The organism is Butyricimonas synergistica DSM 23225 (genome assembly GCF_000379665.1).
Lineage (GTDB): Bacteria > Bacteroidota > Bacteroidia > Bacteroidales > Marinifilaceae > Butyricimonas > Butyricimonas synergistica.
Map to the genome: position 1 here is coordinate 519,042 of NZ_KB903359.1, position 115,343 is coordinate 634,384.

Here is a 115,343-nt window from a genome sequence, read left to right on the forward strand (position 1 = left end):
ATTGGACGGATATTTTTTATGCGTCCAAGACGGATAATCCTTACATGCGTTACGTGGATGGGATTGAGCCGCTTGTTCATGCTTTTACTTGCCGTTTCGGCGATATAAAGCGAATTCGGGTGATCGGGGATAACCGGATAGAATTGGAGGTGCGGGACGGACATATTATCGAACTGGAAGATTGGTTGCCCCGGGGAAATCGGAATAGTTTAACGATAGAAACGGCTGGAAATAGCGTGGTAGAATGGGACCATATCAGCGAGATCGTTTTTAGTGCGGCTCCCGACACGATACGGGAACCGGAAGACGTGCCAATCACGGGTACCGTGGAAACTCCTTACGGGAGATATAAGGGTATCGTGCAATGGGATTCTGACGAGAATTCGTTATCGCATTTGTTGGACGGGCGTTCGGGGTCAAGCGGGATGTCTATCGCGTTTAAAAATATTCGGAGTATCAATTCGTCCGGTAGTTCTTGTCGGGTGGCGTTGAATAGCGGGCGGGAGTTCGCTTTGTGGGGAGAGAGTGATGTGGACGAGAGGAATCGGGGTATTATCGTGAATATGCCTTCCGTGGGACAGGTTATCGTGGCGTGGAAAGATTTCCGGGAGTTTAGGAGTGTTCCCATGAATCAGATCAACTTATTGAAGTATGATGATTTCATGAATCCCCGTCGGCTTTTGGGTACGGTGGAAACAAAACGGGGAGAGGTGTTGGAAGGCGTGTTGGTGTATGATCTGGACGAGGCGATGGATTTCGAGTTGCTGGATGGGGAGAACGGGAACGTGATGTACCGGATTCCTTTCAAGTATATTCAGGCAATTGAACCGAAGAATCACAAGTACACGTGGTTGAAGTTGCGTAATGGGGGAGAGTTGGTGTTGGGGGGAGATCGTGACGTGACGTTCAGTAATAGCGGGATTCTTGTATTCGGCGGGGGGGATAAAGTTAAATATGTTACTTGGCGTGACGTGAAGCGGATTTCTTTATGGACGAAAGGGATGGGAAATGAATAGAGTGGAATATAACCGGACTGTAGATGCGTTTTCCGATGACGTGTACCGTTTTATTTATAAAATGTGCAGGTCGAAAGAGATGGCGGAAGACATTGTGCAGGACAGTTACATGAAGTTGTGGGAGGACGTTTCGCAAATCGACTACGGGAAGGCAAAGGCTTTTCTTTTCAGTACTTCCTATCACCGGATGATCGATGTTTTGCGCCGAGAAAATAAATACGGGGATATCGAGGCTGTTGGCGACCGTGTGGAGGTAGCTTCACCGGGATACACGGGGTTGCAGGAGGTGTTGGAGTTTGCCTTGGCGAAGTTACCTTCGATACAGAAAACGGTTGTTTTGTTGCGGGATTACGAGGCGTATTCTTATCACGAGATAGCGGAGATCACGGGTCTGAACGAATCGCAGGTAAAAGTTTACATTTTCCGGGCGAGGGCATTTATGAAAGAGTTTATCCGTCGTCCGGATGTTGTTGTTTAAACGGGAGGAAATATGATAACAAGAGATAATTACGAGATATATTTCATGGATTACCTGGACGGTGTTTTGCCGGACGAGTACGAGGCGGAGTTGAGGGCTTTTCTGCTGGTTCATCCCGACTTACGGGAATTGCTGGAAGGCATGAACGAGGTGCGTTTGCAGCCGGGTGAGGAAGTATTCAAGAGAAAGGAGAGGTTGAAGCAGCAAGTGAACGGGAAAGAACTGGCTTATTATGCGATTGCAGAAGCCGAAGGTATTATTACTGACGAGGAAAGGCAATGGGTGGAGGAAAATGTGGGAAAGGACGAGTTCGAGCGGGAAACCAAGGCTTTCAAGGCGGTGCGGATGAAACCGGAATCCGGATGTGTGTTCGAGGGAAAGGATGTGTTGCGACGTAGACCGGCGGTAATTGTTTTCATGAAGCGTTACGCCGGGGTGGCGGCAGTCGTGCTTTTCGCGGTGGTGTTAGTCATGTTCCTGACGAGAGAAAAGGAATTTCCGGTTTATGATTTGCCGCAACAGACCGTTAAAGCGGAGGTGCCTTCTTTACAGAATGTGCCTGTAAAGGAAATGATGGTAGAACCGGCAGAGGTGCAGAAAAAGGAAAAAACGCAGGTTGTTGTTGCTCGTGATGTGGCGGTAGAAGTTGTTGCAAAACGCATGGAACCTGTTAGTTTGATAGAGGGTAAAAAGAAGGTAGGGGTGGTGGCTGAAATCCTGGCTCCCCGCCCGGATGAAAGGCTTGTTTCCCCATACGAGGGGGTGAGTTTCCGGGTGGAAACGGAAGAACCCCGTACACGTTCTTTCCGGATTATCGCTCCCGATTTAGAAAGTTCTAATAATATATTGAGTTCTATCGTGAACGCCGGAAGGAACGTGGTAAACCACTTGAGGAGCAGGGATACAAAAGATGAAGATAATCTGTAACTAATCGGGGTGGTTAAACGTCATGTACTAAATTAAAATATGAATATATGAAAAAGGTGGTTGTTTATGTAATGTTTATGATGTGCGTGTTGTCGGTAGTAGCACAAAAGGATACTGTTGTCGTGCGTGATAGTTGGCATAAAGATACAATACGTCAAAAGAGTGGAACCCGGGACACGGTGGTGCAGGAGTCGGAAATGATTATCTGGGATAATACGGTGAGGGAATCGGAACGAAGGTCTATGCGTCATTCGGATGTTCCAATGAAAACGGTGAGAGAGGAGAGAAGAAGGGGGCGATCACCTCATTTCGGGGGACACTGGAGCGGGTTCTATCTTGGGTTCGTGAATTTCGGGAACACGAGTTATTCGAGTTATTCCGAAACGGATGATAAAGATTTCATGGAATTGGATTGGGCTAATTCTTTTGCCGTGCAAATTAATCTTTTCGAGCATGGCATCACGCTGAATCCGAGCCGAACGATCGGGTTGGTGACAGGAATCGGTTTCGAGTATCAACGGTTTCGTTTTGACTGGGATATAACTTTAAAGAAAGACGAGAATGGAATGTTACGTGCGGAACTTTTGAGCGATTTGGGTATAGACCGTGTGAAAAGAAGTGTGTTTAAAACATTTTACATGACGATACCGCTTCTTGTGGAATGGCAGTTCCCGGCGTCGATGGTTAGGCAAGCCTATATATCTACCGGTGTTGTCGGGGGCGTACGGCTTCATTCAAAAACGAAGGTCGTTTATCGGGATGAAGACGGGGATAAGCGCCGTAAAAAGAATTCGGACAGCTACGGCATGATTCCGTTGAAGGCTGATTGGACGGTTCACATGGGCTATCGAGGGATGTGCCTTTGGGGAAACTATACGTTAACAAATATGTTCAAAAAGAGTAAAGCCCCGGAATTGCATCCTTACACGATAGGGGTCGGGTTTACGTTCTGAAACGGTTTAAGTTTTACCGACATTGTAAGTTGTTTTTCATGAAATAAAATATTCTTCCACCCGTTCTTTTTGAGGAACGGGTGGAAGAATATTTATATGTAAGGGTAAATTGTTTTTCTAGTTCTTGAAGATTTCGGTTACCCGGTTGAATATACCGTGCAGGTAAGCGATTGCCATGCCGTAGTTGCTGACGGGGATTCCAGCTTCGATGGCAGGTTGAAGCCGATTCTTCAGTTGTTTGCCTGTAATCATGCAACCGCCGCATTGGATGACCATGGCGTAGTCGGTGATCGGGCGAGTGATGGCGTCCAATCCCACGATAAAGTCGAACTGAAAGTTTTTGCCCGTGTAGTCTTGCAACCAACGGGGAATTTTATGTCGTCCGATGTCTTCGCATGACACGTGGTGGGAACAAGATTCAAGCATGAGTACACGGTCGCCTTCCTGCAAGGTTTCTATTTTGGCAGTCCCTTTCAAGTAAGCCTCGAAGTTACCTTTGTGACGTGCTAGCACGATGCTGAAGCTTGTCAAAGGTATTTCGGGAGGAATGATTGCTGCCACTTTTTTGAACACTTGGCTGTCTGTTATTGCCAGCCGTGGACGAATGCCGGTCTTTTCCAGAAAACCGGTGATTTCTTCCGGTTGCAGGACGATAGCTGAGCAATGATTATCCAGAATATCCCGAAGCATTTGTACCTGCGGTAAGATCATGCGTCCCGCGGGAGCCTCGGAGTCTATCGGGGTGATTAATAGTACGATGTCACCCGGGGTGAGTATGTCGCCGATCAAGGATTTGGGTTTGTCATTCTCTTTTTGCCACACGCTTTTGATAGCATCCAGCACGGGAGTGGTGTCGGTGTCTCTTGTCGAGAAATCGATAACCGGACAATGGTATTCCCCTGTAAGTTGATCTTTTAGCACGGGGGTAAGCGGTTTTTCATCCCGTTTGTTATGAATGATCAGGAATGGGAGTTTTTGTTTCCTGAAACGTTCGGCAAGTTCCCGTTCGTGTTTTCCGAATTGGTTGCCCGTGATGACTAGAATGGCGATGTCGGCTTGCGAGATGGCATTGCGTGTTTTTTCAACACGCATTTCCCCGAGTGTGCCGATGTCGTCGATACCTGCGGTATCAATGAATATGACCGATGCGAAATCGGGAATCTCGTAACTTCTCTTGACAAGGTCGGTTGTGGTTCCGGCAACATCCGAAACAATGGCAATATTTTGTCCGGTGAGGGTGTTGATTAATGAGCTTTTCCCGCTGTTTCTTCTCCCTAATAGTATGATATGTAGTTTGTTGTCTTTACCCATGAAATTGTTGTTTAACGATACATTTTCACGTCTTCCCTGGTGATTGTATTTCCACAAAGAATTACCAGCCGTTCTACGACGTTACGCAGTTCACGAATATTACCCGTCCATTCGCATTCCTTGAGCGCATTGATCGCATCCGAATCCAGTGACTTGGGAGCGATGCCCATTTCGGTGCAAATGTCTGTCAAGAAATAGGGTGCTAGGACATCAATATCTTCCAACCGCTGATTCAATGGTGGTACGTCAATGATGATGACGCTCAAACGATGGTAGAGGTCTTCCCTGAAGTTTCCTTTTTTAATTTCTTCTTTCAAGTTTTTGTTCGTGGCGGCAATAATGCGTACGTCCACGTTTATATCGGCATCCCCGCCGACACGGGTTATTTTTTGCTCCTGCAATGCCCTTAACACTTTTGCCTGGGCGCTCAGGCTCATGTCACCGATCTCGTCCAAAAAGAGGGTACCGTTGTTGGCTAACTCGAATTTTCCTTTCTTTTGCTTGATAGCCGAAGTGAAGGAACCTTTCTCGTGTCCGAATAATTCGCTTTCGATTAATTCGGAAGGTATGGCAGCGCAGTTGACTTCCACGAAGGTGCTTTCTTTCCGGTGGCTTAGTTCGTGTAACTGGTGTGCGACTAATTCTTTTCCGGAACCGTTTGGACCGGTAATGAGCACACGGGCATCAGATGCCGCTACTTTGTCGATCATGGAACGCACGTGGTCGATAGCCTCGGACTGACCGATTATCTCGTATTTTTTGCTGACCTTGTTTTTTAGCGTTTTGGTTTCGTGTATCAGCAAATGCTTGTCGGTTGCATTTTTTATCGTGATTAACAGTCGATTGAGATCTAATGGCTTTTCGATAAAGTCATAAGCTCCTTTCCGAATAGCCTCGATTGCCGTATCAATGGTTCCATGTCCGGAAATCATGATAACGGGGGTATCAGCTGAAAATTCCTTGATACGTTCCAGTACTTCGATCCCTTCCATTTTGGGCATTTTTATGTCGCAAAATACAATATCCGGTTTTTCAGACTTCACGGCTACAAGACCTTCCATACCGTTTTCGGCTAAGATGATCTCGTGTCCCTCGTATTGGAGAATGTCTTTCATGGAGTTGCGGATGCTGCGCTCGTCGTCAATCACTAATATTTTTGTCATACTACATTTTTTTGTCTACCGCAAATTTACAATTGATAATCGAGATTTAAAAATGCAAAGAGAAAAGAATAATATATTCAGTGGTTGATGATTTATCATTAAATCTAAAATTTTCGGGGTATGGTATGGAATTTGATTTTAACCTTTGAGTTTCTTTGTGTATTTGCGGGAAATTCGTATTTTTGAAGGTATATATTCTAAATTAATATTTATGAAACGGTCTTGGGTTTTTCTTCTTGTTTTGTTTCTCGTGTTGGATGTGCAGGCTCAGCGTAAAAAGGTGGGATTGGTGTTAAGTGGAGGTGGGGCGAAGGGCGTGGCGCATATTGGTGTTCTGAAAGTGTTGGAGGAAGCCGGTATTCCGATAGACTATATTGCCGGAACGAGTATGGGGTCTATTGTCGGAGCTTTATACGCGATCGGGTACGATTCGCGCACGATGGATAGTCTGGTGCGTGCCCAGAATTGGATGTTTTTGTTGAGTGATAAGGTGTATCGTTATAATTTGCCTTTTTCGGAGAAGGAGGAAACGGAGAAATATCTCGTTTCCGTGCCGATCAAGAATAACCGGGAGATCAAGATCCCTTCCGGGTTTATTAGCGGGCAGAATATATACAATTTATTTTCCGATTTGACGATCGGGTACCATGACACGTTGGATTTCCATAAATTGCAGATTCCGTTTGCTTGCGTGGCGAGTAATTTGGTGGACGGGCAAGAAGTTGTGCAGGATCACGGCGTGTTGCCACTTGCCATGCGTGCCAGTATGGCGATACCCGGGGTATTTGCCCCGGTGAGAAGGGACGGAATGGTGCTAGTCGACGGAGGGATTTCAAATAATTTTCCGGTAGATATAGCGAAACAGATGGGGGCGGATATTATTATCGGGGTGGATGTGCAAGCCGAATTGAAAGATGCCTCGGGTCTGGAATCGGTGACCGGGATTATCGATCAGATGACTTCATTCCTGGGAATCCAGAAGTACGAGGAAAACAAGAAGATGGTGAATATATATATCAAGCCGGACGTGTATCCTTATTCGGCTGCCAGTTTTTCGTCATCGGCTATCGACACTTTGATTGCTCGGGGAGAGGAGATCGCCCGGAGCCAGTGGGATGAACTGATGGAATTGAAACGGGAGTTGGGTATCCCGGAGGATCGGAATGACGCGAACGTGGAAGATCGGGTGGTGCTTTCGAACGATACGCTGATGATTGAGCACGTGCATCTGTCGGGAATTGACGATCGGGACGAGAAATGGTTGCGGAAGAAAATACGGATTAAGGATTACAGCCGGATTACTTTGAATGATTTGCATCATGCTATCGCCGAATTATATGGTATCGGGGCTTTTTCGAGCGTGAGTTACAAGTTGAGCGGAGGTCCGGTTTATGACTTGGAATTGACCTTGAAACAGAAACCCATGAGTTCTTTGAATCTAGGCTTCCGTTTTGATTCGGAGGAGATGGCGGCGATATTGTTGAATACGACTATTTCGCATAAAGAGTTGAGAGGTTCCCGCCTTTCGTTGACTGGGCGATTGAGTATGAATCCTTACGTGAAGTTGAATTATTCTTTGGGGAATACTTTCTTGCGGCGATTCGAACTGGGATACACGTTCAAGTATAATAATCTGGATATTTACAATAAAAACAAGAAACAGGATAACGTGGAGTATGCCTATCACAAGGTGGAGCTGGGTGGTTCGGATATTTATTTCCGGAATTTCAAGTTGCAGATAGGTGCCCGGTACGAGTATTTTAATTACGAATCGTTTATGTTTTCAGATCGCGACCACAATATAAACGTGAAGCCGGAAGGTTTCTTTAGTTATCATGGTCTGGCTCACTTGGAAACATTTGACAAACGTTATTACCCGACGAGAGGTATGTCGCTGAAAGTCGACTACTCGCTTTACACGGATAATTTGTTGACTTATAATGATGGTGCTCCTTTCTCGGCTATCGGGTTGGATTTTGAGAGTGTGGTGTCTATTACCCGGCGGGTGAAGTTTATACCTTCCATATACGGAAGGGTGTTGATCGGGCGTAATATTCCTTACCCGTACTTGAATTGCATGGGAGGGGATGTTGCCGGACGATATGTGGATCAGCAATTGCCATTTTTGGGGATTCAGCATTTAGAGATATTTGACAATTCGTTGGTTGTAGCTAAAATAATGTTACGTTACAATTTGGGACGAAATCATTATATATCTTTGGCAGGAAATTACGCGAAACAGGAGGCTAGTTTCTTTGATATATTAGGAGGAAAGGATATTTTCGGTGGAGGTGTGGGATACTCGTACGATAGTTTCGTGGGACCTATCGATGTTATGTTTTCTCTTTCAGATTGGTCGAAGAAATTGGGATTCTATTTCAATTTGGGATATTATTTTTAATGGGTTTGTATGAAAAGATTGGGGATTATTATTTGTGTGTTGATATTGGGTGTGGGATGTCAACGGAAGATGTACCAATTCACGGAGGGAAACGTGTACGGGACGACGTATCACGTGTCTTACCGGAGTGCCACGGATTATTCCGCGGAGATCAGGCAGGAGATGGAGCGGGTGAACCAGTCGCTTTCGATGTTTAACAAGAAATCCGTGATTGCCCGTTTGAACCGGGGGGAAACGGATCAGGTAGATTCGTTGTTCGTGAGAATGTTTACGAAGGCGGGGGAAGTATATAAAGAAACAGGGGGTGCTTTTGATATCACGGTAGCCCCGTTGGTGAACGCATGGGGATTCGGGTTTAGAAATGAAAGACTCCCGTCGCCGGAAAAGGTGGATTCGTTATTGCAATACGTCGGAATGGATAAAGTGAAGATCGAGGGGGAGAAGCTTGCTAAAGCTGTGCAAGGGATTCAGATGGATGCAAGCTCGATAGCTAAAGGTTTGGGAGTGGATCTCGTGGCGGACTTTTTCGAGAGTAAAGGGATTCACGATTACATGGTAGAGATCGGTGGTGAGGTTCGGGTGAAGGGGCAGAGTGATAAATCACGCCTTTGGCATATCGGCATAGACAAACCGATCGATGATGAAACGGCTTCTCGCCGGGAGTTGCAGTTTGTGTTGGAAATGGGAGAGGGTGCGTTGGCTACTTCCGGTAATTACCGGAGATTTTATGTTGTGGATGGAAAAAAATATTCCCACACGATAAACCCTAAGACCGGTTATCCTGTCCAACAGGATATGCTGGGAGCTTCCGTGTATGCTCCCACGTGTATGGAAGCGGATGCGTATGCCACGGCTTTTATGGTGCTGGGAACCGAGAAGGCAAAAGAGATTGTAGAAGCTAATCCTCGTGTGGAGGCTTGTTTTATATATCAGAATGAGCAGGGAGAACGAGAAGTGTGGGTATCCGAAAAAATGAAAACGTTGATATTGGAAGAATAATTTTATCAGGTGGAGGTGAAGTTGATAATTCGTTGGTTGATATTGGTTTTAGCATGGGTGCTACTCGTGGAAAGTCAAGCTAGCGCAAGACCTTTATCAGAAGACATGTGCCGAAAGAAAAAACATAAGAAAGAAAATGTCCGGGATACGATCAAGCAGAATGATGTGGTCTTTATGCCTGACAGCCTAATACAAGATACATTGAAATATGAGTTTTCCAAGATTAAGCAAGTTGCCGAGCGCCGGAAATGGACGAAGGAACTTTATAAAATGATATTTATTAATCCCCGGAAGTATAATATTGATATTGTTGAAACAGAAAATAGTGAAGACCGTTACCAACCGTATCGGGGAAAGATTATCCGGGATATCCACGTGAAGGTGTTGCCTCCTTTCGGGACCAGTGTTAATGATACGGCTTCCCTTCAGCAGGATAGTTTACAATGGCTTCTGACTTTGGCAAATTCCGTGCATCAAAGGTCTGCCGAACGGGTAATCAAAAAACAAATGACGGTGAGGTCGGGAATGTCTGTCGATCCGTTCGAGTTGGTACAGAACGAGCAATTGTTGAAAGATATGTCCAATGTCGATGATGCTTTGATCGGGATAAAAGAAGTACCAGGTGATTCGTCGTTGGTTGACTTGGTTGTTATTTGTAAGGATGAGTTCTCGTGGACGGGAGAGGTTTGGAGTAATTTCTTGAATGCCGTTGACTTGGGTATTGAAACCAAGAATCTGTTCAAGTTAGGGCATACCTTGCATTATGAGGCTAGTTACCGTGGGCGTAAAGATCAAAAGTGGGGAAACTTGATTGAATATGAAGCTGCGAATGTCATGGGTTCGCATATGGATTTCTATGGAATGTACGAGAATACTTACGAGCAAGAGGTTTTGCGAGTGCAGATGGATAAACGTTTTTTAACTTACAAGACAAAATGGGCGGGAGGAGCAGCTTATAGCCGGGTGTATTCTTCCAAGACATTGGTAGACCGGGATATTACGAAGCCGATAGAGTTGTTCAATTATCGGTTGTGGGATTTTTGGGGAGGAAAGTCTTTCTTCTTGAACGAGAAATTCAGTTATAACCGGATATTATATCTGACGGGACGTTACACGGGGACGAGTTTTGTAGATCGTCCGCAGGTGACGAGTGATTCGAATCATTTTTACTATGACCGTAATCGAATTATGGGGGCGTTGACATTCACAAAGATAAAATATTTTAAGGCGAACTTGATTTATGATTTCGGTCGTACGGAGGATATTCCTTCTGGGCTGTCTGGTACGTTGCTTTTCGGTTACGAGAAAAGTGATTTCACGGAATACGGTTATCTCGGTACGGAATGGCATTACTCGTGGTTTGACAAGCATGCCGATAAATTTTATTCGTGGTATGCCGCATTTGGAACTTTCCTGAACGGTTACACGGCAGAAAGTGGCGTGTTTAAGGCTGGTGCGCAATATATCAGTCCCTTGTACGAGTTGTCCAGGCATCGTATGCGTTTCTATACTAATCTGGATTATGTGTTGGGAACCAAGCGGAATCCGGATGATTTTATTTATTTTGAAGATGCGAATATCAGGGGATTCGATACGGATACGATTCGAGGTACACAGCGGCTTTCCGGTTCGATGTCGGCGACTCTTTTCTTGCCATATATCAAGCGGGGGTTTCGGGCATCCGTTACTGGATTCGTGGATTGGGGCGTGCTCGCCAGAGATGATAAATCGTTATTTAAGAGTCAGACCTACTGGGGTGTTGGTTTTAGCTTAAACATTCGTAATGACAATTTGATTTTAAAAAACTTGAGCATACGATTTGCTTTCTATCCGAAAGTTCCACCTGATATTCACCGTATTGAGGTAAATGTTTCGAGTCGAAGGAAAACAGGGTTTTATGATTACCGTGTGTATAAACCGGATGCGATTAAATACGAGTAGATCAACGCTTTTGGGTTACATTTTTTTAACTAGATTCGTTTTAAATAGTCTTCCATAATTCCCGAGAATATTGTATCTTTGCGGCAAATTAATTCGGAGAGGATGAAGAAGGTTTTTCTATTTTCTATATTTTTACTTTGTGGTTTGTTTTTGTCCCAGATACTCCCGTCTGCTTTGGGGGGAGCGTATGGTTCATTTTATAGTGTATGCAAATGGTTGATGTTTATTTGCCTTGCATTTATCATGATTAACGTCGGGCGGGAATTTGAGCTGGATAAGACGAAATGGAAATCGTATACCACTGATTATTTTATCGCGATGGCTACTGCTGCCGTACCTTGGTTGTTGATCGCTTTTTATTATATATTCTTTTTGGACACGGGGCTTTCATGGGAGAATAATCTGCTGATAAGCCGGTTTGCGGCACCGACTTCAGCGGGGATTTTATTCACGATGCTGGCGGCTGCCGGGCTGAAAAGGGAGTGGATCTATAAAAAGACGCAGGTGTTGGCTATATTCGATGATTTGGATACAATTCTTTTGATGATTCCTTTGCAGATACTGATGATCGGTTTCAAATGGCAATTATTCGTGATTATACTAGTGGTTTGCCTTCTTTTGATCTTCGGGTGGAAGCGATTGAGTTCGCTGAATCTGCCACAATCTTGGAAAGCGATAGTACTTTATTCCGTGTGTATCGTGGCAACATTCGAGAGCGTGTATTTAATCACAAAGTCACTCATGGGACAAGACGGGGCGATTCATATCGAGGTATTGTTGCCTGCTTTTGTGTTAGGGATGGTGATGAAGACCGTGCACAATCATTCCCGGGAGGAAGAGAGGGCTTCTAGTTTTATTTCATACCTGTTTATGTTCCTCGTGGGATTGAGTACACCGATCTTTATTGGTTTAGATACCGCGGGAGAGAATATGCCTGGGTGGGGAATTCTTATTTTCCACGTGATAGTTGTCACGTTACTTTCTAATTTGGGTAAGATGTTTCCCTTGTTTTTCTATCGGGATCGGAAGATTCAGGAACGTTTGGCATTATCTATTGGTATGTTTACCCGCGGTGAAGTAGGTGCCGGGATTATTGTGATTGCCATGGGTTACCAATTAGGTGGTCCAGCTCTAATTATCTCAATCCTGAGTTTAGTGCTGAATCTTGTATTGACCGGATTCTTCGTGATCGCCGTGAAACGTATTTCTCAGAGTGTGTACGGGATAAAGGAATAAGCTTCTTAATACTCTTTTTGTTGGTTTTGGCGATTCCTTATCTTGTTGATTAAGGCATAAGTACGCCACCATAAATAAGCGATAAGTAACACGGATAGCGTGTAAATAACCCCATCGTTTAGACCGATAAACCGCTTGAACATCAAGGGTACGGCATTTACCGTGTTCCACGGGTTTATTCCTTGCCACGAGAAACGTACCTCTGTCGGGGAGGCGATGATAGATATAAGGCTAAATACAACAACGAGTGCTGCAAATGATATAATTAGAGAGGTTCTGTCAATACTTTTCATTTTCATTTATTTTTGTCTTTCTTCTTGAAGAGATCACCGATCTTTCGGAAGAAACCTTTCTTCTTCGGTTGATCTGTTTCTGTGTCGGCTTCTTTGTGTTTTACTTTTTCAAGTTTCTGATTGGTTAATCTATCCAGTATATTAATATTTTCTTTGAACGTGGGGACTTCCAACTCTTTTTGTGCATCGGCAGGTGGCACGGGGAAGGAGAGATTTGCCCAGTAGTCGTAGGTGCTGCTTTGCAAGCATTCCTGCATAAATAACCCAAAAATGGGAAGTGCCATGTTAGCTCCTTGACCCAATGACGTGGAGTTAAAATGGATTCGGGAATTATTCGCACCAACCCGGATACCAACTACAATGCGGGGATTATAACCGATAAACCATCCGTCAGCTTGATTTTGCGTGGTGCCTGTCTTTCCCGCGATAGCCGTGTTTAGTCCGTAATTATTAATCAATCGTTTTCCTGTTCCTTCCTGAATAACGGCAGTGAGCATGGATGACATCAAACGTGCTTCATCCGAAGGTAATATCCGTTCCTGAAGTGGAGGATCGGCTGCATATATAATACGTCCTTCCCGGTCTTTGATTGAAACCAAATAATAAGGTCGTGTGAGCACGCCGTTATTAGCATAACACATATAGGGGAGCACCATTTCTTTCAAGGGGATGTTTGCCGCTCCTAATGCAATAGAAGGGACGGAAGGGAGAGCGCTCTGAATGCCTAAACGGTGGGCATGGGCGATCGTGGTATCAATCCCTGTTTGTAAGAGTACTTCCACGGCTATCGTGTTGATAGATTGACTTAACGCTCCTTTTAGCGTGTAAAATCCACCGTACTGGTTATTCGAGTTGCGGGGAGTCCAATTGTCGTACTTGGGATAGCTTTTTTGTTCGTTTTTGTAATAAGCGTCCACCCGAGCACCGTGCTGGAGGGCAGCACTGTAAACAACAGGTTTGAACACAGAGCCGACTTGACGAGGGGCTAAGACCTGATCGTATTGGAAATATTTGAAGTCTAATCCCCCGATCCATACTTTAATTTTTCCGGTATGCGGCTCTATGGCTATTATTCCCGGGTGTAGTATTTTTAGATAATGCTTGATGGAATCGATCGGGGACATTTCTATTTCTGTTTCACCCTGGTAAGCACTGTAAATTGTCATTAACTTTTTCTCGTTCAAGGTGGCAAGGATGGCTTTTTCGCTTAATCCCTGTTTCTTTAGAGCCTTGTAAGCTTCGCTTTCACGGATGGCTTTATTCAGGATATCGGGATCCTTTTGCCAAGGCTCTTTCTTGTCCCAATGCGTGTAGAATGAGTTTTGCAGGGACTTCATGTGTTTACGCATGGCGTCTTCGGCATAGCGCTGCATTTCGGCATCGATGGTTGTGGTTAAGATCAAGCCGTCTTTATATAGATCGTAGTTGGTGCTGTTGGCTTCGTTGTAGCGGGCGATGAGTTTCATCGCATCCTGCCTGATTTGTTCCCGCAAATAAGGTGCTAATCCCGAATAATGATTCAACGGTTTATAGCGAAGTTCCAGTTTTTCTTGCTTGAGTTTTTCACCTTCTTCCTCGGTGAGATAATCGTATTTCACCATTTGGGCGATTACCGTGTTGCGTCGTTGCAACATACGGTCAGGATGTACCCGTGGATTATAGTAAGAGGGACCTTTCAGCAAACCAATCAATGTGGCTGCTTCCGGGATCGTGAGTTGGGTAGCCGTCGTGGAGAAGTATTTTTGGGCAGCACTTTCGATACCGAATGTACCTTCCCCGAATGATACTGTGTTCAGGTACAGGGTGAGAATTTCATCTTTTGAATAGAGTTTTTCCAGCCTGTGAGCCGTGATGATCTCTTTGATTTTTATAATCGGGATCATTAGACTATTACGGTATTTGCGCGGGAAAAGATTTTTTGCCAATTGTTGGCTGATTGTACTTCCTCCCCCTGAACTTTTATCGCCCAGCAACAGCGTTTTGCATAACACCCGGAGCATACTGACCTTATCAAATCCTTTGTGCTCGTAAAAACGTACATCTTCAGTGGCAATCAAAGCGTTGATGGCATTGCGGGAGATTCCACCGAACATGACATTCGTGCGGTTTTCCACGTAATATTTTCCAAGTAGTTCTCCATCGGAACTATACAATGAAGAAGCCTCGAAGTTACGAATTTCTTTCAATTCCCGGTAATCCGGAATCTTTCCCCACATTCCGTAATAAACGCAACACACGAATAAGCCGAGCAAAAAAAAGCATAGTAAAGCTGTCAGGAACAGCGTCTTGACGACTTGCTTCGAAAAGCTCTTTTTTTGTTTTTTGGATTTTTTTGCAGGTACTTTTCTTCTCGTGTTCATGGTGTCTGATTTGCGATGTAAAAATAGGAAATATATTTATGAGTTTAGAATTTAAATTTTAGAATTTAGAGTAGAAAAAAGTAAGGAATGTTACGATAAAAATATTTCGTCGTTTCGCTTTTTTGGTTGAGATTTAAGTATATCTTTGTGGCACAGTTTACAAAAACGAAACAAATAATTAATACATAAAACGAAACAAAAGTAATTGTCATGCTGAATATCGCATTGTTTGGCCCTCCGGGAGCCGGGAAAGGAACTCAGGCGAAAAAAATTGTAGAGAAGTACAATTTGGCACACCTTTCCACTGGAGATATGATTCGTAAAGAAATAGCCGAAGGTTCGGATTTTGGTAAAATGGCTGCCGGAATAATCAATAAAGGGGAATTATTGTCCGACGAGTTTGTGGTAGCGTTAATCGAGAATAGTATAGAACATCATAAAGATGTTGACGGGTTCTTGTTTGACGGTTTTCCCAGAACGGTAAGACAAGCCGAGATACTTGACGAAATGCTTGCCAAGACAGGGCATCCGTTGAGTGCGTTGGTTAGTATCGATGTCCCTCACGATGAGTTGATGCGCCGTATGTTGGAACGTGCCAAGATTGAAGGGCGTTCTGATGATAACGAAGAAGTTATCGAGAATCGTTTTCGGGAATACAAAGCAAAGACTTTGCCTGTTGCCGATCATTATAAGGCTCAAAAGAAACATCACACGGTAAATGGCTTTGGTGCGGTTGAAGACGTGTTTCAAGCAATCACGAATATTTTAGAAGGGATAAAATAAGTAGGTAAGATATGAATGCATAGAGGTGGAAATTCCACCTCTATTTTATTTTTCTCTTTTACTCCATTGTAAGATTAAGAATAATAATCCTGGAATAAAAATAATGGCAGCAGTTGCTTGAAGTGCCACGGAAAGGGAATATAGGTCATGTAGCCAACCTACCAACGGAGCCATGGCTGCAAACATCAACCGGATGATAAAATTGCGAATAGAAAGGACGGTTGCCCGCATTTCAGAGAAGGTGATTTGGTTGATATAGCCTTTCAAGATCGGGGTTGCGAAACCTCTCACGATATAGAAGAAGAAAAGAACTACCACTCCTATGTACGATATATTAAATGATACCGCCACGTATCCCCCGACAATGAAGAACAGGATGAAAGCGTACATCTTGTTGCTTCCCAGTTTCTGATCCAGCAGATCTGAATACAGTGCCGAGATACCCACGGTCAGGTTCAATATCGTCCAGATAATGCCGAACCAGGTCGTCGGGGTATCCAATTCAATCAATAAAGGTTGCACGAACCATGCCATCGTGAGTGTGGCAGCCCCGATAACACCGGAGAACATGATATTGTAACACAGTTCCTTGTTCGTGAAAAGGGAATACTTGATGATCTTCACGATATTGGCGAATGAGTTCTCGATTTTTGTTTTTGCCGCATATTCCGTGAGAGTAAAGGCTGCTGGAATACCGATAAAAGCGATCCCACTTTGCACGTAGAAAGGGAGGCGTAAAGAATAAGCGGCAAGCAAACCACTGAAGATTCCAGCGAAAGCTTCTGAAAAGTTACCGACCATAGTTACCCGTCCCTCGTATTTCAAGTAACTTTCTTCCTTGCGGTAATGAATCATCGTGTCATAGAGTAATGCCGAATCGGCTCCTGATACCAGGCTTTGTCCGAAACCGAGTAATATTTCCGACATGAAAAAAGCAAGGAACGTGTCCGATAAGGAATAGTTTGTGAAACCGAAGAAACAGAAAATACACCCGGCAATCAAGCAATTTCTTCTTCCCCAAACGTCAGCAAGATATCCCGTTGGAATTTCTAAAGATACCATGGCGATAGAGTAGACGCTTTTTAATATGAATATATCCGCTAAATCCAATCCGCATTCATTGTAAAATAGGACAATGATAGGCATAATCAAGGTAAACCATTTGGAAACCTTAATCAAGTACAAGGCGGTGATATTCTTTTTAAATGACACGCTATTTCTTTTTTTATTTCGAGAGCAAAAGTAATTAATTGAAAATTGAAAATGGAGAATTAAAAATGAAAAGTCAGGAGATTTTATGATTTAAATCGAAAACGTTGGCATATTTAATTGATAAATTTAGAATTTACAATCAAAAAGCTGATTTTTGTTTCTGTTTTACTCAAAAAGCGTTATTTTTGCTTCCAAATTAAAAACATAAATCACTAATTTAGTAAAAAGAGTTTGTCATGGCAATACAAAAAATTGATGACATTTACGAGGCATTAAAAGCTAACACCCAAAAGAAACGCTTGGTTGTGGCATATGCAAATGACAGCCACTCGATAGAGGCTGTAAACAAAGCTGTTGAAATGGGGATCGTTGAAGCTACATTGTGTGGAGACGAGAACGAAATTAAAAAAGTGTGTGCGGAGCACGGTTTTGATATTTCCCGTTTCACGATCATTCATGAGCCGGTAGATACGGTTGCTGCAGCCCGTGCCGTAGAAATGGTACGTAATAAGGAAGCAGACTTTATCATGAAAGGATTGGTAAGTACGGATAAATATATGCGTGCTATCTTGAATAAAGAGCGCGGATTATTACCCCCGAAAGCAACCTTGTCACACGTTGCCGTGATGGAATGTCCGAACTATCATAAATTGTTGATTGCCAGCGATGCTGCTATTATCCCGGCTCCCGATATGGATCAGAAATTAGCTATCGTGAGATACGTGACCCAAACGGCTAATGCTCTAGGTATCAAACGTCCGAAAGTGGCTATGATTTCTGCTACCGAGCAAGTGTTACCAAAAGTACCTTCCACGACCGAAGCTGCTATTATAGCTAAAATGGGAGAGAGAGGTCAATTAGGTAATATCGATATCGATGGACCGTTGGCATTGGACGTGGCTATTGATAAAGAAGCTGCTGAGATCAAGAAGATCATGTCTCCGGTTGCCGGTGATGCCGATTGTTTGGTATTCCCGAACATTGAAGCCGGTAACGTGTTCTACAAGACCAACACGAAATTGGCAAATGCCCGTCAAGGAGCCATCCTTGTTGGAGCTACCGCTCCCAGCGTGTTGTCATCCAGAGGGGATAGTGTGGATGCGAAATTGAATTCTATCGCATTGGCTGCTCTTTTTGCAAAGTAAGACAGCAAAAATAGTAGGGGAAGGGTGAGAAAAGTTTTAAATACTTTTCTCACCCTTTCTCCTTTTTGTATCTTCATGTTTAAATCTCCTTAAAGAAGGGGATTTTTAATTGTACAATAGTCATTAATTGGGATTTATTTGTTTGTATATAGCTTTTACTTTTGTGGCAACAATTGAAAGAAAAGAAGGTATGGATTAAAAAATGTAAAGAATTTAATTACAAATTTGGAGTATTTTTGTATCTTTGTCTATAGCAAATTTGATTGACGTGTACTATGTGTGGCGATTATTTACAAGAGTTAAATCAACGAAAGGACCAAGCGTGGGAAGCATTTTATGCAGATTATTATGCAGCTTTGTGTGCTTACGCCAACAAGTTTTTGCATTCTCCGTTGGATGCAGAAGATATAGTACAAGATACGTGTGTAAAGGTTTGGGAGTCGGATAGAGTGTTTGTAACAATGAAGGAATTCACGTGGTATATATATAAATCTATATACACGAATACAATGTATTATTTGCGAAAGCAAAATCTTCATCAGCGTTTATTGCAAAATATACAAGAAGAGGAAGTCGTGATGCCTGAAGACGATTTCATCCAAACGATTCGGGAGGAATTGGTTCGGCAATTACATCTGTATATTGAAGAGTTGCCTCGAGAATCTCAAAAAATTATAAAATTAAGCCTGGAAGGAATGTCCGGGAACGAGATTGCCGAAAAATTAAGTATCAGTTTACATACCGTGAAGTCTCAAAAGAATCGGAGCTTTAAATATTTGCGAGAAAAATTGTCTAAATCTTATTATGTATCATTGCTTTACATGATATTGTTTGATATTTATTCATAGAAATAAATAAAAAAGTTAGTTTTTTTTCCATACCAAATTTACTTTCGAGCATTATAAGAATGTAATGTGCAATAAAAATAATGTATGGAAAAAAGATTTGATGATATATTGGGACTGTTAAAAAAATCTTACGGGGAAATTCTTACCCCAGAGGAAGATAAACAGTTTCAACAGTTGATGGAAGATAAACGATTTCGGGAGCTTTATGATGAGTTGGAGCGGGGAGATTTGGTGCGAGAGGGAATTGAAAATTGTAAGTTATTTTCTCATTACAAAGGATTCACGGAGTTTAAACGTCTTCGTGGAAGAAATAAACGACGCAGGTTACGTTTATATGTCATGTTAGGAACTTCTGCTGCTGTCTGTGTTTTGGCAATAAATTTTATTTTCTCGTTTATGTCTTCGTGGCAAAATGAACATGTATCGTTTGCTACTTCAACTGATATATTCCCCGCGGGAAATGAAGTGCGTTTGCTTTTGGGAAATGGAGATACCGTATCTGTTTCGAATGAAAAAAAGGTATTAGAGGATAAGGGCGGCGCCCAAATCAAATTTGAAAATGGAGGTTTGGCGTATATAGCAAAAGAGAAATCCGAAGAAATGGTCTATAATGAATTGCTTGTTCCGATTGGAGGTGAATGTTACTTGATTTTGGAAGATAGTTCCAAGGTGTGGGTAAATGCGGATTCCCGTTTAAAATATCCGACCCATTTTACTGGGGATGAAAGGAGAATCGAATTGGAAGGAGAAGCTTATTTTGAAGTAAAACCGGGTAATAAGCCTTTTATTGTCCAAACCTCGATGGGTGATGTGAAAGTATTGGGAACTTCCTTCGGTGTGCGTGTTTATAAACAGGAGGATATGTTGACTACGTTGGTTTCCGGGCGTGTACTTTATCGGGGAAGAGATAGTGTACAATTGGTACCGGGAGAGCAAGCTGTGGCTTCTTTATCGGGGAGAATCGGGAAACGGGTCGTGGATGTTGATGAGTACGTGGGATGGAAAAACGGTATGTACGTGTTTGACCATCGTCCACTGGAAGAAATTATACGTGATCTGGAACGTTGGTACGGAGTCACAATTACCTTCGTACATTCGGAATTGAAACGGTTACCTTTTACTGGATACGTGAAACGGCATGACAAAATCAATATTTTCTTGAAATTATTAGAGAGTACGGGAGAATTGAAATACAAAATAGAAGGGAAAAATATATTGTTATTTGAAAAATAAGACGGAAAGAGGAGATTTCGTTTTCCTAGGACTAGACTCCTGCTTCCCGTGTTTTATTTACTAATTTAATAGTCTTCAAATTTATGAAAAAAAACAGTATTAGGCAAACAATTCGGGTGCCGTTATTGTGTCGGCATCGAAAAATTTTGAATGTTATGAAATGGAATGTTTTATTTCTTTTCGTTTTCTGTATGAATTTGTCTGCGACGAGTTTTTCGCAGGATGTGAAAGTTTCACTTGATCTGGAACAGGTTAGCGTAAAAGAATTTTTAAAAACAGTTCAGCAACAGACTGGAATTAATTTCTTGTATAATGCTTATCTTGTTGAAGATGTAGAAAAAGTAAGTATACATGTGCAGGATAAGGAATTACGCTTGGTTTTACAGGACATTCTGTATCCCAAGGGATTGACGTTTGTTTATCAGGAAGGTACGGTAATTATCAAGAAGGCGGAAGAAGTAAAGAAGAGACCCGTGCAAAAGACCGTGGTCGGAATCGTGCAGGATGTAAAAAAGATTCCACTTGCGGGGGTAACCGTGAGATTAAAGGGAGTAAATATGGGTACATCCACGGATATTAACGGGCGTTATAAGATGTACATAACAGATACGCTCAATACAGTATTGGTATTTTCTTTTGTCGGCATGGAAACTAAAGAAGTTCGTTACCGGGGAAAAGATACGATTAACGTCACCTTGGAAGAAGACGTGAAAATCGTGGACGAAGTTGTGGTAACGGGATACCAAACTTTGAAAAAGCGTTCACAGGCGGGTTCTATCAGTGTCGTGAAAGCCGAGGATTTATTGTTGAATGGAACACAAACCTTGGAACAGGCACTACAGGGAAAGATTCCCGGTATGATGGTGATGAACCGAAGTGGCTTGACTGGTACTCGGCAGCGTATTCGTGTACGGGGTACTTCTACTTTGTTAGGTAATGCGGAACCGGTTTGGGTTGTAGATGGTGTAATCCAGACAGATCCGCTTCCTTTTGAGACGAATGATTTGAATAATATTGATTTGAACAGTCAGGATATGATCCGTACTTTCGTGGGTAGTGCTATTTCCTGGTTAAATCCAAATGATATTGAAACTATAACCGTTCTGAAAGATGCTGCTTCCACGGCTATTTACGGGACAAAGGCAGCCAACGGGGTCATTGTGATTACGACTAAAAAGGGAAAAATAGGACGTATGTCGGTAAGTTATTCCGGGAATTTTTCTTTGACTCCGAGAATGACGTATAGTAAGTTAGAATTGATGAATTCTAAACAACGTGTAGATGTTTCTCGGGAGGCGTATCAACGGGGATTATTATTAAGCGGTAATCAAGATTTTGGTTACACGGCTTTAGCAAAGGCTTACCGAAATAGGGAAATATCTTTGGAGAAGTTCCGTTCGGAGGCAGCCAAGTTGGAATCAAATAACACGGATTGGTTTGATATTTTGTTCCGAAATGCGTTTAGCCATAATCACAACGTGGGTATTTCGGGTGGAACGGAGCAAGCCACTTATCATGCTTCTTTCGGGTACTCGGAAACTAAAAATACAGCTATTGGTAATGATCAGGTGCAGTATACCGGAAACGTGAGTGTATCTGCTATTTGTGGAAATCCGTGTCTTTGAGTACGAATTTGTCAGGTAGTGTGGGTAAAACGAAAGGTTTCGTGGGAACAGATCCTTTTGGGTATGCCTCTAAAATGAATCGGGCTATTCCCGCTTATAATGAGGATGGCAGTCGGTTCTTTTACAAGAGTGCTGACAACGGATATTTATTCAATGTCGAGAATGAATTGGAACATAGTGGTACTGAAAATACGGTAAGTACATTAAACGCCAATGTAAATTTGCGTTGGAGAATTACGGATGATATTTCTTTTAATACCTCAGTATCTTATAGTGCTTCTGAGACAAATGGTTCCTCCTGGTATTCGGAACGAACAAATTATATTGCCCAAAAGCGTGGATATGATTATGGCGCTTTTGAAGCAGGTTCCAAAGAATTCGAAAACTCAAAATTACCTAACGGGGGAGAATATAATAGCAGCCATAATAGTGCAACTTCTTGGAATTGGCGGAATTCATTGGATTGGATAAAAGTCTTGAATGGAGTTCACTCTTTTTCTGTGATGTTAGGACAAGAGATGTCAAGTACTCAAAACAACGGGTATAAATTGCAGTCGTACGGGTATATACCGGATAAAGGAAAGATTTTTGTAAATCTTCCAGCTTACACGCAGCATAATGCCGTAGATCCACCTGTAAACGATATGTATCGAACTACGCCCACATTAACCGAGTCAGAATCGAATACCTTATCTTATTATTTGACTTTGAGTTATATGTATGATAATCGTTACGCTTTTAATGCCAGTGTCAGGGGAGATGGAAATAATCGTTTCGGTCAAGATAAAAAGGAACGCTTTCTTCCAGTGTGGGCTTGTGGATTTCGATGGAATTTGGGGTATGAACCTTGGTTGCAGGGACAGAATATCCTAAGCGATATGAGTGTACGTGTTTCTTACGGGTACCAGGGGAACGTGGCAGAAAATGTAAGTCCGGACCTGATTGCAACCATCGTAGAAGATAAAGAGAATTATGACTATAAATTGGCATTGAAAGATTTGCCGGCACCGGATTTGAAATGGGAAAAGACTTCGAACTTGAATGTTGGGATCGACTGGAGTTTTTTTAGTAATAAAATTAGCGGTTCATTCGAATGGTATTGGAAGAAAACGACCGATTTGGTGACGGAATTGAAAGTTCCTTACGAGCATGGCGTGGATAGTCGCCCCGTGAATGGAGGTAAAATGACGAACACGGGATGGGATGCTAATGTTGGTTTTACTCCGGTACGTACGAAGAATTTTGTCCTTTCGATGGGATTGACTTTCTCTAGAGTAAATAATAAATTGAAATCTACAATTGAACCAAATAAAACCTGGAAAGAAGCTACCACCGGGAATCTAAATAAAGACGGCTATCCCGTTACCAGTTTTTGGGCATTTAAATTTACTGGATTAAATCCAGAGCATGGGGGACCGGAATTTGACACAGAAGGCATAGAAACAGAGGAAGGGTTGAAAGACGCCACGGTATATATGGCGTATGCAGGAAAAATGGAGCCGGATTTTACAACCGGATTAACACTTTCCATTCGTTATAAGACGTTTTCTTTATCTTCCGGTTTGTATTTGAGTCTAGGTAATCAACAGTTTATGGCTCCTCCAATGGACTCCTTTAGTTCAATCCCGAGTGAGTACGAGAATATGTCCACCGAGTGGTTGGATCGTTGGCGGAAACCCGGAGATGAGAAGTATACGAACGTCCCCTCTTTGCCGGACAAACGAACGAATGCTTTAAAGTGGCAAGCTCCTAGTACGGAACAAATGTATCCCTATGCAATGTATGCTTATTCCGATATTCGTGTTGTGGATGCTTGGTATATCCGTTGTGGTAGTATATCTTGTTCTTATACTATGCCAGAAAAGTTCTTACCCAATGGGTTACAGAATATGAGTTTCAGTTTTTCCCTTTCCAATCCCTTTCAGATTCGGAGTAAGGATTTCAAAGGACGGGATCCGGAAGTAGCATTGGGGGGACAACCTTTGCAACGTGCAATTTCTTTGGGTGTTAGTCTAAGTTTTTAAAAATGTAATGATGAAGAATATGAAAACTAAAATATTAATTCTATTCCTAAGCTGTGCTTTTGCGGGATGTGATGGTTTTCTGGAAGAACAGAGTCAGACAGAAGTTCGTCCTTCAACGATTTTTGATATGGAAAAATTACTGGAAGGTGAGGCTTATTGGACGGAAAGTGATGCCGTATTCACGGATGAAACGGAGATATTCACGGATGATAATATGTGTAATGTTGTTAGAGATAAAAATACTCAAATACAGAACTTAAAAGAACACGATAAATATAAATATATTTGGAGCAATACCATGTTTAATGATAATGGGGATGGATCCTCGGATATCGAGTTATGGCAAACTCCGTATAAATATATTAAGGGTGCCAATGTGATTTTAGATTATATTGATGATATGATTGTAGACGGGAAGGAAGGGGAAGTTCGTCGGGAACATCTTCGGGGAGAAGCCTTCGTGTTGAGGGGATTATATCATTTTTACTTGGTGAATTTTTTCGGATTGCCTTACAATTATGGTGATCCTACCCAAAATTTGGGAGTGCCTTTAAAAACCAATAGTGGAGTAACGACAGATGAATATCCGAAACGATCTTCTGTGGCAGAGTGTTACAAGCAGATAGAACAAGATTTGTTGGAGGGAACTCGGTTGATGTCTGCAAATCGGGACGAGGCTTCGACTAAAATAAAACGAATTGATTACTTGGTAGGAAACGCTTTATTGTCACGTATGTATCTTTATATGGAGAATTGGGATAAGACGATTGATTATGCGGATTCCGTACTAATAGCTCAACCTGATTTACTGATGTTTTCTGAAAACCCGAATGAATATATTTATTCCCAGTATGGAAATTGTGAAATATTATGGGCAATGCCTTCGACTTTTGCTGCAGATATTCCTTTGGTAAGTTCAAGAAGAACACAGTACCCTTATACGGCATCAAATGATCTTATAAATACGTTTAATAAAGATTTGGCGGTCGGAGAGATAGACCTTCGTGTAATGACACAAGATGAGGATAATCCGAATTACCCAGGATTTGATGGGCGTAATGTGACTTTCTTGCAGACTGGTGGAGAAACTCTTTATGGTGATAATTATACAAAACTTGGAGTTGTAGAATACTATGTGATATATAAAGGATATAAATGGACTGGAATGAGAACAGCCGAGTTGTATTTGAATCGGGCAGAAGCTTATATTCAAAAATATATTCGGGAAGGAAATACAAGTGATGCTCAGGCGGCACTAGATGATTTGAATCGTTTGAGACGTCATCGTTTGGATCCGAATGGGTTTACGGAAAAAATGCTCTCCGATTACTCGGACGGGTGGGCTTTGTTGGAATTTTGCTGGCGGGAACGTCGGCGGGAATTATGTGGAGAGGGGAATCATCGTTGGTTTGATTTAAGACGCCAGGGAATGCCCCAGATCACGCATATATATTTAGATAATACTGGTTTCCAATCGGAGTATGTACTGCAGAAAGAAGATTCTCGTTATGTATTACCAATACCACAGAATGTACTTGACCGGAATCCGGATTTGAAGCAAAATAAATATTAACTTAACAAGTACGAGATATGAAAATAGTGAATTTAAAATATTTGTGGATCGTAAGTGCGATACTTTTGTGTACCGGGTGCTACAAAGAAGACGGGAAACTTTCTCCAAGTAATAATCCTGAGGATTTGCTTTCTATACCTCAAGGGACACATGATTATGACGATATAATTGTAGACTGGTATGAAAAATATGGTTTTACGGCATTGTATATCTTTGAAAATAAAGATATATACTGGAGTAATGAAACCTGGTTGGAGGGAGGAACTGGACAAATGGATTCTGAAATTATAACGGGAAATGAGATTGGAACACCGGGAGACCAGAAATACGTGGGGGAATGGTGTGATATGTTTGATCGGATTTTATTAAGTCATTATCCTGATAATTTTATTGCTAAAGCGATGCCTTTTCGGGTTTTTATTTGTTCAAAATTGTTGTATGCAGCCGTAGATCGCTATTCATGGACACCAGAAGAAGGATATAAATATACTTACGAGGAAATATTGACATATGAGGGATACGACAATATTGTAGTGAGTGGTGCCAGTGCTAAAATTCATTCATTAACCCAGGAAGAAAAGTTAACTCTTTCGCAAGGGGTAAATTCTTATTTATTGAGTAGGATTGCAGATAAAGAACTAATTGTTATCCCCGATGAATTTTTTGAAGTGAGTGTTTATGAAAATAAAAATTATTATGGAGTAAGATTGTTTGAGAACGGGTATTTGAATTATGAAGATATAAATGCTGTAAAATCGACGTTTAAAAAACAAGATTTAATCTCCTACTTCAAATTACTGGGTTATCCTTTGGAAGTGTTGGAGGGTGAACCAGAAGATTATGTGGATAGTTTTCTGCCCTCAGTGCAAGGATTGTTTAATCGCCCGGAAGGCATGAAATGCAAACAAAAATATGATATACTGGTGAAGGCGGTTAAAGATGCCGGGATAAAAATAGAAGATATACAAAATCCGTCTATACTAAATTAGTAAGTATTAAGATTGTAAAGTAGATGAAAGTATCACCCGGAAACGGATTTCGGGTGGTACTTTAAGAGAGTGTTGTATGTAAAATTAAGGTATTATGGAAAAATCGATTGTAAAAGTGGAACATGTATCGCATCGTTATAGTGTGCAATGGGCGGTGCGGGACATCAGTTTCGAGATCCCTCAACGGGGAATATATGGGTTACTGGGATCCAATGGAGCTGGTAAGTCAACGGTAATGAATATCATATGCGGGGTTATCAAGCAAACAGAAGGATGTGTATTTATCGACGGGAAAGATACCCGTTTAGATCCTATTGGTGCGAAGCTTCATATAGGTTTCTTACCACAGAAACCGCCCTTGTACGGGGACCTGACGGTCGAGGAGTATTTAAGCCATACAGCTGACATTCGTTGGGTTCCTGAACAAGATATTAAAACGGCAGTAAATGAAGTGTTGGATTTATGCGCTATTTCTCATTTTCGCAAACGTTTGATTAAGAATTTGTCCGGAGGGTATCAACAGCGCGTGGGAATAGCCCAAGCTATTATTCATAAACCGGATTTAGTTGTATTTGATGAACCGACAAATGGATTGGATCCAAACCAAATTGTGGAAATTCGTCACCTGATTCGGGATATTGCGGAAGAACGTACCGTGTTACTTTCCACTCATATTTTGCGAGAAGTGCAAGCCGTTTGCGATAATATATTGATGATCGAGCAAGGAAAATTAGTATTTATGGGGACGGTAGATGAATTTGACAACTATATCGTGCCAAACACTATTTACCTGACCATGAAAAATGCTCCGGCTATAGAGGTCTTGAAAGGTATTACTGGTTTAACGAGCGTGGAGAAATTGGAAAACGGAGCATTCCGTGCTCATTTCTCTGATTCCCAAGAGGCTATGGAGCAGATCGTGGAACAGAGTGCTGCCAATCAATGGCATTTGACAGAAATGAGATTGGAAAAAAGTTCTCTCGATACGATTTTTGCCGAGCTATCTAAAAAAGCACGGAGATAATAGTTGTTCATCTAAAAGTATATAGAATTATGAAAGTGATATATAAAATAGCGAAACGGGAATTGCAAATGCTTTTCTACTCACCGATAGCTTGGTTATTATTATTGTGTTTTGCCATTCAGACTGGGATTATTTTTTCCGAACTTTTCGGGAGTTTGGTGAGAGATGCTAATGAATATGGGCACGCCTGGAGAGCTTCCAAGACTCTGTTTGCTTTCGGAGATCAAGGTGAAGGGCTATGGATACAGGTACAAAGTTTCTTGTATTTTTATATTCCGTTGTTGACCATGGGAATGGTAAGTAAGGATTTAAGCAGCGGATCAATTAAATTGTTGTATTCTTCGCCTATTAGTAGTTTGCAGATCATTTTGGGTAAATATCTGTGTATGGTGTTTTATGCCTTGATATTGATGGCAATATTAAGCATTTATTTGATTATAGCTTGGTGCACGGTAGAGAATTTTGAGGAAGCATGGATTTTGACCGGATTCTTGGGTGTATTTTTACAAACTTGTACCTATATGGTGATAGGAATCTTTATGTCCAGTCTAACTTCTTACCAAATTATTGCAGCTGTCGGGACATTCTTGATTTTTATGTTGATGAGTATGGTCGGAGGGATGGGGCAGCAATACGATCTTGTACGAGATATTACTTATTGGTTGTGTATCAACGGGAGGTCTTCTACTTTCATCCAAGGTATGTTATGCAGTGAAGATTTGATTTATTTTCCAGTAGTAATTGCTATGTTTTGGCATTGACCGTGATTCGTCTGAATGCTGTACGCCAGAAACAACGTTTTGTTATTACCGCGGGTAAAAATACGATTGTTATTGTTGTTGTTTGCGTGATAGCTTTTGTGTCCTCCCGTCCGTCATTGCTTGCTTACTATGATGCTACACATACAAAGTTAAATACGTTAACCCCCGTGAGTCAGGAGATTATTAAAAAAGTAGAGGGGGGAATGACAATTACTTCTTACGTGAATGTGTTGGATCGTGGTTATGTAGGGTATGCCTATCCACGTTTTATCATGGAAAATCAAGTTTTTTTCCGTAAGTACACGCGTTTTAAACCAGAGATAAAGTTGAAAACTGTATATTATTATGCGGAGCCGGACGATGATTTGCGGGCAGCCGATCCCACAGGAGAACAAGCTTGGGCGAAAGCAAGAAGAGTTTGTGAGATATACGATGTGGATAGTATGATGTTGAAAAACCAGAAAGAAATCGACCAAATAGTAGATTTGTCGGAGGAGGGATACACGTTTATTCGTCAGATTGTTCGGGAAAACGGACAAAAAGAGTGGTTGCGCGTATATGATTATGGTATGGGTAGACATCCTGGAGAAGCAGAAGTCACTGTTGCTTTCAAACGAATGATCATGACTTTGCCGAAAATCGGATATGTCTCCGGTCATCGTGAACGTGGAATGCAGGATGAGAGTTTGTTAAGTTATAATTTTATAATGAATAATAAAAAGGTGCAATCATCTGTGTGGAATCAGGGATATGATGTGGAAGAAATCACTTTAGATAAAACGGTGCCGGAAGATATTAGTTTGATCTTGATTGCCGACCCCAGGGATCCGTTAACATTGGATGAAGAAGCTGTGTTGCAGGCATATTTGAATCGGGGAGGAAGTTTGTTTATGTTAGGGGAACCTCGTCACCGGGATGCCTTGAATCCTACGTTACGAAGGATGTTCGGTTTGGAATTGACCCCGATGTTGGTGCAACCGGATTCTGCATTTAAAAAAGTGTTGCCCGATATTATAGCCCCGCTTCCGACAAAAGTTGCAGAAGAAAAAATGTATGAGTTAAAAAAGATATGGATGTTCAGTATGCCAACTGCTTCCGGGGTGGAACAAATCGAGGATAAGGGTTTTGAAATTTTTCCGATAGCGCAAGTGGATACCACGAAATCTCTTTGCTGGACGGAATTGGAAACGACAGATTTTATTGACGATACGGTTAAATTAAATCCGGTTATCGGAGAGGTCGCCAAAAAATACTCTACGGCTATTGGATTATCCAAAAAGGTCGGGGATAAAGAACAACGAATAGTGATTGTCGGAGATGCGGATGTACTTTCGAATGATGCGTTTATCACGAATTATGGCATTGGAGGATTGAATAATCTTTTATTACTGGGAAGCTGTCATTGGTTGTCTTATGGCGAGGTTCCTATCGACGTGAGACGTCCGGATACGACAGATAACAATGTCCATATGACAGTACCAACCTTTGCGGTGGTATCGTGGATATTACGGGTGGGCATACCGTTTGTGTTGTTCGTGTTGTACCTGTTCTTGTGGTTGAGGAGAAGAGGGCGGTAAAAGTTAAAAATTAAAAGCTGAAAGTTGATAAGCTATAAAGATATTTTGATATGAATAAATCAATTGTAAAAGTAGAACATTTGTCACATCGTTATAGTGTGCAATGGGCAGTAAGTGACATTAGTTTCGAGATTCCTTGTAAAGGAATATATGGATTGCTTGGTTCTAACGGGGCTGGTAAGTCGACCGTGATGAATATTTTGTGTGGAGTTTTGAAACAGACTCAAGGGAATGCGTTTATTAATGGAATTAATACCAAAGAGAATACTATAGAAGCAAAAAAGTTTATTGGTTTTTTGCCTCAAAAGCCTCCATTGTATAATGATTTGACGGTAGAGGAATATCTGTCCTACACGGCAGAGTTGAGACACATGCCGGATAACGAAATTGCGGCAGCCGTAGGTGAAGTATTGGAATTATGTGCTATATCTCATTTCCGTAAACGTTTGGTGAAGAATCTGTCAGGAGGTTATCAACAACGTGTGGGAATAGCGCAGGCTATTATTCATAAACCACAATTAGTGGTATTCGACGAACCCACGAACGGGTTGGATCCGAATCAAATTATTGAGATCCGGGAATTAATTCGGGGTATAGCCAAAGAACGTACTGTGATACTTTCAACACACATTCTGTCGGAAGTTCAGGCTATCTGTGATCATATTTTGATGATAGAACAAGGAAAATTGGTTTTCTCCGGTACCGTGGAAGAGTTTGATAATTATATCGTGCCGAATACGATTTATGTATCATTAGCAGATGCGCCTTCCGTGGACGTGTTAAGCCAAGTAGAGGGTATAACTCAAGTGGAAGAACTTGGGGGACCCAACTTCCGGATTCATTTTACTGATGTTGATTTAGCCATGGATCGGTTGGTGGAACAAAGTGCTGTCAATCACTGGAAGATGGTTGAAATTCGGTTGGAAAAAAGTTCTTTGGATACCATATTTGCCGAGTTGTCCAAGAAGAAATAGGCAAATAGAAAGATTAATCACTAAAAAGAGGAAACAATGAAAATGATATTAAAAATAGCGAAAAAAGAATTGCAATTGCTGTTCTATTCGCCAGTAGCCTGGTTCTTGTTGGTCGTTTTTGCCTTGCAGGCAGCAATGTTGTTTACTGGAAAATACGAGTATTTTCTGAAAAATAATGAATATGGAGACGGATTTCAATTCATGGCTTCTGCCAGTTTATTCATCCGTGGGTTATGGGGGTACGTGTTGGGATATTTGTATTATTATATTCCGTTGTTGACGATGGGATTAGTCAGCCGGGAGTTAAGTACGGGTTCAATTAAGTTATTATACTCTTCGCCGCTAACAAATGCGCAAATCATCTTGGGAAAATTCTTTTCGATGGTGATCTATGCAGCAATGATGTGTGCTATTTTATTATTTTACGTGATTGTTGCCTGGAGCACGGTACAAGATTTTGAATGGGCTGCGATATTGACCGGTTTGTTAGGAATATTTCTAGTAACTTGTACTTATGCTGCTGTCGGGATTTTTGTTTCCAGTTTAACTTCGTATCAGTTTGTGGCAGCTGTTGGTACCTTTCTCGTGTTGATGTTCTTGAGTATGATAGGTGGATGGTGGCAAGAGTATGATATTGTTCGCGACGTGACTTACTGGTTGAGTATCAATGGACGAGCCTCTACTTTCGTTATGGGAATGATCTGTTCGGAAGACTTGCTTTATTTCCCTATCGTGACAGCCTTGTTCTTGGCTTTGACCATTATTCGTTTGGTGGCAATCCGGCAAAAAGTAAAATTCTCGGTTACTTTGGGCAGAAATTTGGGGGTAATTCTATTGGCTTGTACTTTAGGTTATTTATCTTCCCGTCCGAAATTAATGGCTTATTATGATGCAACTTCCACGAAGTGGAACACGCTGACTCAATCCAGCCAAGATGTAATAGCTAAAATGGATGGAGGGGTAACGGTTACCGCTTATGCCAATATTATGAGCCCCATGTACGGTTATTTCGCTTATCCTAACTTTATCCAATACAATAGAGAATTGTTTAAAATGTACGAACGCTTTAAACCGGAAATGAAATTGAAAATTGTATATTACTACGATTCAATAACTCCAGCTGAAGGAGAAAGTGCATACAAAGGATATCAGGCTACTTTGAAGAAAAGCCCGGGTAAAACTCTTTGGGAGTTAGCGAAAGAGAAATGTGAGGGATGGAATATCGACAGTAATAAGGTGAAAAGTCCGGATGAAATTCGAAAAATAATTGATTTGACTGGAGAAAAGAGTTTTGCTTGGCATATCGAGCGGGAATCCGGAGAAAGTACCTTTTTGAGATTATATGGTCTGGATCCTCAGACTCCTTTCCCGAGCGAGGCTGAAATGACTGCGGCATTTAAGCGCCTAACAATGAAATTGCCCAAGGTAGGATTTGTCACGGGGTACGGAATGCGTTCCATTCGAGATTTTACACCCCGCGGGTACAGTACGATTGCGGGGGAAAAGAATTTCCGTCACTCGTTATTAAATCAAGGGTTTGATGCAGCAGAAATTGATTTGCATCAGGAAGTTCCGGCTGACATTGATATTTTAACAATAGCAGACGTGAGAAGACCTCTCGATCCGGAAGAAGAGCGTTCTTTGGAAAATTACGTGAAGCGAGGCGGTAATGTGTATATACTTGGGGAACCGCGAAGGAGAGAAACGATGAATCCGTTCCTGTCTAAAATATTTGGAGTTGAGCTTTCGGAAGGAACTTTGGTACAATACCGTTGGGAGTGGTTGCAACCGGATGCGTTATATAGTTTGGTAACAGAGGAAGCTAAAAATGAAACTTTTTATTACGGGTTGGCGTGGTACGTGATGATGCCGACTACTGCCGGTTTGGAAAAAGTGGCTGACCGTGGATTTAAAGTCATGCCTTTGTTGAAGAGTGACACGCTGGTGCAGGAGCTCGAAAAGAAAGAACCAAGACCTTATACAGTGTGGAACGAAATGGAATCTTTGGATTACCAAGATGATCCGTTAACATATAATCCGGCTGCCGGAGAGGTTGCTAAAGAATACTACCCGGCACTGATGCTGACACGAGATGTGAATGGTAAAGAACAGAGAATCGTGCTCACGGGTGATGCAGACTGTATTTCAAACGGAGAGCTGGAACAATCTCGTTCGGCAACAAACTTCGTGATGATATTGGGAACCTACCATTATCTGTCTTACAACGAGATGCCGGTAGATGTACGAAGAAGTCCGTCAACGGATACACTGGTACATATTAATCGTACCGGATTTAATATTCTTTATACTGGATTTATGATTATATTGCCTCTATTTCTTTTCGGAACCGGTCTATTCTTATGGCTAAAAAGAAGAAGGGGATAGATAAGAAAGTTCGAAGTTAAAATAAAAGTTTAGGCTTAAAAGCTGGTTGTAGAAAGGTTTTTGGGAAGAGCAATGAAATGATTTATTCATCGAATTGTTCTTCCCGAGATCAATTGTTATCATTAAAATAAAGTGAAAGATGAGTTTTAAGATAGATAAACAAACGCTGAACGACTTGGCTGTATTTAGTTCGGGCAGGAGTAAATCGGTATACGAGATATTCAACCGGACGCATACCCGGGGTGGGGGACGTTTACTGGAGGAAATGTTCCAGTATCCGCTTTCGGAAGTCGAAGCAATCACGAGTCGTAGCGAAGCTATTTGCTATTATATGAATAGTGATATGGTTTTTCCTTTCCGGGGAGCGATTTTTGATGCCATTGAATTTTATTTAGGCAACACGGATACGCGTAGTCAATTGATGGCTCAGGATAACACGTTAGGACGAAAGGTGAAAAATTTGGTCGGGTCCGATACCGATTATACTTGGATACACAATGGTATTGTCGGATGTCTGGAATTACTAAACACATTGGATGATTTCTTGAAAAAATCAATAAACACGGACAGCAAGGAAATTATGGAATCCTCCGCCAGTTTAAAACAACTACTGGAAAATGAGAAATGGGCTTGGTACGTAAACGAGAAAGGAAAAAAGAAAGTCTATTACGAGCAAGCGGTGACTTATGATCGGGTATTTCGTTTCGAGGAACGGGATAAAATTTACAAAATATTGTATTACATCTATTTAATAGATGTGTATATCACTGTGGCACAAGTTGCTAAAACAAATCATTTCACGTATGCCCGGGCGTATCCGGCGGAGAAGAATATTTTGGAAATTAAAGGAGCTTTTCATCCGTTTTTGAAGAAACCCGTGGGGAACGACATTGAGGTCAACGAGAATAGTAACGTGATTTTTTTGACGGGAGCCAACATGGCAGGTAAATCTACTTTCATGAAATCTTTTGCTATTTCGATCTTCCTGGCTCACGTGGGATTTCCCGTTCCGGCAGAAGCTATGGAATTTTCTGTTCGTAACGGGATGTTCACGACAATTAATCTTCCCGATAACTTGAGTATGGGATATAGCCACTTCTACGCGGAAGTGTTGCGTGTAAAAAAAGTTGCGCAACAAGTACGGCAAACACCTAACCTGATTATCATCTTTGATGAATTATTCCGGGGAACGAACGTAAAGGATGCGTATGATGCGACTTTAGCTGTTACCGAAGCATTCTCGGAAATACGAAATTGTACTTTTATGATTTCTACTCATATTATCGAAGTGGGGCAGGTCCTGAAGGAACGTTGCTCGAATATTAAATTTGTTTATTTGCCAACGGTCATGGAGGGAAGCACGCCTGTGTACACGTATAAATTGAAAGAAGGTATCACGAATGACCGACACGGTATGATTATTATTAATAACGAGAAGATCATCGAAATTATTAACGGGGAAGGAGGTATGCGATGAGTTTTGAAACAGACAAGCAAACCTTGGATGACTTGAACATTTTGGGAAAATACAAGAACGATTCTGTTTACAGTATTTTCGGGGGAATTGTGACCCGGGGTGGAGAACGTATGTTGGAGAATATGTTTACCCATCCGCTGAAAGATGCAGAGGCTATTAATAGACGGGTGTCTATATTTCGTTATTTCAAAGATTGTAAACTGAAATTCCCGGGAACTCCTGAGGAATATGACATCGTGGAACAATATATCGGCGGAGCTAGTGGAAAACACTGGATATTTAATCTCATGTTATTGGGACAGATGAAATTCATGGAAATAATAGGACATGATCCTCGTTATAAATTATGGCAGGAACAAGTGCGGGCAACCATTCTCTTTTTAGAAAAAGCAAAACAATATTTGCGGGAACTCGTGAAGGGTATGAGTGGTAATCCTTTGGAAGAAAGGATAAAGGAGGGAATTTCGCTATTAGATAATAAATTATTGAATCATCTTTTGGAGCATGGGGATCGGAAATTGAGTATGGATAAAATGTTCCAGTTTGACCGATTGCTTCGTTGCCAGTTAAACAAAGAATTATTGAAACTGTTGAATCTGTTTCACGAGTTGGATCTATGTACAGTTGTCGGGCGTATCGCAAGTGAACGGAATTTTTGTTTTCCCGTGGCTTGCCGGGAGAATGAAATTTCGATGAAGCTAGTAGGTGTACGTCATCCTGCAATCATGGGCGCTATATCTAATGACATGGAAATCACTAAAAGTAAAAATATATTTTTCCTGACGGGAGCTAATATGGCTGGTAAATCTACTTTAATGAAGTCTTTCGGCATAGCTGTCTATATGGCTCACATGGGTTTCCCTGTGGCTGCAAAAGAGATGGAATTTACCGTTCAGGATGGAATGTACACTTCAATCAATGTGCCGGATAACATAAATTTGGGATACAGTCACTTTTATGCGGAAGTCCTACGAGTGAAGAAGGTTGCCGAAGAAGTAAGTAAATCTAAACGTTTGGTCGTGATCTTCGATGAATTGTTCAAGGGAACAAACGTGAAAGATGCTTACGATGCAACTCTGGCAGTCACGGAAGCATTGGCGAAACGGAGAGCCTGTTCTTTCTTGATTTCTACGCATATCATAGAGGTGGGGCAGGATTTAGGCAGAGATTGCGACAATGTCACTTTCGCTTACCTGCCCACGGTGATGGAAGGTAAGGTTCCGACATATACTTACAAATTGCGAGAAGGTATCACGAGTGATAAACATGGTATGATCATTATCAACAATGAACGTATTATTGATATTATCCGTGGTAAGATTAGTTAAATCATAAGTTTTGATAGTTATGGAAATGACATCTTTTTTAAATGTGGCGATTATAAGCATGACGTTAGCTCTCGCTTTCTACTCTTTAGGGACTTGGGCGGAACGGGTACAAGGTATTTTGAAACCTTGGCATATCGTGTGTTTTTTGTTAGGATTGTCTGCTGATTCGTATGGGACTGCCGTGATGGCAGATATTGCCGGGAATAAAATGGATATATTGCATGGCAGTACGGGTATGTTGGCTTTGATTCTAATGGCTATTCATGCCATATGGGCTATTGTAACCTATTGGAAAGGTAGTCCGAAAGCTAAACAAAATTTCAGTAAGTTCAGTGTTTTCGTTTGGGCATTTTGGCTGATCCCTTATATTTTAGGTATAGTCTTGGGAATGTCCCATTGAAAATAATAACTTTAATATGCTCAATACACGACAAAGGGGCTGTCTAACAATAAAAAGTTTGCAGCCTCTTTTTTTCATATTCTTTTCTTTTTTTCAAGATAAAACTTGCTTATGCTGCCATCAATAATCTTTTCTTCGAATATTTGGTGTTTATTTGATAATAAGTAGCAGATTTTAGCGCATTTTTCCGCATAAAGTGTCGTTCCTGCGTTCTAACTGTAAGTTTTTTGATATTATGTGCAATCGCTTTCAACCCGAAGTCGATACAGACTCCGGTGTTTCCCTTTAATCTGAACCTTGTTGGACAGTCCCATTTCTTTTATCAAAATATTTTGTTGGAAAATAGAATTATACTATTTTTGTTAAAATAATCATTAAAATATAGACTTATGAAAAAGATAAAGTTATTTTTCTAGCTCAACCGGCATTCAATTTACCTGCAAGTATAGGGGATAAAGTAACCTTTTATTTAAAGGTTGATATTTTACGATCATATCCTACGATACAAGGAACTTTTCATTTGAAGGTTCGAGATGGATATCATAATGAAGTTGCAGATGCGAAATTTCTTATAAGAGTAGTTTAAATAAATAAGTATGAATTTATATTATTGGGGCTTATTCATACGTTTTACGTGTAAGATATTATTAAGAAGCAAAGCATTATGGGGATGTGCTTTGCTTGTTTTTTGTTGTGTCAATTTTTTCCAAATATATTTTCAAAGTGATTTTGCATCAGATCCTTTTTCTGTTGATTTTACCGAGGTATTGAGAAATTATACATTTCCGGAATTAATGCCGTATATGAATGTTTATTTGCTTTCGGTATTGTTGGTCATGGTACTTCTATTCTTTTCGGTTTCATTTTTGTGTAAAGGGGCAAAAAAAGGAACGATGGAAGTTATTGGTTTTCGTCCCGAAAGTAACATGGAATACGTTTGGGGTACAACATTCGGTTTCTTGTTGGTTTTTGGGGGTATAGGATTGGTTTGTTTATTAGGGGGATGTTTTATTCATTTATTATGGGGGCAGGCTCCGTTTATGATTGGATATTACCTTTTTTATTATTTCTCGTTGTTTATTCCTGCCTTGTTGTGTTGGTTGGGGATTTCGTTTTGTGTCACGTTACTTTCTCGAGAACGGGGAAGTTGTGTTTTCTTTTTGTTGGTCCTTTATTTCGTGAGCATTTTATATATGGCAAATTGCCGGTGGGGTGTTTTTGATATTTTAGGAATAGAGTTACCCAATATGTTTTCTCAAGCGACGGGACATTCAAACTTGAAGTTATATCTGTTGCAGAGAGGGTGTTGGATGTTATTGGGAATCGGTTTATTGCAAAGTGCCGTTCTATTATTCGGGCGAATCCCGAATAACCCCGTGAAGGCGGGACGAGGTATTATAGCGTGTTTATTCTTGGGATGCGGGTGCTTTTTAGGGGTGCTTTTTTATCAAGAGAATCAGGACGTGGACACCAAGAGGCAAGTATATGCTGAAATATATGCTAAATTTGATGCTCTCCCCAAAGTAACAATAATTTCCCATGATATAACTTTCCAAAGGGAAAGCGACCTCATGAAAGCGACCTCTGAAATCACATTACAAAACAGGAATAACGCTTCTCTGAGTGAAGTGATTTTTTATTTAAATCCGGCGTTGGGGATCGAATCAATAATATGGAATGGAGAAAAAGTAAGTTATGAAAGAGAATGCCAAGTTGTACAGATAAAAAAAAGAATGAGACCGGATGAAACCATTCGTGTAAATATGAATTACTCGGGGAAGATTGATGAAAATGTTTGCTATTTGGATATTCCAGATTCTCGCGTACAAGATGTGGAAAAGTACATTGCTTGTCCCGTGGGAAAACGGTATGCTTTTTTAGAAAATGATTATACCTTGTTGCTGCCGGAGGTTTTATGGTATCCGGTGACCGTACCTCCCTTGAATACGGTTAAGGAAACTCGCATTTCCAAGAATTTTACTCGTTATTCGTTGAAAGTTTTGGGCGAATCGGATAAAGTGGTTATATCGCAAGGAGAACGTGTTCTTGGTGACGGTTATATTTTTTTCCGAGATAGTTGTCCATTAACGGGCATTTCTATTTGTATCGGTGATTATGATGTACGTTCTGTTCAGGTTGACTCCGTTCTTTACGAGTTATATTTGTTGAACGGGAAATTTATTCCTCGAACAAGTGATATCCGGAAACCATACGGGACGGTGATGCCTGAATTTTTGAGCGAGGTAAAGACTATTGGAGAAGAACGAGTGGGAGGGAAGTACCCGTATCGTCACTTTAGAATGGTTGAATCTCCCGTGATATTCACCTCTTACTACAGAATGCACAAATACGGATCTGAATTTGTACAGCCTGAAATTGTTTTTTTTGAGGAACGTGGCAGAAGTATTCTTGAACGAGATAGAATATTTCATTTTCCTGAAGCTTTACGCAGTTATTTTGAAGCATGCTTATTTAGTGAGGGGCAAAATGAGGATATTTTTACCTGGAAACGGTTGTTCGACCATCGCATGAATGCTTTTGCTTTCATGTTTAAGAATATTCATGTAGAGCCTAATCATCACGGTATATTTCCCATGTTTTATTGGCAAGTTGCAGATATACATTCCGGCGATTACCCTGAATTGGAAATGCTTTTTTTTGAATTGATAAGACATCTTAATTATATTCCAGAAAGACAAATCGTTGTACGTGGGAATACGGGTGTGGGGAGAGAGGTGCAAGATTACTTGCAAAAGTATAGCTTGGAGGATGCTTTTGTTGATAAAGCGATAGATACTAAATTATTTACACAAGTATTGGAGGTGAAAATCGATGAGTTGTTGAGGGGCATTATTGATAAAGGGGTGACTAAGGAACAATTGAAAACATTTATTTTTTCCTTCATGGAGGAGCATCGTTTCAGTAGATTGGCATATGAAGATATTTGCCAAGCTTTTCAAGAGAAATTTGGAATAGATTTTTCGGGTATTTTATCCAATGGGTATCGAAATGTTGGACTTCCGGTTTATACCGTGGAAAATTTCAACGTCAGGAGGATCGGGGAAGAGGATAGAAGGCAGGCTCCTTTGGCACATGTGCGTTTTAGGGTATTTAATTATAGTGATGTCGACGGAATGGTGAATCTTCAATCGTCCAATGTTCCTTTTGTTTCTGGATTGACTCGGATGAGCGCTTATGAGACAAAACCGGTGGATATTTGTTTTAAAATTCCGGCTAAAACAGGAAAAGATGTATCACTCCTTTTACCCGATAGCCCACACTATTATGCCTTAGACTTAAATGCTTGTGGCAATATGCCTAATTGTATTGGAACGGAATTGATGGATATAGCGGGGGAATGCGATACCTTGCAATATATGCGAGAATTTGATGTAGCGAATACCCCGATAGATACGAACGAAATTATTGTTGATAATGAAGATTCCGGTTTTCTAGTGGTCAACTCTGGTAATTATTCTCGTTTCTTCTCGAAAAAAGAACAAGATGTTGTCAATAAATACGAAAATATGAAAAGTTGCTTAATTCCTGATGACTATTGGCGATTTTTTATAGACCATAATGCTTTCGGAAAATTTGTGAGGAGTGCAGTTATTCGACGTGTTGGTAAAGGAGGAACTCACGTGGAGTGGAATGTTGATCTGAAACGAGAGGGACGATACGAGGTATTTGCGCATCTTCCTAAATTTATTTATTCTGGTGTTTTTACTAAAAATCAAAATCCGGATGTAACATTCCTACCATTCAATTATGTTATTTCTTCCGCACGTGGAGAAGCTCAGGTAGTTGTTCAGGCAAAGCAGGAAAATAGTTGGGTTTCTCTTGGAATTTATGATTACACGCCCGGGCATTATCGTGTAAAATTAAGTGACAAGGGGGAAGCTGGTTATTCTATTGTAGCAGATGCCGTGAAATGGGTATATGTCGGGCAGAGAGAAACAAAATAGCCGAAGAAGTTATCACTAACACTCCGGCTATTTCTCTGAATTATTTAAAAACAACTAAGAACACAGGCTACTCTTCAGTAATCACAATTTTTATGATTTTATCTCCTTGGCGGATGGCGTCAATAACCTCCAAGCCCTCGTACACTTGCCCGAAGCAAGTATGTCTTCTGTCCAGGTGTGCCGTATTTCTACGGTTGTGGCAAATGAAGAATTGAGAGCCCCCGGTATCCCGCCCGGCATGAGCCATAGACAAAACACCACGGTCATGATATTGGTTTTCTCCGGTCAATTCGCACTTGATCGTGTATCCCGGACCTCCGGTTCCATCTCCCTTCGGACAACCACCTTGGATCACGAAATCCGGGATTACCCGGTGAAAGGTCAAACCATCGTAAAAACCTTCTTTGGCTAACTTCACGAAATTAGCAACCGTGTTGGGTGCATCTTTTTCATAAAAAAGGACTTTCATAACACCTTTTTCAGTCTCGATTTCTGCTCTATACATTACGAATTTGCTTTAGAATTTTCTCTAGCAAATGTAGGTTTTAAAATGAATGGAAGCAAGTTGTCTAATGTTATTTAACGCATTTTATGTAATATGACAGCTAGGCTGCTATATGTTGCAAGTTACAGGCTTGCAGGTTACAAGTTGAATTTATTTATTAATAAACCTGTAGTAATCAGGGAAAGCGGAATCAATTTATCTCTTGTTTTAATACGTCGGGGAGTTCCAGACCTCTTTTCTCGAGGCTGATAAACCAATCGGATAATTCTTCCGGGCGAATGGAATATAATACTTCCCGAAACTGGTCGATTTGTTCATCATTGAACTGGTCGGATGGAATACCCCTGTACAAGTCTAATTCCTCGTCATCAAAGTATTCTATTTTTTCGTCTACTTTTTTCAATCCTTTTTCACAGATAGCGTGAGCCCCACAGCAATCGGCAGGAGGGGCTATGATAGGAGTCTCTTCTGTCTTTTTTTTCGATTTGGAGAGGAATGTAAAAAGGGCAACTATCGCTAGAAGCCCTATTATACTGATGATAATGTAAATCATTTCAATTACTTGGAAAGTTCTTTCTTCAATAGATTTACCTGGTTTGTCAACTTTTCGACTTCTTGAGTCTTCTTGTTCAGCATACTTTTGGCGTCAGCCAATTGTTTTTTCACCCCGGCGATTTCTTTTTCCAAACGGGCAATTTCGCTGTCTTTGAACTTGATATTTGCCTTGATGGTTTCCACCTCGTTCTTTAATTTCCGGTTATCCCAGTCAGCATTGGTCTTGTATTCTGCCAATTGCTTCTGAAGCAGGTCACGTTCTTCGGTAGTTCTTTTCAATTGAAGTTGCAAACCGTTCAATTGTCCCTCGTTATCCTTTACCTTTGATTTTACCTGTTCGGAAACATCTTTCAATTCGGATTTTAAAGCGGATTCCTTGCTTTGCAGAGTACGCAATTGCACGTAAAGATCGTCAATTTGCTTGTCTTTAGCTGCATTATTTGCGGTCAACTGGTAACGAACGGCGTTGAAGTCTGCCTTGAGTTTCTGCATTTCGGATTCCAGAGTCTTTTTATCATTTGCCAATGTTGCCACTTCTCTGTCTACGCTTCTCTTTGCTCGTGCTAACTCCTCGTATTTCTTTTTTGAAACGCAAGAGGAGAAAAGTAACGTGAAGATCAAAATGCCTGATATATAAAATAACCCTTTTCTCATACTGAAATGTTTAAATTGAACTTTTTCTATTGTTGTGTGGCAAAAGTAGTAAATTATTTGTGTATAACAAAGAATATAGGAGGTGGCAGAATCTTAATTTATTGTTAATGACTCGTGACCAGTTGTCAAATTCGTGTGTCAAATACATATTTATTTATATATTCGCGATAGAAAATGATTACAGAATAATATAGTTGCTATGAATAAGAAAATCCTCTCGTTACTCGTTTTGTTTTTTGGAGTATTGTTTGCCGTTCAGGCTCAGAATGATGGAAAGATACGGGTGAAGGGCGTCGTGTTGGATGAAGTTACACGCAAGCCGATAGAATTTGCCAATATCGGGATTCTCGGTACGGTTGCCGGGGCAGCTTCGGATATGGACGGGCTGTTTGAATTGATCGTTTCCGAAAGATTGGCAACTTACACGATGAAAGTCTCGGCTGTCGGGTACTCTGCCGTTGAAATGAAACTATACGAGGCAAGGGATAAAGGAGAGGTTCAGATACTTTTGAAACCGATGACTTACGGGATTAATGAGGTAGACGTGACAGCAGAATCCTTGGTGTTGAAGAGGTTATTGCAGAACGTGGTGGACAATATCGGGAGAAACTACATTCCTCGCCCTTATAATTACGAGGGATATTTCGAGTATGGAGTACGGGTGAATGATGGGGAGAAAAAATCGAAAGAGGCTATCGTGGAGATTTATGATAGCGAAGGATACAAACGTTCTAACGTGGAGCAGGCGTTTAAGGCATTAAATTATAATTTCTCGCAAGTGCGCCGGAGCGATGAATCGACTTCCGCTACTGACGGGTTGATTTTCTTTGATGATATCATCACGGCGGATATAGTGCGCAATACCCGTAATATTTTGGATTTGGAGAATTACAGGGACTTCAAACTGAAAAGCAAAGGTAAATTCATGTACGAGGGAGATTCCGTGCAGATCGTGTCTTACGAATGCTTGAAACCTTCCCTGTCGAATTCCGGTACGGCTTTCGTGACGAAATACAGCGGAGAGATATACGTGGAGCTAAAGAATTATGCTGTCATCAAGAACGTGATGCGGATCACGTCTTCCGCGTTTAACCTTTTGGGAAGAAATCTGATATTGGCAGGCGACAGTTCCCGTAACGAGGTAATGGCTACGATCACAACCAATTACAAAAAAGTAAGTTCTTATTACTTTTTGAGCGGGGTGAGCGTGGTATATACTTACTTGGATGGTGGCGAGCGAGTAAAGGGAGAGATGCAATACCAGACGACTAAGGTAAGCGTGAACAAGACAACTCCTATTGCTGGACGGGTGTATTATGAAGAAGTGCCGACAGACAAGAATTTCTGGGATCGTTACACGATATATTTGGAAGAAGAAGATTAAAAAAAGTCCCCAATCGGGGACTTTTATTTTAGATTTAAAGATTTTGAATTCCAGCCACACGTGCCATCATTTTTTATAAGCTATGAAAGAACAGATTTGGAAGAACATCGAACAAATGAGAGCCGAAGCTCCATTGGTACACAATATCACGAATGACGTCGTCATGAACAACACGGCAAACGCTTTGCTGGCTGCAGGTGCTTCCCCGATCATGGCGCACGCTTTGGAAGAAATAAACGAGATGGTTGCCTTGTGCAGGGCAACCGTGATAAATATCGGGACGTTAGACCGTTTCACTGTGGAATCCATGAAAGCGGCCATTCGGCGAGCTAATGAAATTCATCATCCCGTGGTACTCGACCCCGTGGGGGCGGGAGCTACGAGTTTCCGGAATAAAGTTCTTCAGGATATACTGTCTGCCGGAACTCCGCGATATATCCGGGGAAATGCTTCCGAGATTATGACTATGGCAGGTTTATCCACGACCTCCAAAGGGGTGGATAGTACCGAATCTTCGTTAAATAGCCTAGAGGCAGCCCGGGTATTGAGCCGTCGGGTGGGATGTGTCGTTTGCGTGAGCGGGGAAACAGATTTAGTGGTTTTGGGGGATAGGGTGGTGTACCTGCACAACGGTTCCCCGATGATGGAAAAAGTTACCGGGTTGGGATGCACGGCTACGGCTATTTTAGGCGCTTTTGCCGCCGTGGTGGAAGACGAGTTTATGGCAGCCGTGAGCGCTACAGCTTTCATGGGTATATGCGGGGAGATAGCTGCGGAAATGTCAAAAGGTCCGGGGACTTTACAATTGAATTTATACGACGTGATGTATAATCTGACACGTGAGCAATTCATGCAATACGTGCGAATTTCTGAATGATATGGATGCTCGGCTTTATCTGGTTACCGATGAAGGTTTGCTTCACGGTAAAGATCTTTATCGCACGGTGGAAGCAGCCGTGAAAGGAGGGGTAAAGATGGTGCAATTGCGGGAAAAAGAATCTTCTACACGAGAATTTATAGAACGGGCAATTCGTTTGAAAGCACTGTTAGCCCCTTATCATGTTCCCTTGATTATCAACGACCGGGTAGACGTGGCACTGGCTGCTGATGCGGATGGGGTACACGTTGGACAGAGTGACATGCCCTATTCGCGGGTAAAACGATTGCTTCCGGAAGGAAAAATAATCGGTTTGTCGGTAGAAAGCCGGGAACAGGTGCTTGAAGCTAACGGGTACGACGTAACTTATATTGCCGCCAGTCCTGTATTTTCTACCACGACGAAAACAAACACAATAGTGGAGTGGGGATTGGAAGGGGTTCAATGGATTCGTTCCGTGTCACGCCATCCGTTGGTGGCTATCGGGGGAATTCATCCCGATAATATCGCCTCTATTTTTCAAGCGGGAGCGGATAGTGTGGCGGTGATTTCCGCGATCATCGGGTCTGACGATCCGGAGAAAGCAGCTCGAGAACTGATACAGCTTATTCCCGAGCCAAACATTCGATGAAGACCCAATGAGAATTCGGTGAAGACCCGAGGTAAACATCTCTCACTGCCACTTTGGCTACAGGCTTGCTCTATTGTTGCTATATCAAAGAATATAGCAACCTAACAGGGGAACTGTAGGGAGAACGGCGGTGGGAGATTATTACCTCGGATTCTCATTGGGTTTTCATTGGGTTTTGGGTAGTTCTAGAACACACCTAACGAATGCAAAAGTATAACCAGTATAAACAAGGGTGCCACGTATTTCAACACGAATATAAGCGGTTTTAACAGCCATAATTTCAATTGACCGTCATTAGTCAACTCGGCGATCAATAAGTGACGATCGAATCGCCATCCCACGTAAACGGAAATAAGGATTCCCCCAACGGGAAGCAGGATATTGGAACTGATAAAATCAAAAATTCCGAATATGGAAAGATTTCCTATATGTACATCCTTCAAGGGACCGAATGACAGAGTGCACAGGATGCCGAACAGGGTGACGATAACCGTTGAAATAATGGTTGCTTTGCGCCGGCTGATATGCTTCTCTTCCACGAAGAAAGCAACGATCACTTCCAGTAGCGAGATCGACGACGTCAGAGCAGCCATGGTTAGTAAAAGGAAAAACAGGATTGCCCATAATTGCCCGAATGCCATACTTTGGAACACTTGGGGCAGCGTGAGGAATACCAGTCCGGGACCTGAGTCCGGTGCGATATTAAAGGCGAACACGGCTGGAAATATAGCGATACCCGCCAACAAGGCAATCAAGGTATCGGCACAGATGACTTGTAATGATATGGAGGTTAGATTTTCGTTCTTCTTGATGTATGACGCGTAAGTTAACAGAACTCCCATACCGATGGATAGAGAGAAAAACGCTTGCCCGAGGGCGGAAAGTACGCCTTGGGAAGTCAACTCCGAGAACTTGGGCAAGAACAGGAATTTTATACCTTCCATGGCTCCATCCAGCGTGCACGCCCGAATCCCTAGGATCACGATTAACACGAATAACAACGGCATCATTAGTTTCGTGTATCTTTCAATCCCTTTCTTTACGCCTGCCAACACGATAAATCCAGTGAGAACCATAAAAATGATTTGCCAGAACACGGGCTTGTACGGGTTGGAGATAAAATTATTAAACAGGTCGTTTAAGTTCACCTCGGAACCGGCATGAAACGAGAACGAAAGTGATTTCACCACGTATTCCAACGTCCACCCGGCGACCGTGCCGTAAAAGGAAAGAATCATCGTGGCAGCCAGCAACACGAGAATCCCGAAATAGCGCCAGGGTGTTTTTGGTTCCAAACGGTCGAATGTCCCGAAAGCGTTCCGACCGGAATATCTGCCGAGGGTGAACTCCGAGAGCATTACCGGGAGTCCGATTGCGATAGTGAAAAAGACATACACGAGCAAAAAGGCTCCGCCGCCGTTGTTTCCTGCCTCGTAAGGAAATTTCCAAATATTACCCAATCCGACTGCAGAGCCAGCCAGTGCGGCGATTGCCCCGAATTTGGAGCCGAAACTATCTCTCGTGTTGTGCATCTTAAAAAGAGTTATAGATTAACAGATTACAGGTTACAGGTTTTAATTGTAAATTGCAAATTACAAGTAAAATTACGATTTACAGCGGCATCAGGTTACACGCCGGGGGCTTTTACTTTCAACTTTCCGGCGGTCTGTAACTTGCTAACTTGTAATCTAAAACTCTTTTCCGCTAACTTTTTGAAACTGTTATCTATAAAGTTACGGGGAAAAAAGTTATCTTCGCGATAAAATAAAATAAGCGATTCACAATGCAAGAGAAGATTTTAATACTTGATTTCGGTTCTCAATACACGCAATTGATCGCGAGACGCGTGCGAGAACTGAAAGTCTATTGCGAGATTTATCCCTTTAATCATTATCCGGCACTTGATGCATCCGTGAAGGGTGTTATCCTTTCGGGCAGTCCGTTCTCCGTTCGGGACGAGAAGGCTCCGCGGCCGGATTTGTCTTCCATCAAGGGAAAATTACCTTTGTTGGGAGTATGTTACGGGGCACAATATCTGGCTCATTATTTCGGGGGGGAAGTGAAGGCTTCCAACAAGAGAGAGTACGGTAGAGCAAATTTGTCCTTCGTGGATAACGGTTGTCCGCTTTTCAAGCATATCAGCCAACATTCACAGGTATGGATGTCGCACGGGGATACGATTGAAACATTGCCGTCACATTATACCGTTGTTGCCAGTACGGCTGACGTGGAGAATGCCGCCTATCGGATCGAGGGTGAGGAAACGTACGGTATCCAGTTCCACCCGGAAGTATATCATAGCACGGAAGGAACCGAATTATTAAAGAATTTCGTGGTTGACATTTGTGGTTGCAAACAGGACTGGACTCCTGATTCTTTTATCGAAACCACGGTTGCCGAATTGAAAGCAAAATTAGGCGAAGACCGTGTAATCTTAGGTTTGTCGGGGGGAGTAGATTCCACTGTGGCTGCTATGTTATTGCACCGGGCTATCGGTAGGAATCTGACTTGTATATTTGTCGATAACGGGTTGCTCAGGAAAGATGAATTTTCTTCCGTGATGGAGAATTACAAGGAGTTAGGCTTGAATGTCGTTGGTGTGGATGCGGGAGATCTTTTCCTTTCCCGTCTTGCCGGAATAGAGGAGCCCGAGAAGAAACGCAAGATTGTCGGGGCTACTTTTGTGGACGTGTTTGACAAGGAATCACACAAGATAGAAGATGCCAAATGGTTGGGACAGGGAACAATTTACCCGGACGTGATTGAATCATCATCGGTAAACGGTCCGTCACAAACCATTAAATCACACCATAACGTGGGCGGTCTTCCCGATTACATGAAATTGAAGATTGTAGAGCCTTTACGTCTGTTATTCAAGGATGAAGTCCGTCGGGTGGGCAAGAGCCTCGGGTTAGCGGATAAATTCCTGAAACGCCATCCTTTCCCGGGTCCCGGGCTTGCTATCCGTATCTTGGGCGAGATCACGAAAGAAAAGGTGAGATTGTTACAGGAAGCCGATCATATTTACATATCTATGCTTCAGGAAGAGGGATTGTACGACAAAGTATGGCAAGCGGGTACAATCTTATTACCGGTCAAGAGTGTCGGCGTGATGGGAGATGAACGTACTTACGAGAGCGTCGTTGCCCTGCGTGCCGTGGAATCAACGGACGGAATGACTGCCGACTGGTGTCATTTACCTTACGAATTCTTGGCAAAAGTATCTAACAAGATTATCAATAACGTGCGGGGAATCAACCGTGTTGTTTACGACATCAGTTCCAAGCCGCCAGCCACCATCGAGTGGGAATAGACAATAAAGCGCCTCGCGAGGCGCTTTATTTTTTTATGACCTTTCCTTTTTACCATGGAAACCTCTGGGTACAACAGTTCTATTTGCCTAAGGAGGAGTTGTCGTGCAGATTTGTGCGGTTGGAATCTAAAATTATTTTCTGTTTGTTCTTTTCGTCACGAACCGCTCGAAAAAAGCCTCCCGGTAGCTGTTCCCGATGGCGATTTCGTGCGAACGGATGAATACATCGTTATTGTCGAAGGAGTTGATATAGCGGGTATTTATGACATATGATTTGTTGATTCTGAAAAACACGTGTTGGGGCAGTTGCTCGTGTATCGCCTTGAGGGTCATTTTCGTGATTACCCGTTGATCCACCAATTGAAGAATCACGTAGTCTTTCAGTCCCTCGATAAAGAGAATATCTTCAAAATTGACCTTGAAGAATCGGCGTTCAGACTTTACGAACAAATAATCCGTGTCCACTTGTTCGATGTCTTCTTTTTCCTCGTTTAACAGAAGGGTGTGGTAATTCATGGCTTTGGTGACCGCTTTTTGGAATCTTTCGAATTCAACGGGTTTCACGAGGTAATCGACGGCATCCACCTCGTAGCTGTCGAGTGCGTATTCCGTGTAGGCTGTAGTGAAGATAATCAGCGTGTTCTTCGGGACATTCCGGGCGAACTCGATGCCTGTGACACCGGGCATCTGAATATCGAGAAATATCAAATCGACAGCATTGCCCATCAAATAATCTGCCGCTGCCGAGGCGTTATTGAACATTTCTAGCAGTTCGAGTCCTGGGATGCGGGAGAGCAGTGACCGGATGCCTTTTCGGGCGATAGGTTCGTCGTCAACAATGATACATTTCATAATTTCAATTGTAAATAAACACTATATTCGGTTTCTGTTTCGTTGATTCGGAGCGAGTGGTTTTCCCCGTACAACAGTTCCAGCCGCCGGCGGATGTTCGCTAGCCCCAGTCCCCCGGATTCTTGCTTCACGGGAATCACTGGTTTTGAATTCTCGCAGGTGAATTTCACGTACCCGTGTTCTACTTTGAAATCGAGGTAAATATACGATAAATTCTCGCTATCCGTGTTGTGTTTGACTGCATTCTCGACAAAAGGGATGAAGAGAAGCGGGGGTATTGGCGTGTTGTTCACGTCCCCCTCTTTCGAAACCACGTACTCGAAATGATCCCTGCGCATTTTTTCCAGTTCAAGGAAACCTGTTAAAAAATGGATGTCCGCGCTTAAAAATACTTCCTGCCGGGTACTGTCATTCAACTGGTAGCGCAACATATCATCCAGCCGGCTCAACAGGCGGGAAGCTTCGCCGGGGTCTTCCTTTACCAGAATGTTGGCACTATTTAGCATATTGAACAGGAAATGAGGATTAATTTGGTTTTTCAATTGTTCCAGCTCGGTCTGCATGGTCATTTTCTCCAGTTCCGTGATCTGTCTGTCGTAGTTTACCCATTGCCGGAACAGTTCGATGCTTGTTGTCCCCATCGAGATCATCCCGATAATAATAATGGCGTACATAATATGTATAAAGGAGTAAGGATTCTCGTTCGTGATAATGTCGGTTTTCACGCCATACTCTTCAAAAAGATAACCAACGACAAGACAATAAACCAACAAACTGATCACGACACTCGCGAATAGTCCTAATCCATAAAAAAACAGTTTGTTTTTCATGAGTAGCCGCGGGATAAGGACGTATAAATTAATACCGGTAGGGAATGCAAAAAGCACCAGGCTTATGCCTATGGCGTAATACAGTCCCACGCCCGTGAAATTATCATCGACATTCAGCATGGCGAAAAACAGGATAACTAGAAAAATAATCACGTCTCTGATTAAAGTGAAATTTGCGTTTTGCAAAAAATGCAGGCGGATGTAGTTATCTATAGACATATCTGCAAACTCATTACGTGGTTCTTATCTCCTTGTTTCATCTCTAGCTGGAAGTTATCGCCATACAGCAGGTGAAGCCTTTTTCGCAAATTATCCAGCCCCATGGTTTTATCTTTTGCGTAAGTTTCCGGGTAAATGCACGCGAAAGACAATTTGTTCCCGTTCACTTGGAAGAGTAGGTAAATATGGACAGGATTACTTGTTCTGTCCCCGGGCAGATAGTGAATAGCCTGTTCCACCACCGGGATAAACAGCAGAGGAGGAATTAGCACGTGTCCCATGTTCTCGCTCTCACTCACGTGGAAAGTGAAGTTGTCGTTATGTAACTTTTCCAGGTTCAAGTAATCTTTTATAAAAGAGATTTCCGCACCGAGCAATACTTTTTCCCGGGTGCTGTCATACAGTTGGTAACGGAGTAGACGGCTTAGTTGAAGCAATAGTACGGATGCCTTGTCCGCGTCTTTCTTTGCCAGCACGTTAGCCGTGTTGAGCATACGGGACAAGAAATCCGGCTGTATCTGGTCTTTCAACCGGGTGAGTTCCATCTGTACTTTATTTTTCTCTAGTTCTTGCAATTGCCGGTTGTGCGCGATCCAACGTTGCAGGAAGACCGTGATGGATACCGCCAGAATATAAAAAATGATAGCCAGAAAGTTTGAAAAATAGAATGTAAAGAACCCGCCGCTCGGGTTTGTCACCTTGTAAAATTCCGGGAAATGCTCCCGAGAGAAATAGATGATGGCTGTCATTATAGACAACTGTAACAAAATGACGGCTGACAGATAAAAAAAGTAAACCCGGTATTTTCCCTGGTACAGGTAGTTGGGGATTAAAACGTAGATATTCAGGCAAATGATACCCCAAAAGAAAAGTACCATACAGATGTTAATCATCGTGAGGCAGTTCCACCCGAGCGAAAGATCAGATTCTTCAAAGAAAACATTCATGACGAGAATACCGAGAAAGAACAAGATTATCAGGTGTCTGACGATTCTGAATCTCGGGTTTATCAGAAATTTTTCCCAGTATTGATTGGTTGTATCCGGGTTTGGCATTGGTATATTGATTTACGGGTAAAGTTAGTGATTTCTTTTTAGAACTTCCACGAGAAACCGATGGAACAATAGAAGCCTAGTTTGAAGCCGGGGGTAGATTCGTCGTCATCCGAGAAATAATCTTTCAAGGTCCTTTTCTTGTAATAGGCTTCGCGATAAGGGGCAATTCCCAGTGTGAGGGGGATCGTGAGTGATCGGGCAAGTGTGATTTCCGGTTGCAACCCGACGATGGAATATTGTTGCGTGAAATACATCTTTTTCCCATCTTTCTCGGTCAGGGTAAGCAATCCGCTCATTTCGAACATTAGGTTCAATTTCAGGTAATCGTTTAAACGCATTCCGGCGGATACTTGAATGGCGTCTACTAGGGCAACCTTGACCTCGAATCGTCCTTGCAGGTTCCAGTTCAAGTAAAGTGCGGGGAAAAGCATGGGATAACCGAACGTGTTGTTCAAGGCAGCCCCGACACCAAGGTCTAAGTTCGGTTTCAAGTGCCGGATAAATATGACGGCCCCCTGTCCCAAGATGTTGCACCATCTCGCTTTCGAGAGGTTGTCGCTGTCCATGTAAAGCCCGGCTCCGGCGGTTGCCAGCATAGACCATTTGGTGTTGAGTGGTCTGGTGTGTATCAAACCGATTTGCAGGTTCAATATTTTCGTGGGACAAAGTTCTGCGGGAAGATTTTTATTACCCATCGAAGCGTGCGAACCGCCACAAGCAATAGCCCAAGCGGTGGGACGGTTGTTTTCATTCATTTTGATAGAAACTGGAATGCGAAAGCTACCTTGAATGACTTTTAGATTTCCTTCCGCGTGCCGGGGATGGGCTTCCTTGTTCTTGTACGTCGAGGAGGAGATGTACTCTGTCTTAAAATTAATTTGAGCGGTTACCCGCATGGATGCTAGTAACATGAAAAAAGTTGAACAATATAAGATTGTTTTCATAAAAGGTTATTTTTTATTTACGCTGTAAAAGTAGAGATGAATCAAGTCGAGAAAATAATTAGTAGACGAAATGGGGTAATAAGTCGACCAACCTGCTTTTTGAGTAGTTTATAGGTAATCCCAAGGTAATACTACCTCTACACGGTTGTAAGCCGGATTGAATACACTTGCATCACCGTTCGGCAACGGCGGGATAAGTGCGTTACAAGTAGCCTGTAACGGTTGTGAGGTAGTATTACCTTGGGATTACTTTGGGATTATTTTGTAATTTCTCCTGGGTATTGCACGTTATAAATATAGTTTTTTCCTATTTTTGCGAGAATTAGAAAATTAGATAGAATGTACGAAGAAATCATCGAGAAGATAAAAGAAAGACTGGCAGTTGATCATTTGAATGTTGTTATTATACCTCATATTTCACCTGACGGGGATGCGGCAGGTTCATGTTCTGCCTTGTGGCAAGTGTTGGATAAAGCGGGAATACACGCGCAATTGATGACGTGCGATTATATACCGGATTACTTGAAATGGTTGAAACGTATTCCCGACGCCATTTCTTTTCAGAACAGACCGAAGGAGTGTAAACAATGGCTGAAGAAGGCGGATATATTATTTATGCTTGACCACAACACCATCGCGAGGGAAGGAGATCTGGAACCTTTCGTGCGGGAATTCAGGGGTGAAACGATTATGATAGACCATCATCCCGACCCGGACGATGTGACTTACCGGATTTCAGACACGAGTGTTTCTTCTACCTGCGAATTGTTGTATAACGTGATCTCCGGGATATGGGGCAAAGAGATGATCGACACGGATATAGCTAACGCTATTTATGCCGGGGTCTCCACGGATACGGGCGGGTTGAGCCATAATTCTTCCCATCCCGAAACCTACCGGGTGATTGCCGATTTGCTGGCGTTGGGACTGGACAAAGATTACGTCCACGAGCAGCTTTACCAGCGCAACACGCTTTCCCGATTGAGGCTTACGGGGAATTGCCTTTTGAATAAACTCACGATAGACGAGCACTTCCCGGTTGCCGTGATTCCGATCACGTTGCAGGAATTGGACGTGTACAATTATAAAGACGGTGATCTGGAAGGGTTGGTAAATATCCCGTTATCCATAGAGGAAGTACTGGTTTCCGTGCAGATCACGGAGCGCAAAGATAAGGTGAAACTGTCTTTCCGCTCGAAAGGAAATATTCCTGTCAATACCTGGGCAAAGGAATATTTTAACGGGGGAGGACATTTGAATGCCGCCGGGGGACAGATGCCGTTGCCGCTGAACGAGGTGGTGCAGAAGGTACGGGACACGGCGGAATGGTTCTTTAAACAATTGAAAATGGAGGATTGATATTTTATGCCTTTTTTGAGATTTCATGCCATAGAAAAAGAGAAACTGGCTCGGGTGAGCGAGCGGTTGATTTCCGAAATTGTGAATACCTTGGGGTGTCCGAGGGAAACTGTCGTGCTGGAAGTGATGAACTCGTCATTTGTTACGGGGAATGACCATCTGGAAGCGTATCCTTTCGTGAAAGTGGAGTATTTTGAACGTCCTAAAGAGCAACAAGACGCTGTGGCAGAGATTATTTACAAGTGCTTGCGGGATGCCGGATACCCGGATAGCGATGTCTGTTTTTCTTTCTTGTCGCCGGAGCATTATTACGAGAATGGGAAGATCATCAAGTAATTCGCGATGAATTAAATGGCTTGAAGCATTTATTTTCGAAAAAAATAATTAAGTTTGTGCATAGTATAAAATGCAACGACTATGACGGAACTTAGTGAATTAGTAGCTCTCTTGAGCAAGGCGGAAAGGGGTTACACGAAAATCTTGAATCGCAGTTTCTTGAATGCCGGGTTTGACATCAGCCGGGAGCAATACGAACTTCTGCAAGTGCTGTGGAAGAAAGATAACGTGAATCAGCAGACCATCTCCAAATTACTGCAAAAAGACAAGTATAATGTTACGAAATTGCTGAATACTTTGCAAAAAAGGGGATACGTTCAACGCAAAATGTGCAAGGAAGACAAGCGGAACAATTTTGTTGTGTTGACGGAAAAAGGACTCGAATCTCGTCATGCGTTGGAGCGGATTGAGGAGCAGGTGCACACGGACATGAGTTTCACCCTGTCTTCGCAAGAGTTGAAGTCTGCCATTTGGGTGTTGAAGAAATTGAATGTACAATGAAACAATTGAAAATGAAGAAAAGCGATTAAAATCATAAATTTAAAATCTAAAATTACTATGGGTGTTTTTCAAGGATTAAAACCAGAAGCAGTTTGGGGATATTTTGAAGAAATCTGTCAAGTTCCCCGTCCTTCCAAGAAGGAAGAGAAGATTATAGCTTATTTGTTGGATTGGGCAAGCAAACACGGATTATCGGCAAAAAGGGATGATGCCGGAAATGTATTAATCACGAAATCGGCTACCAAAGGACGGGAAAACGCTCCCACCGTGATATTGCAGGCGCATATGGATATGGTGTGCGAGAAAAATTCCGATACGGTACACGATTTTGACAAAGACCCGATACAGCCCTACGTGGATGGAGAATGGGTTAGAGCCAAGGGAACTACCCTCGGGGCAGACGACGGAATCGGTATGGCTGCACAGATGGCTGTTTTGACTTCCACGGATATAGCTCACGGTCCTATCGAGTGCTTGTTCACGGTAGATGAAGAAACCGGATTGACGGGTGCTTTCGCGTTAAAACCGGGATTCCTGAGCGGAAATATCCTTTTGAATCTGGATTCTGAAGATGAAGGAGAGTTGTTCATCGGTTGTGCCGGGGGAATCGACACCGTTATTAATATGAAATATGACACGGAGAAAACTCCGGCAAATTCTTTCGCCGTGAAAATCCAGGTAAAAGGATTGCAAGGCGGTCACTCCGGCGACGATATTAATAAAGGCAGAGGAAATGCCATCAAGATATTAAATCGTTTCGTGTGGGATTTGAACGCGAAATACGGGGTTCGAGTAGCTGTCCTTGAAGGAGGAAACTTGCGGAATGCCATTGCTCGTGAGGCTTTTGCCGTGATTACTTTTGACGACAAGTATCGTGAAAACGTGCGGGTAGATCTGAATGTATATGCCGCAGAAATGGAGAACGTGTGGAAAATTACCGAGCCGGGTTTGCAATTGACTCTGGAATCTCAGGAGGTTCCCGCGCAGGTATTGACTTCGGAAAGCAGTAATGCTTTGTTGAACGCGTTGTATGCTTGTCCTCATGGTGTATTCTCGATGAGTTACCGAATGCCTGGATTGGTGGAAACTTCAACTAATCTGGCTGCAGTGAGATTTAACGAACCGAATAATATCCTGATCACGACTTCTCAACGTAGTGACGTGAATTCAGAGAAATTCAATATTGCCAATATGGTGGAATCCGTGTTCACGTTGGCGGGTGCCGAGGTGGAACATGGCGAGGGGTATCCCGGATGGGCTCCGAACCCGAATTCTCCCGTGGTTAAGGTGGCTGTTGAATCATACAAACGCCTATTCGGTAAAGAACCTATCATGCGTTCTATTCACGCCGGGTTGGAATGCGGTCTGTTCTTGGAAAAATACCCGAATATGGATATGGTTTCTTTCGGACCCACCTTGCGAGGCGTACATTCCCCGGATGAAAAGATAAATATCAAGACCGTGGAAATGTGGTGGAGCCATCTGGTGGATGTGTTGCAAAACCTGTAAAATTATCTTTATTTACGATTTATGATTTTAGATTTACGATTGAAAATCTGAATCATAAATCGTAATTCGTAAATCATAAATTTATAATGGAACAATCAAGGAAACTAGCTAAATATGATCGGCTGTACGATCAAATCCAGCAATATATACGGACTACCGAAGATGTTTGGGCTCGTCTGGCAACGATGGAGGCGGTGTTGCATCATAAGATGCAATCGTTCTTTTGGACGGGAGTGTACGTGTTGATCGATGGCGAATTGATCGTGCGTTCATATCAAGGTCCGGTGGCTTGCCAGAAATTGCGGCAGGGGGGAGTCTGTTGGGCGGCTATCAATTCCGGGGATACGGTTATCGTGGATAACGTGGAAGAGTTTCCGGGACATATTGCTTGCAATGCTGCTTCCAAAAGCGAAATTGTGATTCCTTTAAGAGATCGGGACGGGCAGATTTTTGGTTGTTTGGATGTGGATAGCGACCAGTTAGCGGCATTTGACCGGGAAGATGAGCTCGGATTGAAGAAAATTTTGTCGCTTCTTTATCAACAAGATAGCGTAAAATGAACTCATAAATGTGAAAAATAAGTTAAGAGGCTTTTGATTTTTCTTAAGAGAGTGTTACCTTAGGGGCATAAATAATGAAATTTATCACGTAAAATACAAAACTCAGAGGATTATGAAAAAATTACTTTTATTTGTTCTAGTAAGCTTTTTTGTGGGAGAACTAGCTGCACAAACAACAGTGGAAGAAGCGGGTAAAATAAAGAATGCCGGAAATGCAGCGTGGAAGGCAAAAAATTACAAGGAAGCATTCACGAATTGGGAAAATTATTTGAAAGCAATTGAGTTTAAAGATGATGCTACTGTTTATAACGTGGCTGTTTGTGCTAACAAATTAAAAGATTATGCTTCAGCCGAGAAGTATTTTGATATGTCTATCAAAAATAATTATAAATTGAAAGACTCTTACGCGGGGAAAGCAGATTCCCAAAAGAAACAGGGGAAGGTTGAACAAATGTTGCAAACTTTAGAAGCCGGGATTAAAGCTACGCCCGGGCAAAATTCAGGTTTGATGAGAACATACGCCGTTTATTTCTTGAAAGAAGGACAAAAGTTCCAAAAAGCGAATAATATCGCTAAGGCTGCCGAGAATTACCAGAAGATTGCCAACATGAGCGATAAAGGATTTAAAGCTCAAGGATTGGTAAGTTTAGGTACTTTGTATTTCAATAACGGTGCCGCTATCCTTCAAGAAGCTACTCCTTTCGCGAACAAGGAGAATGATAAATACGAGGCAGGGAAAACAAAAGCAATGGCTGAATTTAAGAAAGCACAAGGTTTTTTGGTAGAGGCTATGAGTGCTGACCCGAAAAACGTGGAAGCTCCGGAAGTTTTAAAGGAGGTGAAAGATGCTATGGCTAAGTTGACGACACCTCAACAATAAAAAATATTTCCCCGAGAAGGAAGAGGGTTAAGATTTACTTAGCCCTCTTTTTTGTTATTTTGTTTCTTTTTTATAACTTTGAGGTATGTCTGAAACGGGTGTGAATTTTAATTGCGGAGGATTATGAAACAGGGATTTGAAAATAAAAAATTACCGTGGGAGGGAAGAGAACCTTTGTACGAGTACGTGAAGAAAAATTTGAAAAAGGGTAAAGGTATTATATTGGGTGACGACAAAGATTTGCCGGACAATGTTCCCATGCGAATGGATATGGGATACTATGATCCCGGTTGTGATGATTATTGGGATCTGTATGCCAATCCGGAAAAAGAAGTCAACCCGAAGTTTATAAAACGGTTGGTAGATTTATTCGCAAGTTATTCCCAGCGGGGTAAGATGGAGGATAAAATTAAATTTTACAACACGTTGAAGGATAATCCTATTGTCGGATACTGGGATGAGTTTTTGGATGAATTGTCTTCCCGGGAATTGCCGTATGAACAGGCTGGAGTGGAATTAGTACACTGGATGGTAGAGAAAGCCCCGGATCGGGAAGTTGTCAAATTAGGCATTATTTTATTAGGTGTAATGCGTGACCCCGAGAACCTGACGATACTGAAAACAATGGGTAGGCACGATGAATTTACTTATTATGTCGGTCAGGCTTTGATGCAAATGACACCCATATGGGATATTATTCTCGTGGATATCATTAAACCCTTATGTGGTTTCGGGAGAGCTTTAGCCGTGATGATGCTGCTTTACGAGTCGGAACGGGAAGAAATTCGCAAATGGTGTGTAAGGCATGGTTTCCAGAGATTTTATGCAACGGATCTCATCATGTGGGATTGTGTCGAACAAGGGAATATGCTGAAAGAATTGCGCCAGGAAGAATGGGATGAGTCATTATTGGAAGCAACTCAGATTGTAGTTAAAGATTTATTGATTAAAGGAGAACGCGGTGGTGGTTATAAATACGGGGGAGAAATTATTTACCTGTACTTGAAACACACGATAGGGAAAAGGAGAGGTTACGTGCAGTATCTTTTATTGGATAGGTTGGCGGAGTATTTAGAAGAAGCGGTAAATAACAAGTTTTTGATTTCGAATTTAGGATTTACCGAGGAAGAATTCAGCGATGTCTGGATTGATGTGAAGCGGGAAATAAAGAAACCTTGGTTTTTGAAGATAAAAAGTAATGAAAGACCGTCTGAAAAATGTCCCTATGGAACAAGGCATCTTTGCGAGAGAGCTTTTGAGAGGCTGGAGTGGGGTAAGGATTAGTTACTGTAATATCGGGTAATTATCTCGGCAGCCTTCATGTATCCTAAACGCTTCGAGATTTCCAGGTCTTCAAGGGCTTCTTTGTAATTGTCGACCACTAATTTGGATATAGCACGATTGTAGTAAGCCCTTGCATTCGACGGATCTATTTGTATCGAACGAGAATAGCTCTCGATAGCATTGCTTAACTGCCCTTTCTGGTGGAAGATGACTCCCCGGTTAAAGAACACGGCACTAGATTTCAAACCTAGCGAGATAGCTTTCTCGTAATCAGCCAAAGCTCCGTCCAAGTCCTTCATGCCGTAGCGTACAATCCCGCGATAATGGTAGGCTTCCAGTAAGTCAGGTTGCAGATTGATCGCGTGGCTGTAATCTTGAATGGCTAAAGTGGCATTCCCCAAATTTTCGTGGATGATCCCCCGGTTGTAATACGCCATCACGTGGTTGGGAACATTGGCAATCACGTAATTCATGTCTTTCAAGGCTTCCCGGGGTTGTTTCAAGTTTGCCAGTACAACCGCTCGATTGTAGTAAGCAGGGAAAAAGTTGGGGTCAAAAGTAATCGCCTGATTAAATTCCTCCAACGCTTTTCTAGGTTGTTCCCGGGTAATGTAATCCATTCCCCTTTGATTGCTCTTTACAGCCTTATGGTGTGAGCATGAGGTGAATATGAAAAATAACATTATCCAGATACAATAGCGCATATTCGTTTATCTATATTATATGATTCAAAGTTAATGATTAATCGTGAAATAATAAATATTTATCTATTTTTATTTGAATATAACCGTTTTACGAGATCATTTCTTTTCAGTTTCGTTAGAATACCGATAATTTCATTCTTGAACTCCCGTTTATACCAGAAAAAGAAGATGTTTTGGCGTTTCTTTTCAGTTTCCGTCTTGGCAGATTGTATTTTGCGCAGGGAATAGGGGTGAAGCCCGGAATAGTACATATCCGTGGCTAAGGTCATGGGGGTCGGGGTGAAATCTTGTACCTGTTCCAGGCGGAAATCCAATTCCTTCGTGTCGATCGCAAGTTCTGCCATGTCCGAGAGGCTGCATCCCGGATGGGAAGATATAAAATAAGGTATGATTTGTTGTTTCAAGTGTTCCTTCTGGTTGATGGCGTTGAAGCGGGCAGTTAATTCCCGGAAAAGCTTGAACGAGGGTTTGCGCATCAAATGTAACACGTTGTCAGAACTGTGTTCTGGGGCTACTTTGAAGCGACCGGAAACATGATGTTTGATGACTGCTTCTAGATATTCCCGGTTTGCCGTGTCTATTTTCCGATCGCCCGTGCGGTGCATGATGAGATCATAACGGATGCCTGATCCCACGAAACAATGTTTCACGGCCGGGACTTTACGCACTTTCGAGTATAAGGCTAAAAGCCGCGAATGGTCGGTGTTCAGGTTTTTACACACGGCCGGGTGTAGACAAGAGGGACGTTTACATTGCTCGCAGATTCCCGAATCCTTCCCCCGCATGGAATACATATTTGCCGATGGTCCGCCTAGATCGGATATAGTTCCCTTGAAATCCGGCATCTCACACACGTGTTCCACTTCCCGCATGATGGATTGCTCGGAACGGGAAGCAATGAATTTCCCTTGATGGGCTGAAATCGTGCAGAAAGCACATCCCCCGAAACATCCGCGGTGTAGCGTGATCGAATGCCGGATCATGTTGTATGCCGGAATTTCTTTATCCTTGTATTTCGGGTGAGGCAGCCGTGTGAACGGGAGATCATAAACGGTGTCTATTTCTTCCGTGGTCATGGGTGCGTAAGGAGGATTCACGATGATTAGTTTGTCTGCAACGGGTTGTATCAGCTTGGCGGCATGGATACTGTTCGATTCTTCCTCGATGTACCGGAAGTTGGTGGCGTATTTCTTTTTATCCGTCAAGCACTCCTCGTGAGAGGCTAACGTGATGGTTTGCCATTTTTTGTTCGTGGCATATTTTTCTTTCTTCCCCCGTAACACGCAGGTTTGGGGAATATTCGTGAGGCTTTGAAACGGAATGCCTTTCTGCAACATTTGGCAGATTTCGGTAATCGGTTTTTCCCCCATGCCGTACACGAGCATATCCGCCCGGCTCTCGAAAAGGATGGAGGGTTTGAGCGTGTCTTTCCAGTAATCGTAATGCGTGAAACGGCGTAACGATGCTTCTATTCCCCCGATAATAACGGGTGTATCCGGAAATAACTCTTTTAATACGCGTGTATAAACGATCGTCGGCATATCGGGACGTGCCCCACTACGATTGCCGGGTGTGTAAGCATCGTCGGAACGGCGGCGTTTGGCTGCCGTGTAGTGGTTGACCATGGAATCCATGCATCCCGGGCTGATACCAAAGAATAAATTCGGTTTACCTAACTTCTTGAAATCCCTTAAATCGTCCTGCCAGTTAGGTTGTGGCACGATAGCTACTTTCAGTCCTAATGATTCCAGCAATCGCCCGATAACAGCCGCCCCGAACGATGGATGATCCACGTAAGCATCCCCGGAAAAGAGAATGACATCGATACTGTTCCATCCCCGCAGTTCCACTTCTTTCTTGGTGGTCGGCAACCATTGTTGTATATTGTAGTTCATAAAGTTTTGCTAAATTCTTCGGCAAAGATACGGAAAGTCTTCGGATTTCCGTTCGGATACGTTACCTTTGCGTCCAAATTTAGAATCTAGCATGAAGAAAGTGAATATTATAAGCCTGGGGTGTTCCAAGAATTTGGTGGATACGGAATTACTGATGAAGCAACTGGAAAAAGTGGGGTACAGTGTTGAAGTGGATGTTGAAAATTCAAAGGCTAAAGTTGTTGTAATCAATACTTGTGGTTTTATCGGGGACGCCAAGGAGGAATCTGTCAACACGATACTGGAGCAGGTGGAATTGAAGAAGGAAGGGAAAGTAGACAAGATATTTGTTATGGGATGCTTGTCGCAACGGTATGAACCGGAATTACAAAAAGAGATCCCGGAAGTGGATGCTTATTTCGGGAAATTCGATTGGAAAGGCATTTTGACGGAACTCGGGAAAGAATATGACGACAAACTACGGAATGAACGTCATTTGACAACCCCGCCACATTATGCTTATTTGAAAATATCGGAGGGATGTAATCGTAAATGCTCTTATTGTGCCATCCCGATCATGACAGGAGAGTACAAGTCCCGTCCTTTTGAAGAGATTGTTGACGAGGCGGAACGCCTTGCGAAACAGGGTGTAAAGGAATTATTGGTGCTGGCTCAGGACATCACGTATTACGGGATTGATAAATACGGGAAAAATCGGCTTGCGGAATTAATAGACCGGATTGCCGATATAAAGGGAATCGAGTGGATCAAATTGCATTATGCTTATCCGGCTGGTTTCCCGATGGAGATTTTACCCGTGATGCGGGAGCGTAAGAATGTTTGCAAGTATCTGGATATTGCCCTGCAACATTGTAGCGATCATATGCTGAAACAGATGCGAAGAGGGGTGACGAAACAACAAACCATAGACCTCATTCGTAAAATCCGGGAAGAAGTACCGGGCATTGCCTTACGGACGACGTTGATGGTAGGACACCCGGGAGAAACAGAAGAGGATTACCGGGAATTGATTGATTTCGTGGAAACCATGAAATTTGAACGTTTGGGGGTATTTCCGTATTCGCACGAGGACGATACTTATTGCGACAAACATTATCAGGATGATGTCCCCGAAGAGGTTAAAAACAAACGTGCCGAAGAGTTAATGGATCGGCAATTGGAAATAGCCTCTCGATTGAATCAAAATTGGATCGGGAAGAAGCTTACCGTTTTGATTGATAGACAGGAAGGAGAGTATTTTGTCGGGCGTACGCAATATGATTCACCCGAAGTGGATCAGGAAGTATTTGTTACTTCCATTGATCCATTACAAATCGGGGACTTTTACGAGGTAGAAATCACTGGAGCGGAACCGTTTGAACTATACGCCGAGATCTGAAAATTTTATAAAAAAACAGAAACCGAAGAATAATTTTTCGGTTTTATTTGTACTTTTACTCATCAAGGTTCATTGAAATTTTGATGAGTATTTTTTTGTATGATTTTTACTAACTACAAAATATAAATAGCATGTTGAATAATCTATTTTGGATAGTACCTGCGTGTGCTATTATCGCCCTCCTGTTCGCGAGGATTTTCTTTAAGGGGATGATGAAAGAGTCGGAAGGAACCGATACGATGAAACGAATTGCCGGACACGTCCGCAAAGGGGCTATGGCTTACCTGCGGCAACAATACCGGATCGTGGGTATCGTGTTCTTGGTATTGTGTCTGATTTTTGCCTGGATGGCTTACGGTCCAGGCTTGCAAAATCATTGGGTATGGTGTGCATTCCTGACGGGTGGTTTCTTTTCCGGTCTTGCCGGTTATATCGGGATGAAGACAGCCACTTACGCTTCGGCAAGAACGGCGAATGCGGCTCGCAGAAGTTTGAATGACGGGTTGAAGGTTGCCTTCCGTTCAGGTGCGGTAATGGGCTTGGTAGTAGTAGGATTGGCGCTATTGGATATTTCATTATGGTGGTTGTTGCTCGATTATTTTGTAGAGGAAGCTACTTCAACAGAGAAAGCCATTGTTATCACGACTACAATGTTGACTTTTGGGATGGGGGCTTCTACGCAGGCATTGTTCGCCAGAGTGGGTGGAGGTATCTTCACGAAGGCGGCTGACGTGGGTGCTGACCTCGTGGGAAAAGTGGAAGCCGGAATACCGGAGGACGACCCTCGTAATCCTGCCACGATTGCTGATAACGTGGGTGATAACGTGGGTGATGTTGCCGGAATGGGAGCAGACCTCTACGAATCATATTGCGGTTCTATCCTAGCCACGGCTGCCTTGGGTGCTGCCGCTTTCCGTCTCGAAGCTGATATGCAATTTAATGCCATTCTTGCCCCGATGTTGATAGCCGCTTTCGGTGTTATCTTGTCGTTGCTGGGTATATTTTTGGTGAAAACAAAAGAGGGGGCTTCTCAACAACAGTTATTGAGGGCTCTTGACCGGGGTATAAATGTCAGTTCTATTCTGATCGTGGGTGCCAGTTTCCTAGTGATTTACCTTTTAGGAATGAGTTATTGGATTTGTGGTTCCGTGATTGTAGGGTTGATAACAGGTATTATTATCGGTAAAGGCACCGAATATTACACTTCACACGCTTATAAACCCACGCAAGATATAGCCAAGAGTTCGGAATCTGGACCTGCAACTGTGATTATCAAAGGTATCGGGACGGGGATGATTTCGACAGCTATTCCGGTATTCACGATCGTGGTGGGCATTGTACTTTCGTTCCTGTTCGCGGCTCAATTTGATTTCGCCAATATGCCCATGGGGTTGTACGGTGTAGGTATTGCGGCAGTGGGTATGCTTTCTACGCTGGGGATTACCTTGGCAACGGATGCTTACGGACCGATTGCCGATAATGCCGGGGGCAATGCGGAAATGAGTCACTTGGGAGAAGAGGTGCGCCACCGTACAGATGCTTTGGACGCTTTAGGTAACACGACCGCCGCGACAGGTAAAGGATTTGCTATCGGTTCGGCTGCATTAACGGGATTGGCATTGATTGCATCTTATATCGAGGAAATCAAAATCGGTTTGTTGCGTGTGGGAGAGGAAGTGCTTACGATTGGGGAAAACACGGTAAGAACTGCCGATGCAACTTTACAGGATTTTATGATTCATTATGATGTTACTTTAATGAATCCGAACGTGCTGGCTGGAATTTTCATCGGTTCCATGATGGCGTTCGTGTTCTGTGGTCTGACGATGAATGCCGTGGGACGTGCCGCCCAAAAGATGGTGAACGAGGTACGTCGCCAGTTCCGGGAAATTAAAGGAATCATGACCGGAGAGGCTGAACCGGATTACGCTAAATGCGTGGAGATTTCCACGAAAGGGGCACAGCACGAGATGATTTTTCCGTCGTTACTGGCAATCATTGTTCCCGTGGCAATGGGACTTATCTTTGGTGTTGCGGGAGTGATCGGTTTATTGGCTGGTGGTTTGGGTTCCGGGTTCGTGCTTGCTATTTTTATGGCTAATGCAGGAGGCGCGTGGGATAACGCCAAGAAATATATTGAGGAAGGTAATCTGGGCGGAAAAGGCTCTGATAATCACAAGGCTACTGTGATTGGAGATACCGTGGGCGATCCTTTCAAGGATACTTCCGGACCGAGTTTGAATATTTTGATAAAATTGATGAGTATGGTCGCTATTGTTATGGCGGGAGTGACTTGTGCTTACAGCCTTCTCTAAGTTTCGACTTCTTGTTTAAGTCGTTGATTTTTGCCCAAGTATACGTGATGAATATACTTGGGCAATTTTTATATTGTTTACTTTGAATGAAAGATTAATCATGAAAGGCTTAACTTTTTTGTGAAAAAATCGTATATTGTGAAAAACAATATAAAAGAGAGTTATGAGTACATTGAAAGAAGCATTAGCACATAGAAGAAGTTATTACGCTATTACAAATAAGTCGTTAATCACAGATAACGAGATTGAAGATATAGTAAAGTTTGCCGTGAAGAATGTCCCTTCCGCATTTAATTCCCAATCCACGAGAGTTGTTTTGCTTTTGGGTGAGCAACACTTGAAATTATGGAATATCGTGAAAGATACGCTTCGTAAGATTGTTCCCGAAGGAGCATTCAAGGCAACCGAACAGAAAATCGATACGTCATTTGCAGCCGGATACGGCACGATACTCTTTTTTGAAGACCGGAAAATTGTGGAAGGATTGCAAAAAGCCTTCCCGACATACCATGAGAAATTCCCCGTTTGGTCACAACACACGTCTGCCATGCACCAATTAGCTATTTGGACTATGTTGGAGGATGCCGGATTCGGGGTATCGTTACAGCATTACAACCCGTTGATTGACGAAGCCGTTATCGCAGAATGGGGGTTACCCGAAAATTGGGAGTTGATCGCACAAATGCCTTTTGGTGTTCCGTCGCAAGAACCCGGGGCAAAAGAGTTTAAACCGTTGGAGGAAAGGGTGCGTATTTTTAAATAACAAAATATATAATCTATACAAATCTCCCGGTTTGGTATCCGAATCGGGAGGTTTGGTATATTCTTCCGAAAGTGCCTTTGTCTTGTCTTTATTTTTGGTGCAGAATTAATAAAAGCCGATTATGAGAAAGACAAAAGTTATTACACGAGTTACAAAATTTACAATACTCTTTTTATTTTTAATTGCACCAGCAGTCCTTTTCGGGCAGGGTAACGGGAAAGTATTGACCCAGACCGTGCGAGGAACGATTGTAGATGCGGCTTCGGGGTATCCGATCGCTTACGCATCGGTAGCACTCTTGGGAAAGCCGGGAATGGGGGCGATCACGGATAGTTTGGGACACTTTATAATTAAAAATGTACCTGTCGGGCGGCATGATATACAAGCATCATTCGTGGGGTATGAATCGAGCGTGTTCAAGGAAGTGCTGGTGACTTCTTCCAAAGGAGTATTCCTGAATATACTCATGAAAGAAGCTATTCAGGAATTGAGCGAAGTGACGGTACTTCCCCGGTTAAATAAGGAGCAACCATTGAATAAGATGGCGACCACGGGGGCTCGGATGCTTAGCGTGGAAGAGGCAAGCCGTTACGCGGGAGGAATGGACGATCCGGCACGGCTGGTGAGCTCTTTCGCGGGAGTATCGCCCGGAATGTCGACGAACGGGATTTCGATTCACGGGAATGCGTCTCATTTATTGCAGTGGAGATTGGAGGACGTGGAAATCCCGAATCCCAATCACTTTGCCGACTTGTCGATTCTGGGGGGAGGTATCCTTTCCGGTTTGAGCAGCCTGGTATTAGGTAACTCGGATTTCTTCTCGGGGGCTTTCCCTGCCGAATTCAGTAATGCCGTGTCGGGAGTCTTCGATATGAAATTACGGAACGGGAATAACCAGAACATGGAGAACACGATACAGGTCGCTCTGCTCGGTTTGGATTTTGCCTCCGAGGGTCCCTTGACCAAACGGCATAATTCCTCTTATATATTCAATTACCGTTATTCCACGACAGGAATACTGGAGAACGCCGGTATCGTGGATTTCGGGGGAATATTGGATTACCAGGACTTGAACTTTAAGTTCAATCTGCCGACACGGAAAGCGGGTACTTTCTCCGTGTGGGGCACCGGGCTCGTGGACAAATCCGAAAGTGAATTCGAGAAAGACACGGAAGAATGGGAATATCTCGGCGATCAAATGGAAAGTAGCACGAAACAATACATGGCGGCAGGAGGGATCACGCATGGTTATTTCTTTAATGATAACACGCAACTGAAGACGACCGTTGCCGCCACCTATTTCAGGCACGAAGGATTTGTCGATTTCTATGATTTCGATCTGGAAAAGTATCCGAACCTCGATCTGAACCGGAATAACACGAATCTGATTTTTTCAACCGTACTGAACCGGAAATTCAGTGCCCGATTTACCAGCAAGACCGGATTTTCCTTCACGAAGATGTATTATGACATGGAAATGAACTTGTCGCCGCACGTGATGCAACCTTTGGAATTGATATCCAAGGGGGACGGGAACACGAGTCTGATTGCGGGTTACACGAGTTCGTCTATCGGGTTGAGCGACCGGATGACCTTGAACGTGGGACTTAATGCGCAAGTGCTTGCCTTGAATAATCATTGGACGCTGGAACCTCGTGCGGGGGTAAAATGGCAGGCAACTCCCAAAACTTCATTTGCCTTGGCTTACGGTATGCACAGCCGGATGGAGAAAATGGATGTTTATTTCGTGCGTACCCAAAGCACGAGAACGGGGTCCGTGAACAAGAATCTAGATTTCTCGAAGGCACACCACGTGATGCTTTCATACGGTTGCAGGTTATCTGATAATCTGAATTTAAAGGTAGAGCCTTATTTTCAATATTTATACAACATTCCGGTGATTGCCGATAGTTCCTATTCCGTGTTGAACCGGGTGGACTTCTACGTGGAGGATGCGTTGGTAAACAAGGGAAAAGGACGCAATTTAGGGGTAGACGTCACGCTGGAAAGATACTTGAATGATGGGGTTTATTACATGGTGTCTGGTTCGCTTTTCAGTTCCAAATACCGAGGGGGTGATGGGAAATGGCGGGACACGAAGTACAATCGCCTGTTCATTGTCAATTGCCTGGGAGGCAAGGAATGGATGGTAGGGCAGAACAAGCAGAATATCCTCGGTATCAACTTGAAAATGACCATACAAGGAGGCGACCGTTATAGCCCGATAGACTGGGCATCCACGCTTGCCGACCCGGATAAGGTGGTACAATACGATGAAACGAAGGCTTTCTCCAAGCAATTCTCACCCCTGTTCATGGTCAACTACACGATCAGTTACAAGATAAACAAGAAAAAGGTGTCCCACGAGTTTGCTTTAAAAGGGCTGAATGCGACCGGTTGTAAGGAATTTTACGGGCATGACTATAACTTTAAAACGGGAGAGATCAAGCCGTTGAGAGAAGCTACTTCTTTGCCTAACCTGAGTTATAAATTGGAATTTTAGGAATTTGTAAAAAATAAGATCGTACATTTGTACCTATGAAAGTGAAGAAATATCGAGCCATGAATATAAACACGAGGGGACAGAAGCTGCTGCATTATCTATTGATAAGCCCGAAAGCCCGAGTGTGGCGGCATACTCTTCTGATCATGGCTCTCGCTTCAGTTTCCTTTAATCAAATATACGTTATTTTCCAACACGGGATTCCCGTGTTGGGTGGTAAATTATACTTGATAGCTTTGTCGGTATTTGTCACGTACCTGGTAGTTGCCTATTATAATATTTACGTGTTGATACCCAAATACCTGATTCAAAAGAAATATATGTTGTATGGTATTGGGATTTCCGTTTCGGTGATTTTGCTTTTGTGGGTTCAAAACACAATCGAAGATATTACCCGTTCGTTGCTCGGTGAAACGGGAATAGATTATTTCAGTTCGGTTACTTGGGTAAACAATATTTCTTCTTTTTGCACGATTTCGCTCTGTCTGGCAGGAGGGGCGATCACCGTGTTGTTGAAACATTGGATGCAGGAAAACCAACACGTGAGCCAGCTGGAGAAAATGCACATCCAATCGGAAGTCGAGCAGTTGAAAGAACAAGTGAATCCCCAGTTATTATTCAATATTTTGGATAAGACGGGGAGGCTGGCGGAGGAGGAGCCCGACGAGTCTTCTCGTATGTTATTCAAATTGAGTCAACTATTGAGATACCAGCTATACGATTGCAGCCGCAACACGGTATTGCTCGATGCCGAGATCCATTTCTTGGCGAATTATTTGTCGCTCGAACAAATGTATTCCCGACAATTCGAGTATGAAATATCATCGGAGGGTGCGGTCAAACGGTTGTTTATTCCCCCTTTGTTGTTTATCCCTTTCGTCCAATGGTGCGTGATGCAAGTGTACAAACAGGACAAGCGGAACTCTATTCATTTGGTATTCAATGCAGACCGAGAGCAAGTGCAATTCTCGTGTAATCATGACAATGAAGCGATTCCCGGGGAAGGCGATTTTTCAAGAATAAGACAACGCCTGTCTTTCCTGTACAAGACGAATTATTCTTTATCCTTCACGGAACATTCCATTCAACTGACTTTAAAACAAGCCGAATCATGATAAACAAGATAGATAAAAATATCCCCGATTTCTTGTTATCTCCCAGATACCGGGTGTATCGGCATTTGTTGTTACAACTGACGATCATGTGTATCTCGTCAAGTGTCTTTGCCGATCTGTCGGGAGAAATTTGCGCCACTCGAGAACGTTTTTACTGTTTTATCGGTTTTTATTTCATACTTAATTTAGACGTGTATTGTAATATTTACCTTCTGGCACCTCGCTATCTGATGAAAGACCGCATTTTCAGTTACATACTATCCGTGGTCGGCTTGATCTTATTGTCAGTCGTTTTCATTTCCATTTTGCAGAGCTATTTTTATCACTTCAATGAGATGTATCCCGAAGAAGAACCGTATATCGTGTTGAACATCTTTTCTTCGATGATCTCGATCGGGTTGCTTACGTTCGGGTCATCCACTTTGCTGCTAATAAAATATTGGATCGGTTATAACCAAAGGGTGGATGAATTGGCTTCCTCTACTTTACAGTCGGAGTTGAAATTCTTGAAGAAGCAAATTAATCCTCATTTCCTATTCAATATGTTGAACAACGCCAACGTGCTGATCCGTAAAAACCCGAAAGAGGCTTCCCGGGTACTATTCCGCTTGAAAGATTTATTACGCTACCAGATAAACGACAGTGCGAAAGAGAAAGTATTGCTAAATTCAGAGATTCAATTCTTGAACGATTACTTGAATCTGGAGAAGATACGGCGGGATAAATTCGAGTTTTTTATTTTCAAGGAAGGAAAGACAGATCAAGTTTGGTTACCGCCCCTTCTGTTTATCCCTTTCGTGGAAAATGCCGTGAAGCACAACTTGGATGCGGAAAATAAGTCCTTCGTTTATCTTTCTTTCGAGGTGGAAGACAATAACCTGCTGTTCCGCTGTCAAAATTCCAAGCCAGCCATAGCTCCGGAACGCGATGGAGTGGGAGGGTTAGGACTGAAAAACATAAGTCGCCGTTTAGAACTACTATTCCCGGGTGACTATTCACTAAAGATCCAGGAAGACGAAAAAACGTACACCGTTAATTTACACTTGACATTATGAATTGTATTATAGTAGACGATGAACCGTTAGCACGGGAAGCCATAGAATTATTGATAGAAGGAACCCCTCAATTAAAACAAGTGGGGACGTTTAGCAACGCTTTGGCTGCCTCCCGGTTCATGGAGGTGAACCCGGTCGCCCTAGTCTTCCTGGATATACAAATGCCGGGAATCACGGGAATCGAATTTGCCCGAACCATTCCCCGAAGGACTTTAGTTATTTTCACGACGGCTTACACGGAGTACGCTCTGGATAGTTACGAGGTGGACGCTATCGATTATCTCGTGAAACCCGTGGAATCCGAACGTTTTCAGAAAGCTGTCGATAAAGCTATGATATACCATGCACTTTTGTTGCAGGAGGAAAAGGAAAATATCGAAATTATCGAAAATGACTTTTTCTTCGTGAAGTCGGATCGCCGTTACTTTAAGGTGAATTTCAAGGGTATACTTTTCATCGAAGGACTGAAAGATTATGTGATTATCCAGTTGGAAGACCAGCGTATCATTACCCGGATGAATCTGAAAACAACTTACGAACTTCTGCCTAAAAAAGATTTCCTGCGGGTGAACAAGTCGTACATTGTGAATACCAATCATATTGATTCCTTTGACAATAACGACATCTTTATCCGCAATTACGAGATTGCGATAGGGAACACATACCGGGATTCCTTTTTCGATACCTTCATGAAAAGGGGGTAAGTGTATATTCCACGCTTTTATTTGGAATTTCCATATATTGTTCGTAAGTTTGCGAAAAACAAACAATATAAAAGAATGGAAGATAAGAAGTACACGAACGAGCAAACACAGATTGCCCGCTTTGCCAAAGCGATGGGGCATCCGGCAAGAATGGCGATACTCGATTTTTTGGCAAGTCAGGAGAATTGTTATTTTGGAGATATTCACGAGGAACTGCCTATCGCGAAAGCGACAGTTTCTCAGCATCTGAAGGAGTTGAAAGAGGCGGGTTTAATACAGGGAGAGATTGAAACACCCAAGGTGAAGTATTGTATCAATCGGGAAAACTGGGCGTTAGCAAGCAAATTATTCACGAATTTCTTTTGTGAATGCAGGACAAAAAAGACGTGCTGCGGATAACTGCACTCTTTTTTTAAATACAATGTTCGTAATTCGACGAAATACGTTTATACTAATTCAATAACAAGATGAAAATGGAAATTAAAGTATTAGGAACAGGGTGTCCGAACTGCACCACGCTGTACAAGACGGTAGAGAAAGCAATCTCGGAATTGGCACTGGAAGCAACACTGGCGAAAGAGCAAGACATTTTGAAGATCATGGAATACAAGGTCATGGGACTTCCGGCTTTAGTCGTGAACGGGAAAGTAGTTTCCGTGGGGAAAGTACTGAATCTAAGTGAAGTAAAACAAGTATTAACCCAACAAGAGTAGGCATGAAGGTAGTATTGTATGTATGTATTGTTTTGATTGCCACTGCCTGTGGCAATACTAAAAAGTCGAAGACAACCGATTCACCCCATCAAGAAAGGAAAGACCGGGTGGAGGTGCTTTATTTTCACGGGAAGCAACGCTGCCTCACCTGCAATGCGATCGAGAAACTTTCAAAAGAAGTGGTGGATTCGCTGTTTGCCAAGGAATTGAAAGAGGGCAGAGTGATCTACAAGACTATCGATATTTCTGAAAAAGAAAATGAAGTGTTAGCGGACAAGTACGAGGTTACCTGGTCGTCGCTCTTTATTAATAAATGGAAAGAGGACAAAGAAACGCCGGTAAACATGACCGAATTTGCATTTACCCATGCCACGGGTTCGCCCGCGACATTTAAAGAAGGGGTGAAAAAGAAGATTGAAGAACAACTCAAATAAAAAAGGGTATGGAATTTTTACACTCACTTCTGGAAAACAGTCATGTTCCGATCTTCACGGCATTTATCCTGGGGCTATTAACCGCTGTAAGTCCTTGCCCGCTAGCGACGAATATCACAGCCATCGGGTACATCAGCAAAGATATCGAGAGCCGCCATCGGATATTCTGGGGTGGCATCCTATACACGCTGGGGCGGGTGATTGCTTACACGGCACTGGGTGTCGTCCTCATATCAATTCTCCGGGAGGGGGCAAGTATGTTTGCCATCCAAAAAGCGGTCAGCCGTTACGGGGAGATGTTGGTGGCTCCGGCTTTAATACTCGTGGGGTTGTTCATGCTTTTCGGTAACCGCCTGAATCTGCCTAAATTCGGTTTCTCCGGTGGAGGCAACTGGAAACGAAAGGGGGGAACCGGAGCGTTGTTGCTAGGTGTACTTTTCTCGCTGGCATTTTGTCCCACGAGCGGGGTTTTCTATTTCGGGATGTTGATCCCCATGTCTGCCGCCGAGGCGGGCGGTTACCTTTTGCCTGCCGTGTATGCCGTGGCAACCGGTCTGCCCGTGATTATCGTGGCTTGGATATTGGCGTATAGCGTTGCCGGGCTCGGGAAATTCTACAACCGGGTACAGGTTTTCCAGAAATGGTTCAACCGCGTGGTGGCGATACTGTTTATTCTTGTCGGAATTTATTATGCTGTAATGTATTATTTTTAAAACAATAGAATATGAAAACAATAGAAATTTTTGACCCAGCCATGTGCTGTCCCACGGGATTGTGCGGTCCGAATATAAACCCGGAACTGTTCCGGATAGCGGTGGTTCTTGAAACTTTGAAACGGAAAGGAATACTGGTTGCCCGCCATAATTTGAGGGACGAACCGCAATTGTACGTGTCAAACAAAATCGTCAATGATTACCTGATGGAACACGGGGTAGACGGATTGCCCGTGACGCTGGTAGATAACAAGATCGAGGTGATGGGCAGTTACCCTACCACAGACCAGTTAAGTGAATGGACAGGAATTAATTTGAACGATATACCGGAGATAAACAATTGATTATGGAAACATTGGATATAACGAAAATTGCTCTCACAAAGTATTTATTTTTCACGGGCAAGGGCGGCGTGGGAAAGACGTCCATCGCTTGTGCCACTGCCGTCGGGTTGGTTGACAGGGACAAGAGAATATTGCTGATTAGCACCGATCCCGCGTCGAATTTACAGGATGTTTTCGAACAAGAATTGAACGGTCACGGCACGGACATTTCCGGTGTTCCGGGATTAACGGTTGTAAACCTCGACCCGGAGCAAGCCGCCGCCGAATACAGGGAGAGCGTGATCGCTCCTTACCGGGGAAAGCTACCGGAAAGCGTGATTCGCAACATGGAGGAACAACTCTCCGGCTCATGCACGGTGGAGATTGCGGCTTTCAATCAATTCTCCGATTTTATCACCGACCGGGAAAAGCAGGAGAGGTACGACCATATCCTGTTCGACACGGCACCCACGGGTCACACCTTGAGAATGTTACAACTTCCTTCCGCGTGGAGTACTTTTATCAACGAGAGTACTCACGGGGCATCCTGCCTGGGACAATTATCCGGGTTGGAAGAGCGCAAAGGAGTCTATCAACAAGCCGTCAAGACGCTTGCCGATCCGGGGACTACACTCCTCGTGCTTGTCAGCCGTCCGGACAAATCGCCTTTGCAGGAGGCGGCACGTTCTTCCCGAGAGTTGCAATTGTTGGGTATCGAGAATCAATTCTTGATTGTCAACGGCGTGCTGCAACAAGCGGACGAACGGGATGATATTTCCTGCCAGTTACGAAACCGTCAACAGGAAGCATTGCAGGGGATGCCCGAAACGTTGAAAGACTTTCCTGCGTACAGCGTGCCACTCCGGTCTTATAACCTCTCGAATGTTGCCGCTATTCGCCGGATGCTTTCCGAAGACGACCTCCTCTTCGGGGTTCCTTACAAACCTTTGGAAGGAGGGAAGAGATTGGATGATCTCGTGCATGATTTATACACTTCCAGTAAGCGGGTCATTTTCACCATGGGGAAAGGCGGTGTCGGTAAAACAACTCTGGCGACCCGAATCGCAATGGGGTTAAATTCCTTGGGGGCAAAGGTTCATCTAACGACGACCGACCCGGCGAATCATCTTAATTACGATATAGTGACACGTGAAGGCATAGAGGTCAGCAAAATCGACGAGTCCGAGGTATTGGAAGCCTACAAAAACGAGGTGCGTGACAAAGCACGGGAAAATCATATCACGGAATCCGACATGGAATATATCGAGGAAGACCTGCGTTCCCCGTGTACGCAAGAAATAGCCGTGTTCAAGGCTTTTGCCGATATCGTGGAGAAGGCGGAAACAGAAATTGTCGTGATCGACACGGCTCCCACGGGACACACGCTCCTCTTGCTGGATGCCACGGAAAGTTATCACCATGAAGTGGAACGCACGCGAGGGGAAATTTCCGGGGCAGTAGCCAAACTCCTGCCCAGATTGCGTAACCCGGACGAAACGGAAGTCGTGATCGTGACCTTGCCCGAAGCCACGCCCGTGTTCGAGGCGGAACGTCTGCAACAAGATTTGCATCGTGCCGGAATTCACAACAAGTGGTGGGTCGTGAACTCCTGTTTATCCTTGACACGGACAACAAATCCTTTCTTGCAGGCGAAGGCGGCGAGTGAATTGGGGTGGATCGGGAAGGTGAATGAATTATCCGGGAATAACACCGCCCTGGTAGAATGGCAAAATCTATAAATACGCACGTATGAAAAATAAAGAAGGAATACGGTTTTTCGAGCGATTTCTGTCACTTTGGGTCGCCCTCTGTATCGTGGTCGGCATTGCTGTCGGGCAATGGCTGCCCGCGGTGCCGGCAACATTAAGCCGTTTCGAGTACGCTAATGTTTCTATTCCCGTGGCTATCCTTATTTGGTTGATGATCTACCCGATGATGTTGAAAGTCGATTTTCGCAGCGTGCGGAATGTCGGGCGTCGCCCGAGAGGGATCGTGATTACTTGCGTGACGAATTGGTTGATCAAACCATTCACCATGTTTGCTATTGCTTACTTGTTCTTTCACGTGATTTTCAAGACTTTTATCCCTGCCGACCTGGCGGGTGAGTATCTCGCGGGAGCCGTGTTGCTGGGGGCAGCCCCCTGTACGGCGATGGTATTCGTGTGGAGCTACCTGACACGGGGGGATGCCGCTTACACGCTTGTTCAAGTAGCCGTCAATGACTTGATTATACTCGTTGCCTTTGCCCCGCTTGTGGCTTTTTTGCTGGGAGTGGGAGGGATCGCCGTACCGTGGGATACGCTTTTGTTTTCTGTCATCCTTTTCGTGGTTATCCCGCTTTTGGCAGGTATAATCACCCGTGTGACCGTTATAAAAAGGCGTGGAACAGCGTATTTTAATCATGTTTTTGTGAAGCGTTTCGATAATCTCACCATGGGAGGTTTATTACTGACTTTGGTTATTCTTTTTTCATTTCAAGGAAAAATCATTTTTGGCAATCCGTTTCATATTATATTGATTGCGATTCCTCTGGTTATCCAGACGATATTGATTTTCTTTGTCGCTTACGGTTGGGCTAAATGGTGGAAACTCCCGCACGAGGTTGCGGCTCCTGCCGGAATGATCGGGGCAAGCAATTTCTTCGAGTTGGCTGTTGCGGTGGCGATCTCTTTATTCGGTTTACAATCCGGGGCAGCTTTGGTGACTGTTGTCGGGGTGCTTGTTGAAGTGCCGGTTATGCTTGCTTTGGTGCGAATAGCAAACCGAACCCGAAAATGGTTTCCGGTGGTAGAATATAATCTGGATGCGATATACACGGGAGAGGAAAAACGTTAGCTTGCCCTTGTGCTATGGCTTGTCTTGATTATTTTCGGGGTAAATATAGAGTTGAAACGTACCATGATGGGAAATCATCGATATTGTAGCGAAGATGCTATCTTTATACTGTGTTCTTGATCAAGAGGAGATATAGATCAGCGAATGCCAGGTGAACTTTAAATGAATTAATAATGAAAGCACGTGTTCAGAGTTATATATATGTTATCAGTATTCTCGTGTTACTGGGAAGCTTGTTTCTTCTAAGGGGGAATATCAGTCGTTTCCTCTCGGGGATGCAGGTAAAAAATAGTACGACTGAGAAAAATGAAGCGATAGCCGATACGATTGCCCGGCGATACAATTACAACCGGAACGGCAGTGATTACCAGATTACTTTCCTGGAGTTCGGGGCAACTACCTGCCATTCCTGCAAACTTATGGAAAAAGTCCTGGATGAAGTACGCGAACGTTACGTGGGTAAAGTAAATGCCGTGTTTATTAACGTGACACTTCCCGAGAATAAAGATATCGTGAAGCATTTTGGCATCGTGACGATCCCGGCTCAAGTACTACTTGACAGGAACGGGAAGGAGTATTTCCGCCACGAAGGGTATATTTCAGCGGTTGATTTAAGCAAACAATTCGAGATCCGGGAATAGCGGAAAGTGTCCTTGTCCGAGGGAGAAGAAAGGGTAACGAGGGAGAAGAAAGGGGGAAATAATCTCACTTTCACGAAATACTCGCCAATCAAAGATGCCTCACGGATGCTCGTGAAGGTCTTTGCACCGAAGTTGTACCGAAAATGTACCAAAGTTAACTTAGGATTTCTCCCTTATCACACCGGGTTCTCTCGGGGATTACCTCGGTAGCTTGATATAAAAATAGCTAGTTCATAATGAACTAGCTATTTTTATGTATAGATTTACTTGAATCAAATCTTGGAGTCCACGATATTTAAAATATCGGTTTCCATTTGTTTTGCCATTTCAACCACTCTTTCACCTCTGGAAATGATATCGTTAGCATACTCTTTGTCGTCCAAGCCTGCCGCATTGATCTTCACGTTGAGGAATGCTCCGATAACCCCGGAACGGGCAGCCAAAGCACCAACCCCGGCGTCGGTTACGGAATTCGGGTTACCGATTTCAGCCATAGCTTTCACGACTTCCATGCACTCGTAACAGAGCATCATCGTTTTGAAAGGCACTTCGGTAGCGAACTTGGTTGCATCCTGAATGGCTTGATGACGTGCAGCCTTTTCTTCTTCCGATTTCTTGGGTAAGCTGAAGGCATCCATGATACGGTTGAAGGCGTTGGTATCCTCGTCAACCATTCTGATTAACTCAACCTGGTAAGCTTTTCCTCTTTCAGCCCAATTGCTGAATTCTTCCCAGCGTTCGTCCCAACCGCGCTTGTGCGAGGAAAGGTTGGCTACCATCGTGGCGAGGGAAGAAGCCAAAGCCCCCATGTAAGCAGAAATAGAACCACCTCCGGGTGCGGGTGACTCGGAAGCCGTTTCGTCAGCAAATTCGCGAAGGTTCATGTCGATCAGGAATTTCTTTCCCTGATTCATCTCGTCTTCCAGTATATACTCGATGATTTTCTTTCTCGGTTCAAAAGGATAAAGTTCATCCAGACCTAAAGATTTCACGGCTATTTTAATCAATTCCTTGTCGGAAACCCCGGTAGAGCGTTGTTGCTTGCGCAGAAAATAACGTCCGGCATCTAACATGGCTTTTAATGGAATTACACCCACCAACTCGGAACCCGTTACACGAATACCGCGGTCTTGCGCCTTGCGGCATACTTCATCGAACGCCTCGTGCACGGAGGTTACGCTTATGTCCGTCAAGTTCATAGAGATTTGGGCGATTCCGTACTCCTCGATATACCAGCCGATAGCTTTTACTGATTTCAACGTTCCGGGGATCATCACGTTTTTACCATTCTCGTCTTTCACGATCTTCCCGGTAATAGGATTTCCTTCTCTCTTGGCACGTCCGCGTTCGCGCACGTCGAAAGCAATGGCATTAGCGCGGCGGGTAGAGGTGGAATTCAAGTTCACGTTGTAGGCTACCAGGAAATTGCGGGCTCCCACGGCTGTTGCCCCGGTCTTGGCTGTCCACTCGTTCAATTCACGGGGACCGAAATCCGGATGCCATTGCTCGCTGCTCAAACGCTCGCCCAAAGCCTCGTATTCTCCGGCACGGCAAGTAGCCAGATTCTTTCTCTCCGGCGTGAAAGCGGCGTTCTCGTAGCAATATACCGGGATATTCAATTCTTCCCCGATACGTTTTGCCAAAGCACGGGCGTATTCCACGGTTTCCTCCATGGTGATGTTTGACACGGGCACCAAGGGACACACGTCAGTAGCCCCGAAACGAGGATGCGCTCCTTTATGTTTTTTCATATCAATCAGTTCAGAGGCTTTCTTCACGGCACGGAAAGCGGCTTCGCAAACTTCTTCTGGCGTACCTACCATGGTTACTACCGTGCGGTTCGTTGCCTTGCCGGGATCCACGTCAATCAGGCTAACTCCTTCAACAGCTTTAATTTCTGCCGTAATCTGGTCAATAATGTGCATATCGTTCCCTTCACTAAAATTCGGAACGCATTCTATTAATTTTTTCATATCCTTGTTTAAATTGAAATTTACAATAAATTAAATACTACACTACTCGAATCTAAAATCATTAAATCTAAAATCAACTAAGGGTAGCGTATCCTGTACGCCTTCCGGATCCATATTTTCTTGTAATGCGAATACGGCATAGCGTGTCAGATTTGTTCCCCGTTCAAGAATACGGCTTCCACCAAGTCGCTTCCGTAAGCGTAGGGGAGATACTCGATACCTGTGATCGGGGTTGTGATGTAGAAATTAGCTTTCTTGCCCACAGCGATACTGCCGAGTTCGTCTTCGACACCCATGGCATATGCCGAGTTTATCGTGGTAGCGTTTATCACTTCTTCCGGCAACATCTTGTAATTGACACAACCGAGTGACATCACGAACTTCATGTTTCCGGAAGGAGAGGAGCCCGGGTTAAAATCGGATGCCAAGGCAACCGGTAACCCGGCATTGATCATGGAGCGCACGGGAGAATAAGGCATATTCAAGAAGAATGCGGCTCCCGGCAACACGGTCGGCATCGTTTCGCTTCCCTTCAAGGCGGCTATTTCTTCTTCACCCACGTACTCGAGGTGATCGACGGAAAGGGCGTTGTATTTAACCCCGACTTGGATACCACCCGAGTAATCCAGCTCGTTAGCGTGTATCTTCGCACGCATTCCGTACTTCATTCCGGCGTTCAGCATCCTGTCTGTATCCTCCACGGTGAAGAATCCCTTGTCACAGAACACGTCGATATAGTCGGCTAAATCTTCAGCCGCCACGGCGGGGATCATTTCATTGATGATTAAATCCACGTACTCGGTTTGCCGTCCCTTGTATTCCAGCGGTACGGCGTGAGCCCCCAGGAAGGTGGATTTTATAGTTAAAGGAGTTTCTTCCTTCAAGCGCCGGATGACTCTCAACATCTTGAGTTCGCTCTCGGTATCCAGACCGTAACCGCTCTTGATTTCCACGGCTCCGGTTCCCAGCGAGGCGATTTCTTGCAGGCGAGCATACGCCGAGTCGAACAGTTCCTGTTCGGACGCTTTGCGGATACGTTCGGCTGAATTCAGGATTCCGCCGCCCCTCTTGGCGATTTCTTCATAAGAGAGCCCCTTGATTTTGTCGATGTACTCGATTTCGCGGCTTCCGGCATACACGAGATGCGTGTGCGAATCGCAATAGGCGGGCAATACCAGGCGTCCCGTGGCATTGACTTCTTGCACCGTGTCGGCATTCTCGTATATAGCATCCTGGTTCAATTCACTCATTTTCCCGAAAGCCTCGATACGGTCGCCGTCAATCAAGAGGTAGGCATCATCAATCGTACCTAGTTTTGCCATATCGGCACCAGCCACCCATTTACGCGGTTCTTCTTCAACCTGAACGAGTTGCTTTATGTTGATAATTAATGTTTTCATCCTTTTCGTGTTTATTTCATTTGGGAACGAAAGTATTAAAAACCTTGAATATCCGCAAGAATTTTACCTGAATACTTGCAATCTGTTTGCGTCTAATCTCAAGAAGATGAAAATTAATATCGTGAACGACCAAAGGGAAGATCCCCCGTAACTGAAAAAGGGTAGAGGAATCCCGATCACTGGGGCAAAGCCGATAGTCATGCCGATGTTCACGGCAAGGTGGAAGAATAGGATGGAGGCGACCCCGTACCCGTATATCCTGGAAAAAGCCGAACGCTGGCGTTCAGCCATATTGATGATACGCAAGATAAAAGCCATGAACAACAATATAACAGCCGAACTCCCGAGGAATCCCCATTCTTCGCCCACGGTACAGAAAATAAAGTCGGTACTTTGTTCCGGTACGAAATTGAATTTTGTTAGTGTCCCCTCTAAAAAACCTTTCCCGGCAAATCCACCGGAACCGATAGTTATCTTAGACTGAATCACGTTGTAGCCGACACCCCTAGGGTCGACTTTGATTCCCAATAATTCATTGATACGGTCTTGCTGGTGGGGCTGCAAATGGTTGAAGGCGTAATCCACCGAAGGGGAAGCTCCCACGCAAAGCCAGGAAACAAAAAGCAAAGTGATCATGTGCTTCATTTTCCGCTTGTATATCGGGTACAAGACCGCAATACTCGTGATGATATACACGATCAGTAGCATATAATATTCTGAAATAGACAAGTGAAAAGCCCATTTCACCAGTGCGAACACCCCAAATCCCCCGGCAATAAAGACCATGAGATAAAAGAGTTCCTTGAGGTCATGGCGGTAATAATAGAATGCAATAAGCGTGCCGCCGATAATAATCATCAATACCGTAAAAGGAGTGTAGAGCAACGAGATAATGAATATGACCGCCACCACGAAGCAAAGTAACAGGATGGAACCGTACAATCCTTCCCGGAATAACACGAAGATAAGGCTACTGTACACGAGTGCCGACCCCGTGTCGTTTTGCAAGATAATAAGTCCTGCCGGAACGAGTATGATAATCCCGATCGTGAGCAGGCTAGAAAAACGCATGACCTTGAAGTTGTGGCGACTCATGATATAGGCAAGAGCCAGGCAGGTCGCGAATTTAGCGAACTCAGCAGGTTGGAATCCGAAATCCCCGAAGCCGAACCACGAACGCGAGCCTTTCACCTCCTTGCCGAATAGCAGAACGGCTATCAACAAGGCGACCATGAACCCGTAAATGACTAAAGAGAAAGAGGAATAAAATTTACTGTCCGTGAGCAGAACCAGGAATGCAAGCACGAAAGCCGCCCCAATCCAGATTAGTTGCTTGCCATACTTTTGCGATATATCCAAGATACTGCTATGATTTTCATCGTAAACGGCAGCATATATGTTTATCCATCCGATAAGCACCAGCAACACGTATAAAAGGATGGCAACCCAATCCAGATTTGCCAGTAATTTGTTGGATCTGCTATTCATCGCCTTTCTCGTTATTTTTAAGGTTTTCACTCTTGATTAAATTTGCCTCGAACATCTCCTTTTCAAGAGGCTTCTTCTTGTCGGAAATCTTCCCTTTCAAGTATTTCTCGATCATCAAACCGGCTATGGGCGCCGCGTAACGGGAGCCCCATACACCGTTCTCCACGTACACGATTAAGGCTATCTTGGGATTCTCGACTGGGGCGAAGGCAATAAACACGGAGTGGTCATCCCCGTGAGGATTTTGTACCGTCCCGGTCTTTCCCGCCATCGTGATGGAATCCACTTGTGCCCGGCGTCCGGTTCCTCCCTTGATAACCATTTGCATCCCTTCCACGATCGGTTCGTAATATTTCCGGTCGATAGGAATCTGGTGTTTCTCGATGCGCCCAGCCAATGAATCATTCAGTGGACGCACGATATGGGGGGTGATATAATATCCCCGGTTTGCCAGTACAGCTGCCAGGTTTGCCATTTGAATGGGAGTGATGAGCAATTCTCCTTGCCCGATGGAAAGGGAAATGATGTACGAGGCGTACCATTTTTGCGTCTTGAACACCTTGTCATACTTCTCTTGCGTGTATATCTCTCCCGAAACCTCATTCGAGAAATCGGGACATATCTTACTTCCAAAACCGAAGGATGTCACGTAATTTCTCCATTCATTGTAAGCGTTGCGCACGCTGCCGTATTCCGGTAATTCCAAAACTCGTTTAAAAACATTCACGTAATACGGGTTGCAAGAGTTCTCGATAGACGCAACCAAATCCACGGGCGAACTGTGGTGGTGGCATTTCATGAATCTGCCTCCCACGATATAAGCCCCCCCGTTACACGTCGCCTGCGTATGTGGGGTAATGGCTTTTGTCTGTAACCCGATAAGGGCTTGAACCGTCTTGAATATAGATCCCGGGGGATATTGTGCCATGGTCGTTCTATCGAACAAGGGATTCAAAGGGTCATTGAGCAATTTGGAATAGTTTTTTCCCCGTTCCAGCCCGACCATGAGTTGCGGGTCATATCCCGGACTGGACATTTTTACCAGAATCTCGCCCGTGCTCGGTTCTATTGCCACGATACCTCCTTTTTTATTCCGCATCAATTGGTACGCATACTCTTGCAAATCGATATCTAAAGTGGTATGCAGGTTTTCCCCGACGATAGCTTCTTCGTCGTATTCCCCGTCGGCAAAAGACCCTTGTTTCCTGTTTTTATTGTCAACAAGCACGATCTGCTTGCCTTTAGTTCCTCGCAGGTGTTCCTCGTAAGTGCGTTCCAGCCCGCTCATTCCGACATAATCCCCGGGAGCGTAATAAGGATTCTTGGTGATTTGTTCCTGCGAAACCTCACTGATATACCCGAAGACATCCGCGGAGTGATTCACGTTATATTTCCGCAATGTTCTGGTTTGGGTATAAAAACCCGGATAACGGTATAGCTTTTCCTGGAGAATAGCGTATTTGTCTCCGGTGATCTGTGAAATCAATATGGAAGGCTTGTAGCGGGCATAACTTCTGCATTTCTGTATGCCTTTTTCCAAGTATTCCTTACTGATGTCCAAGATTGAAATTAATTCCAACGTGTCGAACTTTTTCACCTGATCCGGGATAATGAGCAGATCGTAGGCTGCCTGGTTGTCAACCAAAAGTTTGCCGTTACGATCATAAATCAATCCGCGTGCCGGATAGAGAGTTTCCGTGCGTTGAGAATTATTGTCCCCCATAATTTTGTAGGTGTCGTCTATCACTTGATAGTAGAACAACCGCAATATATATATGGCACACACCGTTATAATGATCCCTGATATGATCTCTTTCCTGTACCCGAACTTATTCATGCCAATATCCTGTTATTCTGTTGAAAAATACGATTTTATTGCTGTACCTTCTTGATTCCTATAAAATAGTAAAGCAAAATGAACAGCATGGAAATAAAGGTACTCAAAATAATCCGTATAATCGTGATGCCTATATCATTAAAAGTGAAAGCCTCGGCGAAGACTAGGACTATATTGAAAAACAGGGTGGATAGAAAAGAATATTTTAGAAACCACCTGAAATCTTCTAGTCGCAACGTCCCGTGCGCTTCATCCAACTCTTCCCGTGTAGAAGTCAGTAACAGCAGGCGAGGGCGGATGTAAGCCAAGAAAGTAGAGGCAGCCGCGTGAATCCCCACCGTGTTGTCCGCCAAGTCCATCAGGAATCCCAAGAGGAAACCGAATAGAAGTAATGGTATACCTTTCACCTTGTATGGCAGAATGAAAATGGCAAGAATGTAGATATTGATATAGAAATAAGAGCCAAGGTGGATATTATCCACGATCACGATCTGAAGAATCGATAAAATCAGTAAATGGATCAGATAATTTACATTATTCATGATAGTTTATGGCTTCTAACAGGTTTTGCTCGTTCTTCTTGTCATTATCGATCACGTACACGTGACTCAAGCGTTTAAAGTCAACCGCTAATCTCACTTTTATTTTCAAAAAATTAGCCGTTTCCTTGTCTACCGATTCCACGTAACCCACGACAATGCCTTCCGGGAAAATCTTGGAAAGCCCGGAGGTCACGATCGTATCTCCCTCGGTTACCTCCACGTGATAGGGGACATCGTTCAAGTAAGAATAACGGTAATTATCGCCATCCCATTGCAGGGAACCGTAATAATTGTTTTTCTTTATCTTGGCTGATACTCTCGAAGCCACGTTGACCAATGGGATAACGATAGAATAGTTTTCGCTTATATCCTGAATTAACCCCACGACCCCGTCCGGTGAAGCCACGCCCATCTCTTTCTCGATGAAGTTTTTTCGTCCCCGGTCTATCGTGATGTAGTTTTTCATCCGGTTGAAAGTAGCGTTCACCACCTTCGCCCCGGTGTAATCGTAAACGGGTAGACTATCCTGTACAATCGTGCCCCTGACAACCGTATCCCTTAACACCTCGATCGCTTCCAAACGTTTCTTCAATTGAATGTTCTCGTTTGCAAGGGTTTCGTTAATCTCCTTTAACCGGAAATAATCTTTCACGTCGGTAGTCATCGACGAGATATTCCCGAATAGAGTAGAGGCATTTTGCGAGAAAATTGCTCTCTGATATTCGTTATGGCGAATAATCAGAGAGAAACTTACGATTTCCAGGAGTATAAAAATTATAGTAAAATGGTACTTTAATATAAGTTTTATAATCTCTTTCACATCACTATCTTATAAGGAATGAGAACCTATCTACATTCTTCAGCGCGATACCCGTACCCCGAGCCACGGCACGAAGCGGATCCTCGGCAATATGGAACGGAATATTCAGCTTGTCGGTCAACCGTTTATCCAACCCGCGGAGCAATGCTCCACCTCCGGCAAGATAAATACCCTTGTTCACGATGTCGGCATACAATTCCGGCGGCGTTTGTTCCAGTGCGGCAAGAATGGCAATCTCTATCTTGGAAATGGATTTCTCGATACAATGTGCTATTTCTTGATAAGAAACGGGAACCTCTACCGGAAGCGAGGTCATCTGGTTGGGTCCCTGCACCACAAAGTCTGCTGGCGGTTCGTCCAGCTCGGAAAGTGCCGAACCTACATGGATCTTGATTTCCTCGGCAGTACGCTCACCGATCTTGATGTTGTGCTGATGCCTCATGTATTCTTGAATATCGTCCGTCAGATCGTCACCGGCAATGCGGATAGATTTGTTCGTCACGATACCGCCCAAGGAGATCACGGCAATCTCGGTAGTACCACCACCTATATCCACGATCATGTTTCCTTCCGGGGCTTCCACGTCCAAGCCGATACCCAGGGCGGCAGCCATGGGTTCGTAAATCATGTACACGTCACGTCCCCCGGCGTGTTCTGCCGAGTCGCGAACGGCACGCAATTCCACCTCAGTACTTCCCGAGGGGATACATACCACGATGCGCAGGGACGGGGAGAAGAACTTACTTTTCCCGTTTGCCATCTTGATCATTCCCCGGATCATCTGTTCCGCGGCGTTGAAATCCGCGATCACTCCGTCACGTAGAGGACGGATGGTCTTGATATACTCGTGTGTCTTACCCTGCATCTGGCGAGCTCTTTCGCCGATGGCAATTACTTTTTCAGTCTTTTTGTCGATAGCCACGATGGAAGGCTCGTTTACCACCATCTTATCATTCATGATGATAATGGTATTTGCCGTTCCCAAGTCTATCGCTATATCTTGTGTTAAAAAAGAAAACAAACCCATAGTCTAAATTAATGTTTGAAGTGTCTCATTCCTGTGAAAATCATCGCAATATTATATTTGTTCGCCGCATCGATCGAATCCTGGTCGTGGATAGACCCGCCGGGTTGAATGATCGCCGTGATACCTGCCTTGTGAGCGGCTTCCACGCAATCAGCGAACGGGAAGAAGGCATCTGATGCCATCACGCTGCCCGGGATGCGTTCACCTCCCTGACGGATAGCATTCTCTAAAGCCCATATCCGGCTGACTTGTCCGGGACCAACTCCTGTCGAGCATTTGTCTTTCGCTATCGCGATAGCGTTTGATTTCGTGTGTTTCACGATTTTCCACGCGAACAACATGTCTTCTAACTCTTTCTCTGTCGGGCGACGGTTCGTCACGTACTGCAATTCTCCGCCCAGAAGCTGTAAATCCATATCTTGGATTAACAGTCCGCCCAGAACGGTCTTCGCTTTCGGATACGTGTAATCCCTCTTGGTAATATCGGATAATTGCAATAATCTCAAATTCTTTTTCTTCGCGAATATAGCCCGTGCTTCTTCAGAGAAGGAGGGTGCTACAATCACTTCCAGGAAGACGGGAGCCATCGCCTCCGCTGTAGCCTTGTCTATTTCCCGGTTCGCGGCAACAATACCGCCATAAATAGATACCGGATCAGCCTCGTACGCTTTTTTGAAAGCCTCCACCAGCGTGTCGGCACTCCCGACCCCGCAAGGATTGGCGTGTTTGGCTGCCACGATAGTCGGTTCGTCAAATTCCTTCAACGTTTCCAACGCCCCGTCGGTATCACCTATATTATTATAAGATAATTCTTTTCCCTGCAATTGGATGGCTCCCGGCAAGGTGCCTTCCGTTTCCTGCACTTGCGTGTAGAACGTGGCAGATTGATGGGGATTCTCCCCGTAACGAAGATCCTGCTTTTTCTCGTAAGTCAGCGTCAGCGTCTTCGGAGATTGGATATTCAATCTCTTTGAAAAATAGTTGGCAATTAGAGCATCATAGTGTGAAGTATGAATAAACACTTTTGCTGCTAATAATTCTTTCATCTCGAGAGAAGTATCTCCATGTGCTTGAAGTTCTTCTATCACCTTGCCATAGTCCTCCGGATCGGTAATTACCGTCACGAAAGGATAGTTCTTAGCGGCAGCCCGAATCATGGTAGGACCACCGATGTCAATATTTTCAATGATTTCCTCGTGGGAAACCCCTGCTTTTAAAATAGTTTCCTTGAACGGATATAGATTACAAACGACCATATCGATAGGTTCAATTCCTAACTCGGTCATTTGCTGCTGATGCTTTTCGTTGTCCCTGATGGCTAAAATACCTCCTTCAACATTCGGGTGGAGAGTTTTTACTCTACCGTCAAAACACTCTGGAAATCGGGTAATATCTGAAATATCTTTCACGTCTATTCCTTCTTCCTTTAGCTTCTTGGATGTGCCTCCGGTAGAAATAATTTCCCAACCCATAGAATTTAGCGATTTAGCAAAATCAACAATCCCACTTTTGTCAAATACACTGATTAATGCTCTTTTCGTTCTCATCCGGATATTCTGTTTTTAAGTATGAACGTAATATTACTTTGCTGACAAAGGTAAAAAAAAGAATAGTATTTTATTAAATAAAAAATGGTTTCGTGCAATATTTTTCTGTCGATCGTTTCCGGGTGTTCAAAAAATACGTATATTTGATAAAATTTTAGGTTCCACGAGAGGCTTAAAAAGCCAATTATATACTGATATTATGAGTGATAACGGTCTTGACTTAATTATTTACATAGCACTGACTCTGGGTGCCAGTGCACTGGGGTTAATTAAATCCGCCAAGGAAAAAAAGGCAAAAGGCACACACCCAGAAGTACATCAACCGGAAGAGTTCTTCGATGAATCGGAAGACGATACGGTTATTATCACCCAACAACCTGAAATCTTCAAGCCGGAAGAGATTTTTCAACCCGTGTGGCATAACGAAGAGCTTTCCGAAAAAATGGAAAAAGAAAAGGAGGAAAGCATCACCGGTTTCGGACGTACTGACGAAGAACGTTACGCCATGCTGGAAAAGATGCAACAGGAAAGCCGGAAATCCCGCGTAAAAAGAGCTTCAATTTTACTTGAAGAGGCAGAACAAGAATTGTCTAACAAGCAACAAAACAACACAGCCGATAATCATTTTGAATTCGATATTCGCCAGGCGATTATAGCCAGTGAAATTTTAAATCGGAAATATTAACCTGCAACGGCAAAGACGAACTTTAGAAATTTATCCCGATACCTGTTGAGAACGTGAAGGAGTATGGCTTGAAATCAATATTGCTATTTTTGCTAAGAGATTGTAGATAATACTTGAATCCCGGCTCTAGTTTCAGACGGATTGATTTGGATAATGGATACTCGATCCCCAAGCCTACGTTTGTGCTTATATTGAATGTTCGAATATCTTCGGCTTCTCCCATTAATTCTTTCTTACCGCTGTAATTCACGTAAGTATGATTGCGTACGAGAAAGCTTGCCCCTAAACCACCTAGAATACTAAATCGGATTTTATTGTCGTTCAGGTGGAAGCGGAAAGCCAAGGGGATCTCGATTGCATCGAATTGCTGCTCAATACTTCCTTCTTCATCCTGATCACCCTTTAAAGACAAATAATTCTCGGAAGTCGAAACGGTTGCTTTTGCTTGATTTTTCACGTTACCAAGTGGGGTATAAGCGTGTGTATTAGTCGTGTAACTGACCATATCTCCACGAGGCACGAACACTTGTGCATCCGATGTCTTTTGTCCCATTCTAGAATATCCCAACCCGGTTTCAATGGATATACGTTTTGAAGGTTTCACGGCGAAAGTCAACCCTCCACCTAAATTGAAGATACCCGTCATCTGGCTGTTATCATATTGGGCGGAACGAGCATTCTCGTTATTAACGTGATAACTTCCCGAAGAATATCCGGGAGAGATATAACCTCCAACCATAAATATTCTCTCTTCTTTCGTGGGTTTTACTTTAGGCGCATTCTCAACAATTTCATGCCCTCCCAATAAAGCTAAATATTTCTTTTGGTTTTCCAACGCATTTCCATTCACGAGCGGGATAAAATCACCGCGAACAGCCGGCATTTTCAATTCTTTCTCGGGCTGCTCTACCCTCAAGTCATCTAAAGACGACATATTAAGTTGCACGGGAACGAGCATCCTGGTATCCGTTTCGGTGAAGCGAATTTCCCGTTTCCGAGTGATAGCCGGGATTGAACGGGGAGTAGAAGTAAATGCTAATATTTGATTTTCATTCTGAGAGTTATCAATTGGATTGAGAGTTGCAACAGGAGCGAGAGGATATATGCCTGTTTGTTTGTCAGGAATTAAAAAAGTAATACATAATAGTAAAATGATTGCGGCAGCAACCCCACTATATGTATAAATACGCCTCAGGCGTCGTTGCTTCATCACGAAATGGGAATCAATCCTTTCCCATACCCGTGCCGAAGGCTCGACGGAGACTTGCTCCAAGGCATTCTTAAATAATTTCTCTAAATTCTCACTCATCTCTCAAGTATGCATTTATCTTCTTCTTCAAAATATCTTTTGCCCGTGCCAGATTGGATTTTGACGTACCGTCGGAAATACCCAGCATCGCGGCGATTTCTTTGTGCTGCATGTTCTCCATGACATACAAGTTAAAAACCAACCGATACTTTTCCGGTAATTGATTGACAAACTCAAACAACACGTTTGGCGGAATGCTCAAATCGTCACCAACATCGTCTTCGTCCACTACATCAGGAACTTCTTCGACAACCTGCAACGAACGGTTTTTCCGGTATTTCTCCAGTGCGGTATTAATGAATATACGTTTCATCCATCCCTCGAAAGATCCTTTCCCCGTGTACTGTCCAATAGACTCCAGAATCTTTATAAAACCATCCTGTAAGTTATCTTCAGCCTCTTCGCGTGATTTGGAATATTGGATGCATATAGCAAACATTTTAGCAGAGAACATATGATAAAGTTGTTCTCCCGCTTTTCTGTCTCCTTTTTTACATCGTTCGACTATTTTGTCCAAATTACACATTGATAACTTATTTCTTAGATGCAGTATTACGCGAATGGTTGCGTTCGTTACGCGAAAAAATAAAAAAAAATCATTACTAGCTAAAAAGCCGTCGTTTTTTTTGCATCCTATTGTTTTTTTGCGAATATTCGCAGTGTGATTTCAAAAACCAAATGTGATTACGAATATTTTAAACTATAAAAAACGGCTAAAATGAAAACATTTCTAAATTTAAAACAGTATTTAATTTTATTTGCAGCAATATTCTCTTTGACGTCTTGCCTGAAGAGTGATGATCCTGATTTTCAGATTTATGGTGGGGCGTGTGTTAAACAGGAGGTAACTAAGATTCCTGGAGTTGATGGAGAAGAAGCAACATACAGTAGTAAATTTACACCATTAATTTTTGTTCGAGGATATAATTACGAGCAAATAACCAATTGCACCGTTTCCGGAGGAACAACTATGATAATGGGGAAAGTTGACGATTATGGTTATATTTGGCAAACTTCTATTATTTCATCTTCTACAGATTTTCCGACTGGAACATACGTGGTGACTGCTACAAGTGTTGAAGGTGAGCAAGCTCAAACTTCTGCATCTTTTAGTTCAAGTTCTCAAACTATGAAGAATAAATTGGAAGGAAGTATTAATTACAGCAATAATAAACTTACTTTTGAATTCAATAAGGTGGAAAATGCTACAGCATATTTAGTCGTTGCTAAAAGTTCTTTAGATGCCACTTTTTTTGAGTTTGCGACTATCCAGGAGTATACAGAAGCTCAGATTTCTACGGGAGCACTCACTTTAGAAAAGTCAAGTATTGATAGTAAAATAGCACAAGCCGGGAATTATTATTTGATAACTGTTGCCATTATTTCATCAAATAGTGGCAATCTAGTCTATCAAGAAGGCGATCAATTTGCATCTTATACAAGAGAATGATTTGCATTAATGAAAAAACGCCTTGCATTCGTAAGGCGTTTTTTTATGGATTATATTTTTGAAGTCTTTCCTTTCAGCCACTTCTTTTCTTTATCCGTCAAATGGGGTGCCACTTCTTGATAAACCCGTTCGTTATAATCATTCAACCATTTGATTTCCTCCTTAGTCAACAATTCAACTAAAAGGGCGGAGGTATCAAAATAACAGAGTGTGATCGTTTCAAACTGATAGAATTCTCCAAATTCATTCTCTGCTTTCAGTTGGCAGACAATCAAATTCTCGTGACGGATACCATGTGATCCTTCCCGGTATAATCCCGGTTCATTGGAAGTGACCATGCCCGGAAGCATCTCTTGATTTTTCAGATCCGGTCGTATAGATTGCGGTCCCTCGTGCACGTTAAGGAAATAACCAACACCATGCCCGGTTCCGTGCCCGAAATTTCTAAGATTCATATATAAAGGCAACCTTGCAACTATGTCAATGTTGCATCCTTTTGAACCTTTAGGAAAATACAGCATACTAAGGTCTATCATTCCTTTTAATACCAGGGTGTAATCCTCTTTTTCCAAGCGAGTTAAATCACCTAGGGGCATAGTCCTCGTGACGTCCGTGGTACCATGTATATATTGTGCCCCGGAATCCACCAAATACAATCCTCTAGGTTGCAATTCCGATTGCCGTTCAGGAGTGGCTGAATAATGAGGAAGGGCTGCATTCTTTCCATAAGCAGAAATCGTGTCAAAGCTATCGGACATATATCCTTCATTCTCCGCTCTGAATTTCGTGAGTTGCTCTGCGGCTTCAATTTCTGTAATTGTCCTTTCCGCCAGAGTTTTTTCCAGCCAGTAAAAGAATTTCGTTAACGCCACGCCGTCTTTTTTGCAAGCCAACCGGAATCCTGCCAATTCGGTTTCATTCTTCACCGATTTCATTAGAGGAATAGGCGATTCCGCTTCTTTCGTGTCAAAACGCTTTACCAATCGATTGTAGGCAGCATAATTACACGTGTTCGTGTCTACCAGGAATTTCTTCTCTTTATCTTGTTCATCCAAGAATAGAAACAGATGATGATAATCATGCAATTCTATTCCATCGGCTTCCAATTGTTTCTGTACTTCCGGGGTAATCTTGTCTAACTTTATAAACAAATGGGATTTCTCCAGCTCGACAATTGCGTAGGCAATCGCCAACGGGTTGTAGGATATATCATTGCAACGAATGTTATACATCCAGGCGATTTCGTCCAGGCAACTAAATAACATGGCGCCACCACCTTGAGCGGTAATAAATTGACGAACCCGGGCTATACGTTCACTTGCCGATTCCCCGACATATTTTAAATCCAGCCGCAATAATTTCCCCACGGGAAGAGCCGGACGATCCAGCCACATTTCCCCGAGTAAATCAATTTGTTCCTGTATCGTGATGTTTTTAGGAGCCAAGGTATTTTTTAAATTACGGACATCACTCACGGACATACAAAAACCGTCTATACCCACCTTGGAACCCGGTTCCAATACTTCTGCCAACCATTGTGGGTAATCCACTGCTCCCGGGATACGTAATTTATGCAACGTGATGCCGGAACCTGCCAATTCTTGTTCCGCTTGAATGAAATATCTTGTATCCGTCCATAAGCCAGCGTCATCAGTTGTTACAACCACGGTTCCGAATGATCCGGTAAAACCGGAAATCCATTTTCTCTGTTGCCAGGGAGCTGGAAGGTATTCACTATTGTGAGGGTCTGTGCCGGATATGATGTATGCGGTAATATTCTCGCGTCGCATGATCCGCCTTAATTCGGTAATTTTTTCTTGTATAGTCATGACTAGATTTTTTATTGTTTCAAATGTAAAGTTTTTAATGCAGATAACAAAGCTCTCGTTTGTTACATTTGTAAAAGACATAACATCGCTCGATAACATTACATTTGTAATGTATAAATACTTGATAAAGTTGAAATCAAGCATTTGTCGAGTAGGAAAATAAAAGTACTTGATGATGGCGGTAATTACGCATTAACTTTTATAAACAATGTAAATCAATATACTAAAAACCAATATTTTACACAACATATTCTATTGTAACCATTCAAGTAAATTCGCTTCTTTCGTCTTTATCGATTCCTAAGTACTTGTAAATAAATGTAAACTTGAGTGTTTATATTATTATACTCCAGTGCATTACAAGTGTTGAGTAAAGTTTTAGTAAAAGATAGTCACAATGTAGAGATGTTATTTAAAACACTGTATATTAATATATTTGTAATCAAATGAAAGATGATTAAAGCTGTAATATTGTAAATACAATAAAAGCGACTGGCTATTAAACAAATAGGAGTGATGCTTGGATGTTACATTTCTACATCCAAGTTTTCTGATTACATCTGTAAATACATGTCATTACAAATGTAATTTTGAAATCTCAACAAGAAACATTACATTTGTAATGCAAGATTTTACAAAAGGAGAGAGTTATGCAAGAACGATTGAATCAAATAATAGAGCAAAAAGGATTGACAGCAACTAAATTTGCTGCATTGATCGGCGTAAATGCATCGACCATATCTCATATCCTAGCCGGAAGAAATAAACCGGGATTCGACATTATCAATAATATCGCAAAAACCTTTCCGGATATAGATTTAGGTTGGTTAATCACTGGGAACGGATCTATGTATACATCCTCTCTTCCTAAAGAAAAAAATATAATTCCTGAAGAACCAACTTTATTTGATTTTAATGAACCCCAAGGACACTCCGATTCTCAAAATCGTGAGAAAGAAAAAAAATCAGAAATAGAGGTTATCAGCCGAACTATTGCCAAATCTCCGACAAAGAAAATCAAACGGATTGTTCTATTTTTTGAAGATGGGAGTTTTGAAGATTACATGAGTGGGCTTTAGAACGGGAAGAAAATAGGAAGAGAATAAGGAGAGAACAGGCTACAACATCATTATAACTCCAGACCACCACCTGAATAACACCGGAATGGTCAATTGTTATTCAGGTTTTCCTGAATCTGAGTTTTACCGGGGAAACCTCATTTCATCTCGAACCTACCGTATTCTCTTCTCTATTTTTTCATCATGAAAAAAAATCCAGGCACTAGATTTCAAATTAAATCAGACCGATAATATCCCGCACGCACGTGAAACCATTCTGATCCAAGTAGTCATTAATCCCGTCGATCACCTTGACGGTTACCATCGGGTCAATGAAGTTTGCCGTACCGATCTGAACGGCAGACGCCCCAGCAAGTAAAAATTCTATCGCATCAGTAGCGCTACAAATTCCACCCAAACCGACTACCGGTATTTTTACCACCTTGGCAACTTGCCACACCATCCGCAAAGCCACGGGTTTCACGCAAGGACCGCTCAGTCCCCCGGTGATTGTGCTTAAAACCGGTTTCCTCGTTTTCGTGTTAATCGCCATTCCCATCAGCGTGTTAATCAAGGAAACGGAATCGGCTCCGGACCCCTCTGCCGCTAAGGCTATTTCCTGTATGCTAGTCACGTTCGGCGATAACTTTACCATCAGATGTTTCTTGTACACCTTTCGGACTTCATTCACGACTTCTGAAGCTGATGCACAGGAAGTTCCGAATGCCATGCCACCTTCTTTCACGTTCGGGCACGATATATTCAACTCTATTCCGGGAATATTCTCCAATTCGTTGATTTTCTCGGCGGTTGCGACATAGTCACTCACCGTGGAACCAGAAACATTAACCAGAATATTACTCTTGATATCCTTGATCGTCGGGTAAATGTGTTCGATAAAGTAATCGACGCCTTTATTTTGCAATCCCACGGCATTTAGCATACCGGAAGGAGTTTCTGCCATACGGGGGTAAGGATTTCCTTCACGATGTTTAAGCGTAGTACCTTTTACAATAAACCCACCTAAACGTTCCAGATCAATAAAATCCTGGAATTCTGTCCCGTAACCAAACGTCCCGGATGCTGTCAACACGGGATTCTTTAATGCTAAACCATTGATATTGATGCTTAAATCTGCCATTTCAAGTCTTTTATATTAAAAATAGGACCTTCCGTACACACACATTTATGACCTTCCTTCGTGTCTGTCACGCAACACAAGCAAGCCCCGATTCCACACGCCATCGTGTTTTCCAAAGATACTTCACATTCTATATTTTTAGAATTGGCATAACCGGCAACTGCTCTCATCATCACTTCTGGACCGCAACAGAAAATATGGTCAAACGATTCGTTCAGTATAGAGTGTTGAGTCACGTATCCTTTTTCCCCGAAAGAACCATCCTCGGTAGTATAATATACCGAAGCGTATTTTTCAAATTCTTCTTTACGAAGAATGTCTTTATCCGTGCGTGTTCCGATTAATACCACGGGAGATAGTCCCCGGGCTTTCATTTCCCGTGAAAGATGCAGCATCGGGGCAACCCCACAACCACCGCCTATCAGCAGTGGTCTACCGGAAGAAGGAATTGTAAAGTTATTACCCAAAGGTAGTATAATATTCAACTTCTGTCCGGGCTCAATTTCTCCCAGGGTAGATGTCCCACATCCTACAATCTTGATAAAGAGATACAATAGTCCATTCTCTACATCTACATCATGCACGGATATAGGTCTTCTTAAAAAAGTGGATGGAGAATGATCTACCCGTACATTGACAAACTGTCCGGGTTTTATCTCCGGCAATTCAGATGAATACAGTACCAGTAGAATGGTATCGTCATTCAATCTCTTGTTTTCTTTGACCGTGAAATCTATAATCTTCTTCATTTATTCAGTATTTCCCAATAGTTTCTATTTATATCATTTAGTTTGCAACTTCTCTGCAAGATATTTACCCGTGTATGAATTTTTACATTTTACCAACTCTTCCGGAGTTCCCTCAAACACCAGGTAGCCCCCTTCGCTTCCTCCCTCGGGACCCAAGTCTATGATATTATCGGCACATTTGATCACGTCCATGTTGTGTTCGATGATTAATACCGTGTGTCCTCGGTCGATTAATGCGTTTAAGGAATCCATCAACTTGTGAATATCGTGGAAATGCAATCCAGTCGTGGGTTCGTCAAACACGAACAACGTGGGATCTGCATTTTCTTGGCTTAGGTGATACGCTAATTTCACCCGCTGGCTCTCTCCGCCACTCAACGTGCTGGAAGACTGCCCCAATTTGATATACCCGAGTCCGACATCAACCAATTTCTGCAATTTTGACACGATACTACGCTCGCTATGGCTTGTCCCGGAGGAAAAAAATTCAACGGCTTGATTTACCGTCATCTCCAGAATATCATATATATTTTTGTCTTTATACTTGATTTCCAGCACTTCGTCCTTAAACCGTTTTCCTTTGCAATGCTCGCATTCCAGGTAGACGTCTGCCATGAATTGCATTTCGACCTTGATTATTCCTTCTCCTTGGCATTCTTCGCAACGCCCGCCCGGAACATTGAAAGAGAAATGAGCCGGTTTGAAACCGTTTAATTTAGCCAATTTCTCGTCCGCGTATATTTTTCGAATATCATCCCACGCTTTCAAGTAAGTGACAGGATTGGAACGGGAAGATTTCCCGATCGGATTCTGGTCTATATACTCGACTCCATGTATTAAGTCGACATCACCGGACAATTTATTAAAACTTCCGGTACGATCGGAATAATCCCCGTAGTATTTTTTCAAGGCAGGCACAAGAATCGTTTTGATTAATGTACTTTTCCCCGAACCACTTACACCGGTCACCGCCGTCATGATTCCTAGAGGAATCGTGACATTTATATTTTTCAAGTTATTTTCCGTTGCCCCGGAAAGTTCGATTTTGCGGCTTGATTTTTTCCTGATCGCGGGAACCGGAATGCTTTTTTTACCATAAATATAATCGGCAGTCAATGTATCCGCTTTAGTAAGTTCTTTTAGTGAACCCTGAAAAACGATTTCACCTCCCAGGCGTCCGGCTAACGGTCCCACGTCGATAATCTCATCGGCTGATTTAATAATATCTTCGTCATGCTCCACGACAACAACAGTGTTGCCCAAATCTCGAAGACGATGCAACACGTCAATCAACCGATCCGTGTCTCGGGAGTGTAGTCCTATACTCGGTTCATCCAAAATATACAAGGAGCCGACCAAGGCTGATCCCAAGGAAGTTGCCAAATTAATACGTTGTGATTCTCCCCCAGAGAGAGAAGAAGATAAACGGTTGAGAGTTAAATAACCAAGACCGACATCCAGCAAGAAATTGATTCGATTATGAATATCCGGAAGTATACGAGCGGCAATCGTTCGATCGTGTTCGGATAAATTCAGCGTATCGAAAAACGTTTTCAGTTCCGTGATCGGCATATCCACGAGTTCGGTAATCGCTTTACCACTTATTTTCACGTAAGTAGCCTCTTTTTTCAAACGAGTTCCATGACATACCGGGCACTTCGTCTTCCCGGTATAACGTGCAATCATCACCCGGTTCTGTATCTTGAACTTCTTGGATTCTAGATACTCGAAGAAAGCGTAGATTCCGCTTTCACTGTTCCAGAGAATATTTTTTTCCTTTTCAGTCAACTCATAATAGGGGGTATGCACGGGAAAATCTACCTTGTGTGCGTTTTGCACGAAATAGTGTTTCCATTCACTCATTTTTTCTCCCCGCCAACACATGACGGCATCATCATAAACACTCAAGGATTTATTCGGCACCACGAGGTCTTCGTCTATTCCCAAAATCTTACCGTATCCCTCGCATTTCGGGCAAGCCCCGATAGGAGAGTTAAAACTGAACGTGTTGATTGTTGGTATTTGAAACGTGATTCCGTCTGCTTCAAATTTATTTGAGAAGGACTTTATTTTACCATCGATTTCCACGTAACAAGTTCCATCGCCCTCGTATAGAGCCGTTTCAATTGAATCTTTGATTCTGGAAATCGTATCTTTTTCATGATTGACTCGGATTCGGTCGATCACTAGAAAAATCTCCTTCACAGGATCAAGCACTTCTTGTTTGTCGATCAAATCGGAGATTCGGATAAATTCATCGCCATATTTCAATCTTGCGAATCCTTGGCTAATCAAAAGAGGAAGTCCCTCGTTTGTCATGTCCTTGGATTTTGTCATGATAACAGCAACTTGATCTGTATCTTGATCTAGAACGTATTTGCTAATATCATCTACACTATGACGTTTCACTTCTTCACCGGAAACCGGAGAGTACGTTCTGCCGGCTCTCGCGTACAAAAGTTTTATATAATCGTACAATTCAGTGGAGGTACCTACCGTTGACCGAGGATTTGAGGTGTTCACCTTCTGCTCGATAGCCACGGCAGGAGGGATGCCCTTGATATAATCGCATTCCGGTTTATTCAATCTTCCAAGGAATTGACGTGCGTACGAAGAAAGGCTCTCCACGTAACGACGTTGTCCCTCGGCATATAAAGTATCAAAAGCTAATGAAGACTTACCACTTCCGGAAACTCCGGTAATCACCACCAGTTGATTCAATTTTATATCCAGATCAATATTCTTCAGGTTGTGAACCCGTATTCCTTTCAACTCAATTCTCTGCTTGCTCATATCTGTCCTTCCAAAATATTTACAAAGATACGACTTTTCTCATAAAAAAAGCACCCTTGAGAGGGTGCTTTTAGCGTTTGGAATATGTTTGGAAATGCGTTTAAGTCTTGTTAATGACTTGTTTTAATTATTCAGAAATTACTTCGAACTCAACATCAACTTTAACTTCTCTGTGAAGTTTGATGAGAGCGGTGTAAGTTCCTACTTCTTTTACGTCTTTCAGCATGATTTTCTTGCGGTCGATATCGAAACCTTTTTCTTTCAGACTTTCAGAAATCATGATGCTGTTAACAGAACCAAAAATCTTACCGGTAGAGCTAGTTTTAGCGCCGATGGTAAGTTTTACTTCTGCTAATTGTGCTGCTAATTCTTCTGCTTCAGCTTTCAATTTTGCTTCTTTGTGAGCTCTTTGTCTTAAGTTCTCTGCAACAACTTTTCTAGCTGAAGGGGTTGCTAAAATAGCATAACCTTGAGGGATAAGATAGTTACGACCGTAACCTTGTTTAACATCAACGATGTCATCTTTGTGTCCCAAGTTTGCTATATCTGTCAATAAAATTATCTCCATTTGTGTCCTCCTTCCTTAAAATTATTTCATCAAGTCGGTTAAGTAGGGCAACAAAGCAAGATGTCTTGCTCTCTTCACGGCGGTTGCTACTTTCTTTTGGTACTTTACAGAAGTTCCGGTAATTCTTCTGGGAAGAATTTTACCTTGTTCGTTCAAGAATTTCTTTAAAAATTCCGGATCCTTGTAGTCGATAAATTTGATTTTTGCTTTTTTGAATCGACAGTACTTTTTCTTTTTGATTTCAACCGTTGGGGGGGTCAAATATCTAATTTCACTTTCGTTCTGTGCCATGGCTTATTTCTCCTCTTGTTTTACTTGATTTTTTGCTCTTCTTTTCAGTGCATACTCGTAAGCATACTTGTCTAATCTGAACGTCAAGAAACGAATCACTTTTTCGTCTCGTCTGTAAGAAGTTTCCAGTTTGTCAACTAAAGAACCTTCTCCTTCGAATTGGATCAAGTGATAAAAACCTGTCGTCTTCTTTTGGATTGGATAAGCCAGCTTGCGTAGTCCCCAAGCCTCCTCGTGCTCGATATTGCCTCCATTTTCAGCAATAACAGCTTTGAATTTTTCTACCGCTTCCTTTACCTGTATTTCAGATAAAACGGGAGTTGTGATGAAAACGGTTTCGTAATGATTCAACATAACTGATTGTTTATTAATACATTAAAGTAATAAAAATTATTTTATCGCCCGCAAAGTTACAACTTTACTTCGGATTTACAAAGAAATCGCCCATTTTAGTTTCCAGCCACACGGTTTTAGTTTAGCTTCTCTTACTTCCATATTTTCCGTTTATTTAGTTCTTTATGATATTCACGGGCATAAGCGTTGTGTTGTCGGAGGGTACGGGAAAAGTTATGATATCCGGAAAAGTCGCTTTTAGCGCAGAAGAATAAATAATCATGTTTCTGGTAATTCAGTACGCTGTCAATAACTTTTATGGAAGCCATCCGAATTGGTCCCGGGGGAAGCCCCGCATACATATAAGTATTATAAGGTGAATCTATTGTCAGGTAACGATCCAAAATCCGGGAGATCGTGAAATCACCAAGCACAAATTTCAACGTGGGACAAGCATCCAACTTGATTCCTTTGTTCAGTCTGTTGATGTAAACCCCGGCAATGATAGGGTACTCTTCTGCTTTTATGGTTTCTTCTTCAATAATAGATGCCAAAGTGATTACTTCTTCAGGACTTAATCCCATTTCTTGGGCTTTTGCTATACGTTTTTCATTCCAGAACCGAGTGTACTCCTTCTTCATACGCTTCAATAAATCCATAGCCGATATATTCCAATAAATATCATAAGTATTGGGAATAAACATCGCCAAAATAGTATTGGAATTAAAACCAAATTCAGCAAGTACGTTCGGATCGGTAAGCAAGCCCATCAACTCGCCTTTGGAAACGGCTAAATCTTCAAAGGCTTCATCGGCAAATTCTTCCAGCGTCCGCATATTATTGAATGTGAAATGAACCGGAATTTGATTTCCCGCCCGAAGCATATTAATCAGCTCGTTGTTGTTCATTCCATCTCGAATTTTGTATTTCCCGGGCTTCACTTGGGAAGAATACTTTTTCAACTTTGCCACGCGACTGAGAGTGTTAGGATGTTTGATATACCCCCGGCTTCGCAAGGTTTCAAACACTTGAGCCACGGAATTACCATCCCGGACATAAAGAATCCCATCATCCGTCACCACCGTGTTAGGCGAAAACACATAATAATAACCGACACCTCCCAAGGCGATCCCGAGTACGGCGATCACCGCAAAAAATACAAGAATTCTCTTTGCCATTTTGCTCATCAGGTAAAAGTATTAGTTTTCTTCCCGGAAATACAATTTATAATAATTCATATCCCGATCTGCATCATAACCTTTCTCGATGTATTTCTTTTGCCCATGAATATACACGTGGAAATTCTTGTCCAATTTCAGCACGTGCTTGAAATATTTTTTTTCGTCTTTGACGGCACTGTTGGAAACATCAAACTGGTCTTTTAAAGCCAACTCGTTCTTTTCCTCGTAATAGTTTTTGAAATCTTCAAAAGCATTGATTATCTGGGGATCACTGACGACTTCTTCTTTGAACAAGCTCTCGTTGAACACATCAGCCTTATTAAAATAATCGATAGAACGATTCAGCATATCGATCTGGTCTGCCTTGGGTATATCGTTTTCTTGATTATAGACCTCTTGCACGAAATCTTTACAAAGTTTCAGGTAATTAGAAGTTTGGAAATAATTATCCTCACATTGTTCCAATCCCAGGAAAGCAGTAGTCCAATAAATTGCCTCCGAAGAATTGGTTTTATCAAGAATACTTACCCGATAACCGTTTTCCCCGTCGATATTGAATATCAAACAAGCCTTGTCCAGCTTTTTGATATTAAGACCTCTCTCGCTTTCAAGCTGGTAACTATTCTCGTTAAGAATGATTTTCAAGAAAGTATCTTTTGTTTCCGACTTGAAAATACCAATAGCATCACAAGGACCTTCTTCCAGCACACAATTCTTAAAATGTACCATATAGAGTTCTCCTGCCTTGATATTCGGGTGATTGGATTGGTCGAACAAATGTTGGGCTATATTCACGGAGGCTTCATAGAAACGGGCATCATCCTCGAAGATGGAGTTTACCGTGCTATACACCAAATTGTTATACAAATCTTCCTCCACGGGTGCAAAACGGTAATACGCATCCTTTTTGAAAGGGGAGAGGAAATAACTCTTCAATAAACTGTGTACATCCATATCATCCGGCAAGAAGCACGACTCGGAAAGGCGTAACTGACCATCTTCGTATTTATTACCGATGTCATGGATCACGATATTATTAATTTCACAAGAATCAAAGTTCATCATAATGTTTAAAATCTAAAATGTACTCCTATATTCAATGTTTCTTTAAACTGTATCTTTTTTGAATCGTTCTGGTTATACACAGCATTGGCGTATATTGATGTCTGCATAAAGTAATTTATTCTAAAATTCAATGTCAACCGCCAATCAACCGTGAGTTTCTCCGGTTGCTCGTAATAACTTGAAAACAGCATCAAGTGATTATCCACGTTGAGAAATTTAAAAAGCGTGTGCTTATTCTTCAACTCAATCTTGGCTCCGGCATCACTTTTATATCTTTTTCCGGCTTCAATACCGTACCGGGTGACATCCACCGAGTTTGTATCCCGTACATATACCCACTGCCCGGCAATAGGGGAGAGATATAACGAGATATTATCCTTCGGTTTATAATCCAAACCCAAAGATAAAGTAAAATTACCGGGTGACAAAAAGTTTGCAATCACGGTTTCTCTGTCCGAGGCGTTGTATGAATTGAACAATACGGTATTCATATCAAACTGGGTAGCGTAATTCCAGTGCCGGAACGCCTTAACACCGAGTTTGGATTGTATTTCCAGTTTATCCTCATTTTTACTTAAATCTTCACTTCCGCTCTTTAAAGCCCCCAACCGATAGCGGAATGAATTTTCCCACGTTGTACTTCTCTTCTTGTAAGTGGCAAAATATTTCAAATCGGAAAGAATAGAAAGCGAATTTTCACCACCGCTAGCCCAGTTGCTACTGATAAAACCTTGTCCGAACGATAATGAAACATCGGAATAATAAGTCCAATGCCGTCTTTCTATTGTACCGATTTTCATTTCAGCCAAAACGAAATAAGCAGAATCGGAAGCTACCAGCAAACATTCTTCCGGTTGTTCTTGCCGGAAAGCGAATCTTCGTGTCTGGTAGACATCATTATCCAGTAGAAATTTAATCTGTTTACCCCGTGGCATCACTTTTATCCAGCCACCGATAGAGTCCCCGACGAAATTCTCCGTCATCATACGATGGTATTCAGCACGTCCCGTGTTCAGCCATATATTTTTTGAACGATCGGAAGCACCCAAAATCGTGATCAAAACAGAATCACGGCTTCTTTCTTTCATCCATTGATAATTCTCGTCCTGCTCCATAAAAGCGAGCAGGGCTTCCAGATCCTGATTCAAAAATATATCATACCGGGTAGAATCCAACAAATGTAAAGAATCCAATTCCGGGTTAGCCCGGTAAAAATCAAGACTATCCCTCGATATACGCTCTTGAATCATTGCAATAGCCTCTTCTTTGGCTTTAACTGTTTCAAAATACGTTCTCACGTAATTCAGCATATATTTAATATGCTCGTTTTCAGCATAATCTCTCAAAATTCTGATTGCCCGACTCAGTTCGTAATACTTGTACCGATCCCTTTTCAAGTTATCTAGAGCGTAACGAGTGGCAGGATTATTTATATGTGTATTTTTCAAGTATTGGTAGACGTATTTTATTTGAGGAACGGTATGAGAAATAGAATCTGCACGAGTATGTTTTACCGGCAACACGTACGAAGGATGTACCGACATCACCCGAGAGTGTTTCTTTTCTTGAGCGAAAAGAAAATTCTGGGACAAAGTAAGAATAAAAAATACAATAACAACAGACCTCATGCAACTAATTACTTGTTATTTGAACGGAGAATTCGGTTCTTTCGCCATATGACTGTAAGCCAACTTATCCAGTAAACTGGGAAACCATTTGCTCAAGAACACGGATATTTTCCCTTCAACCAAAGTCATTACAATCTCTCGCTTCCGTTTAACAACGCCATTTACAATGATTTCCGCGCATCGTTCCGCACTCATCATATTGTTTTCGGCCCGCGGACTATCGCCTTGCTGGCTACCATCAGCAACTAAAGCAGTTTTTCGAATATTAGAAGCCGTGAAGCCGGGTGCGGCAACAAGCACGTGCAGACCTTTTTTCAAATTCTCGACACGTAGCGTGTTCAAGAATCCTCGGACTGCAAATTTACTGGCAGAATACCCGGTTCTTCCGGGTAACCCGAGGAATCCCGCGACTGAAATAATGCCAACCAGACTACCTTTTGTTTGCAATAAATAGGGTAAAGCATACTTTGTACAGTACACCGTTCCCCAAAAATTAACATCCATCAGACGTCGTATGACCTCCAAATCCAAATCCTCAAACAGAGCCCGCATGGAGATTCCGGCGTTATTCACGAGTGTATCTATTTTTCCAAAGCGTTCGTGAGCTTTTTCCACAAGATTTTTGCAATCCAGTTCATTCGAAACATCCGTCTGCACGGAAATAATCTCTGTTCCTTGTGATTTTAAATCATCCTCAATTTTTTTCAGTTCTTCCATGTTTCTAGCGCCCATAACAATTTTGGCGCCACGTTTAGCAAATTCATAAACCAACGCTTTACCAATACCGGAAGATGCTCCTGTAATAATCACCACTTTGTTTTGCATGAATCTTGTTTCTTAGGTGTTTAGAATTCCTTATTTTGATTTACAAATATAACAACAACTTTGGAGAATGAAGAATCATAATGGAAAAAAACGTAATCATATAAAAGTTTTATAATTGCGATTATGATAAATAATATATACAAAAAAGAAAAGGGAAGTTTTTCCCTCTTCTTTTATATCTATCTATTACAGATTGTTAAGTTTCTCGACCGTCTGATCATACTTGCTTTGATATTGTTTTTTGCTTGCTTGCAAACGATAATACAATTCTTTTAAAGTAGTCAGCGTGTTCTTGTCGTTCGGTTGCAATTCAAGGGCTCTTTCGAAATAAGGAACTACAGCCTCGTATTTGTCCATAATTTTAGCGAGTTCTGCGTTATATTCCTTAACATCAACGATTTCTTGAACGATCTTATGATCTTCGATCACGCGGTTCAAATGAATATTTCCCAAGTTGTATTGAGCGAAGAAATCATTCGGGGCTAATTCCAACGTTTTGATATACATCTGTTCTGCTTTCTCGGGTTCGTTTATTTTTTCGTATAAAGAACCTTTTGCGCGATAATAATCCGGTTTATTGGGTTCCAATCTGATAGCAGCATCCAGAAATTCTTCAGCTTTTCCCGGGGTATCTCCTTGCAAATAATAGTTAATCAACTCGATCAACATATATTCGTCATTCGGGAACAACTTATGTCCTTCCTGCAAGTACTTAACAGCTTCTTCCTGAATAGCTTTCGCAGTAATCGTATCCCCGTTTTCTTTTGCGTCGCGGCTTCTTCCCAGGTAAATACTAGCCAACATGGCATAAATCCGGTTTGCCTCATAACCTAATTCCAATGATTTTTTGTAGAATTCCATAGCTTCATCTACCTGTCCGGCTTTATGGGCAGCTACACCGGCATTGTAAATAACGGCAGTGTCTACTTTTTGCGTTCCGTAAGGAGAAGCGTTTATATCCAAAGTTCTCTTGAAATTGTCTAGGGCTGCTTGGAAATCAGCTTTGGCAGCTTCAGCATTTTTCGCATCTTCAGCAGCTGTACCACAATTGTAGCACACGATACCCTGATTCGTGAAGTCAATAACCAAATTAGCAAACTGAGCCTTTAAATCTTTTTCAAACTTTTTCTTCTCATCCAACTGTATTACTTTTTGATAAGATTCCCAAACAATCGGAAGCGGATCTGCAGACAATTTCTTGTAATTTTCATCCTGACTCTCGAAAATACCTTGGTAGATTTGTCCTCTCACGAAGTGGGCTTTCGGGTTGTTCACGCATTTCTCGTGTCCGATAGCTTCATCGATTAGCTCTTTTGCTTTATCTAGCTTTCCCTGCGTGTAAAAGCTAACAGCAGATGTCACTTTTCCCATTTGCGCGAAAGACACATTCGCGCAAAGCAGAAGGGCAATGATAAAAGTTAGTTTTCTCATACGTTTAAAATTTGTGTTCCAATTAGATATCATTTATAAATAATTATTCTTCACTACTTTCTCCGGTTTCTTCCGCATCCGTATTTTCCTGCCCTTCTGCTGGTACATCTTCCTCTTTTGACGCTGAAACTTTGGCAACGGCAGCGATAGCGTCGTCATTACGTAAATTAATCAATCTTACTCCTTGCGTGTTACGTCCCATAACTCGCAACGTGCTCACGTCAAGCCGGATCGTTAAGCCGGAACGATTGATAATCATTAAGTTATCTTCATCCGTGACATCCAGCAACGCAATTAATTTTCCGGTCTTTTCCGTCATGTTAATGGTCTTCACACCCTTACCGCCACGGTTCGTGATACGGTAATCTTCAATACTAGAGCGTTTTCCATATCCATTTTCAGAAACGACCAGCACGTCTGCTTTATCTGGTTCAACACAAATCATGCCAATCACTTCATCTTCCTCGCTATCTAGGGTGATTCCTCTAACACCGGATGCCGTTCTACCCATGGGACGTACTTTTTCTTCCGGGAAGCGGATAGCCTTACCGGATTTCACGGCAATCATGATGTCATTCTCGCCGTTTGTCATCTTGGCATCCAATAATTGGTCTCCCTCTTTGATCGTTATTGCGTTTACTCCGTTCGCTCTTGGACGAGAGTAAGCCTCAAGTGTCGTCTTTTTGACAATCCCTTTCTTTGAACACAACACGATATAGTTGCTATTAATATAGTCGTTTTCTTTCAAATCCAACGTGTTGATATAAGCCTTCACTTTATCATCCGGCTCGATATTCAACAGATTTTGTATTGCCCGACCTTTGGATTGCTTGGAACCTTCCGGGATCTCCCAAACTTTCAGCCAGAAACATTTTCCTTTTTCCGTGAAGAACAACATGGTATTGTGCATGGTTGCCATAATCATGTGTTCCAGGAAGTCCTCGTCACGGGTTGCTGATCCTTTGGAACCGACTCCCCCGCGATTCTGCACCTTGTATTCGGACAGCGGGGTACGTTTGATATATCCCATGTGCGAAATCGTGATCACGACTTCTTCATCAGCGTAGAAATCTTCCGGGTTGAATTCTTCGGATGCGTACACGATGTCTGTTCTGCGCTCGTCATTGTACTGTGCTTTTATTTGCAAAAGTTCATCCTTAATAATTTGCATTCTCAATTCCAGACTCGCCAAAATTTCTTTCAAGTGTTCGATAACCTTGATAATATCATCGTATTCCGCTCTCAATTTATCTTGTTCCAGGCCTGTTAATTGACGTAATCTCATCTCTACAATAGCACGAGCCTGAATATCGCTCAACGAGAAGGTTTCCATCAAAGTAGCTCTTGCCTCGTCCGGAGTTTTAGACGAGCGAATAATACGGATTACTTCATCAATATGGTCACTGGCTATAATCAAACCTTCCAAAATATGAGCACGGTCTTCCGCTTGTTTCAACTCGAATTGAGTACGGCGGGTAATCACCTCGTGGCGATGTTCCACGAACAGGCGGATAAGGTCTTTCAAGTTCAACAACCGGGGTCTGCCTCCTACCAAAGCGATATTGTTTACCCCGAAAGAAGTTTGAAGAGCCGTGTGTTTTAATAAGGTATTCAAAACCACGTTGGCGATTGCGTCTTTTTTCAGATCGATCACAATACGCATACCGCTGCGGTCAGATTCGTCGTTGATATTCGAGATACCGTCTATTTTCTTATCGTTCACTAAGTCGGCTATACGGGAAATCAATTCGGCTTTATTCACCATGTAAGGAATTTCATGCACGATAATTTTCTCTCGCCCGTGAGGTGTTGTTTCGATGGATGTTTTGGAACGAATCACGACACGACCTCTTCCCGTGTGATAAGCTTCCCGCACACCGCTATACCCGTAGATACTACCTCCCGTGGGGAAGTCCGGAGCTTTAATGATCCGGATTAAATCATCGATCTCAATATCATTATTGTCGATATAAGCACAAATAGCATCAATTGTATCTGCCACGTTGTGGGGAGCCATATTCGTAGCCATACCCACGGCAATACCCGAAGCACCATTTATTAATAATAAAGGTATTCTGGTCGGCAAGACGCTCGGTTCTTTCAACGATTCGTCAAAGTTCGGGATCATGTTTACCGTATCCTTGTCCAAATCAGCCAGAATATCTTCCGAGATTTTCATTAAACGAGCCTCCGTGTAACGCATGGCGGCAGGGCTATCCCCGTCGACAGACCCGAAGTTTCCTTGCCCGTCCACCAGCGGATAACGCAAAGACCAACTTTGAGCCATACGTACCATTGCCATGTACACCGAGCTATCCCCGTGAGGATGATACTTTCCGAGCACCTCTCCCACGATTCTTGCTGACTTTTTGAATGGCTTGCCGGACGTTACACCCAATTCGCTCATTCCAAACAATACTCTTCTCTGTACCGGTTTCAAACCGTCCCTAACATCAGGCAATGCACGCGACACGATCACCGACATTGAATAGTCAATGTACGAAGATTTCATCTCCTCCTCGATGTTGATCTTAATAATTTTTTCTCCGACGTTTTCCATTTATAATATTAAATTACTCTTTTAACGCATTGTTTGATAGAATGTTGACATCAATATCACCCCTATCCTACCAAAATCCCACAAATGTAATAAAAACGATGGATTAAAGGAAATTTTTTTTAGCAATAATCAAAATTCGAAAGCTAACATATCGTATGCCAACTTCACGTTGTCGGGCAATTCGTCGGAAACCTCCCCGTGTAACCCCATTTGATGACCGATATGTGTGATATACGCTTGCTTCACGTTCAACCGCTTCACGACCTCCAATGCCTGTCCTAGCGTAAAATGGGATAGATGGGGTTCTTTGCGCAAAGCATTGATCACGAGATACTCCACTCCCTCCAGTTTTTTCATACTTTCTTCTGGGATAAAATTGGCATCGGTAACGTAAGCGAAATTTGCGATACGGAATGCCGTGATCGGTAGTTTATGGTGCATCACCGTGACGGGAATAACCTCAACGTCATCAATCCGGAAAGGTTCCTCTTCCACCACGTGAATATTCATTTCCGGTACCCCGGGATACCTGAATTTCATAAAAGCGTAGTCGTAATCCTTTTGTACTGCCCTCATGGTTAAATAATTACAGTACACCTCAACCTCTCCCTGTTTCACCCAGTTAAACGCTCGTATATCGTCCAAGCCTCCGATATGATCTTTGTGCTCGTGTGTCAACAACAACGCTCTCACGTCCTTCACTCCTGCCCGCAACATCTGGGTGCGGAAATCGGGTCCGGCATCTATAATCAACTTCTTATCTCCTATATCAATCATCGCGGAACTTCGCAACCGTTTATCGTGTTCATCCGTAGAGCGACAAACCTCGCAATCACAAGCAATCACCGGTACTCCTTGCGAAGTTCCACTTCCTAATATCGTAACTTTCATCCGTTCACAACTATTTACCGCAAAATTAATAAGATTCGGAATAATCCCGTATATTTGCCGCAAACAATTTATTTATGGGAAAATTATATTTGCTTCCTAATTTATTAGGAGAAACAACCGTCGAGCGGGTAATCCCCTGCGACGTGATCGACGTGATCAAACGTATCCGGATTTTTGCCACGGAAAATATCAAGAATACCCGGCGGTACCTGAAGAAAATAGATAAAGCGATCAATATTGACGAACTTACTTTCCTGGATTTGAACGAACACTCGGACATCAAGGATATAGAGACGTATATACCTTATTTAAAAGATAATGACATGGGTATAATCTCGGAGGCCGGCTGTCCTGGCATTGCCGATCCGGGGGCAGAACTGGTAGCGTTGGCACACCGCCACAACTATCAAGTGGTACCGCTTGTCGGTCCCTCGTCCATCCTGCTCGCGCTCATCGCTTCGGGGTGTAACGGTCAGAATTTTTCTTTTAACGGTTACCTCCCTGTCAACCGTTCGGAACGCGTGAAGGCATTGAAAAACTACGAGAAACAATCAGCGGCAGAGAATCGTACCCAAATATTCATCGAAACGCCGTATCGTAATTTGCAGTTACTCGAGGACATCGTGTCCTCCCTCTCTCCCGTAACGCGCCTCACGGTGGCTTGTGACATCACGACAGAAAACGAATATATAAAAACAATGCAGGTAAAGGATTGGAAACACGAGAAGCCGGACATAAATAAGCGTCCGACGATATTTGTCTTGTATGCCAGACCGTTTTAATAAATAGAATCACGATGAGAACTTATAAAAGAGTTTTATCCATAGCCGGTTCCGATAGTGGCGGAGGTGCCGGGATACAAGCTGATCTGAAAACCATTTCAGCGTGTGGCTGTTTTGCTATGACCGCCATAACTACGGTTACCGCGCAGAATACTTTGGGGGTAAAATCAATAGACCCCCTTCCCGTTCGTGTCATTGAAGCACAGATCCGGGCTTGTCTGGATGATATCGGGGCTAATGCCGTGAAAATCGGTATGCTGCATTCTATCGATGTTATCCGCACGATTGTAAGGGTGTTGCGGGATTACCCCGTGAAACACATCGTGGTCGACCCCGTTATGGTTGCCACCTCCAGCGATCTTCTCGTGCAGGAAGAGGCTATCGCGATACTTCAGCAGGAACTTTTCCCGCTAGCATCCGTGATTACCCCGAACACCTTCGAGATTGAGATATTATCCGGGATGAAAATCAACACGCAGGAAGACTTGTATGCCTCCATTCCGAGAATGAAAAATATAGGCGCCCGTAACATACTTCTGAAAGCCGGACACCTGGAATGCGAGGAAATCACCGACGTGCTGGTAGACTACGAGAACAACCGGGAATATCGTTATACCACGAGAAAGATCGACACGGTGAACACGCACGGGACAGGCTGTTCTTTATCGTCTGCCGTAGCCGCCTATCTCGCCCACGACTACCCCATGGAGAAAGCCGTGAAAGCAGCCATCGACTACCTGCACGGGGCAATAGAAATCGCAGCGGAATATAGAATCGGGCACGGACATGGTGCTGTTCATCATTTCTATAAATGGTGGAAATAGAGGAAATAGTAGATAGTAGGATATAACAGATAAAAGGGGCTGTTTGCACAGCCCCCTCAGTATATAGTGTGTGGTTGTCAATGTGTTTTAAACCAACGGAACACGTTACGGACAGTCTTGTCCAGCACAAGTGGGTCTTCAAAATATTGAGCGTGGGTTACAGAACCTTCCCATATCGCTAATTTTTCTTCTGCGCGAATTGTGTCATACACGCGTCTCGCCGCTTGGTATTCCTTCTCGTTCTCACCACCGTGGATAACGATAGTAGGCACTTTTACTTTTGAAGCCTCTTTCCGCCTGTAACAACCAGATACAAGAGCTATTGCCTTCAATCGTTTATCGGCTTCCGTTCCCGCCAATACTTCGTTTGTACCGTTACAAATACCGATGGCGTACAACTTGTCCGGGTCTACTTCTTCCTTTAAACTCAAGTAATCGATAGCAGCTTTCACGTTCTGCATCTCTTCCAATCCCAATACCACGTACCCGTAATTTGCCAAACGCGTTGCGTATTGCAACGATACCGGGGTTGTTGAGGTATTCTTGGGTCCTAAAATTATGATAGCCGGTTTCTTCCCTTTTTCTCGTGGGTTGCACAACCATCCTTTACTGTCTATGCCTTTATCTGTTAAGGTGACGTCCTCGCATCTATAAGTTCTCATACAAATTTCCGTGTTAAATGAATTTGTACACGAATACGGGAAATAGACACACAAGGTTACGTTAATAATACAAAAAAAATCGGAAGATATAGTTACACGACACGTAGAGTGTACAATCATACAGAGAACCCATCGTAAACCCAAAGAAGATTAACCCTAATAATACCTCTCCCTCGTTCTATCTCCGTTTATACTGTATACCTCCTATAATCTTTTATATAGAAACATTAGAGCAAAAACGACCACAACACGACAGTGTGAGATTATTACCTTGGATTTTCCTCGGTTTCTCATTGGGTTTTCAGTAAAAACACAGGAAGAAAAAGACAAATCCTATTTGTGTTTTTTCGATACGGGGAAAAGGGGAAATTCAATAAAAAAAATCGGAGCCATCCTTTGTAAAAAGAAATGGCTCCGATACATTTATCGGAATCCGAATATTTAAAACTATTTAAAATAACGGTTATAAAGTCCTTCAAAACCTTTCCCGTGACGTGCTTCATCTTTACACATCTCGTGTACGGTATCATGGATAGCATCCAAATCCAACTTTTTAGCTAAAGTAGCGATCCGTTTTTTATCCTCGCAAGCACCAGCCTCGGCTTCCATCCGCTTTTTCAAGTTTGTTTTGGTATCCCACACGCACTCGCCTAACAATTCAGCGAATTTGGAAGCGTGTTCTGCTTCTTCCCAAGCGTAACGCTTGAAAGCCTCGGCAATCTCCGGATAACCTTCACGATCAGCTTGACGGCTCATTGCCAAGTACATGCCGACTTCCGTGCACTCCCCGTTGAAATGTGCTCTCAATCCTTCCAAAACCTCCGGGTCAACACCTTGGGCTACACCGATACGATGCTCGTCAACAAACGTAAGGGCACCTTCCGTCTCTACCAATTCTTTGAATTTGCTTTTCGGTTGTTTACATTGAGGACAAAATTCAGGAGCTTCATCTCCCTCGTGAACGTAGCCACATACAGAACAAATAAATTTTTTCATAACGCACTCTTTTTAATGAATTAATTATATGATTTTTCCTTTCTCTTCCGCACATTTCTTGCAATACCCTTTATAATAAAGGTGTGTTTCCGTGATTATCAACTCCCCCACTCCTTCCAACACGATTGCGTCCCGGTTCTCTATCGGAATATCGTACACGCACCCGCATCCCAAGCACATGAAATGGGCATGATCGCTCGTGTCAATATCAAACCGCACATTTTTTTCGTCGATCACGAGAGCCTTCACTGCCCCTTGCTCCATGAACAGGCGCATGGTGTTGTACACCGTTGTTTTCGACAACGTGGGCATCACCGGGTACAACGCACCGTATATCTCATCAGCCGTGGGATGTACCCTGTTTGCCATAAGATAATCCATGATAGCCATTCGCTGCACGGACGGCTTTATATCATATCGTTGCATATACTCTCTCGTGTCTTGAATTGTATTCATTTCTAATTTGTAATTATTACAAATTTATATCAAGTGCAAATATCGTTATCTTTTTTATAATCGCAACGAATTCTAGTTGATTTTGTCGTAATTTAGAAATATTCTAATTTTCATACCGGGAAATTCCCGTGTAATTACCGGGTGATACGATGTAAGTCACCCATAATAATAGTTTTTTCTTTCTCTTTCAATTATTAGCTAATATTTTTATAGATTTGCAGTATGTTTTTCATAGGACCATCAGTCAATATATTCGTGTACCTGCTTGTTTCTGCTTTTTTCGTGGTCTGTTTCTACTCGAAAAGCGAGGCAAAGCACCCGGGAGTTCTTCCGGGGAATGTCGTTCATGTTTATCATTTCACAACAAACGAGGAGGTTCATTACCACGAGGTACACAAAGAACAAAAAAGGACTGAAGTCAAGAAAACATTTATTCCGGTCTACGACAGTCATGAATGGCTATCGTACACACCACCGGCGGAGTATAAAAATCCCCGTTTAACCCTAAAAACGTTGAGAGCGCCCCCGACGTGTCCTTGTTTAACTATGTCCATTTAAAAATTTATTACAGGACAAATGACAGACACGTTTAATCATTTATTCATTGATAAAAATATGCGAAAACTATATAGTACAGCGCTATTATTGACACTTTGCGGTACTTTATCAGCTCAACGTTCAGCGGTCGTGCAGACAAACGATTCCACGTTCAGCGCGATCAAGCAATTGCAGGAAGTGACTATTAGCGCCGAAAAAAGAGAATTGTCTATCAGCGAGATACCCATTGCCTTGAGCGTGATCTCGGGTAAATACTTGCTGAACGAGAATAACCCGGACTTGCGCAACCTGTCGGGAAGAATCCCAAACTTTTATATGCAGGAAGGCGGGTTGAAACTCTCTACCCCACTTTACGTGCGAGGAATCGGGACGGTTTCGGGAACGCCACCCGTCGGGCTGTACGTGGACGGGGTGCCGGTATTCGACAAGAATGCTTTTATTTTCGATCTCTACGATATTAAACAAATCGAGGTATTGAGAGGTCCGCAAACCACTCTCTACGGGCGAAACAGTATTATTGGGCTGATAAATATCAGAACGAACCCACCTGCCGAGACCTTCTCGTTACAGGCGAAAGCCGGGGTTTCGAGTTACAACTCTCAGAATTATATGCTCACGGCAAATCTCCCCCTCCGAGATTACTTGTATAATAAGGTATCCTTTTCGTACAACCGAACGGACGGGTATTTCAAGAACGATTTCACGGGCGGAAAACCTAACAAATCCGATTCGTACAACGTGCGTTACCAGGGGCGGCTGCACACGAACGACACGTGGCAGGTTACCTTGGGGGCGAACTACAACCATAGTTTCGACGACGGGTACGCTTACCATGCCATCGATTCATTGAAAGTTCACCGCTACCGGGTAAATTACAATGCCAACGCTTCCTACAAGCGGGATTTGGCTTCAGCTTACCTGAATGCCCGTAAACTTTTCGACCGGACCGCATTGAGCTGGATTACATCCTATTCGTGGACGAAAGACGAGCAAGAACTAGATGCCGATTTTACATTCCATGACGTGTTTCAAAACCAGAAAGAGTCGAAGCAAAATCTGGTGACTCAAGAGATCAATTACCAATCCACGGCAAGCGAAAAACTCGATTGGACAATCGGGACGTTCGGGTTCTACAAGGACTTGACGAACGATTATCTCGCCACGTTCGGTGCGGAACGTAAATTATTGCTTCCTCTCAACTTGGACAAGACGCTGTATTACAACAATACGAACACGTGGGGCATAGCGGGTTACGGGCAGGTTACTCTCAAGAATATACTTCCTGGGTTGTTTATCACCGTGGGATTGCGGTACGATTACGAGAAAGCGTCCCTTGATTACCGGGATAGTTTGTTATTCCACGGGGCTAAAGATTTCTCCGGCTACCACGATTGGGAGGAGGACAACTCGTATAGTGCCTGGTTGCCTAAATTCTCCGTTCTGAAGAAGTGGAACACGCGACTCTCCGCTTATGCCAGCGTTTCCAAGGGATACAAGGCGGGCGGTTATAATATCATTGCGAATGACATGACCTCACAAGTCGTGAAGTTGGAGTATGACAAAGAAACTCTTTGGAATTACGAGATCGGGACAAAATACTTCAGCCGAAACGGGCGTTTCAACGTGAACGCAGCTCTTTTCTATATTGATTGGAAAGACCAGCAAATCTTCGTGATGGAGATGATGGGACCTAGCATCAAGAATGCCGGGGATGCCCGCAGTTTTGGAGCAGAAATGGATTTGACGTGGGAATGCTTGCCCCACTTGACTTATTTCCTTGCAGCGGGTTACAGTAATTCGGAATATTACCACCATCTGACGAAGGAGTACGAGGGTAACAGGATCGTGATGGCTCCCGAATTTACCATGAACACGGGATTTTCCTACCAAAAGAAAGTAGATAT

The 115,343-nt window shown here is 42.9% G+C and carries 100 protein-coding genes (2 of these 100 cut by a window edge); 58 read left to right on the top strand and 42 right to left on the bottom strand.

Annotated features, from left to right (window positions below):
• The 4 genes in view from A3CY_RS0102285 to A3CY_RS0102300 are tightly spaced (at most 47 nt apart) and all read left to right on the top strand, a layout consistent with a single transcriptional unit that may run on beyond the window.
• Positions 1-1,016, top strand: partial view of a hypothetical protein gene (locus A3CY_RS0102285; RefSeq protein ID WP_018336275.1) — the 3' portion only. Its footprint begins 151 nt before the window's first position; only the last 1,016 of its 1,167 coding nucleotides appear in the window; its start codon lies beyond the left edge, outside the window; its stop codon occupies positions 1,014-1,016.
• A complete protein-coding gene (locus tag A3CY_RS0102290) occupies positions 1,009-1,494 on the top strand; it encodes an RNA polymerase sigma factor (protein ID WP_018336276.1) in 486 nt (161 codons plus the stop codon). Before A3CY_RS0102285 ends, A3CY_RS0102290 begins: the two co-directional genes overlap by 8 nt.
• 12 nt (positions 1,495-1,506) lie before the next feature.
• Positions 1,507-2,421 (top strand): anti-sigma factor, encoded by a 915-nt coding sequence (locus A3CY_RS0102295; RefSeq protein ID WP_018336277.1) that lies wholly within the window; start codon positions 1,507-1,509, stop codon positions 2,419-2,421.
• A gap of 47 nt (positions 2,422-2,468) precedes the next feature.
• Positions 2,469-3,374: an outer membrane beta-barrel protein gene (locus A3CY_RS0102300; RefSeq protein ID WP_018336278.1), complete on the top strand. Its 906-nt coding sequence runs from the start codon at positions 2,469-2,471 to the stop codon at positions 3,372-3,374.
• 117 nt (positions 3,375-3,491) lie between these two features.
• Here the strand turns inward: A3CY_RS0102300 and hydF are convergent, their stop codons facing one another.
• Positions 3,492-4,685 (bottom strand): [FeFe] hydrogenase H-cluster maturation GTPase HydF, encoded by a 1,194-nt coding sequence (gene hydF, locus A3CY_RS0102305; RefSeq protein WP_018336279.1) that lies wholly within the window; start codon positions 4,683-4,685, stop codon positions 3,492-3,494.
• Positions 4,686-4,696: 11 nt separating this feature from the next.
• On the bottom strand, positions 4,697-5,848 hold the full coding sequence (locus A3CY_RS0102310; protein ID WP_018336280.1) for a sigma-54-dependent transcriptional regulator: 1,152 nt from the start codon (positions 5,846-5,848) through the stop codon (positions 4,697-4,699).
• A gap of 211 nt (positions 5,849-6,059) precedes the next feature.
• On the opposite strand from A3CY_RS0102310, the gene A3CY_RS0102315 reads away from it, so the two are divergent.
• The 4 genes from A3CY_RS0102315 (at position 6,060) to A3CY_RS0102330 (ending at position 12,425) form a co-directional block, all read left to right on the top strand.
• Complete coding sequence (locus tag A3CY_RS0102315) at positions 6,060-8,249, top strand: patatin-like phospholipase family protein (protein ID WP_026207217.1); 2,190 nt, start codon at positions 6,060-6,062, stop codon at positions 8,247-8,249.
• Between the two features lie 9 nt (positions 8,250-8,258).
• On the top strand, positions 8,259-9,248 hold the full coding sequence (locus A3CY_RS0102320; protein WP_026207218.1) for an FAD:protein FMN transferase: 990 nt from the start codon (positions 8,259-8,261) through the stop codon (positions 9,246-9,248).
• A gap of 15 nt (positions 9,249-9,263) precedes the next feature.
• Complete coding sequence (locus tag A3CY_RS0102325) at positions 9,264-11,189, top strand: BamA/TamA family outer membrane protein (RefSeq protein ID WP_148375511.1); 1,926 nt, start codon at positions 9,264-9,266, stop codon at positions 11,187-11,189.
• A gap of 102 nt (positions 11,190-11,291) precedes the next feature.
• Positions 11,292-12,425 (top strand): cation:proton antiporter domain-containing protein, encoded by a 1,134-nt coding sequence (locus tag A3CY_RS0102330; protein ID WP_018336284.1) that lies wholly within the window; start codon positions 11,292-11,294, stop codon positions 12,423-12,425.
• A gap of 5 nt (positions 12,426-12,430) precedes the next feature.
• Here A3CY_RS0102330 and A3CY_RS0102335 read toward each other — a convergent pair whose 3' ends face one another.
• Both A3CY_RS0102335 and A3CY_RS0102340 read right to left on the bottom strand, forming a co-directional pair.
• On the bottom strand, positions 12,431-12,718 hold the full coding sequence (locus A3CY_RS0102335) for a hypothetical protein (protein ID WP_155828155.1): 288 nt from the start codon (positions 12,716-12,718) through the stop codon (positions 12,431-12,433).
• 2 nt (positions 12,719-12,720) lie between these two features.
• Positions 12,721-15,078, bottom strand: coding sequence for a transglycosylase domain-containing protein (locus A3CY_RS0102340; protein ID WP_018336286.1), 2,358 nt, complete (start codon positions 15,076-15,078; stop codon positions 12,721-12,723).
• A gap of 210 nt (positions 15,079-15,288) precedes the next feature.
• On the opposite strand from A3CY_RS0102340, the gene A3CY_RS0102345 reads away from it, so the two are divergent.
• Positions 15,289-15,861 carry an adenylate kinase gene (locus tag A3CY_RS0102345; RefSeq protein WP_018336287.1) on the top strand — a complete coding sequence of 191 codons (573 nt, stop codon included), beginning with the start codon at positions 15,289-15,291 and terminating at the stop codon, positions 15,859-15,861.
• 45 nt (positions 15,862-15,906) lie between these two features.
• Here the strand turns inward: A3CY_RS0102345 and A3CY_RS0102350 are convergent, their stop codons facing one another.
• Positions 15,907-17,007: an MFS transporter gene (locus A3CY_RS0102350; protein WP_051082699.1), complete on the bottom strand. Its 1,101-nt coding sequence runs from the start codon at positions 17,005-17,007 to the stop codon at positions 15,907-15,909.
• A 302-nt stretch (positions 17,008-17,309) separates the two neighbouring features.
• Between A3CY_RS0102350 and A3CY_RS0102355 the strand changes: the two genes are divergently transcribed.
• The 16 genes from A3CY_RS0102355 to A3CY_RS0102420 all read left to right on the top strand — a co-directional run bounded on the left by A3CY_RS0102355 (position 17,310) and on the right by A3CY_RS0102420 (position 40,401).
• Positions 17,310-18,218 carry a phosphate acyltransferase gene (locus A3CY_RS0102355; RefSeq protein ID WP_018336289.1) on the top strand — a complete coding sequence of 303 codons (909 nt, stop codon included), beginning with the start codon at positions 17,310-17,312 and terminating at the stop codon, positions 18,216-18,218.
• A 275-nt stretch (positions 18,219-18,493) separates the two neighbouring features.
• Positions 18,494-19,066, top strand: coding sequence for a sigma-70 family RNA polymerase sigma factor (locus tag A3CY_RS0102360; protein WP_018336290.1), 573 nt, complete (start codon positions 18,494-18,496; stop codon positions 19,064-19,066).
• An 84-nt stretch (positions 19,067-19,150) separates the two neighbouring features.
• Entirely contained in the window at positions 19,151-20,299 is a 1,149-nt protein-coding gene (locus A3CY_RS20035; RefSeq protein WP_018336291.1) for a FecR family protein, read from the top strand.
• 155 nt (positions 20,300-20,454) lie between these two features.
• On the top strand, positions 20,455-21,924 hold the full coding sequence (locus A3CY_RS22815) for a SusC/RagA family TonB-linked outer membrane protein (RefSeq protein WP_169503548.1): 1,470 nt from the start codon (positions 20,455-20,457) through the stop codon (positions 21,922-21,924).
• Positions 21,921-23,948 (top strand): TonB-dependent receptor domain-containing protein, encoded by a 2,028-nt coding sequence (locus tag A3CY_RS22820; RefSeq protein ID WP_155828157.1) that lies wholly within the window; start codon positions 21,921-21,923, stop codon positions 23,946-23,948. The genes A3CY_RS22815 and A3CY_RS22820 overlap by 4 nt, the downstream gene beginning before the upstream one ends.
• A 10-nt stretch (positions 23,949-23,958) precedes the next feature.
• Positions 23,959-25,521 carry a RagB/SusD family nutrient uptake outer membrane protein gene (locus A3CY_RS0102375; protein WP_040371239.1) on the top strand — a complete coding sequence of 521 codons (1,563 nt, stop codon included), beginning with the start codon at positions 23,959-23,961 and terminating at the stop codon, positions 25,519-25,521.
• A gap of 17 nt (positions 25,522-25,538) precedes the next feature.
• Complete coding sequence (locus A3CY_RS0102380; RefSeq protein ID WP_018336293.1) at positions 25,539-26,510, top strand: hypothetical protein; 972 nt, start codon at positions 25,539-25,541, stop codon at positions 26,508-26,510.
• 94 nt (positions 26,511-26,604) lie between these two features.
• Positions 26,605-27,534 (top strand): ABC transporter ATP-binding protein, encoded by a 930-nt coding sequence (locus tag A3CY_RS0102385; RefSeq protein ID WP_018336294.1) that lies wholly within the window; start codon positions 26,605-26,607, stop codon positions 27,532-27,534.
• 29 nt (positions 27,535-27,563) lie between these two features.
• Positions 27,564-28,295 (top strand): ABC transporter permease, encoded by a 732-nt coding sequence (locus A3CY_RS22630; RefSeq protein ID WP_051082668.1) that lies wholly within the window; start codon positions 27,564-27,566, stop codon positions 28,293-28,295.
• Positions 28,286-29,872: a GldG family protein gene (locus tag A3CY_RS20045; RefSeq protein ID WP_051082669.1), complete on the top strand. Its 1,587-nt coding sequence runs from the start codon at positions 28,286-28,288 to the stop codon at positions 29,870-29,872. The genes A3CY_RS22630 and A3CY_RS20045 overlap by 10 nt, the downstream gene beginning before the upstream one ends.
• Positions 29,873-29,922: 50 nt before the next feature.
• Positions 29,923-30,846: an ABC transporter ATP-binding protein gene (locus tag A3CY_RS0102395; RefSeq protein ID WP_018336295.1), complete on the top strand. Its 924-nt coding sequence runs from the start codon at positions 29,923-29,925 to the stop codon at positions 30,844-30,846.
• Between the two features lie 36 nt (positions 30,847-30,882).
• On the top strand, positions 30,883-33,231 hold the full coding sequence (locus A3CY_RS0102400; protein WP_018336296.1) for a Gldg family protein: 2,349 nt from the start codon (positions 30,883-30,885) through the stop codon (positions 33,229-33,231).
• A gap of 139 nt (positions 33,232-33,370) precedes the next feature.
• Positions 33,371-34,708 carry a MutS-related protein gene (locus tag A3CY_RS0102405; RefSeq protein WP_018336297.1) on the top strand — a complete coding sequence of 446 codons (1,338 nt, stop codon included), beginning with the start codon at positions 33,371-33,373 and terminating at the stop codon, positions 34,706-34,708.
• Entirely contained in the window at positions 34,705-36,036 is a 1,332-nt protein-coding gene (locus A3CY_RS0102410) for a MutS-related protein (protein WP_018336298.1), read from the top strand. Before A3CY_RS0102405 ends, A3CY_RS0102410 begins: the two co-directional genes overlap by 4 nt.
• Positions 36,037-36,055: 19 nt before the next feature.
• Positions 36,056-36,436: an HsmA family protein gene (locus A3CY_RS0102415; protein WP_026207219.1), complete on the top strand. Its 381-nt coding sequence runs from the start codon at positions 36,056-36,058 to the stop codon at positions 36,434-36,436.
• A gap of 596 nt (positions 36,437-37,032) precedes the next feature.
• Positions 37,033-40,401, top strand: a complete 3,369-nt coding sequence (locus A3CY_RS0102420; protein ID WP_018336300.1) for a golvesin C-terminal-like domain-containing protein — start codon at positions 37,033-37,035, stop codon at positions 40,399-40,401.
• Positions 40,402-40,468: 67 nt separating this feature from the next.
• On the opposite strand, the gene A3CY_RS0102425 is transcribed toward A3CY_RS0102420, so the two are convergent.
• The 3 genes from A3CY_RS0102425 to A3CY_RS0102435 form a co-directional block, all read right to left on the bottom strand.
• Positions 40,469-40,906, bottom strand: coding sequence for a peptidylprolyl isomerase (locus A3CY_RS0102425; protein WP_018336301.1), 438 nt, complete (start codon positions 40,904-40,906; stop codon positions 40,469-40,471).
• A 190-nt stretch (positions 40,907-41,096) separates the two neighbouring features.
• Positions 41,097-41,459, bottom strand: coding sequence for a hypothetical protein (locus A3CY_RS0102430; RefSeq protein WP_018336302.1), 363 nt, complete (start codon positions 41,457-41,459; stop codon positions 41,097-41,099).
• Between the two features lie 5 nt (positions 41,460-41,464).
• Positions 41,465-42,115: a hypothetical protein gene (locus tag A3CY_RS0102435; RefSeq protein WP_018336303.1), complete on the bottom strand. Its 651-nt coding sequence runs from the start codon at positions 42,113-42,115 to the stop codon at positions 41,465-41,467.
• 199 nt (positions 42,116-42,314) lie between these two features.
• Here A3CY_RS0102435 and A3CY_RS0102440 point away from each other — a divergent pair, with 199 nt between their 5' ends.
• The 3 genes from A3CY_RS0102440 (at position 42,315) to thiE (ending at position 45,007) form a co-directional block, all read left to right on the top strand.
• A complete protein-coding gene (locus tag A3CY_RS0102440; RefSeq protein WP_018336304.1) occupies positions 42,315-43,499 on the top strand; it encodes a carboxypeptidase-like regulatory domain-containing protein in 1,185 nt (394 codons plus the stop codon).
• Between the two features lie 82 nt (positions 43,500-43,581).
• Positions 43,582-44,376: a hydroxyethylthiazole kinase gene (gene thiM / locus A3CY_RS0102445; RefSeq protein ID WP_018336305.1), complete on the top strand. Its 795-nt coding sequence runs from the start codon at positions 43,582-43,584 to the stop codon at positions 44,374-44,376.
• A 1-nt stretch (position 44,377) separates the two neighbouring features.
• Positions 44,378-45,007, top strand: coding sequence for a thiamine phosphate synthase (thiE, locus tag A3CY_RS0102450; RefSeq protein WP_018336306.1), 630 nt, complete (start codon positions 44,378-44,380; stop codon positions 45,005-45,007).
• Positions 45,008-45,192: 185 nt separating this feature from the next.
• On the opposite strand, the gene A3CY_RS0102455 is transcribed toward thiE, so the two are convergent.
• Positions 45,193-46,539 carry a sodium-dependent transporter gene (locus A3CY_RS0102455; RefSeq protein ID WP_018336307.1) on the bottom strand — a complete coding sequence of 449 codons (1,347 nt, stop codon included), beginning with the start codon at positions 46,537-46,539 and terminating at the stop codon, positions 45,193-45,195.
• Positions 46,540-46,790: 251 nt separating this feature from the next.
• Here A3CY_RS0102455 and guaA point away from each other — a divergent pair, with 251 nt between their 5' ends.
• Positions 46,791-48,320, top strand: coding sequence for a glutamine-hydrolyzing GMP synthase (gene guaA, locus A3CY_RS0102460; protein ID WP_018336309.1), 1,530 nt, complete (start codon positions 46,791-46,793; stop codon positions 48,318-48,320).
• Between the two features lie 132 nt (positions 48,321-48,452).
• On the opposite strand, the gene A3CY_RS0102465 is transcribed toward guaA, so the two are convergent.
• From A3CY_RS0102465 to A3CY_RS0102480, 4 genes are read right to left on the bottom strand one after another with little or no spacing between them, the layout of a single operon-like run.
• Complete coding sequence (locus tag A3CY_RS0102465) at positions 48,453-49,172, bottom strand: LytR/AlgR family response regulator transcription factor (RefSeq protein WP_018336310.1); 720 nt, start codon at positions 49,170-49,172, stop codon at positions 48,453-48,455.
• Positions 49,169-50,221 (bottom strand): sensor histidine kinase, encoded by a 1,053-nt coding sequence (locus tag A3CY_RS0102470; RefSeq protein WP_018336311.1) that lies wholly within the window; start codon positions 50,219-50,221, stop codon positions 49,169-49,171. Before A3CY_RS0102470 ends, A3CY_RS0102465 begins: the two co-directional genes overlap by 4 nt.
• Positions 50,212-51,276 carry a sensor histidine kinase gene (locus A3CY_RS0102475; RefSeq protein ID WP_018336312.1) on the bottom strand — a complete coding sequence of 355 codons (1,065 nt, stop codon included), beginning with the start codon at positions 51,274-51,276 and terminating at the stop codon, positions 50,212-50,214. The genes A3CY_RS0102470 and A3CY_RS0102475 overlap by 10 nt, the downstream gene beginning before the upstream one ends.
• 38 nt (positions 51,277-51,314) lie before the next feature.
• Positions 51,315-52,220 carry a DUF6268 family outer membrane beta-barrel protein gene (locus A3CY_RS0102480; protein WP_026207221.1) on the bottom strand — a complete coding sequence of 302 codons (906 nt, stop codon included), beginning with the start codon at positions 52,218-52,220 and terminating at the stop codon, positions 51,315-51,317.
• 339 nt (positions 52,221-52,559) lie between these two features.
• On the opposite strand from A3CY_RS0102480, the gene A3CY_RS20050 reads away from it, so the two are divergent.
• The 7 genes from A3CY_RS20050 (at position 52,560) to A3CY_RS0102515 (ending at position 58,649) form a co-directional block, all read left to right on the top strand.
• Complete coding sequence (locus tag A3CY_RS20050) at positions 52,560-53,579, top strand: DHH family phosphoesterase (protein WP_018336314.1); 1,020 nt, start codon at positions 52,560-52,562, stop codon at positions 53,577-53,579.
• A 6-nt stretch (positions 53,580-53,585) separates the two neighbouring features.
• A complete protein-coding gene (locus A3CY_RS0102490; protein WP_018336315.1) occupies positions 53,586-53,915 on the top strand; it encodes a DUF1904 family protein in 330 nt (109 codons plus the stop codon).
• 81 nt (positions 53,916-53,996) lie between these two features.
• Complete coding sequence (locus A3CY_RS0102495) at positions 53,997-54,416, top strand: MarR family winged helix-turn-helix transcriptional regulator (protein WP_018336316.1); 420 nt, start codon at positions 53,997-53,999, stop codon at positions 54,414-54,416.
• Positions 54,417-54,473: 57 nt separating this feature from the next.
• Entirely contained in the window at positions 54,474-55,925 is a 1,452-nt protein-coding gene (locus A3CY_RS0102500) for an aminoacyl-histidine dipeptidase (RefSeq protein WP_018336317.1), read from the top strand.
• An 86-nt stretch (positions 55,926-56,011) separates the two neighbouring features.
• Complete coding sequence (locus tag A3CY_RS0102505) at positions 56,012-56,485, top strand: GAF domain-containing protein (RefSeq protein WP_018336318.1); 474 nt, start codon at positions 56,012-56,014, stop codon at positions 56,483-56,485.
• A gap of 112 nt (positions 56,486-56,597) precedes the next feature.
• On the top strand, positions 56,598-57,365 hold the full coding sequence (locus A3CY_RS0102510) for a hypothetical protein (protein WP_018336319.1): 768 nt from the start codon (positions 56,598-56,600) through the stop codon (positions 57,363-57,365).
• A gap of 123 nt (positions 57,366-57,488) precedes the next feature.
• A complete protein-coding gene (locus tag A3CY_RS0102515; RefSeq protein ID WP_018336320.1) occupies positions 57,489-58,649 on the top strand; it encodes a hypothetical protein in 1,161 nt (386 codons plus the stop codon).
• Here the strand turns inward: A3CY_RS0102515 and A3CY_RS0102520 are convergent.
• Together A3CY_RS0102520 and A3CY_RS0102525 are read right to left on the bottom strand one after the other, a co-directional pair.
• Positions 58,646-59,269, bottom strand: coding sequence for a tetratricopeptide repeat protein (locus A3CY_RS0102520; RefSeq protein WP_018336321.1), 624 nt, complete (start codon positions 59,267-59,269; stop codon positions 58,646-58,648). The two genes, A3CY_RS0102515 and A3CY_RS0102520, sit on opposite strands and share 4 nt — an antisense overlap.
• A 143-nt stretch (positions 59,270-59,412) precedes the next feature.
• Complete coding sequence (locus tag A3CY_RS0102525) at positions 59,413-61,248, bottom strand: YgiQ family radical SAM protein (RefSeq protein WP_018336322.1); 1,836 nt, start codon at positions 61,246-61,248, stop codon at positions 59,413-59,415.
• Between the two features lie 91 nt (positions 61,249-61,339).
• Here A3CY_RS0102525 and rimO point away from each other — a divergent pair, with 91 nt between their 5' ends.
• From rimO to A3CY_RS21805, 15 genes are all read left to right on the top strand, one after another.
• Positions 61,340-62,626 (top strand): 30S ribosomal protein S12 methylthiotransferase RimO, encoded by a 1,287-nt coding sequence (gene rimO, locus A3CY_RS0102530; protein WP_018336323.1) that lies wholly within the window; start codon positions 61,340-61,342, stop codon positions 62,624-62,626.
• A 131-nt stretch (positions 62,627-62,757) separates the two neighbouring features.
• Entirely contained in the window at positions 62,758-64,941 is a 2,184-nt protein-coding gene (locus A3CY_RS0102535) for a sodium-translocating pyrophosphatase (protein ID WP_018336324.1), read from the top strand.
• Positions 64,942-65,104: 163 nt separating this feature from the next.
• A complete protein-coding gene (locus tag A3CY_RS0102540) occupies positions 65,105-65,704 on the top strand; it encodes a nitroreductase family protein (protein WP_018336325.1) in 600 nt (199 codons plus the stop codon).
• Positions 65,705-65,825: 121 nt separating this feature from the next.
• Positions 65,826-68,207 (top strand): TonB-dependent receptor, encoded by a 2,382-nt coding sequence (locus tag A3CY_RS0102545; RefSeq protein WP_018336326.1) that lies wholly within the window; start codon positions 65,826-65,828, stop codon positions 68,205-68,207.
• 35 nt (positions 68,208-68,242) lie between these two features.
• Positions 68,243-69,322 carry a sensor histidine kinase gene (locus A3CY_RS0102550; RefSeq protein WP_018336327.1) on the top strand — a complete coding sequence of 360 codons (1,080 nt, stop codon included), beginning with the start codon at positions 68,243-68,245 and terminating at the stop codon, positions 69,320-69,322.
• Entirely contained in the window at positions 69,319-70,377 is a 1,059-nt protein-coding gene (locus A3CY_RS0102555; protein WP_018336328.1) for a sensor histidine kinase, read from the top strand. The genes A3CY_RS0102550 and A3CY_RS0102555 overlap by 4 nt, the downstream gene beginning before the upstream one ends.
• Positions 70,374-71,081 (top strand): LytR/AlgR family response regulator transcription factor, encoded by a 708-nt coding sequence (locus A3CY_RS0102560; RefSeq protein ID WP_018336329.1) that lies wholly within the window; start codon positions 70,374-70,376, stop codon positions 71,079-71,081. Before A3CY_RS0102555 ends, A3CY_RS0102560 begins: the two co-directional genes overlap by 4 nt.
• A 75-nt stretch (positions 71,082-71,156) precedes the next feature.
• Positions 71,157-71,480, top strand: coding sequence for an ArsR/SmtB family transcription factor (locus tag A3CY_RS0102565; protein ID WP_026207224.1), 324 nt, complete (start codon positions 71,157-71,159; stop codon positions 71,478-71,480).
• 74 nt (positions 71,481-71,554) lie between these two features.
• Positions 71,555-71,794, top strand: a complete 240-nt coding sequence (locus A3CY_RS0102570) for a thioredoxin family protein (RefSeq protein ID WP_018336331.1) — start codon at positions 71,555-71,557, stop codon at positions 71,792-71,794.
• 2 nt (positions 71,795-71,796) lie between these two features.
• Positions 71,797-72,228 (top strand): nitrophenyl compound nitroreductase subunit ArsF family protein, encoded by a 432-nt coding sequence (locus A3CY_RS0102575; protein WP_018336332.1) that lies wholly within the window; start codon positions 71,797-71,799, stop codon positions 72,226-72,228.
• Positions 72,229-72,236: 8 nt separating this feature from the next.
• Positions 72,237-72,941 carry an aromatic aminobenezylarsenical efflux permease ArsG family transporter gene (locus tag A3CY_RS0102580; protein WP_018336333.1) on the top strand — a complete coding sequence of 235 codons (705 nt, stop codon included), beginning with the start codon at positions 72,237-72,239 and terminating at the stop codon, positions 72,939-72,941.
• Between the two features lie 11 nt (positions 72,942-72,952).
• Complete coding sequence (gene arsD / locus A3CY_RS0102585) at positions 72,953-73,285, top strand: arsenite efflux transporter metallochaperone ArsD (RefSeq protein WP_026207225.1); 333 nt, start codon at positions 72,953-72,955, stop codon at positions 73,283-73,285.
• Positions 73,286-73,287: 2 nt separating this feature from the next.
• Positions 73,288-75,003 carry an arsenical pump-driving ATPase gene (gene arsA / locus A3CY_RS0102590; protein WP_018336335.1) on the top strand — a complete coding sequence of 572 codons (1,716 nt, stop codon included), beginning with the start codon at positions 73,288-73,290 and terminating at the stop codon, positions 75,001-75,003.
• 10 nt (positions 75,004-75,013) lie between these two features.
• Positions 75,014-76,099, top strand: coding sequence for an ACR3 family arsenite efflux transporter (gene arsB, locus A3CY_RS0102595; RefSeq protein ID WP_018336336.1), 1,086 nt, complete (start codon positions 75,014-75,016; stop codon positions 76,097-76,099).
• Positions 76,100-76,272: 173 nt separating this feature from the next.
• Entirely contained in the window at positions 76,273-76,740 is a 468-nt protein-coding gene (locus tag A3CY_RS21805) for a thioredoxin family protein (RefSeq protein WP_018336337.1), read from the top strand.
• A 272-nt stretch (positions 76,741-77,012) separates the two neighbouring features.
• On the opposite strand, the gene ftcD is transcribed toward A3CY_RS21805, so the two are convergent.
• The 8 genes from ftcD to purH all read right to left on the bottom strand — a co-directional run bounded on the left by ftcD (position 77,013) and on the right by purH (position 87,374).
• Entirely contained in the window at positions 77,013-78,713 is a 1,701-nt protein-coding gene (gene ftcD / locus A3CY_RS0102610; RefSeq protein ID WP_018336339.1) for a glutamate formimidoyltransferase, read from the bottom strand.
• Between the two features lie 146 nt (positions 78,714-78,859).
• Positions 78,860-80,113, bottom strand: coding sequence for an imidazolonepropionase (gene hutI / locus A3CY_RS0102615; protein ID WP_018336340.1), 1,254 nt, complete (start codon positions 80,111-80,113; stop codon positions 78,860-78,862).
• Between the two features lie 63 nt (positions 80,114-80,176).
• Positions 80,177-81,601 carry a rod shape-determining protein RodA gene (gene rodA, locus A3CY_RS0102620; RefSeq protein ID WP_018336341.1) on the bottom strand — a complete coding sequence of 475 codons (1,425 nt, stop codon included), beginning with the start codon at positions 81,599-81,601 and terminating at the stop codon, positions 80,177-80,179.
• On the bottom strand, positions 81,594-83,438 hold the full coding sequence (gene mrdA, locus A3CY_RS0102625; protein ID WP_018336342.1) for a penicillin-binding protein 2: 1,845 nt from the start codon (positions 83,436-83,438) through the stop codon (positions 81,594-81,596). The genes rodA and mrdA overlap by 8 nt, the downstream gene beginning before the upstream one ends.
• A gap of 35 nt (positions 83,439-83,473) precedes the next feature.
• On the bottom strand, positions 83,474-83,980 hold the full coding sequence (locus tag A3CY_RS0102630; RefSeq protein WP_018336343.1) for a hypothetical protein: 507 nt from the start codon (positions 83,978-83,980) through the stop codon (positions 83,474-83,476).
• Positions 83,973-84,800, bottom strand: coding sequence for a rod shape-determining protein MreC (mreC, locus tag A3CY_RS0102635; protein WP_026207227.1), 828 nt, complete (start codon positions 84,798-84,800; stop codon positions 83,973-83,975). The genes A3CY_RS0102630 and mreC overlap by 8 nt, the downstream gene beginning before the upstream one ends.
• Before the next feature lie 4 nt (positions 84,801-84,804).
• Positions 84,805-85,827: a rod shape-determining protein gene (locus A3CY_RS0102640; protein ID WP_018336345.1), complete on the bottom strand. Its 1,023-nt coding sequence runs from the start codon at positions 85,825-85,827 to the stop codon at positions 84,805-84,807.
• Positions 85,828-85,835: 8 nt separating this feature from the next.
• Positions 85,836-87,374 (bottom strand): bifunctional phosphoribosylaminoimidazolecarboxamide formyltransferase/IMP cyclohydrolase, encoded by a 1,539-nt coding sequence (purH, locus tag A3CY_RS0102645; RefSeq protein WP_018336346.1) that lies wholly within the window; start codon positions 87,372-87,374, stop codon positions 85,836-85,838.
• A 199-nt stretch (positions 87,375-87,573) separates the two neighbouring features.
• On the opposite strand from purH, the gene A3CY_RS0102650 reads away from it, so the two are divergent.
• Positions 87,574-88,059, top strand: a complete 486-nt coding sequence (locus tag A3CY_RS0102650) for a hypothetical protein (RefSeq protein WP_018336347.1) — start codon at positions 87,574-87,576, stop codon at positions 88,057-88,059.
• A gap of 22 nt (positions 88,060-88,081) precedes the next feature.
• On the opposite strand, the gene A3CY_RS0102655 is transcribed toward A3CY_RS0102650, so the two are convergent.
• Both A3CY_RS0102655 and A3CY_RS0102660 read right to left on the bottom strand, forming a co-directional pair.
• Positions 88,082-89,368, bottom strand: coding sequence for an outer membrane beta-barrel protein (locus tag A3CY_RS0102655; RefSeq protein WP_018336348.1), 1,287 nt, complete (start codon positions 89,366-89,368; stop codon positions 88,082-88,084).
• Entirely contained in the window at positions 89,361-89,894 is a 534-nt protein-coding gene (locus A3CY_RS0102660; protein ID WP_018336349.1) for an RNA polymerase sigma factor, read from the bottom strand. The genes A3CY_RS0102655 and A3CY_RS0102660 overlap by 8 nt, the downstream gene beginning before the upstream one ends.
• Before the next feature lie 192 nt (positions 89,895-90,086).
• Here A3CY_RS0102660 and A3CY_RS0102665 point away from each other — a divergent pair, with 192 nt between their 5' ends.
• Positions 90,087-90,818, top strand: a complete 732-nt coding sequence (locus A3CY_RS0102665) for a hypothetical protein (protein ID WP_018336350.1) — start codon at positions 90,087-90,089, stop codon at positions 90,816-90,818.
• A 50-nt stretch (positions 90,819-90,868) separates the two neighbouring features.
• On the opposite strand, the gene A3CY_RS0102670 is transcribed toward A3CY_RS0102665, so the two are convergent.
• Positions 90,869-92,647, bottom strand: a complete 1,779-nt coding sequence (locus A3CY_RS0102670; RefSeq protein WP_018336351.1) for an aminopeptidase P family protein — start codon at positions 92,645-92,647, stop codon at positions 90,869-90,871.
• 650 nt (positions 92,648-93,297) lie between these two features.
• Here A3CY_RS0102670 and A3CY_RS21810 point away from each other — a divergent pair.
• Positions 93,298-93,726, top strand: coding sequence for a helix-turn-helix domain-containing protein (locus A3CY_RS21810; protein ID WP_018336352.1), 429 nt, complete (start codon positions 93,298-93,300; stop codon positions 93,724-93,726).
• Positions 93,727-93,940: 214 nt separating this feature from the next.
• Here A3CY_RS21810 and A3CY_RS0102680 read toward each other — a convergent pair whose 3' ends face one another.
• The 13 genes from A3CY_RS0102680 to A3CY_RS0102740 all read right to left on the bottom strand — a co-directional run bounded on the left by A3CY_RS0102680 (position 93,941) and on the right by A3CY_RS0102740 (position 109,161).
• Positions 93,941-94,846, bottom strand: a complete 906-nt coding sequence (locus A3CY_RS0102680; RefSeq protein WP_018336353.1) for a dihydroorotate dehydrogenase — start codon at positions 94,844-94,846, stop codon at positions 93,941-93,943.
• Positions 94,834-95,595 carry a dihydroorotate dehydrogenase electron transfer subunit gene (locus A3CY_RS0102685; RefSeq protein ID WP_018336354.1) on the bottom strand — a complete coding sequence of 254 codons (762 nt, stop codon included), beginning with the start codon at positions 95,593-95,595 and terminating at the stop codon, positions 94,834-94,836. Before A3CY_RS0102685 ends, A3CY_RS0102680 begins: the two co-directional genes overlap by 13 nt.
• Before the next feature lie 33 nt (positions 95,596-95,628).
• Positions 95,629-98,388, bottom strand: coding sequence for an excinuclease ABC subunit UvrA (uvrA, locus tag A3CY_RS0102690; protein ID WP_018336355.1), 2,760 nt, complete (start codon positions 98,386-98,388; stop codon positions 95,629-95,631).
• Positions 98,389-98,515: 127 nt separating this feature from the next.
• Positions 98,516-98,956 carry a 50S ribosomal protein L9 gene (gene rplI / locus A3CY_RS0102695; protein WP_018336356.1) on the bottom strand — a complete coding sequence of 147 codons (441 nt, stop codon included), beginning with the start codon at positions 98,954-98,956 and terminating at the stop codon, positions 98,516-98,518.
• 21 nt (positions 98,957-98,977) lie between these two features.
• A complete protein-coding gene (gene rpsR / locus A3CY_RS0102700) occupies positions 98,978-99,247 on the bottom strand; it encodes a 30S ribosomal protein S18 (RefSeq protein ID WP_018336357.1) in 270 nt (89 codons plus the stop codon).
• A gap of 3 nt (positions 99,248-99,250) precedes the next feature.
• The gene (gene rpsF / locus A3CY_RS0102705; RefSeq protein WP_026207228.1) at positions 99,251-99,598 is read right to left on the bottom strand and encodes a 30S ribosomal protein S6; all 348 of its coding nucleotides are present in this window, start codon (positions 99,596-99,598) and stop codon (positions 99,251-99,253) included.
• Between the two features lie 134 nt (positions 99,599-99,732).
• Positions 99,733-100,758 (bottom strand): endolytic transglycosylase MltG, encoded by a 1,026-nt coding sequence (mltG, locus tag A3CY_RS0102710; RefSeq protein WP_155828159.1) that lies wholly within the window; start codon positions 100,756-100,758, stop codon positions 99,733-99,735.
• Positions 100,759-100,779: 21 nt separating this feature from the next.
• Positions 100,780-101,826 (bottom strand): nucleoid-associated protein, encoded by a 1,047-nt coding sequence (locus tag A3CY_RS0102715; RefSeq protein WP_018336360.1) that lies wholly within the window; start codon positions 101,824-101,826, stop codon positions 100,780-100,782.
• Positions 101,827-101,831: 5 nt separating this feature from the next.
• Positions 101,832-103,454 (bottom strand): DUF3078 domain-containing protein, encoded by a 1,623-nt coding sequence (locus tag A3CY_RS0102720; RefSeq protein ID WP_155828160.1) that lies wholly within the window; start codon positions 103,452-103,454, stop codon positions 101,832-101,834.
• Positions 103,455-103,469: 15 nt separating this feature from the next.
• Positions 103,470-104,279 carry an SDR family oxidoreductase gene (locus A3CY_RS0102725; RefSeq protein ID WP_018336362.1) on the bottom strand — a complete coding sequence of 270 codons (810 nt, stop codon included), beginning with the start codon at positions 104,277-104,279 and terminating at the stop codon, positions 103,470-103,472.
• A 186-nt stretch (positions 104,280-104,465) separates the two neighbouring features.
• The gene (locus tag A3CY_RS0102730) at positions 104,466-105,710 is read right to left on the bottom strand and encodes a tetratricopeptide repeat protein (RefSeq protein ID WP_155828161.1); all 1,245 of its coding nucleotides are present in this window, start codon (positions 105,708-105,710) and stop codon (positions 104,466-104,468) included.
• A 43-nt stretch (positions 105,711-105,753) separates the two neighbouring features.
• Positions 105,754-108,270 carry a DNA gyrase subunit A gene (gene gyrA / locus A3CY_RS0102735; RefSeq protein WP_018336364.1) on the bottom strand — a complete coding sequence of 839 codons (2,517 nt, stop codon included), beginning with the start codon at positions 108,268-108,270 and terminating at the stop codon, positions 105,754-105,756.
• A gap of 129 nt (positions 108,271-108,399) precedes the next feature.
• On the bottom strand, positions 108,400-109,161 hold the full coding sequence (locus A3CY_RS0102740; protein WP_026207229.1) for an MBL fold metallo-hydrolase: 762 nt from the start codon (positions 109,159-109,161) through the stop codon (positions 108,400-108,402).
• 74 nt (positions 109,162-109,235) lie between these two features.
• Here A3CY_RS0102740 and A3CY_RS0102745 point away from each other — a divergent pair, with 74 nt between their 5' ends.
• Positions 109,236-109,943 (top strand): SAM-dependent methyltransferase, encoded by a 708-nt coding sequence (locus A3CY_RS0102745; protein WP_018336366.1) that lies wholly within the window; start codon positions 109,236-109,238, stop codon positions 109,941-109,943.
• A gap of 14 nt (positions 109,944-109,957) precedes the next feature.
• The gene (gene thiD, locus A3CY_RS0102750; RefSeq protein ID WP_018336367.1) at positions 109,958-110,767 is read left to right on the top strand and encodes a bifunctional hydroxymethylpyrimidine kinase/phosphomethylpyrimidine kinase; all 810 of its coding nucleotides are present in this window, start codon (positions 109,958-109,960) and stop codon (positions 110,765-110,767) included.
• Positions 110,768-110,844: 77 nt separating this feature from the next.
• On the opposite strand, the gene A3CY_RS0102755 is transcribed toward thiD, so the two are convergent.
• The 3 genes from A3CY_RS0102755 to A3CY_RS0102770 form a co-directional block, all read right to left on the bottom strand.
• Positions 110,845-111,429 carry an alpha/beta hydrolase gene (locus tag A3CY_RS0102755; protein WP_018336368.1) on the bottom strand — a complete coding sequence of 195 codons (585 nt, stop codon included), beginning with the start codon at positions 111,427-111,429 and terminating at the stop codon, positions 110,845-110,847.
• A gap of 447 nt (positions 111,430-111,876) precedes the next feature.
• Positions 111,877-112,425 (bottom strand): NADH peroxidase, encoded by a 549-nt coding sequence (locus A3CY_RS0102765; protein WP_018336370.1) that lies wholly within the window; start codon positions 112,423-112,425, stop codon positions 111,877-111,879.
• A 24-nt stretch (positions 112,426-112,449) separates the two neighbouring features.
• Positions 112,450-112,881, bottom strand: coding sequence for a Fur family transcriptional regulator (locus tag A3CY_RS0102770; RefSeq protein WP_018336371.1), 432 nt, complete (start codon positions 112,879-112,881; stop codon positions 112,450-112,452).
• Positions 112,882-113,103: 222 nt separating this feature from the next.
• On the opposite strand from A3CY_RS0102770, the gene A3CY_RS22825 reads away from it, so the two are divergent.
• Both A3CY_RS22825 and A3CY_RS0102775 read left to right on the top strand, forming a co-directional pair.
• A complete protein-coding gene (locus A3CY_RS22825) occupies positions 113,104-113,439 on the top strand; it encodes a hypothetical protein (protein WP_155828163.1) in 336 nt (111 codons plus the stop codon).
• Between the two features lie 57 nt (positions 113,440-113,496).
• A protein-coding gene (locus tag A3CY_RS0102775; protein ID WP_026207230.1) for a TonB-dependent receptor crosses the window boundary here: on the top strand, positions 113,497-115,343 show its 5' portion. The gene runs 289 nt beyond the window's last position; 1,847 of the gene's 2,136 nt are visible here — the first part of the coding sequence; the start codon lies at positions 113,497-113,499; its stop codon lies beyond the right edge, outside the window.

What these genes read in the sequence shown, in the direction of transcription:
- A3CY_RS0102715 (WP_018336360.1), bottom strand. Translation starts at nt 101,826, where the DNA reads ATGATGAACTTTGATTCTTGTGAAATTAATAATATCGTGATCCATGAC.
- A3CY_RS0102510 (WP_018336319.1), top strand. Translation starts at nt 56,598, where the DNA reads ATGAAAAAATTACTTTTATTTGTTCTAGTAAGCTTTTTTGTGGGAGAA.
- arsD (WP_026207225.1), top strand. Translation starts at nt 72,953, where the DNA reads ATGAAAACAATAGAAATTTTTGACCCAGCCATGTGCTGTCCCACGGGA.
- rpsR (WP_018336357.1), bottom strand. Translation starts at nt 99,247, where the DNA reads ATGGCACAGAACGAAAGTGAAATTAGATATTTGACCCCCCCAACGGTT.
- A3CY_RS0102315 (WP_026207217.1), top strand. Translation starts at nt 6,060, where the DNA reads ATGAAACGGTCTTGGGTTTTTCTTCTTGTTTTGTTTCTCGTGTTGGAT.
- A3CY_RS21805 (WP_018336337.1), top strand. Translation starts at nt 76,273, where the DNA reads ATGAAAGCACGTGTTCAGAGTTATATATATGTTATCAGTATTCTCGTG.
- A3CY_RS0102310 (WP_018336280.1), bottom strand. Translation starts at nt 5,848, where the DNA reads ATGACAAAAATATTAGTGATTGACGACGAGCGCAGCATCCGCAACTCC.
- A3CY_RS0102495 (WP_018336316.1), top strand. Translation starts at nt 53,997, where the DNA reads ATGACGGAACTTAGTGAATTAGTAGCTCTCTTGAGCAAGGCGGAAAGG.
- A3CY_RS22825 (WP_155828163.1), top strand. Translation starts at nt 113,104, where the DNA reads ATGTTTTTCATAGGACCATCAGTCAATATATTCGTGTACCTGCTTGTT.
- thiE (WP_018336306.1), top strand. Translation starts at nt 44,378, where the DNA reads ATGGATGCTCGGCTTTATCTGGTTACCGATGAAGGTTTGCTTCACGGT.
- A3CY_RS0102480 (WP_026207221.1), bottom strand. Translation starts at nt 52,220, where the DNA reads ATGAAAACAATCTTATATTGTTCAACTTTTTTCATGTTACTAGCATCC.
- A3CY_RS0102740 (WP_026207229.1), bottom strand. Translation starts at nt 109,161, where the DNA reads ATGAAAGTTACGATATTAGGAAGTGGAACTTCGCAAGGAGTACCGGTG.
- hydF (WP_018336279.1), bottom strand. Translation starts at nt 4,685, where the DNA reads ATGGGTAAAGACAACAAACTACATATCATACTATTAGGGAGAAGAAAC.
- A3CY_RS0102575 (WP_018336332.1), top strand. Translation starts at nt 71,797, where the DNA reads ATGAAGGTAGTATTGTATGTATGTATTGTTTTGATTGCCACTGCCTGT.
- A3CY_RS0102345 (WP_018336287.1), top strand. Translation starts at nt 15,289, where the DNA reads ATGCTGAATATCGCATTGTTTGGCCCTCCGGGAGCCGGGAAAGGAACT.
- A3CY_RS0102350 (WP_051082699.1), bottom strand. Translation starts at nt 17,007, where the DNA reads ATGCCTATCATTGTCCTATTTTACAATGAATGCGGATTGGATTTAGCG.
- mrdA (WP_018336342.1), bottom strand. Translation starts at nt 83,438, where the DNA reads ATGAATAAGTTCGGGTACAGGAAAGAGATCATATCAGGGATCATTATA.
- A3CY_RS22815 (WP_169503548.1), top strand. Translation starts at nt 20,455, where the DNA reads ATGAAATGGAATGTTTTATTTCTTTTCGTTTTCTGTATGAATTTGTCT.
- A3CY_RS0102475 (WP_018336312.1), bottom strand. Translation starts at nt 51,276, where the DNA reads ATGCCAAACCCGGATACAACCAATCAATACTGGGAAAAATTTCTGATA.
- A3CY_RS0102470 (WP_018336311.1), bottom strand. Translation starts at nt 50,221, where the DNA reads ATGTCTATAGATAACTACATCCGCCTGCATTTTTTGCAAAACGCAAAT.
- A3CY_RS0102540 (WP_018336325.1), top strand. Translation starts at nt 65,105, where the DNA reads ATGAGTACATTGAAAGAAGCATTAGCACATAGAAGAAGTTATTACGCT.
- uvrA (WP_018336355.1), bottom strand. Translation starts at nt 98,388, where the DNA reads ATGAGCAAGCAGAGAATTGAGTTGAAAGGAATACGGGTTCACAACCTG.
- A3CY_RS0102375 (WP_040371239.1), top strand. Translation starts at nt 23,959, where the DNA reads ATGAAGAATATGAAAACTAAAATATTAATTCTATTCCTAAGCTGTGCT.
- A3CY_RS0102720 (WP_155828160.1), bottom strand. Translation starts at nt 103,454, where the DNA reads ATGAGGTCTGTTGTTATTGTATTTTTTATTCTTACTTTGTCCCAGAAT.
- A3CY_RS0102770 (WP_018336371.1), bottom strand. Translation starts at nt 112,881, where the DNA reads ATGAATACAATTCAAGACACGAGAGAGTATATGCAACGATATGATATA.
- A3CY_RS0102410 (WP_018336298.1), top strand. Translation starts at nt 34,705, where the DNA reads ATGAGTTTTGAAACAGACAAGCAAACCTTGGATGACTTGAACATTTTG.
- A3CY_RS20050 (WP_018336314.1), top strand. Translation starts at nt 52,560, where the DNA reads ATGTACGAAGAAATCATCGAGAAGATAAAAGAAAGACTGGCAGTTGAT.
- A3CY_RS0102440 (WP_018336304.1), top strand. Translation starts at nt 42,315, where the DNA reads ATGAATAAGAAAATCCTCTCGTTACTCGTTTTGTTTTTTGGAGTATTG.
- A3CY_RS0102660 (WP_018336349.1), bottom strand. Translation starts at nt 89,894, where the DNA reads ATGTGTAATTTGGACAAAATAGTCGAACGATGTAAAAAAGGAGACAGA.
- A3CY_RS0102465 (WP_018336310.1), bottom strand. Translation starts at nt 49,172, where the DNA reads ATGAAATGTATCATTGTTGACGACGAACCTATCGCCCGAAAAGGCATC.
- thiM (WP_018336305.1), top strand. Translation starts at nt 43,582, where the DNA reads ATGAAAGAACAGATTTGGAAGAACATCGAACAAATGAGAGCCGAAGCT.
- A3CY_RS0102570 (WP_018336331.1), top strand. Translation starts at nt 71,555, where the DNA reads ATGGAAATTAAAGTATTAGGAACAGGGTGTCCGAACTGCACCACGCTG.
- A3CY_RS0102685 (WP_018336354.1), bottom strand. Translation starts at nt 95,595, where the DNA reads ATGAAGAAGATTATAGATTTCACGGTCAAAGAAAACAAGAGATTGAAT.
- A3CY_RS0102330 (WP_018336284.1), top strand. Translation starts at nt 11,292, where the DNA reads ATGAAGAAGGTTTTTCTATTTTCTATATTTTTACTTTGTGGTTTGTTT.
- A3CY_RS0102525 (WP_018336322.1), bottom strand. Translation starts at nt 61,248, where the DNA reads ATGAACTACAATATACAACAATGGTTGCCGACCACCAAGAAAGAAGTG.
- A3CY_RS0102665 (WP_018336350.1), top strand. Translation starts at nt 90,087, where the DNA reads ATGAAAACATTTCTAAATTTAAAACAGTATTTAATTTTATTTGCAGCA.
- A3CY_RS0102535 (WP_018336324.1), top strand. Translation starts at nt 62,758, where the DNA reads ATGTTGAATAATCTATTTTGGATAGTACCTGCGTGTGCTATTATCGCC.
- arsA (WP_018336335.1), top strand. Translation starts at nt 73,288, where the DNA reads ATGGAAACATTGGATATAACGAAAATTGCTCTCACAAAGTATTTATTT.
- A3CY_RS0102430 (WP_018336302.1), bottom strand. Translation starts at nt 41,459, where the DNA reads ATGATTTACATTATCATCAGTATAATAGGGCTTCTAGCGATAGTTGCC.
- A3CY_RS0102355 (WP_018336289.1), top strand. Translation starts at nt 17,310, where the DNA reads ATGGCAATACAAAAAATTGATGACATTTACGAGGCATTAAAAGCTAAC.
- A3CY_RS0102490 (WP_018336315.1), top strand. Translation starts at nt 53,586, where the DNA reads ATGCCTTTTTTGAGATTTCATGCCATAGAAAAAGAGAAACTGGCTCGG.
- A3CY_RS0102545 (WP_018336326.1), top strand. Translation starts at nt 65,826, where the DNA reads ATGAGAAAGACAAAAGTTATTACACGAGTTACAAAATTTACAATACTC.
- A3CY_RS0102580 (WP_018336333.1), top strand. Translation starts at nt 72,237, where the DNA reads ATGGAATTTTTACACTCACTTCTGGAAAACAGTCATGTTCCGATCTTC.
- A3CY_RS0102725 (WP_018336362.1), bottom strand. Translation starts at nt 104,279, where the DNA reads ATGCAAAACAAAGTGGTGATTATTACAGGAGCATCTTCCGGTATTGGT.
- arsB (WP_018336336.1), top strand. Translation starts at nt 75,014, where the DNA reads ATGAAAAATAAAGAAGGAATACGGTTTTTCGAGCGATTTCTGTCACTT.
- A3CY_RS0102415 (WP_026207219.1), top strand. Translation starts at nt 36,056, where the DNA reads ATGGAAATGACATCTTTTTTAAATGTGGCGATTATAAGCATGACGTTA.
- A3CY_RS0102400 (WP_018336296.1), top strand. Translation starts at nt 30,883, where the DNA reads ATGAAAATGATATTAAAAATAGCGAAAAAAGAATTGCAATTGCTGTTC.
- A3CY_RS0102320 (WP_026207218.1), top strand. Translation starts at nt 8,259, where the DNA reads ATGAAAAGATTGGGGATTATTATTTGTGTGTTGATATTGGGTGTGGGA.
- rodA (WP_018336341.1), bottom strand. Translation starts at nt 81,601, where the DNA reads ATGAATAGCAGATCCAACAAATTACTGGCAAATCTGGATTGGGTTGCC.
- A3CY_RS0102300 (WP_018336278.1), top strand. Translation starts at nt 2,469, where the DNA reads ATGAAAAAGGTGGTTGTTTATGTAATGTTTATGATGTGCGTGTTGTCG.
- A3CY_RS0102630 (WP_018336343.1), bottom strand. Translation starts at nt 83,980, where the DNA reads ATGAATAATGTAAATTATCTGATCCATTTACTGATTTTATCGATTCTT.
- rimO (WP_018336323.1), top strand. Translation starts at nt 61,340, where the DNA reads ATGAAGAAAGTGAATATTATAAGCCTGGGGTGTTCCAAGAATTTGGTG.
- gyrA (WP_018336364.1), bottom strand. Translation starts at nt 108,270, where the DNA reads ATGGAAAACGTCGGAGAAAAAATTATTAAGATCAACATCGAGGAGGAG.
- A3CY_RS0102435 (WP_018336303.1), bottom strand. Translation starts at nt 42,115, where the DNA reads ATGAGAAAAGGGTTATTTTATATATCAGGCATTTTGATCTTCACGTTA.
- A3CY_RS0102405 (WP_018336297.1), top strand. Translation starts at nt 33,371, where the DNA reads ATGAGTTTTAAGATAGATAAACAAACGCTGAACGACTTGGCTGTATTT.
- purH (WP_018336346.1), bottom strand. Translation starts at nt 87,374, where the DNA reads ATGAGAACGAAAAGAGCATTAATCAGTGTATTTGACAAAAGTGGGATT.
- A3CY_RS0102385 (WP_018336294.1), top strand. Translation starts at nt 26,605, where the DNA reads ATGGAAAAATCGATTGTAAAAGTGGAACATGTATCGCATCGTTATAGT.
- A3CY_RS0102455 (WP_018336307.1), bottom strand. Translation starts at nt 46,539, where the DNA reads ATGCACAACACGAGAGATAGTTTCGGCTCCAAATTCGGGGCAATCGCC.
- A3CY_RS0102295 (WP_018336277.1), top strand. Translation starts at nt 1,507, where the DNA reads ATGATAACAAGAGATAATTACGAGATATATTTCATGGATTACCTGGAC.
- A3CY_RS0102340 (WP_018336286.1), bottom strand. Translation starts at nt 15,078, where the DNA reads ATGAACACGAGAAGAAAAGTACCTGCAAAAAAATCCAAAAAACAAAAA.
- thiD (WP_018336367.1), top strand. Translation starts at nt 109,958, where the DNA reads ATGAGAACTTATAAAAGAGTTTTATCCATAGCCGGTTCCGATAGTGGC.
- A3CY_RS20035 (WP_018336291.1), top strand. Translation starts at nt 19,151, where the DNA reads ATGGAAAAAAGATTTGATGATATATTGGGACTGTTAAAAAAATCTTAC.
- A3CY_RS0102550 (WP_018336327.1), top strand. Translation starts at nt 68,243, where the DNA reads ATGAAAGTGAAGAAATATCGAGCCATGAATATAAACACGAGGGGACAG.
- A3CY_RS0102505 (WP_018336318.1), top strand. Translation starts at nt 56,012, where the DNA reads ATGGAACAATCAAGGAAACTAGCTAAATATGATCGGCTGTACGATCAA.
- A3CY_RS0102555 (WP_018336328.1), top strand. Translation starts at nt 69,319, where the DNA reads ATGATAAACAAGATAGATAAAAATATCCCCGATTTCTTGTTATCTCCC.
- hutI (WP_018336340.1), bottom strand. Translation starts at nt 80,113, where the DNA reads ATGAAAACATTAATTATCAACATAAAGCAACTCGTTCAGGTTGAAGAA.
- A3CY_RS0102670 (WP_018336351.1), bottom strand. Translation starts at nt 92,647, where the DNA reads ATGACTATACAAGAAAAAATTACCGAATTAAGGCGGATCATGCGACGC.
- A3CY_RS0102425 (WP_018336301.1), bottom strand. Translation starts at nt 40,906, where the DNA reads ATGTATAGAGCAGAAATCGAGACTGAAAAAGGTGTTATGAAAGTCCTT.
- rplI (WP_018336356.1), bottom strand. Translation starts at nt 98,956, where the DNA reads ATGGAGATAATTTTATTGACAGATATAGCAAACTTGGGACACAAAGAT.
- A3CY_RS0102655 (WP_018336348.1), bottom strand. Translation starts at nt 89,368, where the DNA reads ATGAGTGAGAATTTAGAGAAATTATTTAAGAATGCCTTGGAGCAAGTC.
- A3CY_RS0102500 (WP_018336317.1), top strand. Translation starts at nt 54,474, where the DNA reads ATGGGTGTTTTTCAAGGATTAAAACCAGAAGCAGTTTGGGGATATTTT.
- A3CY_RS22630 (WP_051082668.1), top strand. Translation starts at nt 27,564, where the DNA reads ATGAAAGTGATATATAAAATAGCGAAACGGGAATTGCAAATGCTTTTC.
- A3CY_RS0102765 (WP_018336370.1), bottom strand. Translation starts at nt 112,425, where the DNA reads ATGAAAAAATTTATTTGTTCTGTATGTGGCTACGTTCACGAGGGAGAT.
- A3CY_RS0102755 (WP_018336368.1), bottom strand. Translation starts at nt 111,429, where the DNA reads ATGAGAACTTATAGATGCGAGGACGTCACCTTAACAGATAAAGGCATA.
- A3CY_RS0102680 (WP_018336353.1), bottom strand. Translation starts at nt 94,846, where the DNA reads ATGGCAGATTTAAGCATCAATATCAATGGTTTAGCATTAAAGAATCCC.
- ftcD (WP_018336339.1), bottom strand. Translation starts at nt 78,713, where the DNA reads ATGAAAAAATTAATAGAATGCGTTCCGAATTTTAGTGAAGGGAACGAT.
- A3CY_RS0102420 (WP_018336300.1), top strand. Translation starts at nt 37,033, where the DNA reads ATGAATTTATATTATTGGGGCTTATTCATACGTTTTACGTGTAAGATA.
- A3CY_RS0102565 (WP_026207224.1), top strand. Translation starts at nt 71,157, where the DNA reads ATGGAAGATAAGAAGTACACGAACGAGCAAACACAGATTGCCCGCTTT.
- A3CY_RS0102515 (WP_018336320.1), top strand. Translation starts at nt 57,489, where the DNA reads ATGAAACAGGGATTTGAAAATAAAAAATTACCGTGGGAGGGAAGAGAA.
- A3CY_RS0102560 (WP_018336329.1), top strand. Translation starts at nt 70,374, where the DNA reads ATGAATTGTATTATAGTAGACGATGAACCGTTAGCACGGGAAGCCATA.
- A3CY_RS0102650 (WP_018336347.1), top strand. Translation starts at nt 87,574, where the DNA reads ATGAGTGATAACGGTCTTGACTTAATTATTTACATAGCACTGACTCTG.
- guaA (WP_018336309.1), top strand. Translation starts at nt 46,791, where the DNA reads ATGCAAGAGAAGATTTTAATACTTGATTTCGGTTCTCAATACACGCAA.
- mltG (WP_155828159.1), bottom strand. Translation starts at nt 100,758, where the DNA reads ATGGCAAAGAGAATTCTTGTATTTTTTGCGGTGATCGCCGTACTCGGG.
- A3CY_RS21810 (WP_018336352.1), top strand. Translation starts at nt 93,298, where the DNA reads ATGCAAGAACGATTGAATCAAATAATAGAGCAAAAAGGATTGACAGCA.
- A3CY_RS0102360 (WP_018336290.1), top strand. Translation starts at nt 18,494, where the DNA reads ATGTGTGGCGATTATTTACAAGAGTTAAATCAACGAAAGGACCAAGCG.
- A3CY_RS0102395 (WP_018336295.1), top strand. Translation starts at nt 29,923, where the DNA reads ATGAATAAATCAATTGTAAAAGTAGAACATTTGTCACATCGTTATAGT.
- A3CY_RS0102745 (WP_018336366.1), top strand. Translation starts at nt 109,236, where the DNA reads ATGGGAAAATTATATTTGCTTCCTAATTTATTAGGAGAAACAACCGTC.
- A3CY_RS0102730 (WP_155828161.1), bottom strand. Translation starts at nt 105,710, where the DNA reads ATGAGAAAACTAACTTTTATCATTGCCCTTCTGCTTTGCGCGAATGTG.
- A3CY_RS0102380 (WP_018336293.1), top strand. Translation starts at nt 25,539, where the DNA reads ATGAAAATAGTGAATTTAAAATATTTGTGGATCGTAAGTGCGATACTT.
- A3CY_RS0102290 (WP_018336276.1), top strand. Translation starts at nt 1,009, where the DNA reads ATGAATAGAGTGGAATATAACCGGACTGTAGATGCGTTTTCCGATGAC.
- A3CY_RS0102640 (WP_018336345.1), bottom strand. Translation starts at nt 85,827, where the DNA reads ATGGGTTTGTTTTCTTTTTTAACACAAGATATAGCGATAGACTTGGGA.
- A3CY_RS0102520 (WP_018336321.1), bottom strand. Translation starts at nt 59,269, where the DNA reads ATGGATTACATTACCCGGGAACAACCTAGAAAAGCGTTGGAGGAATTT.
- A3CY_RS0102335 (WP_155828155.1), bottom strand. Translation starts at nt 12,718, where the DNA reads ATGAAAAGTATTGACAGAACCTCTCTAATTATATCATTTGCAGCACTC.